This window comes from Salinactinospora qingdaonensis, assembly GCF_039539445.1.
In the GTDB taxonomy this organism is placed as follows: Bacteria; Actinomycetota; Actinomycetes; order Streptosporangiales; family Streptosporangiaceae; genus Salinactinospora; species Salinactinospora qingdaonensis.
In genome coordinates this window covers 114,558-225,569 of record NZ_BAABDD010000009.1, presented here as the reverse complement: position 1 = coordinate 225,569, position 111,012 = coordinate 114,558, and the positions used below count along the sequence as shown (strand labels likewise).

93 protein-coding genes and 3 tRNA genes (1 of these 96 cut by a window edge) are annotated in these 111,012 nt (G+C 68.8%); 31 read left to right on the top strand and 65 right to left on the bottom strand.

From position 1 onward, the window contains the following. Positions 1 to 87 precede the first annotated feature (87 nt). Entirely contained in the window at positions 88 to 273 is a 186-nt protein-coding gene (locus ABD848_RS12340) for a hypothetical protein (RefSeq protein ID WP_344971145.1), read from the top strand. A gap of 44 nt (positions 274 to 317) precedes the next feature. Here the strand turns inward: ABD848_RS12340 and ABD848_RS12335 are convergent, their stop codons facing one another. Together ABD848_RS12335 and ABD848_RS12330 are read right to left on the bottom strand one after the other, a co-directional pair. Continuing rightward, positions 318 to 1,007, bottom strand: coding sequence for an NPCBM/NEW2 domain-containing protein (locus tag ABD848_RS12335; protein ID WP_344971143.1), 690 nt, complete (start codon positions 1,005 to 1,007; stop codon positions 318 to 320). Further along, positions 938 to 2,473 carry a serine/threonine protein kinase gene (locus tag ABD848_RS12330; RefSeq protein ID WP_344971141.1) on the bottom strand — a complete coding sequence of 512 codons (1,536 nt, stop codon included), beginning with the start codon at positions 2,471 to 2,473 and terminating at the stop codon, positions 938 to 940. The genes ABD848_RS12335 and ABD848_RS12330 overlap by 70 nt, the downstream gene beginning before the upstream one ends. 236 nt (positions 2,474 to 2,709) lie before the next feature. Here ABD848_RS12330 and ABD848_RS12325 point away from each other — a divergent pair, with 236 nt between their 5' ends. Further along, positions 2,710 to 4,368, top strand: a complete 1,659-nt coding sequence (locus ABD848_RS12325) for a serine/threonine-protein kinase (RefSeq protein ID WP_344971139.1) — start codon at positions 2,710 to 2,712, stop codon at positions 4,366 to 4,368. Positions 4,369 to 4,398: 30 nt separating this feature from the next. Further along, on the top strand, positions 4,399 to 5,070 hold the full coding sequence (locus ABD848_RS12320; protein ID WP_344971137.1) for a uracil-DNA glycosylase: 672 nt from the start codon (positions 4,399 to 4,401) through the stop codon (positions 5,068 to 5,070). A gap of 74 nt (positions 5,071 to 5,144) precedes the next feature. Here the strand turns inward: ABD848_RS12320 and ABD848_RS12315 are convergent, their stop codons facing one another. After that, positions 5,145 to 5,546, bottom strand: a complete 402-nt coding sequence (locus ABD848_RS12315) for a VOC family protein (protein ID WP_344971135.1) — start codon at positions 5,544 to 5,546, stop codon at positions 5,145 to 5,147. A gap of 128 nt (positions 5,547 to 5,674) precedes the next feature. Here ABD848_RS12315 and ABD848_RS12310 point away from each other — a divergent pair, with 128 nt between their 5' ends. Both ABD848_RS12310 and ABD848_RS12305 read left to right on the top strand, forming a co-directional pair. Then, positions 5,675 to 8,980 carry an NACHT domain-containing protein gene (locus ABD848_RS12310; protein ID WP_344971133.1) on the top strand — a complete coding sequence of 1,102 codons (3,306 nt, stop codon included), beginning with the start codon at positions 5,675 to 5,677 and terminating at the stop codon, positions 8,978 to 8,980. 165 nt (positions 8,981 to 9,145) lie between these two features. After that, complete coding sequence (locus tag ABD848_RS12305; RefSeq protein WP_344971130.1) at positions 9,146 to 12,109, top strand: ATP-binding protein; 2,964 nt, start codon at positions 9,146 to 9,148, stop codon at positions 12,107 to 12,109. A 23-nt stretch (positions 12,110 to 12,132) separates the two neighbouring features. Here the strand turns inward: ABD848_RS12305 and ABD848_RS12300 are convergent, their stop codons facing one another. Continuing rightward, positions 12,133 to 12,906 carry an SIR2 family NAD-dependent protein deacylase gene (locus ABD848_RS12300; protein WP_344971128.1) on the bottom strand — a complete coding sequence of 258 codons (774 nt, stop codon included), beginning with the start codon at positions 12,904 to 12,906 and terminating at the stop codon, positions 12,133 to 12,135. A gap of 153 nt (positions 12,907 to 13,059) precedes the next feature. Here ABD848_RS12300 and ABD848_RS12295 point away from each other — a divergent pair, with 153 nt between their 5' ends. Further along, a complete protein-coding gene (locus ABD848_RS12295; protein ID WP_344971126.1) occupies positions 13,060 to 13,956 on the top strand; it encodes a sulfotransferase in 897 nt (298 codons plus the stop codon). Between the two features lie 104 nt (positions 13,957 to 14,060). Here the strand turns inward: ABD848_RS12295 and cynS are convergent, their stop codons facing one another. Beyond that, positions 14,061 to 14,525, bottom strand: coding sequence for a cyanase (gene cynS / locus ABD848_RS12290; RefSeq protein WP_344971124.1), 465 nt, complete (start codon positions 14,523 to 14,525; stop codon positions 14,061 to 14,063). Positions 14,526 to 14,659: 134 nt separating this feature from the next. Here cynS and ABD848_RS12285 point away from each other — a divergent pair, with 134 nt between their 5' ends. Next, positions 14,660 to 14,863, top strand: a complete 204-nt coding sequence (locus tag ABD848_RS12285) for a hypothetical protein (RefSeq protein ID WP_344971121.1) — start codon at positions 14,660 to 14,662, stop codon at positions 14,861 to 14,863. Positions 14,864 to 14,953: 90 nt separating this feature from the next. On the opposite strand, the gene ABD848_RS12280 is transcribed toward ABD848_RS12285, so the two are convergent. Further along, complete coding sequence (locus ABD848_RS12280; RefSeq protein ID WP_344971119.1) at positions 14,954 to 15,784, bottom strand: aldo/keto reductase; 831 nt, start codon at positions 15,782 to 15,784, stop codon at positions 14,954 to 14,956. Positions 15,785 to 16,394: 610 nt separating this feature from the next. Between ABD848_RS12280 and pdxA the strand changes: the two genes are divergently transcribed. Beyond that, complete coding sequence (gene pdxA, locus ABD848_RS12275; protein ID WP_344971117.1) at positions 16,395 to 17,417, top strand: 4-hydroxythreonine-4-phosphate dehydrogenase PdxA; 1,023 nt, start codon at positions 16,395 to 16,397, stop codon at positions 17,415 to 17,417. 53 nt (positions 17,418 to 17,470) lie between these two features. Here pdxA and ABD848_RS12270 read toward each other — a convergent pair whose 3' ends face one another. The 7 genes from ABD848_RS12270 to ABD848_RS12240 all read right to left on the bottom strand — a co-directional run bounded on the left by ABD848_RS12270 (position 17,471) and on the right by ABD848_RS12240 (position 24,630). After that, positions 17,471 to 18,910, bottom strand: coding sequence for an FAD-binding protein (locus tag ABD848_RS12270; RefSeq protein ID WP_344971115.1), 1,440 nt, complete (start codon positions 18,908 to 18,910; stop codon positions 17,471 to 17,473). A 405-nt stretch (positions 18,911 to 19,315) separates the two neighbouring features. Further along, complete coding sequence (locus ABD848_RS12265) at positions 19,316 to 20,068, bottom strand: SDR family NAD(P)-dependent oxidoreductase (protein ID WP_344971111.1); 753 nt, start codon at positions 20,066 to 20,068, stop codon at positions 19,316 to 19,318. Between the two features lie 443 nt (positions 20,069 to 20,511). Beyond that, positions 20,512 to 21,285, bottom strand: coding sequence for a pyrimidine reductase family protein (locus ABD848_RS12260; RefSeq protein ID WP_344971108.1), 774 nt, complete (start codon positions 21,283 to 21,285; stop codon positions 20,512 to 20,514). Next, positions 21,270 to 21,965 (bottom strand): class III extradiol ring-cleavage dioxygenase family protein, encoded by a 696-nt coding sequence (locus ABD848_RS12255; protein ID WP_344971106.1) that lies wholly within the window; start codon positions 21,963 to 21,965, stop codon positions 21,270 to 21,272. Before ABD848_RS12255 ends, ABD848_RS12260 begins: the two co-directional genes overlap by 16 nt. A gap of 10 nt (positions 21,966 to 21,975) precedes the next feature. Further along, positions 21,976 to 22,836 (bottom strand): dihydropteroate synthase, encoded by an 861-nt coding sequence (gene folP, locus ABD848_RS12250; protein WP_344971103.1) that lies wholly within the window; start codon positions 22,834 to 22,836, stop codon positions 21,976 to 21,978. Beyond that, positions 22,830 to 23,840, bottom strand: a complete 1,011-nt coding sequence (locus tag ABD848_RS12245) for a glucosyl-3-phosphoglycerate synthase (protein WP_344971100.1) — start codon at positions 23,838 to 23,840, stop codon at positions 22,830 to 22,832. Before ABD848_RS12245 ends, folP begins: the two co-directional genes overlap by 7 nt. A 301-nt stretch (positions 23,841 to 24,141) precedes the next feature. After that, entirely contained in the window at positions 24,142 to 24,630 is a 489-nt protein-coding gene (locus ABD848_RS12240; protein WP_344971098.1) for a DoxX family protein, read from the bottom strand. A 486-nt stretch (positions 24,631 to 25,116) separates the two neighbouring features. On the opposite strand from ABD848_RS12240, the gene ABD848_RS12235 reads away from it, so the two are divergent. After that, positions 25,117 to 25,935: a FadR/GntR family transcriptional regulator gene (locus ABD848_RS12235; protein WP_344971096.1), complete on the top strand. Its 819-nt coding sequence runs from the start codon at positions 25,117 to 25,119 to the stop codon at positions 25,933 to 25,935. A 479-nt stretch (positions 25,936 to 26,414) separates the two neighbouring features. On the opposite strand, the gene ABD848_RS12230 is transcribed toward ABD848_RS12235, so the two are convergent. Further along, the gene (locus tag ABD848_RS12230; RefSeq protein WP_344971093.1) at positions 26,415 to 26,606 is read right to left on the bottom strand and encodes a hypothetical protein; all 192 of its coding nucleotides are present in this window, start codon (positions 26,604 to 26,606) and stop codon (positions 26,415 to 26,417) included. A 727-nt stretch (positions 26,607 to 27,333) separates the two neighbouring features. On the opposite strand from ABD848_RS12230, the gene ABD848_RS12225 reads away from it, so the two are divergent. From ABD848_RS12225 to ABD848_RS12215, 3 genes are all read left to right on the top strand, one after another. Then, positions 27,334 to 28,263: a site-specific integrase gene (locus ABD848_RS12225; RefSeq protein WP_344971091.1), complete on the top strand. Its 930-nt coding sequence runs from the start codon at positions 27,334 to 27,336 to the stop codon at positions 28,261 to 28,263. 77 nt (positions 28,264 to 28,340) lie between these two features. Beyond that, positions 28,341 to 29,342, top strand: a complete 1,002-nt coding sequence (locus ABD848_RS12220) for a GlxA family transcriptional regulator (RefSeq protein ID WP_344971089.1) — start codon at positions 28,341 to 28,343, stop codon at positions 29,340 to 29,342. A 114-nt stretch (positions 29,343 to 29,456) separates the two neighbouring features. Further along, a complete protein-coding gene (locus ABD848_RS12215; protein ID WP_344971087.1) occupies positions 29,457 to 30,209 on the top strand; it encodes an MBL fold metallo-hydrolase in 753 nt (250 codons plus the stop codon). Positions 30,210 to 30,468: 259 nt separating this feature from the next. On the opposite strand, the gene ABD848_RS12210 is transcribed toward ABD848_RS12215, so the two are convergent. Continuing rightward, a complete protein-coding gene (locus ABD848_RS12210; protein ID WP_344971085.1) occupies positions 30,469 to 31,839 on the bottom strand; it encodes an MFS transporter in 1,371 nt (456 codons plus the stop codon). Positions 31,840 to 32,028: 189 nt separating this feature from the next. Then, complete coding sequence (locus ABD848_RS12205; RefSeq protein WP_344971083.1) at positions 32,029 to 33,273, bottom strand: extracellular catalytic domain type 1 short-chain-length polyhydroxyalkanoate depolymerase; 1,245 nt, start codon at positions 33,271 to 33,273, stop codon at positions 32,029 to 32,031. Positions 33,274 to 33,486: 213 nt separating this feature from the next. On the opposite strand from ABD848_RS12205, the gene ABD848_RS12200 reads away from it, so the two are divergent. Both ABD848_RS12200 and ABD848_RS12195 read left to right on the top strand, forming a co-directional pair. Then, on the top strand, positions 33,487 to 34,356 hold the full coding sequence (locus tag ABD848_RS12200; protein WP_425567516.1) for a 3-hydroxybutyrate dehydrogenase: 870 nt from the start codon (positions 33,487 to 33,489) through the stop codon (positions 34,354 to 34,356). Continuing rightward, positions 34,341 to 36,302 (top strand): helix-turn-helix domain-containing protein, encoded by a 1,962-nt coding sequence (locus tag ABD848_RS12195; RefSeq protein WP_344971081.1) that lies wholly within the window; start codon positions 34,341 to 34,343, stop codon positions 36,300 to 36,302. The genes ABD848_RS12200 and ABD848_RS12195 overlap by 16 nt, the downstream gene beginning before the upstream one ends. 33 nt (positions 36,303 to 36,335) lie before the next feature. Here ABD848_RS12195 and ABD848_RS12190 read toward each other — a convergent pair whose 3' ends face one another. From ABD848_RS12190 to ABD848_RS12165, 6 genes are all read right to left on the bottom strand, one after another. Further along, entirely contained in the window at positions 36,336 to 37,220 is an 885-nt protein-coding gene (locus ABD848_RS12190; protein ID WP_344971079.1) for an alpha/beta hydrolase, read from the bottom strand. Further along, positions 37,217 to 38,413: a branched-chain amino acid ABC transporter permease gene (locus ABD848_RS12185; protein ID WP_425567514.1), complete on the bottom strand. Its 1,197-nt coding sequence runs from the start codon at positions 38,411 to 38,413 to the stop codon at positions 37,217 to 37,219. Before ABD848_RS12185 ends, ABD848_RS12190 begins: the two co-directional genes overlap by 4 nt. Before the next feature lie 317 nt (positions 38,414 to 38,730). Further along, a complete protein-coding gene (locus ABD848_RS12180) occupies positions 38,731 to 39,627 on the bottom strand; it encodes a branched-chain amino acid ABC transporter permease (protein WP_344971077.1) in 897 nt (298 codons plus the stop codon). After that, entirely contained in the window at positions 39,624 to 40,388 is a 765-nt protein-coding gene (locus ABD848_RS12175) for an ABC transporter ATP-binding protein (protein WP_344971075.1), read from the bottom strand. Before ABD848_RS12175 ends, ABD848_RS12180 begins: the two co-directional genes overlap by 4 nt. Further along, positions 40,385 to 41,170, bottom strand: a complete 786-nt coding sequence (locus tag ABD848_RS12170) for an ABC transporter ATP-binding protein (RefSeq protein WP_344971074.1) — start codon at positions 41,168 to 41,170, stop codon at positions 40,385 to 40,387. Before ABD848_RS12170 ends, ABD848_RS12175 begins: the two co-directional genes overlap by 4 nt. 6 nt (positions 41,171 to 41,176) lie before the next feature. Next, positions 41,177 to 42,364, bottom strand: coding sequence for a substrate-binding domain-containing protein (locus tag ABD848_RS12165; protein ID WP_344971073.1), 1,188 nt, complete (start codon positions 42,362 to 42,364; stop codon positions 41,177 to 41,179). Positions 42,365 to 42,452: 88 nt separating this feature from the next. Between ABD848_RS12165 and ABD848_RS25010 the strand changes: the two genes are divergently transcribed. The 9 genes from ABD848_RS25010 (at position 42,453) to ABD848_RS12120 (ending at position 54,089) form a co-directional block, all read left to right on the top strand. Further along, positions 42,453 to 43,286, top strand: coding sequence for a maleylpyruvate isomerase N-terminal domain-containing protein (locus tag ABD848_RS25010; RefSeq protein ID WP_425567513.1), 834 nt, complete (start codon positions 42,453 to 42,455; stop codon positions 43,284 to 43,286). A 1,182-nt stretch (positions 43,287 to 44,468) separates the two neighbouring features. Then, complete coding sequence (locus ABD848_RS12155; protein ID WP_344971071.1) at positions 44,469 to 45,587, top strand: Gfo/Idh/MocA family protein; 1,119 nt, start codon at positions 44,469 to 44,471, stop codon at positions 45,585 to 45,587. Positions 45,588 to 45,809: 222 nt separating this feature from the next. Further along, complete coding sequence (locus ABD848_RS12150) at positions 45,810 to 46,832, top strand: DUF6807 domain-containing protein (RefSeq protein WP_344971069.1); 1,023 nt, start codon at positions 45,810 to 45,812, stop codon at positions 46,830 to 46,832. Further along, the gene (locus tag ABD848_RS12145) at positions 46,829 to 47,656 is read left to right on the top strand and encodes a cupin domain-containing protein (RefSeq protein WP_344971067.1); all 828 of its coding nucleotides are present in this window, start codon (positions 46,829 to 46,831) and stop codon (positions 47,654 to 47,656) included. Before ABD848_RS12150 ends, ABD848_RS12145 begins: the two co-directional genes overlap by 4 nt. A 96-nt stretch (positions 47,657 to 47,752) precedes the next feature. Further along, entirely contained in the window at positions 47,753 to 48,739 is a 987-nt protein-coding gene (locus ABD848_RS12140; RefSeq protein WP_344971065.1) for an ABC transporter permease, read from the top strand. Between the two features lie 19 nt (positions 48,740 to 48,758). Next, positions 48,759 to 49,904 carry an ABC transporter permease gene (locus tag ABD848_RS12135; RefSeq protein ID WP_344971063.1) on the top strand — a complete coding sequence of 382 codons (1,146 nt, stop codon included), beginning with the start codon at positions 48,759 to 48,761 and terminating at the stop codon, positions 49,902 to 49,904. 16 nt (positions 49,905 to 49,920) lie between these two features. After that, positions 49,921 to 50,997: an ABC transporter ATP-binding protein gene (locus ABD848_RS12130; protein WP_344971061.1), complete on the top strand. Its 1,077-nt coding sequence runs from the start codon at positions 49,921 to 49,923 to the stop codon at positions 50,995 to 50,997. Then, positions 50,994 to 52,061, top strand: a complete 1,068-nt coding sequence (locus tag ABD848_RS12125; protein WP_344971059.1) for an ABC transporter ATP-binding protein — start codon at positions 50,994 to 50,996, stop codon at positions 52,059 to 52,061. Before ABD848_RS12130 ends, ABD848_RS12125 begins: the two co-directional genes overlap by 4 nt. Before the next feature lie 60 nt (positions 52,062 to 52,121). After that, entirely contained in the window at positions 52,122 to 54,089 is a 1,968-nt protein-coding gene (locus ABD848_RS12120; protein ID WP_344971057.1) for an ABC transporter substrate-binding protein, read from the top strand. 172 nt (positions 54,090 to 54,261) lie between these two features. Here the strand turns inward: ABD848_RS12120 and ABD848_RS12115 are convergent. The 4 genes from ABD848_RS12115 to ABD848_RS12100 form a co-directional block, all read right to left on the bottom strand. After that, a tRNA-Pro gene (locus ABD848_RS12115) sits at positions 54,262 to 54,338 on the bottom strand. Positions 54,339 to 54,478: 140 nt separating this feature from the next. Continuing rightward, entirely contained in the window at positions 54,479 to 55,285 is an 807-nt protein-coding gene (locus tag ABD848_RS12110) for a DUF2182 domain-containing protein (protein ID WP_344971055.1), read from the bottom strand. Continuing rightward, a complete protein-coding gene (locus tag ABD848_RS12105; RefSeq protein WP_344971052.1) occupies positions 55,282 to 55,932 on the bottom strand; it encodes a DUF1326 domain-containing protein in 651 nt (216 codons plus the stop codon). The genes ABD848_RS12110 and ABD848_RS12105 overlap by 4 nt, the downstream gene beginning before the upstream one ends. 248 nt (positions 55,933 to 56,180) lie before the next feature. Next, a tRNA-Pro gene (locus ABD848_RS12100) sits at positions 56,181 to 56,257 on the bottom strand. Between the two features lie 397 nt (positions 56,258 to 56,654). Here ABD848_RS12100 and ABD848_RS12095 point away from each other — a divergent pair. Next, positions 56,655 to 57,077 (top strand): cold-shock protein, encoded by a 423-nt coding sequence (locus ABD848_RS12095; RefSeq protein ID WP_344971050.1) that lies wholly within the window; start codon positions 56,655 to 56,657, stop codon positions 57,075 to 57,077. A 35-nt stretch (positions 57,078 to 57,112) separates the two neighbouring features. Here ABD848_RS12095 and ABD848_RS12090 read toward each other — a convergent pair whose 3' ends face one another. The 17 genes from ABD848_RS12090 to ABD848_RS12010 form a co-directional block, all read right to left on the bottom strand. Then, a complete protein-coding gene (locus ABD848_RS12090) occupies positions 57,113 to 57,625 on the bottom strand; it encodes a 2-thiouracil desulfurase family protein (protein WP_344971046.1) in 513 nt (170 codons plus the stop codon). 36 nt (positions 57,626 to 57,661) lie between these two features. Then, positions 57,662 to 59,080, bottom strand: coding sequence for a ribosome biogenesis GTPase Der (der, locus tag ABD848_RS12085; RefSeq protein WP_425567518.1), 1,419 nt, complete (start codon positions 59,078 to 59,080; stop codon positions 57,662 to 57,664). A 130-nt stretch (positions 59,081 to 59,210) separates the two neighbouring features. After that, positions 59,211 to 59,909, bottom strand: a complete 699-nt coding sequence (cmk, locus tag ABD848_RS12080) for a (d)CMP kinase (protein ID WP_344971044.1) — start codon at positions 59,907 to 59,909, stop codon at positions 59,211 to 59,213. A 151-nt stretch (positions 59,910 to 60,060) separates the two neighbouring features. Continuing rightward, a complete protein-coding gene (locus ABD848_RS12075; RefSeq protein WP_344971042.1) occupies positions 60,061 to 61,140 on the bottom strand; it encodes a prephenate dehydrogenase in 1,080 nt (359 codons plus the stop codon). Positions 61,141 to 61,281: 141 nt separating this feature from the next. After that, on the bottom strand, positions 61,282 to 61,644 hold the full coding sequence (gene aroH / locus ABD848_RS12070) for a chorismate mutase (protein ID WP_344971041.1): 363 nt from the start codon (positions 61,642 to 61,644) through the stop codon (positions 61,282 to 61,284). Positions 61,645 to 61,689: 45 nt separating this feature from the next. Beyond that, a complete protein-coding gene (locus tag ABD848_RS12065; protein ID WP_344971039.1) occupies positions 61,690 to 62,916 on the bottom strand; it encodes a pseudouridine synthase in 1,227 nt (408 codons plus the stop codon). Next, complete coding sequence (scpB, locus tag ABD848_RS12060; RefSeq protein ID WP_344971037.1) at positions 62,897 to 63,487, bottom strand: SMC-Scp complex subunit ScpB; 591 nt, start codon at positions 63,485 to 63,487, stop codon at positions 62,897 to 62,899. Before scpB ends, ABD848_RS12065 begins: the two co-directional genes overlap by 20 nt. Continuing rightward, positions 63,480 to 64,361 (bottom strand): segregation and condensation protein A, encoded by an 882-nt coding sequence (locus ABD848_RS12055; RefSeq protein ID WP_344971034.1) that lies wholly within the window; start codon positions 64,359 to 64,361, stop codon positions 63,480 to 63,482. The genes scpB and ABD848_RS12055 overlap by 8 nt, the downstream gene beginning before the upstream one ends. A gap of 358 nt (positions 64,362 to 64,719) precedes the next feature. Then, positions 64,720 to 65,190, bottom strand: coding sequence for a hypothetical protein (locus ABD848_RS12050; protein ID WP_344971032.1), 471 nt, complete (start codon positions 65,188 to 65,190; stop codon positions 64,720 to 64,722). Beyond that, a complete protein-coding gene (locus ABD848_RS12045; RefSeq protein ID WP_425567511.1) occupies positions 65,163 to 66,134 on the bottom strand; it encodes a ParA family protein in 972 nt (323 codons plus the stop codon). Before ABD848_RS12045 ends, ABD848_RS12050 begins: the two co-directional genes overlap by 28 nt. A gap of 264 nt (positions 66,135 to 66,398) precedes the next feature. Next, the gene (locus ABD848_RS12040; protein ID WP_425567510.1) at positions 66,399 to 67,421 is read right to left on the bottom strand and encodes a site-specific tyrosine recombinase XerD; all 1,023 of its coding nucleotides are present in this window, start codon (positions 67,419 to 67,421) and stop codon (positions 66,399 to 66,401) included. A 97-nt stretch (positions 67,422 to 67,518) separates the two neighbouring features. Beyond that, on the bottom strand, positions 67,519 to 68,148 hold the full coding sequence (locus ABD848_RS12035) for an NUDIX hydrolase (RefSeq protein WP_344971030.1): 630 nt from the start codon (positions 68,146 to 68,148) through the stop codon (positions 67,519 to 67,521). Continuing rightward, on the bottom strand, positions 68,145 to 69,800 hold the full coding sequence (locus tag ABD848_RS12030; RefSeq protein WP_344971028.1) for a CTP synthase: 1,656 nt from the start codon (positions 69,798 to 69,800) through the stop codon (positions 68,145 to 68,147). The genes ABD848_RS12035 and ABD848_RS12030 overlap by 4 nt, the downstream gene beginning before the upstream one ends. A 575-nt stretch (positions 69,801 to 70,375) precedes the next feature. Then, a complete protein-coding gene (locus ABD848_RS12025) occupies positions 70,376 to 71,371 on the bottom strand; it encodes a GNAT family N-acetyltransferase (RefSeq protein WP_344971026.1) in 996 nt (331 codons plus the stop codon). Positions 71,372 to 71,682: 311 nt separating this feature from the next. Further along, complete coding sequence (locus ABD848_RS12020) at positions 71,683 to 72,111, bottom strand: DUF3060 domain-containing protein (RefSeq protein ID WP_344971023.1); 429 nt, start codon at positions 72,109 to 72,111, stop codon at positions 71,683 to 71,685. Positions 72,112 to 72,226: 115 nt separating this feature from the next. Continuing rightward, positions 72,227 to 74,314 carry an excinuclease ABC subunit UvrB gene (gene uvrB, locus ABD848_RS12015; RefSeq protein WP_344971021.1) on the bottom strand — a complete coding sequence of 696 codons (2,088 nt, stop codon included), beginning with the start codon at positions 74,312 to 74,314 and terminating at the stop codon, positions 72,227 to 72,229. A gap of 108 nt (positions 74,315 to 74,422) precedes the next feature. Continuing rightward, a complete protein-coding gene (locus ABD848_RS12010) occupies positions 74,423 to 74,719 on the bottom strand; it encodes a hypothetical protein (RefSeq protein ID WP_344971019.1) in 297 nt (98 codons plus the stop codon). Between ABD848_RS12010 and ABD848_RS25005 the strand changes: the two genes are divergently transcribed. Then, positions 74,631 to 74,882, top strand: a complete 252-nt coding sequence (locus tag ABD848_RS25005) for an IS200/IS605 family transposase (protein ID WP_425567517.1) — start codon at positions 74,631 to 74,633, stop codon at positions 74,880 to 74,882. The genes ABD848_RS12010 and ABD848_RS25005 overlap by 89 nt on opposite strands. Before the next feature lie 63 nt (positions 74,883 to 74,945). On the opposite strand, the gene ABD848_RS12005 is transcribed toward ABD848_RS25005, so the two are convergent. The 6 genes from ABD848_RS12005 to polA all read right to left on the bottom strand — a co-directional run bounded on the left by ABD848_RS12005 (position 74,946) and on the right by polA (position 82,159). Continuing rightward, positions 74,946 to 75,197, bottom strand: coding sequence for a hypothetical protein (locus ABD848_RS12005; protein WP_344971017.1), 252 nt, complete (start codon positions 75,195 to 75,197; stop codon positions 74,946 to 74,948). A 284-nt stretch (positions 75,198 to 75,481) separates the two neighbouring features. Continuing rightward, entirely contained in the window at positions 75,482 to 76,081 is a 600-nt protein-coding gene (coaE, locus tag ABD848_RS12000) for a dephospho-CoA kinase (RefSeq protein WP_344971015.1), read from the bottom strand. Between the two features lie 205 nt (positions 76,082 to 76,286). Further along, positions 76,287 to 76,790 (bottom strand): GNAT family N-acetyltransferase, encoded by a 504-nt coding sequence (locus tag ABD848_RS11995; protein WP_344971013.1) that lies wholly within the window; start codon positions 76,788 to 76,790, stop codon positions 76,287 to 76,289. A gap of 129 nt (positions 76,791 to 76,919) precedes the next feature. Continuing rightward, the gene (gene rpsA, locus ABD848_RS11990; RefSeq protein WP_344971011.1) at positions 76,920 to 78,464 is read right to left on the bottom strand and encodes a 30S ribosomal protein S1; all 1,545 of its coding nucleotides are present in this window, start codon (positions 78,462 to 78,464) and stop codon (positions 76,920 to 76,922) included. Between the two features lie 418 nt (positions 78,465 to 78,882). Beyond that, positions 78,883 to 79,320, bottom strand: coding sequence for an alternative ribosome rescue aminoacyl-tRNA hydrolase ArfB (gene arfB / locus ABD848_RS11985; RefSeq protein ID WP_344971009.1), 438 nt, complete (start codon positions 79,318 to 79,320; stop codon positions 78,883 to 78,885). 76 nt (positions 79,321 to 79,396) lie between these two features. Then, positions 79,397 to 82,159: a DNA polymerase I gene (gene polA / locus ABD848_RS11980; protein ID WP_344971007.1), complete on the bottom strand. Its 2,763-nt coding sequence runs from the start codon at positions 82,157 to 82,159 to the stop codon at positions 79,397 to 79,399. A 137-nt stretch (positions 82,160 to 82,296) separates the two neighbouring features. On the opposite strand from polA, the gene ABD848_RS11975 reads away from it, so the two are divergent. From ABD848_RS11975 to ABD848_RS11965, 3 genes are all read left to right on the top strand, one after another. Continuing rightward, positions 82,297 to 82,716, top strand: a complete 420-nt coding sequence (locus tag ABD848_RS11975; protein WP_344971004.1) for a PaaI family thioesterase — start codon at positions 82,297 to 82,299, stop codon at positions 82,714 to 82,716. A gap of 672 nt (positions 82,717 to 83,388) precedes the next feature. Beyond that, positions 83,389 to 84,198: a DUF554 family protein gene (locus ABD848_RS11970; RefSeq protein ID WP_344971001.1), complete on the top strand. Its 810-nt coding sequence runs from the start codon at positions 83,389 to 83,391 to the stop codon at positions 84,196 to 84,198. A gap of 253 nt (positions 84,199 to 84,451) precedes the next feature. Next, entirely contained in the window at positions 84,452 to 85,708 is a 1,257-nt protein-coding gene (locus tag ABD848_RS11965) for an ABC transporter substrate-binding protein (RefSeq protein WP_344970999.1), read from the top strand. A gap of 123 nt (positions 85,709 to 85,831) precedes the next feature. Here ABD848_RS11965 and ABD848_RS11960 read toward each other — a convergent pair whose 3' ends face one another. From ABD848_RS11960 to ABD848_RS11940, 5 genes are all read right to left on the bottom strand, one after another. Next, positions 85,832 to 86,623 (bottom strand): ABC transporter ATP-binding protein, encoded by a 792-nt coding sequence (locus ABD848_RS11960; protein ID WP_344970997.1) that lies wholly within the window; start codon positions 86,621 to 86,623, stop codon positions 85,832 to 85,834. Next, positions 86,620 to 87,612: an ABC transporter ATP-binding protein gene (locus ABD848_RS11955; protein ID WP_344970994.1), complete on the bottom strand. Its 993-nt coding sequence runs from the start codon at positions 87,610 to 87,612 to the stop codon at positions 86,620 to 86,622. The genes ABD848_RS11960 and ABD848_RS11955 overlap by 4 nt, the downstream gene beginning before the upstream one ends. After that, the gene (locus ABD848_RS11950; RefSeq protein WP_344970991.1) at positions 87,602 to 88,585 is read right to left on the bottom strand and encodes a branched-chain amino acid ABC transporter permease; all 984 of its coding nucleotides are present in this window, start codon (positions 88,583 to 88,585) and stop codon (positions 87,602 to 87,604) included. The genes ABD848_RS11955 and ABD848_RS11950 overlap by 11 nt, the downstream gene beginning before the upstream one ends. A gap of 9 nt (positions 88,586 to 88,594) precedes the next feature. Continuing rightward, on the bottom strand, positions 88,595 to 89,980 hold the full coding sequence (locus ABD848_RS11945) for a branched-chain amino acid ABC transporter permease (RefSeq protein WP_344970988.1): 1,386 nt from the start codon (positions 89,978 to 89,980) through the stop codon (positions 88,595 to 88,597). 359 nt (positions 89,981 to 90,339) lie between these two features. Next, a complete protein-coding gene (locus tag ABD848_RS11940; protein WP_344971163.1) occupies positions 90,340 to 90,906 on the bottom strand; it encodes an ANTAR domain-containing response regulator in 567 nt (188 codons plus the stop codon). Between the two features lie 165 nt (positions 90,907 to 91,071). Between ABD848_RS11940 and ABD848_RS11935 the strand changes: the two genes are divergently transcribed. Continuing rightward, a tRNA-Leu gene (locus ABD848_RS11935) sits at positions 91,072 to 91,146 on the top strand. Positions 91,147 to 91,506: 360 nt separating this feature from the next. After that, a complete protein-coding gene (locus ABD848_RS11930) occupies positions 91,507 to 92,448 on the top strand; it encodes a DUF1266 domain-containing protein (protein WP_344970986.1) in 942 nt (313 codons plus the stop codon). 245 nt (positions 92,449 to 92,693) lie between these two features. Here ABD848_RS11930 and pyk read toward each other — a convergent pair whose 3' ends face one another. The 5 genes from pyk to gltB form a co-directional block, all read right to left on the bottom strand. Then, on the bottom strand, positions 92,694 to 94,124 hold the full coding sequence (gene pyk, locus ABD848_RS11925; RefSeq protein ID WP_344970984.1) for a pyruvate kinase: 1,431 nt from the start codon (positions 94,122 to 94,124) through the stop codon (positions 92,694 to 92,696). Between the two features lie 293 nt (positions 94,125 to 94,417). After that, the gene (locus ABD848_RS11920) at positions 94,418 to 95,317 is read right to left on the bottom strand and encodes a prenyltransferase (protein ID WP_344970981.1); all 900 of its coding nucleotides are present in this window, start codon (positions 95,315 to 95,317) and stop codon (positions 94,418 to 94,420) included. A gap of 132 nt (positions 95,318 to 95,449) precedes the next feature. Further along, the gene (locus ABD848_RS11915) at positions 95,450 to 95,839 is read right to left on the bottom strand and encodes a DUF2784 domain-containing protein (RefSeq protein ID WP_344970979.1); all 390 of its coding nucleotides are present in this window, start codon (positions 95,837 to 95,839) and stop codon (positions 95,450 to 95,452) included. Positions 95,840 to 95,969: 130 nt separating this feature from the next. Then, entirely contained in the window at positions 95,970 to 97,424 is a 1,455-nt protein-coding gene (locus tag ABD848_RS11910) for a glutamate synthase subunit beta (RefSeq protein WP_344970977.1), read from the bottom strand. Positions 97,425 to 97,461: 37 nt separating this feature from the next. After that, entirely contained in the window at positions 97,462 to 102,024 is a 4,563-nt protein-coding gene (gene gltB, locus ABD848_RS11905; RefSeq protein ID WP_344970975.1) for a glutamate synthase large subunit, read from the bottom strand. An 823-nt stretch (positions 102,025 to 102,847) separates the two neighbouring features. Here gltB and ABD848_RS11900 point away from each other — a divergent pair. Further along, positions 102,848 to 104,461, top strand: a complete 1,614-nt coding sequence (locus tag ABD848_RS11900) for a bis-aminopropyl spermidine synthase family protein (RefSeq protein ID WP_344970973.1) — start codon at positions 102,848 to 102,850, stop codon at positions 104,459 to 104,461. Between the two features lie 165 nt (positions 104,462 to 104,626). Here ABD848_RS11900 and ABD848_RS11895 read toward each other — a convergent pair whose 3' ends face one another. The 6 genes from ABD848_RS11895 to trpA all read right to left on the bottom strand — a co-directional run. Continuing rightward, entirely contained in the window at positions 104,627 to 105,523 is an 897-nt protein-coding gene (locus ABD848_RS11895; RefSeq protein WP_344970971.1) for a hypothetical protein, read from the bottom strand. Between the two features lie 183 nt (positions 105,524 to 105,706). Beyond that, positions 105,707 to 106,927 (bottom strand): hypothetical protein, encoded by a 1,221-nt coding sequence (locus tag ABD848_RS11890; RefSeq protein ID WP_344970968.1) that lies wholly within the window; start codon positions 106,925 to 106,927, stop codon positions 105,707 to 105,709. Between the two features lie 64 nt (positions 106,928 to 106,991). Next, positions 106,992 to 108,038: a prolipoprotein diacylglyceryl transferase gene (gene lgt / locus ABD848_RS11885; protein ID WP_344970966.1), complete on the bottom strand. Its 1,047-nt coding sequence runs from the start codon at positions 108,036 to 108,038 to the stop codon at positions 106,992 to 106,994. A 9-nt stretch (positions 108,039 to 108,047) separates the two neighbouring features. Next, on the bottom strand, positions 108,048 to 109,061 hold the full coding sequence (locus tag ABD848_RS11880; RefSeq protein ID WP_344970964.1) for a DsbA family protein: 1,014 nt from the start codon (positions 109,059 to 109,061) through the stop codon (positions 108,048 to 108,050). Between the two features lie 142 nt (positions 109,062 to 109,203). Continuing rightward, a complete protein-coding gene (locus tag ABD848_RS11875) occupies positions 109,204 to 109,749 on the bottom strand; it encodes a MauE/DoxX family redox-associated membrane protein (protein WP_344971161.1) in 546 nt (181 codons plus the stop codon). A gap of 500 nt (positions 109,750 to 110,249) precedes the next feature. Further along, positions 110,250 to 111,012: the 3' portion of a tryptophan synthase subunit alpha gene (gene trpA, locus ABD848_RS11870; protein WP_344970962.1), read on the bottom strand. It continues 56 nt past the right edge of the window; the window shows 763 of its 819 coding nt (coding positions 57–819); its start codon lies beyond the right edge, outside the window; the stop codon is at positions 110,250 to 110,252.

Genomic DNA, 111,012 nt, shown 5'->3' with positions numbered 1-111,012 from the left:
AGGACATGGTCGTCCAGATGGACATAGAGTGCGGTCAGAAGGGCGTCCAGGTTTTTGGTCACACATCGATCATGGGCGCCCTTCGCCATGTCCGCGACCGGCCACAAGATTCCCATCAACGATCTAGCACCCTCCCCCGGTACCCGGCCCGTGATCGAGGTGGTATTAGGACTGCGGGGCAACGGCGATGTGCACGAACTCGCCGAAACCCTCTCGGAGACCGCCGGCGTGCGGGGCGTGCAGGTGGGCGAGGACATCGAGGAGGGGGAGTGAGCGCGGCCGTAACCGGGCGGGGCCGGTGAACGGCCGCGGGCTGCTCAGCGGGTGACAAGCGGCTGAGCCCACACGGCGGTGGCGCACGGCTCCTCGTATTGGACCTGGAGTCGGACGCGCAGCGCATCGGAGACGTCGACGTCGAGGGCGACTTCTTCGCCCAGCGTGGTCGTCTCCGAGGCCATCTGCTCGCCGTCGACGTAGACGGTGAAGGTCACGCTGGCGCCGCTGTCGGAGGTGTCGGCGATACCCACGGTCGAGGTGAGGGTCTGCCACTCGCGGCTGAGGTTGAACTCCAGCCACTCCTCACCGTGGTAGCACTGCCGCGTGGACAGCACCCGGGAGTACTCGGTGGCGTTGACGGTGACCGGGTCGCTCTCCCAATCCGCTCCAGAGGTGTCGACCCACTCCATCGAGGTCAGACTCTGGCTCTCGGGTACTGCGGCGTCCTCAGCGGCCGAGGCCGCCTCGGAGGGGCTGGACGGTGCCGTCGAGGCCGAAGAGGTGGCCTCGTGGGTGCCGGGCTGCGGCTGCTGTTCGGTGAGGGACTCGGCGCCACCGGTGGTCTCGGGTTCGCCGGCGGCCTGCTGACGGGGCGAGGCGTCGGCGGCGCCGGGCGAGACCTCCGTGGTGGGGAAGGCCGCCAACGGGCCGCCGGGGCGCATCAGGTAGTAGGTTCCGGCGGCACCGACGACCAGGCACAGCAGCGCCAACACCGCGAGCCCGCCCCCCATCGCCCGGCGCGATCTCCTACGGGTGGGGCTGCCGCTGCCACCTCCAGGACCGCTCCAGATGGTCTGCGGCCCCGACGGCGCTGCGGCGGAACCGCCGAAGGCTCCCCCGGGGGAGGGCGCGGGCGGGTAGGCCGGTTGGCCACCGGCGGGATAGGGCCGCCCGGGTGCACCGTACTGCGGGCTGGCGGGAGAGGGCTGCTGCGGGGCAGGCCAGCCAGCGGCGGCCCTTGGGGTGGTGGTGCCTGCGGCGGCGGGGGGTGGGCCCCGCTGGGCTGGGCGCCGCTGGAGGCGCCCGACGGGGGCGGAGTGGACCGTCCCTGGGGCGGGATGGGCGGGGGAGCCGAGGGCCCCGGCGGACGGGGGTCGGCCCCGGGAGCGCCGACTCCGCCCGAGGATAGCTGGGGTGGAGGGCTGCCGGCAGGCAGGGTGGGCTCCTCACCGGCGGAAGTCTCCGGCGAGGAGCCGGGCGCTAGGGGGCCGCTGCTGGGACCGGCCGGCGCCGTCCACGGGGTCGATGGTTGGCCCGGCTGGGAGGCGGCGGGCTCGGGGCCGGCGGGTCCGGAGCCGGGCGTACTCCAGGGAACGGATGTGGTGACGGTACGCAACGTTGTGAGCCACTCCATCGCGCTGGGACGCTCGGTGGGGTCGGTGGCAAACATCGCGGCGATGCGCCGGGTGGCGCGGGTGTCGGCGGTCGCCAACAGCGGCAGCGCGATAAAAGCCTCGCGCAACTGTTCGGGGGTGGGCGGGGGTTCCTCACCCGCCAGGGCGAAGTAGACGATGGCGCCGAAGGCATAGCGGTCGGTGGCCGCTGAGTACTCGCCGTTGAAGACCTCGGGGGCGGCGTAGCCAGGGGTGAACCAGGGCCGCGCGGTCATGTGGCGGGTGGTGATCTTGCTCAGCCCGAAATCGACGAGCGTGGCCTGGCCCTCCTCGCTGATCATGATGTTGCCCGGCGACAGGTCGCCGTGGACCACGCCGCGGTTGGAGGGGGTGGCCTTGCCCGAATGCAGCCAGTCGAGCACTTCGGCGATCTGCTCTAGGTGGCGCAGCACCTCGCGCTGGCCCCGTGGCCCCTCGACAGCGTGCTCGGCCCGCCAGTCGCGCAGGTCCAAACCGGCCACGTAGTTCATCACCAGGTACAACACCCGGTCGGGGGTGTCGACCGCCGCGCCCGCCGGGTGCTCAGGGGCGCCCTCGAAATGCTCACGTACCCCGACCACACCGAGCCGGTTGATGAAGCGCAACAGTTCGGCCTGCTCGTTCCAGCGGCGGCTGAGCTCGCTGAACTCCTCGTCGGTGGGGGCGACTTCGGAGTTGAGCGCCTTGACGACCACCGGCTCGGTCTCGCCCGCCAGCGTCACCTCAGCCAGGTACAGCGTGGCCTCGCCACCTCGCCCCACCGATCTGACGAGACGGTACTTGTCGGGAGCGCCATCGGGACCGACGTAGAGCGCTGAACTCACCACTCAACTCATTCCGGTGGGGGGAGGGGGAATACCGCGATCGGGCCAGTGCCAGGGGCATTTCGCGCTGGCACCACAATAGCGGGTCGCTGCCGCTGGCGGCCGGAAACTGCGCTGGACAGTGCCCGCCCCGACAGCGCCCACCCCGAAGGTGGGCAGGCTCTCCTGAGCTGTGGCCACGACGCGGCGCACCCGAACCGGATAACCTGCCGCCGGAGGGGCTGCGGGGAGGCACGTTGACACAGCGCATACTGGGAGACCGCTACCGGCTGACGGCCGAAATCGGCTCGGGCGGCATGGGCGAGGTGTGGGAAGGCGTCGACGAGCGGCTGGGACGGCCGGTTGCGGTCAAGCTCATCCGGCCCGACCTGATCGACTCCGAAGAGACGGTCGCGCGATTCCACCGCGAAGCGCAGGTCACCGCCAAGCTCGCCGGGCACCCCAACATCGTGATCCTCTACGACTACGGCACCGAGACGCCCACCGAGACCGTCTATGCCGTCATGGAGTTGGTGCGAGGGCGCCCGCTGAGCGCCCTCGTGCGCTCAGGCGAGACGTTGCCCATCGAGACGGCCTGCCGCTGGTGCGCCCAGGTGTGTTCCGGGCTCGCGGCTGCCCACGCCGCCGGGGTCGTGCACCGCGACGTCAAGCCGGGCAACGTCATGGTGGTCGATCCCCCTTCCCCCGCCGGTGAGGAGAGCACGGCCAAGATCCTCGACTTCGGGATCTCGGGGTTCCTCGAAGCGGTGGTCCAGAGTCGGCGGCTGACCAAGACCGGCGAGGTGATCGGCACGCCGCAGTACATGGCACCGGAGCAGATCCAAGGCCACTCCGCCGGTGTCCCCGGCGACCTCTACTCGTTGGGCGCAGTGCTCTATCACGCCCTCACCGGCATTCCCCCCTCCCAGGCCGACCATCCGCTGGGGGTGATGCGGATGCACATGGCCACCCCGCCGCGACCGCCCGCGCGCCGGCGCCCCGATGTGCCGACTGAGCTCTCGGATCTGGTCATGGCCCTGCTCGCCAAATCGCCCGAGCAGCGTCCCTCCAGCGCCGGCGAGGTGCTGGAACGGCTGCGTGCCGGCACCCGCCCCCGTGCCACGGGCCCAGTACGGCCGGCCACCCACCACCTCGCGGCGCCGCCGGAGTCCACGCCACAGCGACGCCGCGAGCTCGCCCGACGTCTCGACGCGGCCGAGGCCCGCGCCCGGGACGGCTCCCCGGCCACGGCCGCTCAAGAGTTGGGAGAGCTCCTGGCTGAGCTGGTCGAAATCTACGGTGCTTCTCACCCCGAAACGTTGCGGGCCCGGCATCGGCGCGCCTACCTCACCGGCAAGGGTGGCTACCACGCCCACGCCGCGGAGCTGTTCGCCGAGCTTGCCGACGATATGGAGAGAGTGCACGGCCGTCGCCATGCCGACACGTTGAGCGCGCGCCACTACCAGGCCGCCAACGCGGGCCGGGCCGGCCGCCACGGGGAGGCCGCCCGCATCCACCGCGCGATCCTGCCGGAGTTGACCGCGCTCCACGGGGAGTACTCGCGGCGGGTGTTGCTCGCCCGTCTGCACCTGGCCTTCGACGTCGGTGAGAGCGGCGACCGGCGCGGCGCGATCACGATGCTGGGCGACCTGCTGGTCGACCTGGAACGGGAGTTGGGCGCCGAGGACCCCACCACGTTGACCGCGCGCCACTACCAGGCGGCCTATATCGGCTACCACGGCGACCCGCACGAGGCGGTGCGGCGCTACCGGGAGCTCCTGGCCGACCACGTGCGTATCCATGGCGCCGAGCACGCCGAGACCGAGCGCATCCGCACGCGGCTGGCGCGGTGGGAGCAACACCGCCAGAGCAGCCAGAGTGGCCCAGACCACACAACAGGCGCTTGTGGGGGATAATGTCGGGCGGCACGGATAGTGTGCTGAGCCATGTCACAACCGCTGAACGAGATCATGGAGCCGGGATGGGCAGCGGCGCTGGAGCCGGTGGCCGCCCACATTTCGGCGATGGGCGACTTCTTGCGTACCGAAGTCGCCGAGGGACGCACCTACCTTCCCGCGGGGGAGAACGTGCTGCGCGCGTTCCAACAGCCCTTCGAGGACGTGCGGGTGCTCCTGGTGGGTCAGGACCCGTACCCCACGCCGGGACACGCCGTGGGACTGAGTTTCTCCGTGGCCCCGGGCGTCAAGCTTCCGGGCAGCCTGCGCAACATCTACCAGGAGTACACCGACGATTTGGGGCTGCCCATGCCCTCCAGCGGTGATCTGTCGCCGTGGACCGAACGTGGCGTGCTGCTGCTCAACCGGGTGTTGACCGTACAGCCGGGCAAGCCGGGCTCACACCGGGGCAAAGGGTGGGAGAAGGTCACCGACCAGGCCATCAAAGCTCTGGCCGCGCGCGACAAGCCGCTCGTGGCGATCCTGTGGGGACGCGACGCGCGCAGTCTGCGCCCGCTGATGCCTGGTACGCCCACGGTGGAGTCCACCCATCCGAGCCCGATGTCGGCACACAACGGCTTCTTCGGCTCGCGGCCCTTCAGCCGGGCCAATGCGCTCCTCAAAGAGCAGGGGGCCGACTCCATCGACTGGCAACTGCCCTGACCGGCACTGCCCGTTCCCGCGCCGCTCACGGTTAACCCCCCGACCGGCGGCGCGGGAACGGCACTCGGCGGGGCTCACTCCCCTTGGTGTTCCCCTGCCAAGGACAATTCGTCGCCGTCACGCTCCAGACAGAATTCGTTACCCTCAGGGTCGGCGAGTGTCACCCAGCCGCCACCGTCCTCAGTACGAAAGTCCTTCAAGAACGTGGCGCCCAGACCCAGCAGCCGACGCAACTCCTCATCGCGGGAAGCGCCCTCAGGCGTGAGATCGAGATGGATTCGATTCTTGACCACTTTGTTCTCGGGAACACGCAGAAATAGCAGGCCCGGGTTTCCCTGCGGAGTGTCGATGAAGGCTTCGCTTCCTCCAGGGCTGCTTTCCGGGGAAACGGGCACGTCGATGACTTTGCTCCAGAATTCGGCTAACGCAAAGGGATCAGCACAGTCGATGATGATGTTGCGGATGGGTGACGGCATTGGGGGGCCTCCGGACAACAAGCGGGTGCAGCCTCCTGAGCACTGCCCCGACGCTGGCTGCAACAACCGTAACCCGACGTAGAGAATGACGATGCCCCAGCATCGCTTCCCCTGAGAGGCCCCCACTCATGGCGAAGACGCTCAGTTACTCCGACGCGCTCAAAATCCTGGGTGCTTACGACGGGCCGGTGGCGACCGCGGTTGACACCGTAACCGGCTCGGCCGCCGAGTTGGCCGGGCTGCCGGGGTTGGGCACGCTGGCCGAAGAGGTCACCGCCAAAGGCACCACGGCCGTTCGCGCGCTCGGTGAGCGCATCAACGGAGTGAGCCGGCTGGAGCGCACCGAACGTGTCCAGGCGGCCCACACCATCATCACGGTGGTGTCGTTCTTTCGAGCGCTGGCGGAGGTGGTCGCCGACTCCGGCTGCCCGGTCCAGCTCGACGAGTTGGGCATCACCGCCCAGGAACAGGCGGCGTTGGCGACGGGCCAGGTGGTGCCCGACGGCTATGGGCACCTGATCGAAACACTGCTGGCCAGCGGCGCACCCGCGCCGTCGGCGGCGCGTTCCTACGAGACCAACCGCGCCGACATCCGCGACTCCTACGAAGGGCTGTTCCGGCAGACCCGCAGGTTCCTCAAGGGGCTGGCGCGTGGCCGGGAGTTGGTGGCGCACCTGCCGGCGGGCGGATCGGAGGCGGTGGTGGAGCGCGCTATGGCCAACTACGACACCGCGTTTCGCGAACTAGTCACGCAGGCCCCGGAGTTCGCGACCTGGTTCGGCATCGTCGACGGGCAGGCCACCCGCCACACCGTGGTCAACGCCACGGCCGCCCTCGAACGGCGCGTGGCCGAGCTGTCGACCGGGTTGAGCGGGCTGGAGTCGCTGCTGGGGGAGATTTCAGTGGGGAGGAGGGCGCGGCACTGGCACGCCGACCTGGCCGCCCACCACCGCGCCGCGCTGGAACGGCCGCTGCTGGCCGGTTCTGACCTGTCGCGGGGATTCACCCTGCCCACGCTGGGCAAGGCCTACCTGAACCCGCGCGGGCGCATCGCCGAGATGGACGGCGAGCGCTCCTTTCCCTCCGCTGACTCCTGGTGGCAGCGGCTGCCGGTGCACGAGGAGCTCCAGCACACGATCGTGGGCCTGTTGACCTCAGTGGAGGCGACCCGCACCCCGCTGGTGGTGCTCGGGCACCCCGGGGCGGGCAAGTCCAAACTCACCGAGGTGCTCGCGGCCCGGCTGCCAGCCGAGGACTTCCTGGCGGTGCGGGTCGAGCTGCGCTCGGTGCCCGCCGACGCCCCAATCCAGCAGCAGATCGAGCAGGGGGTCTACAACGCGATCGGTGAACGGGTCACCTGGCCCGAGCTGGCGCGCTCGGCCGAAGGCGCGCTGCCGGTGGTCATGCTCGACGGCTTCGACGAACTGCTCCAGGCCACGGGGGTGAACCGTTCCGACTACCTGGAGCAGGTGAGCGAGTTCCAAGAGCGCCAGGCTGAGCTGGGCCGGCCGGTGGTGGTGCTGGTGACCAGCCGCACGGTCGTGGCCGACCGGGTGCGGTTCCCGGCCGGAACCGCCGTCGTCAAGCTGGAGCCGCTGAGCCAAAGCCAGATCCAGCAATTGTTGCGCATCTGGAACCACGCCAACAGCGCCGCGCTGGCCCGACGCCAGACGCTACCGATGCCCCTCGAACGGTTGTTGGGCTACCGGGAACTGGCTGAGCAGCCGCTGCTGCTGGTGATGCTGTTGCTGTTCGACGCCGAGGACAACGCGCTGCAACGCGTCGACGCCGAACTCAGCCGCGCCGAACTCTACGAGCGGCTGCTCAGCGAGTTCACGCGGCGCGAGGTCAGCAAACACGCCGCGCACCTGAGCGGGGCCGAGCTGACCGAGGCGGTGGAGGCCGAACTGCGGCGGCTGGAAGTCACGGCGATGGCGATGTTCGCCCGCCGCAGCCAGACCGTGACCGCCGACGAGCTCAACCGGGATCTGGCGGTCCTGTCCCCCGCGACGACCACGGGCACCGGGCAGGCGGGTCTACAGGGCGCGCTCAGCGACGCCGACCAGGTGCTGGGCCGGTTCTTCTTCGTGCACGAGTCTCGGGGGTTGCAGGAGGGCCCGCGCAGCGCCTACGAGTTCCTGCACGCCACCTTCGGAGAGTTCCTGGTGGCGCGCATGGTCACCGAGGCCCTGCGGGAGCTGGTCGCCGACTGGCGCCACGCGCGCGGCCGGCGCTACACCGAACCCCTCAACGACGGGCTGCTCTATGCGCTGACCTCGTTTACGACGCTGTCGGGCCGGTCGGCGGCGCTGGAGTTCACCGACGACCTGCTGGCCGCCTGGTTCAAGCGCTCCCCCGCCGACCGCGCCGACTGCCGGGCTCTGCTGCTCGACCTGTTCCACGAGGCGCTGTACCCCAACCCGCACCGCTCCTTTGCCGGCTACGAGCCGCGGCGCCTCCCCGTCACGGTGCGCCAAGGCGTGTACCTGGCCAACCTGGTGCTGTTGTTGACGCGCGTGGACTCCGAGCCCATCGACGTCGCCGAGCTGTTCCCAACCGCCGAGCGTTCCTGGCCGCAGTGGCGCGGGTTGGCGGGGTTGTGGCGCGCGCTCTCGGGCGAGGAGTGGCACGGCACCCTGGACGCCGTCCGGGTCCGCCACATCGGCTATGGCATCGGCCGCGGCGAGGCGGCCCGCACCGTCGTGACACGCGAGAGTGGTTCCCGGGTCAATGTGGGCGAGTGCGTGGGCTTCGAGTTGAGCGCCGAGGTGTCGTTGAAGCTCGACATCAACGACCCCTACGCCATCACCGTGCCCTATGACAGTGTCACCTCGAAGCTGCTGCGCTCCATGGCGATGCGCGCCAACGGCACCGGCAGCCGCATGGTGCTGATGCTGCTGCCCTACCTCTCCCACGTCAGCGACGACCTCTCGCGGTGGTTCGTCGACGTCATCCACGGCGTCGAGCCCGAGGAGGAGCTAGGTGGTGCCGTGGCCCGCAACGAGGACGTGGCGTGGGCCGAGGCCCACGACGTGCTGGAGCTGCGCCTGGGCGCGCCCGGCTCGGACAACCAGGGGCGGCTGCGCCGCTATGGCCGGCTGCTGGGCCACTCCAGAGCCCTGGGCCGGGTGGAACTGCTCACGCTACGCCAGGCGGGAGAGGACCTGGAGGCGGTGCCGTGGGAAGCCGGGGGGCACGAGCAGCTCCGCACGATCGTGGCCGATTTTCTGGACCGCGTTGACACGGTCGTTGCCGCGCCCCGGCTGGCTCCCACGTTCGTCATTCCGGTTCTGGATAGGCTGCGTCCTTATATCAGACGCTCCGAAACCTGGGACCGCGTGCGCGAACTTGTGACCGCAACCGAGACGGACTCAGCCGCCGAAACTCCCCCTCACACTGGCATTTCCGCGCGTCAAATGGGACAACACTCGTGAACCGGGGCAGGAAACCCCGGATAGCGGGCTGTGCCGGAATGACCGATAGGACATCGGGTCACGATGAACTCCCCCTGAAACCTGACGAAACCGGCTCGCAGCCACCAGGATGGTTGCTTGGCGCTCGTCCCGCCCGTCTGTTCCGGTGACTGCCCTGGTGGTGCCATGCGTGAGCCTGTCCGCTACTCCGACGCGATCCGTTTCCTCGGCTACGATGAGGCGACCGTCCTCGCCACGATCGACGGGCTCGCCCACGAGACGGGCACGGACCTGCTCCAGGCGCGCACCGACCTGGTGCGCTTCGCTCACCGCGCCCTGGGGCGGCTAGAGCGCGAGGCGCACCTCATCTCGCGCTGGGAACGCACCCGCCGTATCGCCGCGGCGCACAGCATGATTGTGGTAACGGCGTTTTTCGAATCGCTCGACGACACCGAACTCCCCTTTGAACTCGACGGCCCCGCAGCCGGCTCGGCCACCAGTGACGTCTCCAGCCCGACCCACCTGGGCGAGTTCGTGTCGCTGCTGGTGAACTCCGCTCCCCCGCTGCCGCGACCGCAACGCACGGCCAGCGACGCCCGCACCCGGGTGCGGCGCTTCTACGCCCGGCGCTGCCGACAACTGCCGCCGATCGTGCGCCGGATGCGGATCTGGGAGGAGATCGACGAGAACCGCCGCAGTGCCATCACCGACCGGCTCGGCTCGGCCCTGACCGAGCGCTGCCTACGCCGCTACGAGGAACTGCGCGACAAACTGGCCGCCGGATTCCCCGAATTCGCCGTCTGGGCCGGCCTGCGCAACGGCCGCACACGCGAGGCAGGGCTGGCCGAGACGACAGCGGTGGGGCTGACCCGCCTGCACCACCAGCTCCAGGCGATCAGCACCGGAACCGTCCCGCGCGCCCCCGAGGCGGCCCGCGCCCGCGCCCATCGCGAGCGCCTCGTGGCCCCGATCGCCCCGTTGACCGAGGAAACGGCCGCGCCGAACTTGCCCGCTCTGGGGGTGGCCTACCTCGACCCCGACTTCCGTGTCACCGAGGTCACCGCCTCGGCACGGCTGCACGACCCCCAGTGGTGGCACCACACCACCACCGCGCGCGACGACCTCCCCGAGTTCCTGCTGGGACACTTCACCGCTCCCCGCTCGCTCACCCTGCCGCTGCTGGTCGTGGGCCCCTCCGGGTGCGGGAAGTCGGCACTGACCCACGTGTTGGCCGCACGGTTGCCCGAGCAGGACTTCACGGTCGTGCGGGTCAACGGCCACGACCTGGCGGAGATGTCGGCCGCCGCCGGCGCCGAGCCCGAGGAGTGTCTAAGCCACGCGCTGGCCGAGGCCGACCGCGGCGGCGACGCGCTGCCGGTGCTGATCATCGACGGGCTGGAAGAGATGGCCACGCGCGCGAGGACGTCGCGCTCGCGCCTGCTCGCCGACATCGCGCGCTTCCAGCACGACCGCGCGCAGCGGGAGCGACCCGTGGCGGTCGTGCTGACCTGCCGCGAGGCCACAGCGGCGCAGGTACGGTTCCCGGCGGGCACGGTAGCGCTGCGGTTGGCCGAGTTCAGCGACACCCAGATCGCCACCTGGGTGGCCACTTGGAACCGCGTCAACGCGGGCTACTTCGCCCACCACGGCGTGAACCGCCTCGACTTGGCGGTGCTGGCACCGCACATGGACCTGGCCCGACGGCCGTTGCTGCTGTTCCTGCTCGCGCTCTACGACGGGGGCGGCAACGCGCTGCGCAAGCTGTCGGCGCCGTTGCGCGAGACGATGCTCTACGAGCGGTGGCTACGCCGGTTGGCCGATGCGGCCGACCGGAGCGCCACCCCCTCCGGCGCGCGCCCGACCGGCGGGGACGGCGATCCGGCCGTGCGGACCGGGCGCATCGAACGGACCCTGCTGGCAGCGTCGATGATGGCCTTCGCCATGTTCAACCGCGACCAGCGCAGCGTGCCCAGCGACGTGGTCACCGCCGACCGAGACCGGCTCGTGTCGTGGCCGGCCCGCTTCACCCCACCCGTGGACCCCACCCACCTGGGGTGTGTGACGCGCAGTGACGGTCAGGTGGCCTTCACCCACCCCGCGCTGGGCGAATACCTCATCGCGCGCCTGGTCGCCGACGAGCTGGCCGAACTCGCCGAAGCCCGCGTACGCGAGCTGCGGGCGATCCGCCCCTCTCCCCCCGACGACGGTTTCCTGCGCGCCCTGCTGTCGTTCACCCCACTGTCGGTCTCGGGCGAAGTGCCGCGCTTTTTGTCCCAGCGGCTGGGACTGCTGGCCCCAGGGGTGCGCGACGAACTGCGGTTGATGCTGGCCGACTTGCTGCGAGAGCGGCGACACCCCGGGGCGGGCGCCAGTCGACAGGCCGGCCACTACGCCGGCTACGAGCCGCTCCCGCTGCCCGAGGCCGCCCAAGACGCCGTCTACAGCGCCAACCTGATGCTGGCGCTGGTGGCGATACACGGCGGCCCGGTGCCGCTGCGGGAACTGTTCGGGGCTGACGGCGAGGACGCATGGCGCGCGATGACCCACCTGTGGAAGTCGCAACTGCCGCCAGAACAGTGGGCCAGTCTTGTGCACGCCCTGGATGTGCGCCGCGGCGACGCGACCGAGGGCGCAGCCGGCCAGGACCAGGACCTCACGGTGCGCCCCGGTGAGGAAGCCCCCTCGATGCCGGGGGCGCAAAGCGACCTGGGGCTGCTCGCGCGGGAAGCGGCCGTGCTGGCCGACGGGGGAACCCAGCGGCTGCTCCACGCGGTGGAGCCGCTGACCCAGACCTTCGGGGGCGACGTCACCGCGCGCCCCGACGGCGCTGCCTCCGACGCACACCTGTTGCTGACGTTGGCTTTCGCCGCCACCGAAGTCGACGATCCCACACTCGTCACCGCCTACGAGCGCGCCTTCGCCCTCGCCCACACCCTCGACTCCGACTCTCGGCTACGCCTGTCGGTGTTCCTGCTGCGCCAACTCCGCGGCCACGTGCACCGGCTGGGCGCACGCCTCGTGCCGCTGGTGGCCGAGCACGTCCGCCCGTTGGGGGTGGCGCGCCGGGCGCGCGCCTCGATACGGCGGCTGGCCGAAGAGCACAATGAGCACGTGCGCGCTATCCGGGACGTGCTCGCCGGGCGCTGGTGAGGCCGGCGGCGCCAGGCGGCGGCTCAAGCGACGGTGCTCAACATCCGTTCGGCCAAGGCGGGCACGACCTCACCGATCGGCTCTCGCAGCACCGCATCGGCCTGCTCGTCGTAGGGAGTGGGCTGCTCGTTGACGACGATCAGGGTGGCACCGCTGTCGAGGGCCAGATCGCATAGGCCGGCCACAGGCTGCACCGACAGCGACGTGCCGATCGCCACGAACGCGGCGCAGCTTTGGGCGGCGTCGACGGCGGCTTGGAGGACGTCGGGCTTGAGGCGCTGACCAAAGGAGATCGTGTCGGCCTTTTGGATGCCGCCGCAGGCCAGACACCGCGGGTCAGACTCCTCCTCCAGCCGTTGCAGCACCTCGGGCGTCGGTGTGCGCAGGTCACACGACAGGCACACTACCCAGTGCAGGGTGCCGTGCACCTCGATGACACTGTCGGGGTCGGTGCCGGCGGCCTGCTGGAGGCCGTCGATGTTTTGGGTCACGATCGCCCGTAGCCGCTCGGCGGCGGCGAGGTCGGCCAGTGCGCGGTGGGCGGCGTTGGGGTGAGCCGTCCACGCGGGGTGGTCACGGCGCATGTGCCACACGCGCCGGCGCACGTTGGCGTCGCCAAGGTAGGTGTCGATGTCGAACAGGGCCGCCGCGCCGGGGTTGTTGGTCCACAGGCCCTGCGGGCCGCGGAAGTCGGGAATCCCCGATTCGGTGGAGATACCGGCGCCGGTGAGAACGGTTATGGGTCCGGAGTCGGCCAGCCACGCCGCCACCTCGACGACATCGCGTGTGGAAGCCATCGCTTGCACCCTCATATCGGTTATCGCGCGCTGTGCAGTGCCTCTTCATTGTCGCAGCGAACTGTGGTTGATGCTCCTGTTATGTGATTTGCAGCCGTATCGGTACGGCGGTCGCTGCAAAGGCTGACAAAGGATGCCAAAATCGACGTACCCATGAAGCAGCCGCCCTACATCCTCGTGGTCAACGGGACGAAGGTCCGTCGTCCCGTATTTGTGCTGGGCGCACCCCATTCCGGGGTGGAGTTGATCGCCCGTGCGCTGGGACGCTCGCCAGGTTTCCACCTGACCTCGGGTCGCCCTAGCGTGGTGAACGCGGCACATGCGTTCGCGCGCCGCCCCTCCATCGCCGCGGACCACGAGTGGGGAACCGCGACCCTGCTCCGTGACGCCATGGCTGAAGCGTGGCAGCTCACTCCCCGCACTTGCCCCCATTGTCCCCGCCGCCCCGTGACAGCGCGCGAAGGCGTGGAACCGTGTCGCCACGCCGGGGAGATGGAGCGCTTCGGCGACGCCAGTCCCGACCTGCTCTACAGCGCGACGGCCCTGGCCGGCGCCTTCGAGGATGCGGCGTTTGTGCAGATCATCCGGGACGGTCGTGACGTGGTCGCCGCTATGCTCGATGACGAGGCGCTGTTGTCATGGCTGCGGCCCAGCGTGGCCAACCTGGAGGACGAACTGCCCCATCCGTTCTTCGGGATCGAGACCAAAGCCGAACGCGACGACTATGCGCGGATGTCCGATGTGGCCAAATGCGCATTGCGGTGGCGCGGCGCCGTCCGGCTCTCGGCGCGGCTACGTGGTGCGCTGGATGCGGAGCGGTTGATGACGCTGCGCTACGAGGAAGTGTTCGGCGCCGAGATCGATACGGCCGAGCAGCTCTCCTCGTTCACCGGCACGCGAGTCTCGGCTATGGAACTGATGCACACCGGCCCCACCGGGGTCGGCGCGTGGCGCAACCGGTTGGCGCCCCACCAGCGGGACGAGGTGCTGAACACCGCCCGTACCGAACTGGCGCGCCTTGGCTACATCGGTTCCAAGACACGCGCTTGAGCCCGCCGACGGCCAACTGCCCGAAGAGCCGACCGCTCCGGTTGCCCGAAGCCGGCCGGCGCCGACAGCGGCCTCCACGCCGCCGGCGTGGCCCGGTGAGCGCCTCAGAACTCGCGGTAGGGCAGGTACTTGCCGTTGAGCGTGATGACTACACGGTCGCCTTTGGGGTCCTCGACCCGTTCGACGTCCATCTCGAAATCGATGGCGCTCATGATGCCGTCCCCGAACTCTTCACGGATCAGGTCGGCCACCGCACGCCCGTAGACCTGGACGACCTCCTCCAAGCGGTAGACGACGGGCTCGCTGGTGTCGACGACGCCGGCTCCACGGACCGGCGGCAGTTGCAGGGCCTGAACCACGACGTCCTCGAGCCGCAGCAGCCGGCCAACCGTACTGGCCTGTTCGGCGCTGATGGTGTGTTGGCCCAGCAGAGCAGCCGCGGTCCACACTTTCGAGCGGCCCAGTTCCTGAGCGATCTGCTCCCAGGTGAGACCTTTGATTCGTTTGGCTTGCAGGACGGCCTCGGCGGCCTCGGCACGGCCGATGGGATCGACTCGGGTGAAGGACACGCGCACCTCCAGTGATGCGAGACGGCATGGGCCGGATACGTGTCCAAATCTAGGCGGCCCCCCGTAGGGACGCCAGAGGCGCGAGGTAGGCCAAGAGTCACGTGGTACGGCTGGGACGGCTACGATACATTCCCATGGGAGCACTGGGACTGGCTGAATTCGTCGTGCTCGCGATCGTCATAGCGATCCCGTTGAGCATCGTGATCGGCGCAATCGTCTACGTGGTCCGGCTGGCTCGCTGGGGGCCGCGGGCGACGCTGGGCGACGCCCGGCGCACGGGGCCGCCGCTGCGCACGTCGGGCCGCCCCCGTGGGGAAGACGGGGAAGACACAGCCTGACGGGAGCCCCCTCACCTTTACACCGTAGATCTCTTTTGGGTCGTCAGGGCCCGGTTGGGGCCAGTGGCCCCAACCGGACACCGGCTCCCCTTAGGTGGCGTTGAGCGTGGCGGGGTCGGGGCCGAACCGCCGGCCGGTGTCGAGGGCGCTGATGGTCTCGACGTCGCTGGCGGAGAGTTCGAAGCCGAAGACGTCGAAGTTGGCGCGGATGCGCTCAGGTGTGGCCGACTTGGGGATCGCGATGGTGCCGATTTGCAGGTGCCAGCGCAGGATCACCTGAGCGGGCGTAACACCGTAGGACTCGGCGAGCTTGACCAGGGTGGGGTCGTGCAGCAGGTGGCCCTGCCCCAGGGGGCTCCACGCCTCGGTGGCGATACCGTGCTCGGCGTGGAAGGCGCGTATCCGCTCCTGGGCAAGGGTGGGGTGCAGCTCGATCTGGTTGACGGCGGGTACGACGCTGCCCTCATCCATCAGCCGCTTCAGGTGGGGCTCTTGGAAGTTGGAGACGCCGATGGCCCGCACGCGACCGTCGGCGTAGAGGCGCTCGAAGGCCTTCCAGGTGTCGACGTAGGTGTCGCGGGCCGGCATCGGCCAGTGGATGAGGTACAGGTCGAGGTAGTCCAAGCCCAACCGCTGCATAGTGGCGTCAAAGGCCCGCAGAGTGGTGTCGTAGCCCTGTTCGCTGTTCCACAACTTGGAGGTGACGAACAGCTCCTCGCGGGGAACGGGCGCTCCTCGGATAGCCTCACCGACCCCCTCTTCGTTGCCGTATATGGCCGCGGTGTCGATGCTGCGGTATCCCGTCTCGATGGCGATCCGCACCGCGTCGGTGACCTCGGCGTCGCTGATTTGCCACACGCCAAAGCCCAACTGCGGGATGCGCACACCGTTGTTCAGGGTGACCTCGGGCACCGAAGGCATAGCTGCTCTCCCCGTCGGTAGTTTGAAAGCTCGTTGACCTCGTCCCCCGGCGCAAGCCGGGGATTCCACACTCGGTGGACCAGTACTTCCTCGCGGTTTCCCGCTGGTTCCTGCGTCGCAGACCGCCTACCGGCAGGGTCTCCCGCCTCTCCTGCGCGGGCTCGACCAGGATCGCGCAGCGAGAGCCCGGCTGACACGGCAGGCCCGGCCGCGTATCGCTCGCTATCACGACACGCCAAACGTATCGCGCATCCCTACGATCGGGAAAACGACTCCCTCACCCTCCGAAGCTGGGGGGTTACGCCACTCGAAAACCACGCAGCGGCCGACACGGCAGGCGACACCGGCCGCCGTCGTCCTTTGGTCCTCCCTCTCCCCGGTTGGCCCCCTAGCCCCGTGCGGGGGCTGGGGGTGGGGTGGGACTGGGGAGAATGCGCGGGAGTTCCCGCCGCTCGCGAACACCGCCCCCGCCCCGCTCGACAAAAAACACAGCGGCACCCCGGCGGGAGGCCCACAGCAGTGCGAGGATGAGAACCCGGCGTGGAGCCGATTTCCGCGCCGCGGCGGGCCGCCGCCGTGGAGCACACCCGTCAGTGGAGGGGATTCGGTCGTGACTGAGCGTCTGTGCCTGGCTATCACCGTCGGCGACCCCGCCGGCATCGGCCCCGAGATCACGGTGCGCACCCTGGCCGAGGTAGGCACCACAGCGCCCGCACGCGGCGTGGTCGTGGCCGATCCAGCCGTGCTGCGCCGCGCCGCCCGCGTCTGCGGGCTCGACGTGACGATCCGGGCGGTGGGCTCCTGGCACCTGCCGCCTGAGCAGGAGGGCGTGATCGACTGCCTCGACATCGCCGAACTGGGCGATGCGACACCGCAATGGGGAACGGTCGACAAGCGCGCCGGCGCCGCGGCGGTGCGCGCCATCGAGGTGGCCACAGCGGCGGCCATGGCCGGCGACGTCGCCGGCATCGTCACTGGCCCCATCAACAAGGAAGCCATCTGGGCGGCCGGCAGCACACACCTGGGCCACACCGAAATGCTGGGGGAACTGACCGGGGTCACCCGGCAAAACACCATGTTCGTGGTGCGCGGCAAGAAGATCTTCTTCGCGACCCGGCACGTGTCGCTGCGGGCGGCGCTGGACCAGGTGAGTGTGGAACAGCAGGTGAGCTGCGCCGAGGAAGCGCTGACGGCACTGCGGGTGTTCGGCCATGACCAGCCGCGGCTGGCGGTGGCCGCGATCAACCCCCACGGCGGCGAGAACGGGGCGTTCGGGGACGAGGAGATCACCCACCTGGAGCCGGCCGTGGCCCGGCTGCGCGCCGCCGGGGCCGACGTGACGGGGCCGGTACCGGCCGACTCGGTGTTCCACCGGCTGTTGCAGGGCCACTATGACGGGGTGCTGTCGCAGTACCACGACCAGGGCCACATCGCGGCCAAGACCTTCGACTTCGACGGCACGATCTCGGTGACGGTGGGATTGCCGATCCTGCGCACCTCGGTCGACCACGGCACCGCCTTCGACATCGCGGGCCAAGGGGTGGCCGACCCCGCCACGATGCGCTCGGCGTTCCTGCACGGCGCCGAGTTCGCCCGCTTCGCCGACCGCATCCGCGCCACCTACGGCGGCTAAAGCGAACCGGTGCCGCGGCGGCACCGACCGCGGTTGGGGCGCGGTGAAAGCGGTCACTGGGGATCGGGGGTGGGCGGGGCCGCAGGCCCGGGGAAGACCCGCTGGCCGGGACAGAGCACGCCGGCGGGGTCGAAGCGGTGCCGGGCGCCGGCCAGCCTGTCCCACTGGCCGGCGAAGTGGCGCTGCCAGTCCTGGGGGGTCATCGCCAACGCGTTGGCGGGGTAGACACAGCCGCCCGCGGCGACGGCGCGCTCGTAGAGGTCACGGTTGGCCTCGATCATGCGGGCGGTGTCGGTGACCGCGTAGGGATCGCCGGTGCGCAGCAGCGCGAAGAGGAACACGAGCTCCCCCTCGGGGACGCGCACCAGCGGCGCGCGCAGCCGATCGGCCCGCACGGGGTAGAGCATGAGCAGCCCCGTGGCGCCGATATCGCGCGCAAGGTCGGTGTGCTCCAGCACGTGGGACACGAGCGGGCCGGTGGCCTGCTCAGGCAGGAATACGTTCAGCCACGGGTGGGGGTGGAACCACGAGCCCTCCGTACGCAGGAACTCCTCGGCAGGCGCCATGCGGTGGGCGAACTCCGGATAGGTGGAGTCGACCACCTCGGCGCTGGGGCGGTCGTCGCCCAGGTCGCCCAGGAGCGCCGCCTCGTCGGGCTCACCGGGGTGGGGGGCGGCCCCGTAGTAGGCGGCGACCTCAAGCATGTAGCGCCAACGGGCCTGGGTCTCGGGGGCGGCGGGCACGATCTGGCCTTCGACATAGTCGAAGCGCCCCTCGGCGACCACGGCGCGCTGCTCGCGCAGGTAGCGGTCGAAGTCGTCGTAGTAGAGCTGCCAGCGCCGGGTACGCGGCGGGGCCTCGACCAGGGTGATAGTGGCGCGCACGACGATGCCGCACTGGCCCAGCCCGCCGCGCACGGCGTCGAAGAGGTCGCGGTTGTGGGTGGGTGAACAGGTGTGGAGCTCACCGGTCCCCGTGACGACGTCGAGCTCACGAACCGTGTCGACCTGGGTGCCGTAGTGGTGGGTGGCACCGCCGATGCCGCCGACCGCGAGCGTGCCGCCCACGGTGACGTGCATGTAGTCGGTGAGGGTGGGCGGGGTGAGCCCCGCCTGCACGGTGGCGGCCAGCACATCGCTCCAGCGGGCGCCCGCCTCGACGACCACCCCGTCGCGGTCGACGCGGTGCACGGCCGCCATGCTGGTCATGTCGAGCACCAGGCCATCGCTTTGGCCCTGGCCGAACGGGGAGTGGCCGGCCCCGCGGGCGGCCAGCGAGACGCCGTGCTCAGCGGCGAAGCCCACCACGGCGACCACGTCGGCTACCGAGGCGGGGCGCACCACCACGCGCGGGCGCTGCTGCACGATGCTTCCCCAGTCGCGGGCGGCCCAGGCCAGTGTGGCGTCGTCGGTGCTGACCTCGCCCTCGACAAGGGCGGCGAGGGCTGCGGGGTCGGGCGAAGTGGTGGCTGTGTCTTGGGATTCGAGGGCCATGTGCGTCTGTGGGCGCGACGCCTCAGCGCGAGGGCCGAGGGGAAAACGCCGTCCTTTCTACGTTGCGGTGGAGGACTGATGCGTGCTGCGGCGGAGCGGTGCGCACCCCGCGACCGGTGGCCACGTCGTGCCCTGACCTGCCGGTCTCGGGCCGTTGGCGATCACGGGAGGCGGGACCGGGCTGCTCGTGGCCGCTGGGGACGACCGCGCGCCGGTGGGCGTCGCACGCTGTGGGTGCCGCTCTAGCACGGATCGTAGTGAGTGTTCCCCTCGTAACGCCGCGATTCGTGACAATCGAGCCAGATCTACCTAATGTGGGTGCGCCGTCGCCCGCAAGGCGGCGCTGGGCCGTGAGCTTACGCTCGGGGCTGGTCTGACGGTGGCTGTTCGAGCGCGCTCTCGCGGCTAATCACGCAGCGCATCGGAGATGGGCTTGACGCCGCCGTGGGCCGTGAGGCCACCGTCGACGGGGATCTCGGCGCCGGTGATGTAGGAGGCTTCCTCACAGAGCAGGAACACCACGACGGCGGCGATCTCCTCGGGAGCGCCGGTGCGGCCGAGCGGCGTGGCGGCGAGGTTGGCCGCGCGGAAGGCTGGAGCGGCCGAGGCGGTCATGGGAGTCTCCACGAAGCCGGGGTGCACGGTGTTGACGCGGATGCCGCGCGGCCCCAACTCGGTGCAGGCGGCCTTGGCCACGCCCCGCAGCGCCCACTTGCTGGCGGTGTAGGCGACCGGGTAGTGCCCGGTGAGTGCGGCCGAGGAACCGACGTTGACGATGGAACCGCCCCTCGGCAGCAGCGGAGCGAGGCGCTGGATACCGAGCAGGGGGCCGAGCGTGTTGACGGCCTGTACCCGGAGGAAGTCGGCGGCGGCGACCTGCCCCACTCGGGCACGCCAGGTGATCCCGGCGTTGTTGACCAGGCCGTCGACTCGGCCGTGAGCGTCGCGCAGCCAGGCGGCCAGCGCGCTCCAGCCCTCCTCGTCGGTGACGTCGAGGCTACGGGCGACGACGGTGCCCTCGGTGGGCTCAGACCTTGGGGGACGGACGTCGGTGGCGATCACCTGTGCCCCTTCACGGGCCAGCGCGGCGGTCTGGGCCGCGCCCTGGCCCTGCGCGGCGCCGGTGACCACGATGACGCGGTCGCGTAGCCGTTGCATCCGTGGCTCCTCGTCGATGTGCGTGCCAAGCGTACGTGGAGGGTGACGCGAACGCGGGCCCGACTCGCGGCGGGACCGGCCGAGCCGGAGCCATGGTGGCAAGCCCACAGCGCCGACCTGTCGTCGCGATGTGACCACCCTGCCCGCCGGCGGCGCGGCCACGGAAATCGATATCTGTGATGATAATTATCCGTTTTAATAATAGTGACCGAATATCAGAAAATAATCCGGCAATACTGCGCCGAGTGCCGCTGTGGATCGGTCGATTCGCCGGCCGGGCTCTCACAGGCAGAACCGTTCACCGGTCGCGTTCTCCACCGCCTCCCCAACGCATCCCACGAGAATCGTCGCTGACGCCGGTGCCGCGTTGGGCGTCGAGGCGCTGCGCGAGGCACTTGAGGAGCGCGCCGCAGGCCGGTAGAGCCGACGTGCGCCGCAGGCACTCAGGCCGTCGTGGAGCGGACCCAGCGGTTGAGCAGCGTGCCCTGCGACTCGATCAGTAACCGCAGCGTGAAGGACTGCGCGACGTCGGCCCCCACCGCGATGCGGGGTTGGTCGCCGGCCACGAGCAGCGGAGTGACGGTCAGGCACAGCTCGTCAAGGAGACCGGCGTCGATCGCGTCGCGCAGCAGGTGCGGTCCCCCTTCGCACAAAACGCGCGCCAAGCCGCGCCGGTGCAGCTCGCGCACTGCCACGGACAGCTCCACGGTGGACTCGCCGGCGACGATGACCTGCTCGGAACCCAGCGTGTGACGTGCCGCCTCGATAGCGGGAGCGCCGGCGTGGGAGCAGGTCACCATGAGCACCGGCCCGGCGGCGGGATCATCGGCGGCCAGTAGGGGCGGGAGATGGGCCGTGCGGGTCACCACCGCCAGCGCCGGGTGGGGTGGGCGCCCGGCGCGTACCGTGGTGCGGTGAGCCTGACGGACACGCGGGCGCCGGTAGGCCTCGGCGCGGGCGGTGCCGGCGCCGACGACGATGACGTCGGCCAGGGCGCGCAGCAGCGTGAAGACTTCACGGTCGGCGGTGGTGTTGATCGAGCCCGATTTGCCGTCGTGGCCGGCAGCCGCACCGTCGAGAGTGGCGACCATGTTCGCGCGCACCCAGGGGCGGCCGTTGCGCGCCGGGTAGGCGTACAGCCGCGCGAGCGCCTCACCGTCGTCGGCGGTGCCCAAGGCGGTCACGGTGGGGTCGATGTCGTTCAGGAGAAGGCGCATACCCAGACCACGACGAAATACATGACTCCCAGCGGATCGTCCGCGTAGTGCGTCTCGGCGTGCACCGAGGCGCCACTGGCGGTTACGGCCGAGCCCAGCACCGCGAAAGCGGCCCGCCCGGCAACCAGTAGTTCCGTGGCCAGGTGCGGCTCTACTCGCGACAGGAAGGCGGCGTCGCCCGTGGCCAATGCGGCGCCGATGCGTTTGTCGAGCTCGATGGCGCGTTCATCGACGTAGCCGGGGGCCCGGCTCCCGCGACGGGCGCTGCCGTCGCCCATGACGAGCAGCCCGATCCGTTCGGGACGCGCCGCCAACTGCTGCGCTAACCGCTCGATCTGTGCCGATGCGGCCTCCCACTCTACGGCGATGAGTTCGACGGCAGGCGCGGCCCCGGTCTCGTCGAGGAGACGCCGGCCCACGCCAAGGCTCAACGGCAGTGCCGGCTCGCCCAAGCGGTCCGGCTGGGCTCCGCCGAACTCGCGCACAGGTATGCGACCGCCGTGGTGGACTCCGGAGGTAGCGGCCCCTCCCACGACCACGATCACCTCGGGCCGCAGCTTTAGGAGTGCGGTCAGCGCCGACGTGCAGGCGCGGCGCAGTGGGGCCGCGGTGTCGTGCTGGCCGGCCAGTTCCCGCAGGAGTACGGGTGGGTGGGGACAGACGGCGGCGCCGATGATCACACGCTCCCCCTCACCCGAGCCCCCGAACTGTGCGTGCCGGCGAGCGCACCCCTCGAATGCTGGCGACCATGTCGAGAACCTGGCGGGTCTGGGCCACCTCGTGGACGCGGTAGACCTGGGCCCCGTGCCAGGCGCAGATGGCGGTGGCGGCTAGGGTGCCGGTCAGCCGCTCCCCGACCGACAGGTCGAGAGTCTCGCCGACGAAATCCTTGTTGGACAGCGAGACCAGCACCGGCCAGGTGGTGGCGGTCATCTCGTCGAGGCGCCGGGTCAGCTCCAGGGAGTGCCACGTGTTCTTGCCGAAGTCGTGGGCGGGGTCGATGAGCACGCTGTGCGGGTCGACGCCCACGAGCACCGCCCGCTCGGCCAAGGCCACCGTAGCGTCGATCGCCTCGCGTACCACGTCGTCATAGCCCACCCGGTGCGGGCGGGTGCGCGGGGCAACGCCGCCGACGTGGGTGCACACCAGGGCGGCGCCGTACTCGGCGGCGACCTCGGCCAGCCCCGGATCGTAGCCGCCCCAGGCGTCGTTAAGCAGGTCAGCGCCGGCCCGGCACACCTCGCGGGCCACCTCGGCGCGCCATGTGTCGACGCTGATGATGAGATCGGGGAACTCCGCGCGCACGGCGGCGACGAAGGCCACGACCCGCCGGATCTCTTCTGCGGCGTCGACCTCCTCGCCGGGGGCCGCCTTGATCCCGCCGATGTCAACGATATCGGCGCCTTCGGCGACGACCCGGCGGACCCGGTCGAAGGCGGGCTGGTCGTCCCAGGTGGCTCCCTTGTCGTAGAACGAGTCGGGGGTGCGGTTGACGATCGCCATGATCAGCGTCGCCTCGGCATCGAAGCGACGGCCGCGCAGGGTCAGCATCGATCGGGCGCTCCGCTCTGGGCCGGTGGCGGGCACGACGTCTGGCTGGGGGGCGCGGCGAGCCGGCCGGCGGGGGGTCGTTCAGCGATGCTGAGCATGGTGGTGATCGGGTAGCGGCGCTGCTCGCCCGTACCGAACTGGCGCACCTCCACGGCCTCGGGGTGGGTGCTCACGCCGGCGCGGCGGTCGGCGACGGCGAGCAGTTCGGTGGCCATGGCGCCGAGGTCGCGCAGCGGCTGATGGCGATGGGCGCGACGGCCCAAGTCGACCTGGGCGATCGCGTCCATGCCCGCGCGTAGGTAGGTGTCGACGAGCACACCGAACTCCACCCCGTAGCCGGTGGGGACCGGCAGCGCTTCAAAGAGGGAGCGACGCACCGCCCACTCGCCCGACAGTGGTTGGATCACGCTGGCCAACTCTGGCCAGCGCAGCGCGATCGTGGGGCGGGCTACCAGCTCGGTGACCCGGCCGCCCTCGTAGGTGGTGCCGGCCGTGTGCACTTGGCCGGACTGATCCAGCAGCCGATCGTAGAACCCTTTGACCAGCGCTACGTCGCGGTCGGTGAGTAACGGGCCGAGGATGCCGGTCACGAAGTGGGTGTCCCACTCGACGAGATCGGCGTCCATGAAGGCGATGATCTCGCCTGAGGCGACGAACAGCGACTTCCACATGGCCTCGCCTTTGCCGCGGTGGTGGCCCACGTCGGGGCGGACGTCGGCGACTCGGTGCACCGTGGCGCCGGCGTGGGCGGCCCGCTCGGCGGTGGCGTCGCTGGAGTCGGAGTCCATAACGATGATCTCGTCGAGGAGCGGGGCGCCCACCACCAGATCGGTGTGGACGCGGGAGACGATACCGCCAACGGTGGCGGCCTCGTCTCGGGCCGGTATGACCAGGCTGACGCTGACGTCTGCCTGCTGTTTGGCCTTAACCAACTGCTCGACGGTCCAGTCGGACCACGCACGGGTGCGGCGCTCGAACCAGCCGCCGCTCATGGACTCTTCCACAAGGCAACCCTAGGACACGATCGGTGAGGATGCCGGAACGAGGTCAACGGTTATGCTCGCGGCGCCGCCCGCGCCATCGGCGCTTTGCTCGGGGGAGGCCGTCAGGGACCGGCGGCACCGGCGACGGGCCCGGCCCAGCGTTGCGAGACGCGCGGGCGTTGACTTCCACTCCTCGGGCTAGGCCGGGGATTCCTACGGCGGCCGGTTGGCCGCTTCGGTGGGGTCCTGCTTCGTTGCTCGGCTTTTGCTGCCCCGCTACGCGCAAAGAGTCGGCTTCACCTCCGCCGTAACCGGCGGAGCACTACCGACGACCCCGGTAGCAGGCCAGCAAAAGCGCGGCAGCGGCTGCCAGCCCCACCAGCAGCGCGGCACCGGCCCACAGCACCCCCGTCAACTCGATCCCCAGCACGCGGTCCAGCGACCACGCTCCCGGACCGACGCAGGCCAACGCCACAGCCACCATGGCGATCAGCAGGGTGTACTCCCAGCCCCCTTTGAAGACGAAGTAGCCCTTGCCACGGTGGTCGGTGAAGGTGGCCACAGCCATCACCCCGACAAAGGCCGCAGCCGCAGGGGTGGTGAGCAGCCCCACGGTCACGAGCGCGCCGGCCCCCATCTCGGTGAAGGCCGCCAGCCGCGCGTGCAGCCACGCCGGCCGCAGCCCCATGCTGCCAAACCACCGGGTCGTTCCGGCCAGGCCGCCCGACCCCATGGCCTTGTTCCAGCCGTGTACGAACAGCATCGGACCGAGCGCGAGGCGCACCACCAGCATCCCGATATCGACATCCATGATGCTCCTCCTTTGTTCAAAGAATTCTTTGCCGAAACTACTACGAAAGCGCAGACATCAGGAGTGATACGGGCGCTTCGAATCCCAGCGGCACGCCGGCCGCGACAGGGGCGGCTCGTTGCTCTTTTCCGAGGAAGCAGGGGAGGCTCGCACGCGCCTTGCCACGGGAGCCGGGCCGCACGCCGGGCTGACCGGCGGCACGCTTGGGCAATGCCCCCGCGCCTTGGGGGTCGGGACGGGTTTCGACGCATTCGACGAACTCGGGGGCTCCGCGGCAGTCGCCACCACGAGCGCCCCGGGGACGGGAGTCCCCCACACCGGGGCTTGCTGCCGCTGCGGGGCCGCAGCGGCAGTGGGCTCACGGCGGCCATGTCGAGGGGGCGGTCCAGATTCCTGCCGGTGCGGGCAACGCGGCCCCAGTACAGCTATGACCAGCAAACGAATCAGTAGAATAAGTTAACTAGGGTATTACGATAAGATTATTCCATGGCTAAGCCGAAGGGGCCGGAACCGATCGACGACGCCCCCCGTGTGGGCACGGTGATGCGCGCCCCCAAAACCGCCGAGTTGATCGCCACCCACCTGCGTCGGCAAATCGTCCGCGGCGACCTCCAACCCGGCGAGACATTGCCCCCCGAAGTCCAGCTCATGGAACAATACGGCGTTTCGCGGCCGACCCTGCGCGAGGCGTTTCGAATTCTTGAGGCCGACACGCTGATCAGTGTGCGACGGGGGTCCCGGGGTGGCGCCCAGGTGACCGAGCCCGACCCGTCGGTGGCGGTCCGCTACGTCGGATTGCTGTTGCAGACCCGAGGCACCACTGTCGAGGACGTCTACGAGGCGCGCATGGCCGTTGATCCGGTGTGTGTGCGCCTGCTCGCCCGCCGCCGCACCAAACAGGACCTAGCCGAGCTGCGCGACTGCGTCGACGGATTGCGCAGGGTGGTTGATGACGCCGGACCGGGCGCGGTTCCCGCTCCCGCTGAGTGGGCGGAGCTGACCCACCGGTTCCACCGCCTGCTCGTGCAGCGCTGCGGCAACACGACCCTGGCCGTACAGGGGGAGGTGCTGCACGACATCGTGGCCACCCACCTACGCGGCCGGGTCGCCCGCGGCGTGCAGGAGGGCGAGTCGCCACAGCATTTCCAGCGCACCGTGCGCTCCCACCGCAAGCTCATCGACCTCATCGAGGCCCGGGCGGCCGACGATGCCGAGGAGCACTGGCGCGGCCACATGAAGACCATGGCGAAGTCCCTGTTCCGCGACGCCCCCAAGGACAAGCCAGTGGTGGATCTGTTCGCCTAGCCCCGGGCCACCGGTGCGCAGCGAGATACGGTCGCGCACCGGAACGGAGAGGGCGGCCCCACCCAAGGAGTCGCGAGCGGACACCGTGCTCCGTGTGGCGCGCGACCGGGCTCGGAAGCCACGGTGCTCTACTTTTCGTTATAATATAAAAACGGAGAGTAATAAAAAGGGCTAGTAGGTACGATGGCCATTCCACCGTCGGCGGGGATCAGGGGTTTCGGTGCGTTATCGGTTGGCTTTGCCCCGAAGCACCGAACCGCCATGGCACAGTCGTGGGCGTCGCGAACAGGCCACCTGTGCCCTACGTGGCGATGGCGGCTGTGTTTTCGCTGTGTTTGGTACGTTTTGGGCTGTGTGCTGCGGTAGCGACGTGTATCGATGAGTCGACGGTTGCTATGCGCACGGAAAAGAGGGCCCTCGAACGCCGAGCTTTGCCGGGCGTCAGACGTTCGAGAGCCCGTATTCGGTGGGTCTCGGCCCTAGTGCCGCGGCGAGGTCACGGTTATTTCGAGGACCTCCAGACAGACGCGCAGGCCGGGACCCACACCGCTGCTATGGCCGCATACGTTCGTGACGTCAACGCTGACGAACCGTATACTCGCTACGGAAAGCTCGTCGTAGGGCCACGATTCCTTGCGGTGCTTTCCCACATAGGCAGAATTCCACAGCATGCGAATTCCTCTCGGGTGAACGTCTGACGGCCTCTTGACCGCCAGCGCCCTTCGGCCGACCGAAGGGAGTCATAACCGCGGAACCACTGGCGTTCACCAAGGAATGCGCAATGGGACACGACCGGCCGCCGGCAGCGCACGGACCACACGCCCCTGCGCATGACCGCGACGCGGGTCACACGGCTGCTGCCCCACGACAGGAGCCGACCGTGGGGAGCGCCGAACGTAAGCCACCAAGCAAACCTGGCGGGGACAGCGTGGCGCGCTCGGCCGATTCGAGCCCGGGCACGCACGTCGTCGCTACCGTGTTCCCGCGATTCGCGCCCCACTCGCACGGAGCTAGACGTCAGACATTAGGGCCGCGACGAGGGGGGCGGAAGAGTTACACCAAATGCAGTGGTGCCCTCCGGCGAAACACGCCTCTTCGGCGAGTAAAGCGACATATCTGTGTCATCGGCGATCCTCTATTCGCCCTATCGGAGATTGATTCCTCGGAAATCAGCTATGCACGCGCGCACTGGGTGATTCGTGAGAGCAGTTTACCCAGCTTTCCCTGCGGCCGGCAGCACCTTGCCATGCGCCTGCACGTGCAGAAGGGCTACGTATACTTTGTGATCGCAGCGCACTGACTTCCGCAACGCACAATACGCGAAGTCAGCACCATGCCTAAAAAACGCACACAAAACCCGAAATGGGAACAATGCCCCTAAAAACGGACAACGATAAGGTGTCGCAGCAAACCCAACTGCGGTACCACGCCGATATGCAGCGTTTCCGGCAGTGGTGTCACGACAGGGGACTCACCGAACTGCCCGCGACCGACCACACGGTGGCCGGTTACGTCTCTTACCTCAGCGAGCACAAATCGGCCCCCGCGACGATCAAACGGGCCCTGACCTCGATCCGCCACGTCCACCGCGGCGCGGGCGTACCACCCCCCACGTGTCCCCCGCTGCCCACCGCTGTCGACGACCGGCCCACCGTAGGCATCAAAGGGGCGCGCTCCCTGCGCCCGCGAGAGCTGAAACGTCTCATCGATGCGCTCGATGGGGCCACCGCGACCGGTCTGCGGGACCGTGCCCTCCTGCTCACCGGGTTCTTTACCGCCGCCTGGCCCGCCGATCTCCTGCGCGTCGACCTCAAGGAGCTACTGCACGGCGCCAACGGAGTCGTGCTACTGGGCCTATCCCCCGGTGGCAACGCGGGCGAGGAGGAAGGCGTGTTCCTGCCCGCCCACAGCGATCCACGGGTGTGCCCCGCCACCGCGCTCTGGGAATGGCGCGAGCTGCTAGCCGCACGAGGAATCCTTGCCGGACCGATATTTCGCCGGGTCGACCGCAACCAGCGCGTGTCGGGGGAAAGCGACACACTGGCGGGCCAGTCGGGCCACCGCGGCGATGGGCGCCTCACCGTGCGGGGACTCAGCGACATCGTGCGGCGGCGAGCGCGCCACGCCGATCTCACCACAGCCAGCCTCTCGGCGACCTCCCTGCGAGCCGGTGCCCTAGCCACGGCGCTGGCAGCGGGCTACACCCCCGCCGACCTCGCCGCCTACACCCGCTACAACCCGGCGAACCACGCGCTCACCCTGCGGCTGCACCCGCAACGCAACCACCGCAACGACCCCCGGACCCACGGCCTCGCCCTGCTGGACTGACGCGGCCACCCAGCCATGTCCGGATCTTGCAGTTTCCTGACATTGCAGCCAACCGTGCGGTGAGCGAAAGTCAAGACATGAGCGCTTCGGCTTCACTGCCCCACCTGGTCCTGGTCGCGATGTTTCCGGGCATGAACGCCCTGGACGTCACCGGCCCGGCCGAGGTCTTCTCGTTGGCCACCCAGGTCATGCCGGCGGGACGGCCGCCCTATGAGGTGCGCACGGTCGGCGAGCGTCGAGGACAGGTGAACACGTTCTCCGGCATCGGGTTGAGCGTCGAGGAGACCTTCGCCGAGTGCCGGGACCGGCCCGACACGCTCCTGGTGTCGGGCTTGGTGACGATCGGCCCGCAGGGAGCACTGCCGCAGGTCGACCCGGCGGCGGTGGCGTGGTTGCGGCGCGTGGGGCCCACAGCGGGGCGGGTCGCCTCGGTATGCGCCGGGGCGCACCTGACGGCGGCTGCCGGACTGCTGGCAGGCCACCGCGCCACCACCCACTGGGCCACGGCCGACCGACTGGCCGCCGACTACCCCGAGATCGACGTGGTCACCGACCCGATCTTCGTCCAGTCGGGGCGGATGTGGACCAGCGCCGGCATCACCTCGTCCATGGACCTCGCGCTGGCGCTGGTCGCGGCCGACCATGGCGACCGGGTCGCCCTGCGGGTCGCCCAGATCATGGTCATGTACGTGCAGCGTCCCGGTGGGCAGAGCCAGTTCAGCGTGCCGCTGACCCATGACCGCGGTGGCCGCGAGGACCTGCGCCGGCTGCGGCGGTGGATGGGCGAGAACCTGCGAGAGGACCTGTCGGTGCCGGCTCTGGCCGCGCGGATGTCGATGAGCGAACGCCACTTCGCTCGAGTCTTTCGCGCCGAGACCGGCAGCACGCCGGGAGCGTTCGTGGAGCAACTCCGCCTGGAGGCGGCGCGACGGCTCCTGGAACGCACCGACCGACTACTCGACGACATCGCGCGCTGCTGCGGGTTCAGGTCGGTGGAAACGCTGCACCGCAGCTTCCGCGACCGGCTGGGCACCACACCCGGCGAGTACCGGCTGCGTTTCCGCGCCAGTGCGCCCTGACCCGCGGCGGCGGGCCCGCCCTCCCCGCCAGGCCCGTCGACGCCGCCGCGTGGCGTCGACGCCGCGGCCACGCCATGACTCAACGAAAGCAATTCACTACAGCAAGGAACAACCATGGAGATCAGCGTCACCCACATCGGTACCGCGACCGTTTTGTTGGAGGTCGGTGGCGTGCGCCTGGTGACGGACCCGGTGTTTGACGCGGCGCCGGCGGTCTACGACTACGGACCCGTGGTCCTGCGCAGCACCCAAGGACCCGCGATCGACATCGCCGACCTGCCTCCCGTGGACGCCGTGCTGCTCAGCCACGACGACCACGTCGACAACCTCGACGCCACCGGGCGTACCCTGCTACCGGGGCGCCCGGTCCTGACCACGCCCAGCGGGGCGAAGCGGCTCGGGGACCGAGCCGTGGGGCTGGCGCCGTGGGCCACCCACGAACTGTCCAGCAACGGCACCACGCTGCGGATCATCGGCACGCCGGGCCTCCACGGCCCCATCGGGGAGGTGACCGGCTTCATCGTCGAGGTGCCCGGCGAGGAGGAGGCGATCTACATCTCGGGCGACACCGTCTACATCCCCGACCTGGACAAGATCGCCCGGCGGTTCAAGATCGGCACCGCGCTGCTCCACTTGGGGGCGGCCCGCTTCGAGGCGTTCGGCGGCGGCGAGCTGATCAGCATGGACGCTGCCCAAGGAGCGGCGTTGGCGCGCTCGTTGCAGGCGCGGCGGGTGCTGCCGATCCACTACAGCTCTTGGGAGCACTTCACTGAGGAACGCGGCGAGATCAGCGCCCGCTTCGCCGCCGCCGGTCTCGCCGACCGGCTGCACTGGCTCACCCCGGGCCTCGCCGAATCCTTCGACTGACCCGCCGCGCGCTGGCCCCGGCTGGGGCGCCCTCGGGGAGGAGTGACGCAGCTCGCCCCTCCCGGCGGCGTTGAACGTGCCCATCTGGTGGAACAAGAAGGTGCGGCCGGGTTCGCGGTGCTGGAAATCCTTACTCAGCAGCCGGTCCAGGCCCGGGAGCTTGCCGGCTTCGGTGCAGTCTTGGAACGCGGCCGTGTCGCGGTCGGGCCCGCCCCGGCGAGCAGCGAACCCGACCGTCCTCCCGGCAGGGCCGGAGCGGCTAGGTGACCTTCTCGGGCTGGGCGGTGGAGCCGGTGATGCCGGCCAGGTCGCGACCGCGGGTCTCAGCGGAGACGACGACCGCCACCATGGTCAGCACGCAGGCCACGGCCACATACATCGACACCGGCAGCGCGGTACCGAACTGGGAGAGCAGCCAGGTGGCGATCATCGGAGCCAGCCCACCGGCCACGATGGAGGCCAACTGGTAGCCGATCGAGGCCCCCGAGTAGCGGGTGCGGGTACCGAACAGCTCCGAGAAGAACGCGGCTTGGGGGCCGTACATGGCCGCGTGCAGCACCAGGCCGACCGCGGCAGCCACCAGCACCGCCACGAAACCACCGCTGTCGATGATGGGGAAGAACGCGAACGCCCACACGCCGGTGCTGATCGCGCCGAAGGCGATGACGGGTCGGCGGCCGAACCGGTCCGACAGGGCGCCCCAGATCGGGATGGAGACGAGCTGAACGGCCGCGGCCACCAGCAGCGCGTTGAGGACGACACTGTTGTCGATGCCGGCCTGCTGCACCGCGTAGACCAGGATGAAGGCGGTGATGACGTAGTAGGAGATGTTCTCGGCCAGCCGCACGCCCATGGCCACCAGGATCTGGCGCCAGTGGTGACGCAGCACCTCCAGCAAGGGGGCACGCTCGGCGGCCTCCTGGCGGGCGCGCGCCTGCTCGGCGCGCTGGGCCGCCGCAGTGAACACCGGGGACTCCTCTACCGCCATGCGCACGTACAGGCCCACGATCACCAAGACGCCCGAGAGCAGGAATGGGATGCGCCATCCCCAGGACTCGAACGAGGCGTCGGACATGACCACGGCCAGCACCGCGAGCACGGCGGTGGCCAGTAGGTTGCCGCAGGGCACCCCGGCCTGGGGCCAGGAGGCCCAGAACCCACGGCGGCTGGCGCTGCCATGCTCGGAGACGAGCAGGACCGCGCCGCCCCACTCTCCGCCCAAGGCAAAGCCCTGGATCAGGCGCAGCCCAATCAGCAGGAGGGGCGCGGCCACGCCGACGGTGGCGTAGGTGGGCAGCAGCCCGATCGCGAAAGTGGCGCCTCCCATCATGAGCAAACTGATGACCAGGAGTTTCTTACGGCCGATGCGGTCACCGTAGTGACCGAATACCAAGCCGCCCAGGGGTCGGGCCACAAAGCCAATAGCGTAGGTACCGAAGGCCAGCAGGATACCGGTGAGGGGGTCGGAGTCGGGGAAAAAGACGGCTCCAAAGACCAGGGCCGCCGCTGAACCGTAGAGGAAGAAGTCGTACCACTCGACAGTCGTGCCGATCAGGCTGGAAGCCACGACCTTGGCGAACGAACCACGTTGGGCCTTCGGAACGGCCCCGGGGGAGGGTTCTGCTGACATGGGCACTCGTCTTTCACCACTCAAAGGAACGGATGCGCGAACGACATCGTAGGGACGGCCTGTGAGGTGGGCCATGGCCGATGTTCACGGTGCTGAGCGGCCGGTGTGTGGGTTTCCCACACTGCTTGGCCCACCTCTGCGGACGACCCGTCCGCGATCGACCGTCCCTGTTACGGGCCGGCGGGAGGGTCAGCAGCCTGAGACCTCGATCCAGTGGCCGGGGGCGCTCTCGTGCACCGAGGTCACCACCCAAGTGTTGAACAGGCCCAAGTCGTCGTCACCACCCACCGTGTAGGCATGCCCCAGGTGGTGGCGGGCCCGGCCGGCGGTGACGTGGCCGTAGTTGTCGTCGGTGACGCAGGTGCCCGGCTGCGCGGTGGGGGTGGGGCTTGGCGTGGGACTCGGGGACGCAGTCGCGGTGGGCGTGGGGGTGGGGGTGGGGACATCGGTGTCGATGCCCAGGAAGTCGGCGGTGTAGGCCGCGGAGCACAGGGTGTCGAGGAAGTAGGCTCCGGCGCTGCCGCAGCCGGCCGAGGGGTCGACCGGGGTGCCGTGTCCCATGCCCGCGACCGTGGACAGCGCGACCACCGCTTCGCCGTCGGCCTCGTAGTACTCGGTGACGGTGCCCGAGGGGCGCTGCTCGGTGCGACCGGGCGTCGGGGAGGCGCCGTGGACGTTGACCCATTGGGCACGCGAGGCCTCGGCATTGGCTGTATCCACCACGTAGTCGGCGCTGCCGTGCCAGATCTCCACGCGCGGCCACGGTCCGGTGTAGCCGGGGTTCTTGTCTCGCACTTCCTCGCCCCACTGCTCGGCACTGCGCTGCTCGCCTCCCGACATGCAGGTGGTGGCCGCGAGCATACTGTCGGCGCAGCCGGTGGGCAGGCCCGCGACGACGCTGCCGCCGGCGAAGATGTCGGGGTAGGCCGAGAGCACCTCCGAGGCCATGGCCCCACCGGCCGACAGCCCTGACACGTAGGCGGGGCCGGTGGCGCCCAGTGTGTCGGCGGCATAGTCCACCATCTGGCGGATGGAGGCGGCCTCACCGGAGCCGCGGGCGGTGTCGCCGGGTTGGAACCAGTTGAAACAGGAGGAGGCGTTGTTGCCGCTGGGCTGCTGGGCGTAGACGAGGGCGACGCCGCGTTCGCGGGCGACGCGGTCCCAACCGGAGTTGTCGTGGTAGGTGGCGGCGTCCTGACTACAGCCGTGCAGCAGGATGACCACTGGAGCGCCCGAGGGCAGGTCGTCGGGGAGGTAGGTGTACATCCCCAGCCCGCCCGGGTTGGTGCCGAACGAGGAGACGCGCTGTAGCGAGGCGGCCTCGGCGCGAGGTGCGCCGGTGGCCACGGCGAGCAGGGCGACGACCAACGTCACGGCCAGGGCGAGCAGGGGCGTGACCAGAAAGGGGGTTCTTACGGGATACGAGCGTGGCACAGGCTCACTCCTTCACAGTATGTGTGACGTGTGCCACGGAGACTAGAAGCAGTGTGATGTGAATTACATGTGCCTCGTCTCCAGTTCGTCGCTGCCTGTTATGGCCGACGCGCACAGCGTCCAGCGGGTATGGTGGTGGACCATATATCTATCTCCGGAGCTATGGGTGCTACGGCTATCCGCCTCGGCGAGAGGGGGCCCTAGATTGTGTCCATGACGACCCGCGAATCCCCCCAGGTGAGCGCCACCGCACCTGTCCCCTCCGACTCCGCCACCCCTGACGCCGCCGTCGCCTCCGTCCCGGTTATGCCGGGTGAGATGGCCGGCGTCGAGGCCGGACTCGACCTGCGCGGGTGTACCGCGGTGGTCACCGGCGCAGCCGGGGGCATCGGCCGAGCCTGCGCGCAGCGGCTGCGGGCGGCCGGAGCCACGGTACGCCTGGTCGACCGGGACGCTGAAGCGCTGGTTCCCCTCGCCGAGTCCGGCGTGGGAACCGCCTTCCCGGTGGACCTGAGCGACCTCGACGCGGCCGGAGAGGTCGCAGAGGGCGCCGACATCGTGGTCAACAACGCCGGGGTGCAAACGGTCGCGCCGATCGAGGAGTTTCCTCCCGAGCGGTTCTCGCTGATCCTGCGGCTGATGCTGGAGGCCCCCTTTCGGCTGGTGCGGGCGGCGCTGCCGCACATGTACGAGCGGGGGTGGGGGCGCATCGTCAACATCTCCTCGGTGCACGGGCTGCGCGCCTCGGCCTACAAGGCGGCCTACGTCTCGGCCAAGCACGGGCTGGAAGGACTCTCCAAGGTCACTGCGGTGGAGGGGGCTGCCCACGGTGTCACCTCGAACTGCATCAACCCCGGCTACGTGCGCACGCCGCTGGTGGAGCGCCAGATCGCCGAGCAGGCCCGCGCCCACGAGGTCCCCGAGGAGGAGGTGGTGCGCTCGGTGCTGCTGGCGCGCACCCCCATCAAGCGCCTCATCGAACCCGAAGAGGTCGCGGCCATGGTGGCCTACCTGTGCCGCCCTGAAGCGTCGTTTGTCAACGGATCATCCCTAGTCATAGACGGTGCATGGAACGCAAGCTGAGTGAGGACACGCCCAACGCGCCCGGAGCCGGCGACGGCGAGGGCGACGACCCCCATGTGGAGTTCCTGCGGCTGCTGCTGCGCGACGCCCCCGCGGTGGAGTACGAGCGTCCGCTGGTCCAGGCCCGCGCCCAGGGGCGCAGCCGCGAGGAGTTGGCTCAACTGGAGGAAGCCAAGCTCTTAGCGCTGCGGGTGCGCACCGTGCTGTCGGACCGGCGCAGACGCGAGTCCGAACTCAGCGCCCTGTTCGAGACCGCCAACGACCTGGCCGGCATGCGCGACCTGGACCAGGTGCTGCGCGCCATCGTGGATCGGGCGCGCACGCTCCTAGGCACCGACGTCGCCTACCTAACCCTGCGCGATACCAGCGTGACCGACGGCGACACCGCCATGCGGGTCACCTCCGGATCGGTCTCGGCACGGTTCCAGCAGTTGCGGCTAGGGCCCGGTGAGGGGTTGGGCGGCCTGGTGGCCCAGACCGCACTGCCCTACGTGACGGCCAACTACTTCACCGACGCGCGCTTCGTGCACACCGACACCATCGACTCTGGAGTGCGCGACGAGGGCCTGGTCGCGATCCTGGGCGTGCCGCTACAGCTCAACGGCCGCGTCATCGGGGTGCTGTTCGCCGCCAACCGGCGCGAGCGCCCCTTTTCCCACGCCGAGGTGGCGCTCCTGGGCTCGCTGGCCACCCACGCCTCCATCGCCATCGACACCGCCAACCTGATCGAGGGCACCCGGTCGGCGCTGGAAGAACTCAACGAGGTCAACCAGCGGTTGACCCGCCACAGCGGGGCGGTGGAGCGGGCCGCCGACGCCCATGACCGGCTCACCGACCTGGTGCTGCACGGCGGCGGTGTCGAGGAGGTAGAGGCGGCGGTGAGCGCGGTGTTGGGGGGCGCGGTCACCGTCTACGACGCCTCGATGCACGCCGAACGCTTGGCCGCCCCGGAACTGGCCGAGGCGGTGGGCGCGTCGCAGTCCAGCGGTCGGGCGGTGCCTACCAGCGACGGCGGCTGGGTGGCAGCGGCCATGGCCGGAGGCGAGGCACTGGGGGCCGTGGTCCTCGAAGGGGTCACCCTGGACGGGGCCGACCAGCGCATCCTGGAGCGGGCGGCCATGGTCATCGCCCTGCTGCTGGTGATGCGCCGCTCGGCCAGCGAGGCCGAGAACCGGGTGCGCGGAGACCTACTCGACGCGCTGCTGGAAGCCCCCGGGCGCGACCCCGACGGGCTGCGTCGTCGGGCCGAACGGCTGGGAGCCGACCTGGACGCCGGGCACGCGGTGGTAGTGGTCGAGGCGCCCGAAGCCCATCAGGGACGGCTGCGCGCGGCAGCGATGCACCTGGCCGAAACCTCCGGCGGGCTGGCGGGAACGCGCGCCGGCACGACCGTGCTGGCGTTGCCCGGCTCGACCGCCACGAAGGTGGGTCACACGGTGGTGCGGACACTGCGGGCCGCGGTGGGTACGGATGTCACCGCGGGAACCGCCGGGCCCACCACGGGGTTGGCCAGCTTCAGCGCGCGCCACGCTGAGGCGCTGCGGTGTCTGCGCACCTTGGTGGCGCTAGGGCGCCACGGCGAGGTGGCCGCACCCGAAGACCTGGGATTCCTAGGGCTGCTACTGGGAGGCGACCGTGACGTGGCCGGTTTCGTCGACTCCGTGCTAGGGCCACTGCTCGACTACGACGCCCGACGCGACACGGCTCTGGTGGAGACGCTGCGGGCCTACTTCACCTGCGGCGCCAGCCTGGCCAGGACCAAGGACGCGCTGCACATCCACGTCAACACCGTGACCCAGCGGCTGGAGCGGGTGGGCCGACTGATCGGCTCCGACTGGCACGAGCCCGAGCGGGCGCTAGAGCTACAGTTGGCGCTGCGGCTGCACACGCTGCTACAGGGCGGGCTGGGCGACGAGGAGGAGGGCGCCGGACCGTACCGGCCGTGACGCCCACGACCGGCACGGCAGCACCGCCGCAGCTCACCCTGCGGCCTGCGCCTCCCCTGCGATGCGCTCGGCAAGGGCGGCGGCGCTGGCGCCGAACAGGATGCTGTAGTGGTTGTCGTCGCCGAAGGACTCGGTGCGCACTCCGGTGCCGGCCAGCGCGGCCAGCCGCTGCTCGGTGTAGAGACCGGGTGTTTCGTCCAATAGCCCTCGGCCCGCCCATAGCAGCAGCGCAGGACAGGGCAGCCGGTGCACCGCTCCCAGTACCTCCGGGTCGGTGAGAAAGTCGGCGCCGTCGGTGCGTACCGCCTCCAGCGAACATGACGAGCGCAGGTGGGGTTCCCGGCCGACCAGGTCGCGTTGGGTGTAGGCCTCCACCGCCGGGTCCAACGGGCTGGTGAAGGCGGGGTGGCGGCACCAGAAGTCACGGTAGGCGTCGCGATCGGGAAACTCCATGTGCAGCCGAGCCATGGCCGGCCCCAGGAGGTGGTCGACGTCGGCTCCCGGCGGGGCCGGGAGCCCGTAACCGCCGTCGATGAGGACGGCGGCGGCGAAGCGGTCGGGGTGGCGCACCGCCGCCAGGCACGCCACGAAGGCCCCCATAGAGTGTCCGGCGAGCACGGCGCGGTCGATCCCGAGATGGTCCAACAGCGCCACCAGGTCCTCGACGTGGCTGCCCAGCCCGTAGGGGCCGGGCAGCTCGTGACTGGCGCCGCGACCGCGCAGGTCAGGGGCGATGACGGTGGCCCTGGCAGACAGGTGGGCGGCGACGGCGCCAAAGGACAGGGCGTTGGCGGTGATGCCGTGGACCGCCAGCACCGGCAACGCGGCAGCGGCGGCCTCACCACCGTCCCAGCGCAGGGCGGTGAGGCCGCCCCCGTGGACCGGGACGCTCAACTCGACGGGGGTGGGTGGGATCATCGCGACCTCCTGAAGGGTGTGGCGTCGGCGGCCCGCGGCGACTGTGGGCGGCGGTCCCGCAAAGCGCCCCGGAGACGCCCAGGCAGGGCCGCCAGCCCGCCGGGGAAGAAGAACACCATGACGACGAACAGGCTGCCCAAGATGAACAGCGGCTGCGACAGCGGGGCGCGCACCACCGCGGGCAGGGCGTCGAAGCTGTCAGAGGCGGCCAACTCCAGCAGCCGGTGGTCGACATAGGTGTAGACGATCGCTCCCAGCGGCGGCCCCCACCGGGTACCCGCCCCGCCTAGGGCGACCATGACCAGCAGGGTCAGGGTGAACTCGGCCGTGGTGACCGTCGGTGTGACCCCGCCGAGCACCAGCAGGTAGGCCACGCCACCGGCCGAGGCCAAGGCAGCGCCGACGGTGAAGGCGGCGAGCTTGTAGGGGTAGGGGTTGATGCCCAAGACCGCCACTCGCTGTTCGTTGGCGCGGATTCCACGCCAGACCCGGCCGGTGGGGGTGGTGTCGAGCCACCACACCACGGCCACGGCCACGATCGCATACCCCGCGGCCAGCCAGTACAGGTTGGCGGTGTTGACCACGCCGATCAGCGGATCGGGCACCAGGTGGGGGTCCAGCGACATGCCCTCCTCGCCGCCGGTGGCCCGACCGGGGTCGCGGGTCACCAGGATCGAACCGGCCTGGGCGAAGGCCAGGGTGACCATGGCTAGCGCGATGCCCGAGACCCGCAGCGAGACCGCTCCCAGCAGTAGCGCCAGCAGGGTGCCGCCGAGGATGGCCAGGGGCGCGGCGGCGACCAACGGCAACCGCAGCAGCTCCATCAACAGTGCCGCGAAGTAGGCGCCGGCGGCGAAGTAGAGGGCGTGACCGAAGGACAGCAGCCCCAGTCGCCCGTACAGCAGGTCGTAGCTGGTGGCCAGCCCGGCGAAGACCAGACAGGTGGCGAGCAGGTGCAACGTGGCGGAGCTGTTGAGGGGGCCATCGACGACACCGGGGATCGGCAGCGTGGAAAACGGCAGCAGGGCCAGCAGTGCCACCACGGCGGCGGGCACGGCCCATCGGGGCAGGCGCCACCGGGCACGAGGGCGCGCCGGTGGCTCTGGCGCGGCGGTGGTCGGGGGGTCGGTTCGCGTCTCCTCGACGGCGGCCCCGCGGGCAGGCGCCGAGGCCGGTTGGGTCTCCCTACTCACCGGGACCTCCGGCCGATGTCTTGGAAACTGCCAGACCAACGGGGAAAAGCGTGGCTAGGCATGTCACTACTTTCTGCGCGGGAACGGGGTGCGGGCGGTCGAGGCCCGGAAGTGGGCGGGCGTGGGCGGGCGATCCCGCCGGCAGCGGGGAAGCCAGCGCGACCGGTCGGGCCGGCGCCGCCGATCGCGTCGCCGGCGGGGACGGTGTAACCGGGCGGAGACGGCGCGGGGCTCGCGTTGCGCCGAGGCGGCGCTTCAGGTGGCGGGCCGTACGGCAGGGCGGGCAGAGCTGCCCGCCTCGCAAACGAGGGGACACCTCAGGCCACCCGCTCCGCGACCCTCTTGGTCAACCCGCCCTTACGGGTGAGCAGCACCGTGGCCAGCACCGCGACCACCGCGATGTCGCCCAGCCCGGCAACGGTGTAGTAGTTGGCGAACTGCTGGATCATCGCGACGGTGACGGCGGCCACGGCGCAGCCGGTGATGGAGGCGGTGCCGCCGATGACCACCACGATGAAGGCGAAGATCAGCAGCGAGACCCCCTGGGTGGGAGTCACCACGCCGAAGTAGAGCCCGCTGAGGGCTCCGGCCAGCGAGGCAGCCGCGCCGCCGATCGCGAATACCAGCGTGAACGCCTTGCGCACGTCGATACCCAAAGCGGTGACCATGGCACGGTCCTCCACCCCGGCGCGCACGATCAACCCGTAGCGGGTGCGGCCGGCGAACACCAGCAGCGCGGCCAGCACGGCCGCGGCCACGACGATCAACAGCACACGGTCGTTGGGGATCGCCACGCCCAGCACCGGCACGGTCCCCCTGACCAGGTCGGGGCGCGGGAACGACAGGGGGTCGGCTCCCCATATCGCCTGCACCAGGGCGGGCAGTGCCAGGCTCAGCCCGACGGTGACGAGGATCTGCTCGCGGTGGCGTCCATAGAGCGGACGGATGATGAACAGCTCCAGCAGGGTGGCGGCGACGGTGCCGGCCGCGGTACCAAACGCCGCGGCGGCCACGAACCCCCATCCGCTCCCTGCGGCCCACGGCAGGCTCACCGAGGCCCACCATGTGGCGTAGGCGCCGATGGTTAGGAACGCGCCGTGAGCGAAGTTCAGCACGTCCATCAGCCCGAAGATCAGCGACAGCCCCGAGGCGACGAGGAAGTACAGCGCCCCCAGGCCCAGGCCGGTCGCCAGGAGCAGCACGACAGTGCTCAACGGTCCTCCCTCTGTGTCGCCGGCGCGGCAAAGCGCTGCGCCGGCCCTTTGGCGACTCCGAGCAACTCCCTGGTACGGCCGGGGTCGTCCAGGAGATCGGCGGCCGGACCGGTGTGGACGACCCGGCCGGCGTCGACGACCACGGCACGGTGGGCGACGCGGCGCACCAGCGCCAGGTTCTGTTCGACCAGCAGCACCGGCACCTCTTGGGCGGCGCGCGCCATGGCCTCGGCGACCTCGGTCACGACGCGCGGCGCCAAGCCTTGGGTGGGCTCGTCGACCACCAGCAGCCGGTTGTCGTTGAGCAGCGCCCGACCGGTGGCCAGCATCTGCTGCTGGCCCCCCGAAAGCGTGCCGGCGGCCTGGGTCGCGCGCTGCTTAAGCTCGGGAAACAGTTCGTGGACAAAGCCGTAGCGGGGCTCGACGCCGCGCCGGTGGGCGAGACGCAGGTTCTCGGCCACGGTCAGCGCCTTGAACACGCCCCGATCCTCGGGCACGTAGCCGATGCCGGAGCGGATGATCTCGTGGGTGGGGCTGGCGGTGATGTCGCGCCCGTCCAGGCGGATCTCGCCGGTGCGCGGCACCAGTCCCAGGATGGCCTTGACCGTGGTGGTCTTTCCCACGCCGTTGCGGCCCAGCAGGGCGGTGACGCCGCTGGCGGGCACCGTCAGGTCCACGCCCTGTAGGATGTGGGACCCCTCGATGCGTACGTGCAGTCCGCACACCCGCAGCAGCGGCGGTTGGGCAGGTAGGGCACTCACAACGACTCCCCCAGGTAGGCGGCCTGTACGTCGGGGTCGGCCATGGCGGTCTCGGGGGCGGCGAAAGCCAGCAGTTCCCCGTGGTGCATGACGGCCAGCCGGTCGGCCATGTCCAGCAGCACCTCCATGTGGTGCTCGACCATGAGCACGGTGCAGTGGCGCTCGCGTTGTACTGCATGGATGACGGCGGTGAGTTCACCGACTTCCCCGGCGCTGACTCCGGCCATGGGTTCGTCCAGCAGGATCAGCTCGGGACCGCGCGCCAGCAGCAGCGCCAGCTCCAGCTTGCGTTTGTCGCCGTGGGACAGCCCGCCGGCCGTGGCGGCCCGCCGGTGGTCCAGACGCACCAGCTCCAGCACCTCGGTGGTGCCCAGCCCGCCGGCAGCCGCGGCCCGGCGCCAGAACCGGTGCGAGCCGCCGGCACGAGCCTGGGCGGCCAGATCCACGTTCTCCTCGACACTGAGGTCAGCGAAGACGCTGGAGGTCTGGAAGGTGCGCCCCAGGCCGCGTCGAGTGCGCTGGTAGGGACGCTCGGTGGTGACATCGGTCCCGCCCAGCAGGATTCGCCCGCCGGTGGGGCGGGTCAGCCCCGAGACCAGGTTGAACAGCGAGGTTTTGCCCGCTCCGTTGGGGCCGATGACTGCGATGAACTCGCCGGTTGCGACGTGCATGGTCACCCGGTCGACGATGGTGGCGCCCCCCACCGACCAGGACAGGTCAGTCAGGGTCAGCGCGGGGGCCGCCTGCGGCTCGGAGTGGGACGGGGGTGGGGACACGCTCATGGCCGGCTACTCGCCAACCGGGGGCGCGATCCGGTCGGCGGGAACCGACTCCACCAATTCGGGGTGGGCATCCTCGCCCGATCCGGTCAGCCGCGCCTGGTACATGGGTTGCAGCAGGGCGTGATCCTCGGCGCGCACGGTCAGCTCGCCCTTGACGCCGTCGAAGGTCCAGCCTTCCAGGGCGGAGATACGCTCTTGAGTGTCATCGCCTGCCGACGCGGCCCGCACGACCATCTGGGCGGCGGTGAAGCCGTCGGGGGTGAAAAGGTCGACGGTTCCGCCGTCCTGCTCCACCCGCTCCCTCATAGCTGCGGCGACCTCGGTATCGGCCGCACCGTCGAAGTAGTGCGCCAAGAATTCGATGTCGCCCTTGTGCTCGCCGAAGACGGGGTAGGAGGCGCTGATGTCCAGACCGGTGACAACCTTGGTGGACTCCAATACGCCGCGCTGGCCCAACGCCTGCCACATGGCCGAGGCCGTCTCCCCCGCCCACGCCACGAACAGCAGGTCGGGGTCGGCTTCCCGGGCCTGCTCGGCGAAGGGGATCAGGTCGGTGGAGTCGGGCGGGGCCAGGATCGAATCGACCGTGGCGCCCTGCTCTTCCAAGACCGCGGTGACCGCGTCGACGTTGTCCTGGCCGAAGGCGCTCTGCTGGGCGAAGACGGTGACGTCGGCGCCGTCGGGGTCGGCCATGAAGGTGGCGGCGGTACGGATGTCCTGGTAGGTCTGGCGGCCAGAGCGGAAAGTGTAGTCGTTGACACCGGTGATGGCGTCGGTGGCGGCCGGCCCGGAGACGAACAGCACCTCGTTCTCCGCGGCCACCGGGGCGACCTGCACCGCGACGCCGGAAGAGGTGGAGCCGGCCAGGATGGTGTGGCCGCTGCCGATCAACTCCCGGGCCGCCGAGACCGCCTTGGCCGGGTCGCCGGCATCGTCCATCTCGGTGACTTCGATGGGACGGCCGTCGAGCTCCATCGTGCCGTCGGTGGCGTAGTCCAGGCCGGCCTGGAACCCCTCGTAGTAGAGCTTGCCGTAGGTGGCCAGCGGACCGGAGGCCGAGTAGACGACGCCGACCTTGATGGGGCCGTCCTCGCCTTGCTCCTCGGGGATGGCGCCGGGAGCGCCGCAGGCGCTCAACACCAGCGTCACGGTGCACAGCGCGGCGGGAAGGGTTCGTCGCGAGGATTGTGGCATGGGGGCTCCAGGAAGGTAGGGGGTGAAGGCGGAGCGGCCCGCCTCGATATGTGTGATCTGAACCTAGGGGAGCAGTAACCCAATTCACATGTGGAGACCGCACATATCTTTGGTGGTTTCTGTATCGGATCTCCCCAGGATTGGCGTACCGGCGCCCAGCGGCATCAGAGCCGAGGAGAGCCGCGTGGGACGGGGTGGCCGAGCAGTGCTCGCCCGGTGGCTCACCTCCTTTCCGGGAGCCGTCGGGGCGGGCGAGAAATCGATAGCCCGACGATGCGACCGCGGGCAGAGTGTGCGCATGAGCCATTCCATAGGCGATACCGCGTGGCTGGGGCCGTGGATCGACGTGACCGACCTGTTCGCCCCGCAGCAGGAGGCGCTCACCGGGCTGCTGCGGGAACTCACCGACGAGGAGTGGCAGCGTCCCACCGCCTGCCCCGGCTGGTCGGTCCACGCCACCGCGGCACACGTCCTGGGCGGCCAACTCAACCGGCTCGCACGCGGGGGACAGCTACACCCACACCGTGCACTCCCCGTGCGGGCGAGTCCTTCCCGTGTTTCATCGACCGGATCAACGAGGAGTGGGGGCGTGCCACGCGAGGCTGGAGCCCACGGAGGCTGGTGGACATGCTCGACCACGTCGGCGACCAGACCCTCGCCTACTGGAGCGGCGTCGACCTGGATGCCCTGGGCGAGTCGGTCACCTGGGCGGGGTCCGGCCCGGCGCCCGTCTGGCTGGACGCGGCGCGGGAGCACACCGAGCACTGGACCCGCCAGCAGCAGAGCCGTGACGCCACCGACCGGCCGGGATTCAAGCAGCCAGCGTTCCTCTTCCCGGTGCTGGACACGTTCCTGCGCCCGCTGGCGCACCCGCTGCGAGCAGTGCCGGCACCCCGGGGAGCACTACTGCGCTTCACCGTGACCGGTCCCGCCGGCGGCGACCGGAGGTGCGAACGCCGCGCAGGTGGCTGGAGAGTCGACCGGCGCAGCGCGCAGCGGCCGACCGTGGAGCTGGACGCTAAGACCACATGGCGGCTGTGCACACACGGCATCACTCCCCGCGAGGCGGCCGGCCGGGCCCGTAGGGCAGGCCCTGAGCAGTACACCGGCCCGGCGCTCGAGGTAGTGTCCATTGTCTGCTGATACGAGGCTGGCACGGGTGAGCCGAACAAAGCCGAACTCCCGTCCCTGGAGTCAGGGCACGGCATTGCCGGTGCGCCCGCGATCGACGCCGTCGCGGCTTGGCCCGGATATCCGCCCTTACTGAGGCCCCAGGTATGCCTGCCGCTCGTTGCGGCGACGCCCACCACTCCCCCGTGATCTGTGTCTTTTGGCTTTCTCAGTCGACAAAGCCTTCCTCGTTTTCCTGGCCTCGAGATTCACCAGAAACGCCGCGGCAGCAGGCGGAACCACCCTGTTGCGCCCCGAAGCGGGGAACAGGGGCGCGATATTCAGGCTGGACTTATCGGAGGCAGCCGGCTCGGTGCCGCTGAGCCGGCCCGATGTCGCCGAAAATTTCGGGATATCTCCCTCTCATTTGTACCGGTATGCGCTCCTCAAAAGCGCGTGTTTCGACACCGTTGACGGATTCCGTCCGGGAACTTATGGTTCTGAGTCCAGAAAGTACCGGAAATTTTCCGCACGGTCACCCCCCACCGGACACCGGAAGGACATCGATGAGCGTATCCAGCTATAACCTGGGACTTCGCACGTCATGGCCACCGGGTGTCCTGCTCTCTCCTCTCTGGCACTCCACCGCACACCACGGTGCGTTATGGCGCGCTTTCGTGTTCCGAGACGTAGCCTGGCGCTTTCTCATCCTCCGCCGTGACGTCGGCCTGGGCGGGTGAGGAAGACAGATCGGACGATTGGCTCCGTTGCCGTCAACTGCGGCTGGAACCTGAGTAACGAGTTTGTTCGCTAGGGCGGGAGATCAGGATCTTAACCATAAGGAAAGCGCTTTCCCAACGATGTCGTCACCGGGAGGCTGGGGGTTTCGTTGTTGATCTTTTTATTCGCTCCATCAGTTCTGTCAGCCAACTCCGGATACTCGCACCGGCCCCACCGGTGCATCGTCCCCTGCTTCGCCCGAGGAGCCGTATAGATGAGAAGATTCCGCGTGGCCATTGTCGGCACGGGTGGCATCGCCGCCATCCACGCCGAGAACCTGGCAAAGTTGGACGGCCGTGCCGACATCGTCGCCGCCGCCGACCCCGACGAGGAGCGGTTGGCCGACTTCTGTGAGCGCTGGAGCGTTCCCGCGCGCTACCGGGATCTTCCGGAATTGCTGGGCAACGAGCGCGTCGACCTCGTGCACCTGTGCACCCCGCCGGGGGTGCACAAGGAGCAGGCGCTGACCTGTCTTGCCGCCGGTGTGAACGTGCTGTGCGAAAAACCTCCGGCGCTGAGCCTGGCCGACATGGACGAGATCGCAGCCGCGGAACACGCCGGCGGGGCCCGGTTCGCCACCGTATTCCAACACCGGTTCGGCTCGGCCGCGGCCAACCTGCGCCGCCTGTTGGGGACCGGAGCCCTGGGACGGCCGCTCGTGGCGGTGTGCAACACCCTGTGGTACCGGCCGGCGGACTACTTCACCGCCCCTTGGCGCGGAACGTGGGGGCACGAAGGCGGCGGCCCCACCATGGGCCACGGCATCCACCAGTTCGACCTGCTGCTGTCGGTGCTGGGCGAGTGGTCGGAGTTGACCGCTGTCGCCGCCCGACAGGACCGGCCCACCGAAACCGAGGACCTCTCGTGTGCACTGGTGCGATTCGCCAACGGGGCCGTGGCCACAGTGATCAACTCGCTGCTCTCGCCACGCGAGACCAGCTACCTGCGCTTTGACTGTGAACGCGCCACCGTCGAACTGGAACACCTCTACGGCTACAACGACGGGAACTGGACCGTCACTCCAGCCCCCGAGGAGGAGGGCGTCCTGACCGACTGGGCCAAAGGCGCCCTGGGGCACGCCTCGGGGCACGCCGCCCAGTTCGACGCCGTCTTCGCCGCGCTTGAAGCCGGTGAGGCGCTACCGGTGACGACCGCGCACGCCCGCGACACTCTCGAACTCGTCGCCGCCACCTACGCCTCCGCCTTCTCCGGTCAACCGGTGCGCCGCGGAGAGATCGCCTCGGACAGCCCGCACTACCGGCGGATGGAGGGAGCGGGACCCCCCTGGCCCCTCCCCTCCTCGCACGCGCAGCGCCAAGAGGCCGGGACGTGACCTCGCTGCGCTGGACCGGGAAACTGAGGCTGTCGTCGGCCGGGGTGCCTTCCCACAGCGCGGAGAGCCCGGCGAGCTGACCGCTGCCGCAGCACCGGCATCGCCGCCACGACAACGAGCGACACCACGAGCACGAACGAACGACGTGAGGAGGGAAAGCGCTTCCTCTGCTGGCTGGCGGCAGAGGTTTCCCGCGCTGACCGACAGATGGACGCTACCCCTATGCCCGAATCCGGCACCGAACCCGCCCCCACCGGCCTGGGGCTGCTCCACGAAGCGGACCGCTCGCTGCGGATCACCGCCAACGGCCGGGAGCTGGCCCGCTACGTCTACCGCCCGTGGGACGTGCAACTGGAATCCCCGCGCCCCTACTTCCACCCACTGCGCACACTGGCCGGCGACCCGGTCAGCCTCTACCGCCCCCACGACCACGTTTGGCACAAGGGGATCGCGTGGTCGCTGCCGAACGTGGACACGGAGAACTTCTGGGGCGGGGTCACCTACCGCCGCGGTGTGGGCTATGCCCAATACGACAACAACGGCTCCATGGACCACACGGGCTTCGACAAGCTCGCGTTGGACGAGGGGGTGCTGCGCGTCACCGAGCGCCTGCGCTGGCACACCCAGGACCAGGCGGCGTGGTTTGCCGAGCGGCGCCGCTTCGCCGTCACGCTGCTACCGGCCCTACAGGCGTGGGTGCTGGTGTTCGAGACCGCCATGACCAACACCCGCGGCCAAAGCATCACCATCGGCAGCCCCACCACAGAAGGACGGGTCAACGCCGGGTACGGCGGACTGTTCTGGAGAGGCCCGCGCTCCTTCACCGGCGGCCACATCCACACGCCGGGGGTGACCGGCGGTGACGAACTGATGGGGACCCGCGCCCCCTGGATGGCCTTCACCGGCCAGCATGACGACCACGGACGCCACTCCACACTGGCCTTCGTCGACGCCCCCGACAACGATGAGCGCCCCACGCGGTGGTTCGCCCGCTCCGAGCCGTTCGCCTGCGTGTGCCCCGCCCCGTTCTTCGATGAGGAGATCGAGGTCGGGGCGGGAGAGACCCTGACCCGCCGCTACGCGGTAGTGATCGCCGACGGGCAGTGGGAGCTCGACGGTGCGGAGAAGCTGGCCGCGGCCGGCAGCGAAGCCCTGCCCCTCCTCGGCGACCGGCCCTCCCACGGCCTCCCCGCGGAAGAGCCCGATGGGAAACATGAGAGGGAACACGCAGAGGGGACGAAGTGACAGAACACGACGGCCTCGCCGGGCCCGGCGCCCCGCTTGCGACGGGAGCGTCCTTCCCCGGCGCTACGGCAGTTTCCCGCCTGCGGGTCTACGACTGGGAAGCCGCCGACGGTAAACGCGGCGGCAGCCCACACCTGCACACCGCCTCGGCCGAAGGCTACGTGGTCCTGGCCGGGCAGGGACGGTTGGAGACCTTGAGCTCACGCGGCTACGCCGAGACCGAATTGGCCTCCGGCACCCTGCTGTGGTTCACCCCCGGCACGGTGCACCGCCTCGTCAACGTCAGCGGCGACTTGGAGATCTTGGTCGTCATGCAAAACGCCGGCCTGCCCGAGGTCGGCGACGCCGTCCTCACCTTCCCACCCGAGGTGCTCGCCGACCCGCAACGCTACGCGCAGGCCGTGGCCGTGCCTCCTGCTGAGGAGGCCGAGGCCCCCGCCGACGCAACGGAGGGGCGGGCGGCACGCGCCGCCCGCCAGCGCCGCGACCTCGCAGTCGAGGGCTACCTCGCGCTGCGCGACCGGGTGCTGGCCCACGGCCCACAAGAGCTCGCGCCGCTGCACGAAGCCGCGGCTCAGCTCGTCGCGCCAAAGGTCGCACAGTGGCGCGAAAAGTGGCTGCGGGGCGCCCGAGAGCAGGCGCGCCGCACCGGAGCGCACCTGGACGACCTCGCGTCGGGAACAGCGCCCCACCTGGCGGAGGCGACTGTGCACACGGCCGCTCCCGCTGCCGGAGCGCCCCGCTACGGCATGTGCGGCCGGCTCGGCGTGTGGGACCTCGACGGGGCCCACCTCGTGCAGGGCTCCGTCACCCATGTCCTCTGACACCGCTGCCTCGCCCCGCCCCACCGTGCGCCCCTGCGCGGCGGGGCGGGGCACCGCCCACCCCGCCCGTCCGGCGCGCCGTCCTGTGGAGGTGACATGGGCACGTTCGTGATCCGGCGCCTGCTCTACATGATCCCCACGCTGTTCGCGATCTCGCTGGTGTCGTTCGTGATTATCCAGCTCCCGCCGGGGGACTTCCTCAGCGCCTACATCGCCGAACTGTCCTCGCAGGGAGAAAGCGTCGACCCCGCCCAAGTGGAGGCGCTCGAAGCCCGCTACGGGCTGGGCGAGCCCTTCTACGTGCAGTACTACAAGTGGATCTCCGGAATCCTGCTGCACGGGGACTTCGGAGAGTCGTTCAAGCTGGGCAGGCCGGTGTCCTCGCTCATCTGGGAACGGATCGGCCTGACCTGCTTCCTGGCGATCAGCACCCTGCTGTTCAGTTGGGCGATCGCCTTTCCCATCGGGGTCTACTCCGCGGTGCGGCAGAACTCGATCGGCGACTACGTCTTCACCTTCATCGGATTCGTCGGGATCGCCACGCCGAACTTCCTGCTGGCGCTGATTTTCGTCTGGATCTCGTTTCGCTATTTCGGGCAGAGCGTCAGCGGCCTGTTCTCCCCCGAGTACGCCGAGGCGGCGTGGAACCTCGGCAAGGTCATGGACCTGCTGTCGCACCTGTGGATTCCCATGATCGTCATCGGAACCGCGGGCACAGCCTCCCTCATCCGGGTGCTGCGCGCCAACCTCCTCGACGAGCTGCGCAAGCCCTACGTGGTCGCGGCGCGGGCCAAGGGCCTGCCCGAGTGGCGGGTCATTCTCAAGTATCCGGTGCGCATGGCGCTGAGCCCCTTCATCAGCACGATCGGGTGGATTCTGCCCACACTCATCGGCGGGGAAGTGCTGGTCTCCATCGTCCTCAGCTTGGAGACGACGGGACCGCTGCTGCTGAGCGCGCTGATGAGCCAGGACATGTACCTGGCCGGCAGCTTCATCCTCATCCTCGGCACCCTGACGGTCATCGGCACCCTCATTTCCGACCTCCTGCTCGCGTGGTGGGACCCGCGCATCCGGTACCAGTGAAGGGTCAAGGTGCACGCACGTGGCAACCCAATCCTCTCTCCCCGAAGAACTCCCCGGCCCCGATCCGGAGGACGGCTCCGAGATCGCGGTCGCCCCCCAGTGGAAGCTGGTGTGGTGGCGGTTCCGCAAGCACCGCATGGCGATGGCGAGCGCGTGCGTAACGCTGGGCTTCGTGCTGGTGGCCGTGTTCGCCGAGTTCCTGGCGCCGACCACCCCCGACGCCTACGACGCCGATTACACCCACGCCCCGCCCCAACAGCTCCACATCGTCGACACCTCAGGCGGAGGCGTCGACTTCGGCCTCTACGTCCACGACTACGTCTCCCAGGTCGACGAGGAGACCCTGGCCCGCGTCTACGACGTGGACGAGTCCAGCAAGATCCCCATCGGCTTCTTTGTCAAAGGCGAGCCTTACGAGATGTGGGGACTGTTCCCCACCGACCGCCATCTGGTGGGCACGGTCGACCCCGACGACCGGATGTACCTGTTCGGCGCCGACCGAAACGGGCGGGACGTGCTGTCCCGCCTCATCTACGGCACCCGCGTCTCGCTGTCCATCGGTCTCATGGGCGTGGCCGTTACCTTCGTGCTCGGCATCGTGCTCGGCGGCGCCTCCGGCTACTACGGCGGACGGGTCGACACCGCCATCCAGCGGGCGATCGAGTTCCTCATGTCCCTGCCCACGATCCCCCTGTGGCTGGGGCTGTCCGCCATCGTGCCCAAGGACTGGGGTCCGTTACAGACCTACTTCGCCATCACGGTCATCCTCTCGGTGATCGGGTGGACCGACCTCGCCCGGGTGGTACGCGGCCGATTCCTGTCGTTGCGCGAGGAGGACTTCGTGGTCGCGGCCCGGCTCGACGGGTGCAGCCGGCCCCGCATCATCTTGCGCCACATGCTCCCGTCGTTCACCAGTCACATCATCGCGTCGCTGACGCTGGCCATCCCCTACATGATCCTCGCCGAGACGGCGCTGTCCTTCCTCGGTCTGGGGCTGCAACCGCCTGTGGTCAGTTGGGGCGTGCTGTTGCAGGAGGCCCAGAACATCCGATCGATCGCGACCGCCCCATGGGTGCTGGCCCCCGGGGTCGCCGTGGCGCTGGCGGTCCTGGCTCTGAACTTCGTGGGCGACGGAGTCCGGGACTCCGCCGACCCCTACAAGTAGGACAGGGAGGACGGTGATGACGGTGCCCAGCACCGGTGCCCCGCTCGTCGAGGTGAAAGGACTGCGGACCCACTTCACCACCGACGAGACCACGGTCCAGGCCGTCGACGGCGTGGACCTGACGATCCGGCGCGGCCGGACTCTCTGCGTGGTCGGCGAGAGCGGCTGCGGCAAGAGCGTGACCGCGCGCTCGATCCTGCAACTCGTGGAGCCGCCGGGCCGCATCGTCGACGGCTCGATCCTGCTGCACCACCCGGCCGAGGACGGCTCTTCGCAGCCGCCGGTCGACCTCGCCGCCCTCTCTCCCCACGGCCGCCGCATCCGCGACATCCGCGGCAAGGACATCGCGATGATCTTCCAAGAACCGATGAGCTCGCTGTCCCTGGTGCACCGGGTCGGCAGCCAGATCGGCGAGGCGCTGCGGGTGCACTCCGACATCAGCAGGAAAGAGGCGCGCCGGCGCGCCGTCGAACTCCTCGGCACGGTGGGAATCCCCGACCCGGCCAAGCGCGCCGACGCCTACCCCTTCCAACTCTCCGGCGGCATGTGCCAACGGGTGATGATCGCGATGGCTCTGGCCTGCGACCCCGCCCTGCTCATCGCCGACGAGCCCACCACGGCCCTCGACGTCACCACCCAGGCCCAGATCATGGACCTGCTGCGCGGCCTACAGCGGGAGACGGGGATGGCCATCATGTTCATCACTCACGACATGGGGGTGGTGGCGGAGATGGCCGACGACGTGGCGGTCATGTACCTCGGCACGGTCGTCGAGAAGGGGCCCGTGGACGACGTCTTCCACGCCCCCAAGCACCCCTACACCCGCGCGCTGCTCGACTCCATCCCCAAAATCGGCAGCGCACGGCGCCAGCGCCTCCCCTCCATCCGCGGCACCGTTCCCGATCCGGCGCGCCGCCCCAGCGGGTGCGTCTTCCACAACCGTTGCGCGGAGTTCATGCCGGGCCGCTGCGACGTCACACTCCCCCCGCCCGTGGCGGTGGCCCCCGACCGGGAGGTGCGCTGCCTGCTGCACGGCAGCACCGATGACCAGCCGGCGGCGCCCGCCACCGCGACCTCCAAGGAGCAGCGATGACGACTGACCTCGGTCAAGGCACCGGCGAGGCGGCCAACGCCGCTCCCGCGGACGGCGCCGTGCACCTCGAAACCAGCGATCTGCGGGTGCACTTCCCGATCCGCGGCGGCATCCGCAATCGGGTCACCGGCCACGTCCGAGCCGTCGACGGCGTCGACCTGCGGGTCACGCGCGGGGAGACGCTCGGCCTGGTCGGCGAGTCGGGCTGCGGCAAGACCACCTTCGGTTCGAGTATTGTCCGCACCCACGACAAGATGACCGGCGGCATCCGCTACCACGCCGCCGACGGCCGCGTCTTGGAGGTGGCCGAGCTCAGCCAGCAGGAGCTCCGGACCTACCGCAGCGAGGTGCGGATGATTTTCCAGAACCCGCACTCCTCGCTCAACCCTCGCCGCACGCTCGCCGAGATCGTCGGCGAACCGCTCAAGATCGCCGAGGGGCTCTCGGGCGCCGCGCTGGAGGAGCGGGTGGCCGCCATGCTGCGCCGGGTGGGGCTGCGTCCCGAGTACATGCGGCGCTACCCCCATGCGTTCTCCGGCGGGGAGCGCCAGCGGGTCAGTATCGCCCGCGCGCTCGTGCCCGCCCCTCGGTTCGTCGTCGCCGACGAGGCTGTCAGCGCTCTGGACGTCTCCGTGCGCTCCCAGATCCTGAACCTGTTGCAGGACCTGCAAGAGGAGTTCGACCTCACCTACCTGTTCATCTCCCACGACCTGTCAGTGGTGGAGCACCTCTGCGACCGGGTGGCGGTCATGTACCTCGGCAGGATCGTGGAGCTCAGCCCGACCGCGCAGCTCTACGCGGCGCCACGCCACCCCTACACCGAGGCGCTGCTGTCCGCCGTGCCCAAACCCGACCCGAGACTGCGCGACCGCGGCCGGCGGATCGTGCTCACCGGAGATGTGCCCGACCCCTCGAATCCGCCTTCCGGCTGCTCGTTTCGCACGCGCTGCCGCTATGCCACCGAGCTGTGCGCGGCCGAGGAGCCTCCGTTGCGCGAGGTCGCCCCCGGCCGTCTCTCCGCCTGTCACCACGCCGAGGAACTGGAACTCGCCGGAGTGGCCTGACAAACCGCGGCCGGCTCTCCCGTGTCGGCCGATCATCCCCCACGAACGGAGGAAGACGGGATGGACCCTGCAATGCGCGTTCGCGGTCACCGCCACCTGCTCAAAGCGGTGACCGCGACAACCCTGGCCCTGACTCTCACGGCCTGCGACTTCTTCTCGCTGAACCCGGAGGGCACGGAAAACGGAAGCGACGGTGCCACTGGAGGCCAACAGGCACCGATGCTCGCCGAACGAGTCGATTCGGGCGACCTACCGCCGCTGGAGGAGCGGCTGCCTGAGGAGCCGGTGGTCGTGGAGCCCCACGACCGGCTCGGAACCTACGGGGGCGAGTGGACGTCGGCGATCCTGGGCGTGGGCGACTGGCCGTGGCTGGGACGCACGGTGGGCTACGAGAACCTGACCAGGTGGGACCCCGAGTGGGAGGAGACCATCCCCAACCTCGCCAAGGACTGGGAGTACAACGAGGACGCCACCGAGGTCACCTTCCATCTGCGTGAGGGGCTCAAATGGTCCGACGGCGAGCCCTTCACCGCTGAAGACATCGTGTTCGCGATGAACGACATCATCAGCAACCCGGAAGTGTCGCCCGACGCGGCCAACGATCCGGGCCAAGCGGAGAAGATCGACGAGCTGACCGTCAAACTCATCTTCCCCGAACCCTCCGCCCTGTGGACCCAGTGGGATCTCCTCAACTTCCAGGTCGTCAACAAGCCCGCCCACTACCTCAAGGAGTTCCACGCCGACTACAACCCCGACGCCCCCGCGCTCGCAGAGGAGGAGGGGTTCGATAGCTGGATCGACATGCTCAACCACAAGGTGGGGGTCACCGTCGGCGACACATCACTGTACTGGCAAAACCCCGACATCCCCACGATGTATCCGTGGGTGGTCGAGGAGCCGCTGGCCGACTCCGGGCAGATGATCCTGGAGCGCAACCCCTACTACTGGAAGGTCGACCCCGAGGGCAGGCAACTGCCCTACATCGACCGCGTGGTCTTCGACGTCGTCCAGGACGAGGAGGTCATGCTCACCCAGGCGCTCAACGGCGACATCAACATGCATTCGCGCCATTTCAACACATTGGCCAACCGATCGGTCCTGGCGGACAACCGCGAACGCGGCAACTACGACTTCTTCGAGCTCCAGCCCGGCGAGATGAACACCAACATCATCTCGTTGAACCTGACGCACCAGGACGAGACGATGCGGGAGATCTTCCGCGACAAGGACTTCCGGATCGCTCTGTCGCACGCGATCAACCGCCAGGAGATCATCGACGTCGTCTACAAGGAGCAGGGCGAGCCCTGGCAGGCGGCGCCGCGCAGAGACGCCCCCTTCTACAACGAGGAACTCGCCAAGCAGTACACCGAGTACGATGTCGAGCGCGCCAACGAGCTACTGGACGAGGCGGGCTACGACGAGCGCAACAGCGACGGGGTGCGTCTGGGACCCGACGGTGAGCCGATCTCCTTCTCGCTCGCCGTGCCCGGCGGCTTCCGGCCCGACATCGTCGACTCCATGGAGATGGTGATCGGCTACTGGTCCGAGGTCGGCATCGAGGCCCGGCTGGAGACCGAGGAGCGCTCGCTGTTCTACGAGCGCAAGCAGAACAACGCCCACGACGCCAACGTGTGGTCGGGAGACAACGGGCTCAAGGGCGCACTGTTCGATCCGCGGTGGTACGTGCCGCTGCACAACGGCGAGTCCAACTTCGCCATCCCGTGGGCGGAGTGGTACGTCTCCGACGGCGAGAGCGAACTGAGCCAGCGGCCCCCCGAGGCGCCCCGGCGCCAGATGGAGCTCTACGACGAGCTGCTCGCCTCCCCCGACCCGCAGCGCCAAAACGAGCTCATGTCCCAGATCCTGGACATCGCCCAAGAGCAGTTCTACGTGATGGGCATCAGCCTGAGCCCGCCCAGCTACGGCATCGTCGCCAACAACTTCCACAACGTGCCGGAAAGCATGTACGCCGCCGCCGTCTACAACAACCCCGGCCCCACCAACCCCGAACAGTACTTCATCGAGTAGTCCGCCCACTGCCTTGTGCCTTGGTCCGCCGACCGGCGGACCAAGGCCCCCGGTGGCCGGCTACGGGGAAGCCTTTCCCACTCTTTCCCCAGTTGGGCCCCAGTGAGGGTCCCGGAAACGCCGGAAGGAGTGCCGCCCGATGAGCGGCACCCCTTCTGACCTGCTGCTTCACTGGTCGGGACGGCGGGATTTGAACCCACGACCCCTTGACCCCCAGTCAAGTGCGCTGCCAAACTGCGCTACGTCCCGGTCGCCCTGCGGGTTGGGGGTTTCCCGCCCGCGGACAGCACCAACTCTATCGCATTGTGGGGGCTGTTCGTGACAAGGTTTCCGGCCGCCCGAGCTGCGGGGGCGAGCGCGGCGGCAACGTGTTCGGGGGGCTCAGTCGTTCAGGCCAGGACCGGAAGCGCCGTCGCCCCAACCAGCAGCACAAGACCGACCGCTGTGAGTACGCCACCGATGATCCCGCTGACCAATCCGCCGTGCGGCAGCACCTTCTCGACAAGGACGACCGCCGCGACCAACGCCATCCAGGTCAGGCTCATCATTCCGAGCAGCAGCAAAACGGCCATCAGCGCCCAGCAGCAGCCTAGGCAGTAGGCGCCGTGTGCGGCACCGACCCGCATTCTCGCCAACGGCCCCGCCTGGAGCGGCGCCGCGTACGCGGCGATGAACGCCATCGGCGACCGGCACTGGCGAAGGCACGCCCGCTTCAGCGGGGTGAACTGGTACACGCCCGCCACGACGAGTACCGCCGCCCCCAGCCGTACGCCCGTATCGCCCGTGGGTAGTAGCGGCACCAGGTGAACGATGAGGAGGTAGGCGACCACTCCTGCGGCGGCCCAGGAGAGCAGGTAACCGCTCACGAACAGGAGGGTGGCCCCACGAGACCGGCCGGTCCGCTGCGCCCAGCGGTCATAGGTGACGACGGCCGGCAGGGCCGAGGGAAGCATCATCGCCACCATCATGACGGTCCAGGTGACGAGGAACAGCCCGAGAACCGTCAGGGTCGAGCCGGCACCGCCTCCCTGGCCCCTCATCTCGCCCGCGCCGGTCAGTAGGCCGAAGCGCATGTGCGGCTCGGCGAGCTGACCGGTGACCGCCCAGGCCAGAGCCGCCAACCCGAGCAGGGCGGCGACGAGGAGCGCCTCTCCCCGTGAGGCGCGCCGCACGCGGCCGGCGAGGCGCCCGCTCACGACTCGTCAGGCCCGCTCCAGTCGAACCGCATGTGCTTGCTCGATTTGCTGGAGTGGTCCCACTCGAACGTCAGTGCCTCGGCCCGGTCGGTCACGGCCACCCCTTGTGTGGCCACGGTCCCCGTTGCCGGTCCGACCTCGCTCCCGGCAGGGTTGTGCACCTCGACATGTTGGCCGGGCAGCGTCGTCGGCCCCGTCAGCGCTTCGGCGCGGGCCTCGACACGACCGGGGATGCGCGCGCTCCACCATTCGAGGTTCTCGTCCGTGTCGAACTCGATGGGAACGCTCTCCACGCCTGTCGTCTGCCCGATGAGTTCGGCGATCTTTTGCGGCCAGCCTCCGGCCTGACCGGTGAAGATCGTCTGGAGCGCCTCCCATTGGCGCTGGTCGGCCCGCTCGTCGAAGAAGAGCCCCGCTGTCATCTTGGTGCCCTCGACCCAGATGTTGCCGGTGAACGCCCCCAAGGCCATGACGTTCAACCCGTCGAGGACGACGTCTCCGTAGCGGCCTTCGCGGATGTGCCAGGCGAGCGTGCCCTCGCAGGCGCCGTTAGTCGGCGGCTGTGCAAAGTAGCAGGGGCATGGGACGTCGCAGCTGCAAACGTCGAACCAGTCGCCTTGTAAGTGCCATTGCGGAACCTGGTTCATGGCTTCCCCTCCTTTGGGAATGGGTCCCCAGGGCCCCAATCACCAATCTACGCCGCAGGAGAAGACCAACACAGCGCCACGAACGTCAAAAACACGCAATCGCCATGACCCATCCCGACAACACCCCTGCCTGGCCTGCTCAATCGCTGGTGGCGACAGCGCCAGCTAAGATCATTGACCAATTCTTGACCGCTGAGGGACACACCCCTCACCGGAAGAGGTGCTGAGCCTGTGGCCTGCACTTTCAATGGTCGAGACGGCGGGTTTTGAACCCACGACCCCTTGACCCCCAGTCAAGTGCGCTGCCAAACCGCGCTACCTCCCGGATGCCCCGCAGGTTCGGGGTTTTCGCCTACGGACGTTACCAACTCTCGTGCAGCATGGGAATTTTCGTAACGGGACTTGGACTGGGAGCTACTCAAGGGAAGCTGTGCCCGCGGAGGGTGCGGAGCGGCTTCCCCAAGGCAGTGCAGCCTAGACCTGCATCTCGCCGGTCGTGGACCCTACTTTTCGAGTGGTACGGTCGATTTGACTGGCCTCATCGAGCCAAATGGCGGCTCTGCCAGCAGGGTGCGGAGTTAGGGTTACGCCCAGCACCAAAGACGTTGTCTGCGCTGGGAACCCCGATCAGGCGGTGGGTTTAATGGGCGCGTCCCCTCGGTCCCCGTGGTGGGACAAGGGCTTTGGGCGCGATAGAGGTAATTGAAATTGGGGTAGCTGGGGTGGCAACGGGTAAAATCGTACGTTTTGATGACGTCCGCGGCTATGGCTTCATCGCTCCCGACAACGGGGACGAGGACGTCTTCATGCACGCCAATGATCTACAGGACGAGAAGTATCTCTTCCGTCCGGGGCTTCGAGTCGAGTTCGACATCGAAGACGGCGACCGCGGGCTGAAAGCTTCCGATGTGCGCATCATCGAGCGGGGGAGCTTCACGCCGGGGACAAAGGCAAGCTCTGCGCCGATGGGGACGCGCGACGACCTTGAAGACGGCATGTGCGACGTGCTCTCGGCGGCCGAGTTCCGACACGAACTCACCGAAGCACTGCTGGAGACGGTGCCCTCACTGACCGGGAGTCAGGTGGTCCAAGCACGCAAATGCGTGCTCAAGCTGGCGCAGTCGCATAGCTGGGTCGAGTCCTAAAACCGTGGTGAGCGAGTGGCGGCGCGCCGGCCCCCTCAGTCAGGGGCGGCGTGGCCGCTCTCCAGAGCCTGCAACGCGGTTTGGGCCTGCGCGATCTCGTGCTCGTTGAACACGGCGAGGCCGTGCTCGCGCAGCAGCCGCGCGGTGACCCCCTCCCCCGGCCGAGTCCTCCCGGTGAAGGAACCGTCGTAGACGCGGCGCACACCGCACGAGGGGCTTGATTCTTTGAGGACCGCGATACGCGCGTCGTGGTGGCGGGCTGCGGCCAGCGCAGCCCGCGCGCCGGCCAGGAAATAGTCGGTCACATCCTCGTTCTCGGGGGTGAGGATACGCGCCTCACCCCCGAGAACCGCGGCGGAGTCAGCGGCGGGCTCGATCTCGGCCGGTGGCCGGGGGATCGGGAGCCCACCGGCCACCTCGGGACAGAACGAGACCAGCCGCCCCTGCGCGCGCCACCGCGCGACGATCTCGTGATCGGTGGGCTTGGCGCGGCCGTCGTAGCGCACGGGCTGGCCCATCAGACAGGCGCTGACGAGGATCGTGTACATCGAGATCGTGGCCTTGCTCGCGGTAGGGATGCGGGGTCAACGCTTCCGGCTAGCGCGCGGACTGCCCTTGGCGGCCTTGGCGCCCTTCTTCTCCCGAATGCGCATCCTGAGCTTGATCGGGGTGCCCTCGAATCCGAAGTCCTCGCGCAGCCGCCGCTCAATGAAGCGCCGGTAGTTGTCCTCCAGGAACCCGGTGGTGAACAGGACGAACTGGGGCGGTCGGGTGTCGGCCTGGGTCGCGAAGAGGATCTTGGGCTGTTTCCCGCCGCGCACCGGGGGCGGTGTGGCGGCCACGAGTTCCTTGAGCCACCCGTTGAGCCGGCCGGTGGAGATTCGGGCATCCCAATTGGCCAGGCCAGTCTGGATCGCCGGGACTAGCCGGTCGATCCGCCGCCCGGTCGCGGCTGAGATGTTGACGCGCGGCGCCCAACTGACCCGGGAGAGTTGGCGGTCGAACTCCTTCTCCAGGTAGTAGCGGCGCTCCTCGTCGAGGAGGTCCCACTTGTTGCAGGCCAGCACCAGCGCCCGGCCAGACTCCACGACCTGCTCGACGATGCGGATGTCCTGCTCGGCCAGCGGCTCGCTGACGTCGAGGAGCACCACCGCGACTTCCGCGCGCTCCAGGGCGGTGCCGGTGCGCATCGTGGCGTAGTAGTCGGCGCCCTGCAAGTTACGGAACCGGCGCCGGATGCCGGCCGTGTCGATGAACTTCCAGGTGATACCGCCCAACTCCACCAGTTCGTCGACAGCGTCGCGGGTGGTGCCGGCCACGGGGTCGACGACGACACGGTCTTCGCCGGCCAGCCGGTTGAGCAGGCTGGACTTGCCGACGTTGGGGCGGCCGAGCAACGCCACGCGCCGTGGCCCTCCCGGTTCTTCCTCCAACGACTCGCGCGGCGCCTCGACGGGCAGGGCGTCGAAAACGGCATCGAGCAGGTCTCCCGAGCCGCGCCCGTGCAGCGCGCTCACCGGGTGGGGCTCGCCGATGCCCAGGCTCCACAGCTCCATCGCGTTGGGGTCCTGCGGACCGCCGTCGACCTTGTTGGCCGCGAGCACGACGGGCTTGTGGGAGCGGCGCAGCACGCGCACCACAGCGGCGTCGGCGTCGGTCGTTCCGGTGGTGGCGTCGACGACGAAGAGGACGACGTCAGCGGTCATCGCCGCGTACTCGGCCTGGCGGGCGACCATGGCGGCCAGACCGCTGGCGCTGGTCTCCCAACCGCCGGTGTCGACGAGGGTGAATTCGCGTCCCCGCCAGGAGGCGTCGTAGGCGACCCGGTCGCGGGTGACCCCCGGAACGTCTTCCACGACCGCCTCTCGGCGGCCGATCACCCGGTTGACCAGAGAGGATTTTCCGACGTTGGGGCGGCCGACAACGGCGACGACGGGCTTGACCGCCGCCTCCTCGTCGCCAGGGTCGCCGGCCACGTCGTCGTAAGGCGCGCCGGCTAGCACTTCAGTGGTGTCGTTGTTCAACGTGTGACTCCCGGTTGCAGTGTCCCCACGCGCCCAGGACACGTGCCGTGGGGATTGATCGATGTCGCACCCGCGAGCCTATGCGCCACCACTACCGGCGAGAACCATCTCAGGCGGCGGCTCTGGCTTCCTCAGCCAGGCCGGCCACCAGTGCGATGACCTCTTCGAGGGTGAGCCCGGTGGAGTCCAGCTCAGTGGCTTCGGCCGTTTGGGTCAGCGGCGAAAGGGCACGGCTGGAGTCGAGGCGGTCGCGTAGAGCCAACGCCTCTTGGGTGCCTGCGACGTCTTCGGAGTGCACCTCGGCGCTGCGCCGGTGTGCGCGTGCCTCCTGGCTGGCGGTCAAGAAGAGCTTCACCTGAGCGTCGGGGGCGACGACCGTGGTGATGTCGCGTCCTTCAACAACGATACCCGAGGTGTGCTCGCGCGCCTCGGTGATCATCTCGCGTTGGAGGGCGACGAGGCGCTCGCGTACCGCGGGTACGGAGGCGACGGCGCTGACGTTGGCGGTGACTTCCTGAGAGCGGATGGCCTGGGCCACGTCGGTACCGTCGACGTGGACGGTGGGAGCCGCCGGGTCGGTGCCCATGGTGATGGTCGGAGTCGTCGCCGCGCCGGCGACAGCCGTGGGATCGGAGACGTCGATACCGCGTTGCAGCATCCACCAGGTCAGGGCGCGGTACATGGCTCCGGTGTCAAGGTAGCGCAGGGCCTTGGCCGTGGCCACACCGCGGGAGGTACTGGACTTTCCCGATCCGGAGGGGCCGTCTATAGCGATGACGATTCCCTCAGTGTGGATCTGCGCGTTCACGTCGGCTCTCCCCGGGACGACTCCATCTCGTTTCGACGAACCAGCGTACAGCCGGCCAGCAGCCCTCGGACCCGGCGGCCGTGCCCGAGAACGGCTCGCCCGGTGGGTCCGGCGGGCCACCACCGCTGCCCCGTTGGACTGTGTGGCCTGCTCAGGCGTGCACCGACCATCCGCGTTTGCTCAACTCCCGGGCGAGAACGTCGGCTGTGGCGGGCATGACGGAAAGTTGGGCCACACCGACGGGCCGTCCGGGAGAGTGGTCGATCTGCACGTCTTCGATGTTGCACTCCGCCTCGCCGGCAGCGGCGAAGAGGCGCCCCAACGCGCCGGGCTCGTCGGGGATGACCACTGGCACCACGGTGTAGTCGGGGGTGCGGTGGGCACCGTGTTTGCCGGGCAGGCGAGCGCACCCCGACCGGCCCCGTTCAAGCAGGTCGCGCACGTCGGGGTGGGGGGGATCGGCGCCGGCGCGCAGCCCTTGGGCGACGCCGGCCAGGTCGGCGGCGACGGCTTCCAGCACCTCGGCCACAGGCAGTGGGTTGTGGCGCAGGATCTCCGTCCACAGCGTGGGGTCGCCTCCGGCGACTCGCGTGACGTCGCGTACGCCCTGACCGCACAGGGCGAGCGTCTCGCTGTCGCCGTCGACGAGGCGTGCGGCGACCGCGGCGGCGGCGACGTGGGGAGCGTGTGAGACGAGCGCTACGGCTTGGTCGTGGGTGTGGGCGTCGATGCGCATCGGGTCGGCCCCACACATCCGAGCCAGTTCCATGACCAGCGCGACCGCTTCGGGCTTGGCTTTGCCGGTGGGGCACACCGCCCAGGGACGCCCCAGGAAGAGGTCGGCGCGTGCGGCGGAGGGGCCGTGCTTCTCGCTGCCGCCCATGGGGTGGGCAGGCACGTAGGTGGTCAGGTCGCACCCCAATTGGCTGGCCTGGTCGACGAGGGAGGCCTTGACGCTGGCGGCGTCGGTGTAGACGTGGGCGAGGCCGCGCTCTTGGGCGTCGTACAGCAGGTGGGCGACCACGGCCGGTGGGGCCGCGATGACGGCGATGTCAGCCGGCGGGCCGGCGGTGTCGGGGTCGAGCGCTGTGCCGGCGCCGAGTTCGCTGGCCAGTCGCAGCGTGGCGGGATCGCGGTCGGCGAGGGCGACCTCGATCTCGTGCTCGCGCAGCGCCAGTGCTATGGAGGTGCCGATCAGGCCAGCTCCGATCACCACAGCACGCCTGAGCATGGCCTCTCGCCACCCCCTGGTATCGCCGACCGTGAACGGTACCAGGCTAGTTGACTGAGACGGATGGTGGCGCAAGCCTCGCCGTGCACGTCCCGGCGTCGGCGGGACGTGCACGGCGGGGCCGCCGACGCCGGCGGTTGGTCACTGCGCGATGTCGAGGCGCAGTGCCTGAGCACCACGCAGGTAGACGTGCTGTAGGTCAGCGCGGGGTTTGTCGGTTTCCACGTGAGCCATCACCCGCACCACCCGCTCCAGCCCGTGAGGGGCGGCGATCTCGGCGGCGCAGATGAGGGGCACATCGGTGAACCCGAGCTTGCGCGCGGCGAGGGCAGGGAATTCCGAGGTGAGGTCGGGGGTGGCGGTGAAGAGGACGCTGATGAACTCCTCGGTGGTCAATTCGTTGCGCCGCATGACCTCCGATACCAGTTCAGCAGTGGCCTCCAGGATCAGCTCACGCTCGTCGGCTGCCACCTGAACCGCACCACGAATCGCTCGAACCGCCAATTGTCACCCTCCGCTCATTTTATATCACCCTGCGGAATTAAAGTATTACATCCCCGCTGATGTGTAGAGTTCGCTGACCTCCTGGGCGGTCAGGGCGCGCATCGTGCCGGGTTTGAGGGTATGCAGGCCGACCGGCCCCACCTGGGTGCGGGCCAGGTCCATGACGGGGTGGCCCAGGGCGTCCAGCAACCGTCGCACGATGTGCTTGCGCCCCTCGTGGAGCCGGATCTCCAGCAGCGCCCTGGCCTCGCCGTTCTCCACGACACGGATGGAGTCGACGTCGACGGGTCCGTCCTCAAGCGTGACGCCCTCGCGCAACTGGCGACGCAGCTCGCGCTGGGAGACCGGGCCGACCACATTGGCGAGGTAGGTCTTGCTGACCTTGTAACTGGGGTGGGTGAGCCGATTGGCGAGCTCACCGTCGTTGGTGAGCAGGATCAGACCTTCAGTGTCGGTGTCGAGCCGGCCCACGTGGAACAGCCGCTCCTGGGTCTGGCCGGCGTAGTCGGCCAGCGTGGGGCGCCCCTCAGGGTCCGACATCGTACTGATCACGCCACGGGGCTTGTTCAGGGCGAAGTACAACAAGTCGGGCGCGGTGGCCACGCGCATGCCGTCAACCCGGATTTCGGAGGTCTGCGGGTCGACGCGGGCGCCGAACCTGCGCACCACCTGACCGTCGATGGAGACCCGCCCCTGGGCGATCAGCTCCTCGCTGGCGCGTCGGCTAGCCACCCCGGCCTGAGCCAGCGCCTTTTGCAACCGAATACCCCCGGCCACATCGGCGTAGGTGTCGCGCGGGGCGCCGGAATCCTCAGAGCCGTCTTCCTTCGGGTCGTAGTCCTCACGCAACCGGCGCAGGCTGGCGCGGGCTCGGGGAGAGAGCGACTTTTCCGTGGCGCGCTTGGCGCGGGCGGCACCGGAGGCGGGCCGCTGCCCACCGCCACGGTGGCCCTGGGAGTCGGCCGCCTTGGCGCTACGGCGGCCGTCACGGCCACGCTGGGGCTGTTGTGGGGAGGAGTCAGTGCGACGCGTGGGACGCTCGTCGCCCCGGGCGCCGCGCGACGGCGCGCCCTCACCCTGCTTGCCTTTTTTGCCCTGTGAGGAGGATTGGTCGTCGCGGCGCCGTTGGCGCTGCTGACGGTCGTCGCGCCCGCGCGAACTGCGAGAGTCGCCGCGCTCACCGCGCGGGGTAGCGCGGCCACGCTGGCCGCGCCGGTCGTCGGTATCCCGCTCACCGCGGGAGGTGTCGTTTTTACGTGGTGGTTTGTTCACCGGTGTCGTCGAGACCTTCGATGTCGTCGGGCAGGAACGGTGCGAGATCGGGGAGCTCGTCGAGGCCGCGCAGGCCGAGTCGCTCCAGGAAGTAGCCGGTGGTGCGGTACAGGTGCGCACCCGATTCGGTGTCGTGGCCGGCCTCTTCGATCAGCCCCCTCAATACGAGGGTACGCATTACACCGTCACAGTTCACCCCACGCACGGCGGAGACTCTCCCGCGCGACACCGGCTGGCGGTAGGCCACGACCGCGAGCGTTTCCAGCGCAGCCTGGGTAAGGCGCACCTCGTGGCCGTCACGCAGGAAGCGCTCGACGATCGCCGCACACTCAGGGCGGGTGTAGAAGCGCCACCCCTCGGCGACCTCACGCAGGTCGAAGCCACGGTCCTGCGCGGTGTACTCGCGCGACAGTTCCCGCAAGGTGTCAGTAACAGTGTCGACGCCCACTCCGAACGCGCGCGCGAGCTCGTAGGGGGCGACGGGCTGGTCGACAACCAGCAGCACGGCTTCGAGATCGCGGCGCAACCGCTGGGGATCGTCGGCATAGTCGGCGGTTGTGACATCACTCACCCGCGGTCTCTCCCTCCTCGTCCGGGTCGTCCTTGGTACGGCCGTACTCGTCGGTCAGCGCCACCTCGCCTTCGGCACTGCCGACCCAGGTCACGGTGAGCTCGCTGAGTGGCTCCGGCTGGTCGAACTCGACGTGCTCGGCCCGAAACAGCTCCAACAGGGCCAAAAAGCGGGCCACAATCTCGAATGTATCGGTGCACTCGGCGGTGAGCTCGGCAAACGTCATGGTGGTGTTGGCGCGCAGCGCGGCCACCACGAGGACGCCCTCCTCACTTACCGAGGTCCTGGCCTGGTGAATGTGGGTGACCGGAACGGTGGGCGGTTCCTTGGGGGTGAGGACCCGCGCGGCCAGCGCCGCGAACTCCTGGGGGCCGAGCTTGATGAGCACCTCGGGGCGCAGGTCGGCGAAGGGCGCCTCTAGGGAGACGGCCCGCGGGAACCGCCGTCCCTGAACGGCGAAACGCTCGGCGAGCACCCCCGAGACCTGCTTGTAGGCGCGGTATTGCAGCAGGCGGGCAAAGAGCAGGTCACGCGCCTCCAACAGGGCCAGGTCAGCTTCATCCTCGACTTCTCCGCGAGGCAGCAGCCGCGCCGCCTTCAAATCCAACAGCGTGGCCGCCACCAGCAGGAAGTTGCTGGCCTGGTCGAGGTCCCACGAGTCTTCGTAGGCCGCGATGTAGGCGATGAACTCGTCGGTGACCTTCGATAGGGAGACTTCGGTGATGTCGAGCTTGTGCTTGGAGATCAACGCCAGCAGCAGGTCGAAGGGGCCCTCGAAGTTGTCAAGGTGGACCTGGAAACCGCTGGGCTCCAGCGGCTCGGACCCGCTCGCGGGATCAACCGCGGGCTCGGCATCGGATTGGCTACCGGTCATGTCCCCACATTGACTTCCTCCCCCTCGTCGACGAGGGGAATCGCGCCAGATCGCACTGGAGTCGCTCTCGTTTCACCGCCGGCTGGCGAGGGCGCCTCCCCTGTCGTGGCCCCCCGGCGCCGGCGGTATGGCCCGAGAACAATCAGCCTAGGGCTCGACCGGCTCGCCCACACTCGGCCCCGCCACGCCCAGCCGCCCTGGCGGTGGGTGCGCCAGGCCGACCACGCCGGTGTCTGACCGGCCTGTGCCGGGTGCGCACCCACCATCGCACAGCAGACAGCGAAACGCCTACGCGCACCACCGCTGGCCGCGCCCCTGGTTGGGGCCTGTGGGCAAGGTCCCGGCGGCGGGCGGCGGCTTACTCGTCGGCCAATCGCTGCACCAGTCTGCTGGACTCGCCGTACTCCTCGAAGTCGGCCAGCAGCACCGCCACAGCTTCGCGAACGATTCGGCCGCGGTCGGCGGTGAGACCGTACTCGGCCCGCAGCGCGAGGCGCGTCTGCTCCAGCGCGAGCAGCTCCGGCGCCGAGATGTAGACCGTGATCTTCTCGTCGTGGCGTTGGCGCCCACTGGGTTGGGGCGCCGTCGTCGCGGCTTTGCCTCGCCGTTTCTGCTTGGGCGAGTTCTGCTCGGGCGAGGAGTCGGCGGCAACCGAGGCCGTGGTCGCCGCCTCGGCGGATGCTTCCCCAGGGGCGTCGACCGCGGCGTCATCGGCCGGCCTGGCGGGTGGAACCGGTTCGGACGGAGTTCTCGACGGTGCAGACGTCGACGTGAAAAACAGATCGGCCGCACCCGGCAGGGTCACCCGTCGTGACCGCTGAGAGGCCACCTCGCCAGCACCTCCTTCGCCAGTTCCCGATAGGCGCTCGCCCCTGCCGAGGACGAGTCGAAACGAGTTATGGGCTCCCCGGCCACAGTGGCGTCGGGGAAACGCACGGTCCGGTTGATCACAGTGTGGAAGACCTTGTCCCCGAAACCGTCGATGATGGTCGACAGCACCTCGCGCGCGTGCAGCGTGCGCGGATCGTACATGGTGCCGAGGAAACCGTCGATGAGCAGCTTGTTGTTGAGCCGCTCCTGAACCTTTTGGATGGTGTCCATGAGCAGCGCGACACCGCGCAGCGCGAAGAACTCGCACTCCAGGGGCACGACGACGCCGTGGGCCGCGGTCAGTGCGTTGACGGTGAGTAGCCCAAGCGAGGGCTGGCAATCGATGAGGACGACGTCGTAGTCGTCGATGACCGGAGCCAGCGCGCGGGCCAGCATCTGCTCCCGCGCCACCTCGCCTACGAGTTGGACCTCCGCGGCGGAGAGGTCGATGTTGCTCGGGATGAGGTCGAGACCGTCGATGTTGGTCTTGAGCAGCACGTCGTCGACGGTGACGTCGCGCTGCATCAGCAGGTTGTAGACCGTCAGGTCCAGCTCCCGCGGATCGAGACGCCCCAACCCGACCGACAGCGCCCCTTGCGGGTCGAAGTCGACGAGCAGGACGCGCCTACCGTACTCGGCGATGGCCGCGCCGAGATTTATGGTCGTCGTGGTCTTTCCCACTCCCCCTTTCTGGTTGCATAGGGCCACGATCCGCGCAGGACCGTGGTGCGTCAATGGTGCCGGCTCTGGAAAATCCGGCCGTGGCCTGTTCGTGCTCAGTGCCGCCCCCGAACTGTGTGGTTCCCCCCAGGGGTCGCTCGCCGGTTCGGCCCCCGTACCGTCGGCGCCGGGGGCACCCGGCACTGACTCCGACCCGTCTTCGTCGTATCCGGACCAGCTCACAACCCTTGACCTCCCTACGGTCCAGCCGCTACCGGCACGATTCGCGCGAACCGGTTGACCGGCCGTCGGAAAAACTCAATATGTCGACAGCGCGAGGCCATCGTGCGGCGACTCTAAGACTTCGGTATGCGTGAATCAACGCGACACTCTACGGGGTGCGTCAGCCCATGCAACGAGGGCGGGCCACAACCGGGCCGCGCCGCGGGTGGCGCAGCCGGCGCACCCGCCCGCTGGTGGGCCGTGCGGCGCACCCGCGCCGGGTGGTCAATTCGATGTGGTGGCCCAGGGATGGCTGGCCGCATAGACCTCACGCAGCCGATCGGCGGTGACCAGGGTGTAGATCTGGGTGGTGGTCACCGAGGCGTGGCCCAGGAGTTCTTGGACCACGCGCACGTCGGCCCCACCGTCGAGCAGGTGGGTGGCGAAGGAGTGGCGCAAAGTGTGGGGAGAGACGTCGCTGCGTCCGGCGCGCTCGGTGGCGGCGCGCAGCACCGCCCACGCTCCCTGTCGCGTGAGCCGGCCGCCGCGCGCGTTGCGGAACAGAGCGGGCGTGGCCTGGCCGGTGCCCACCAGCGCTGGACGGGCCCGTACGAGGTAGGCGTCCAGCGCCCGTAGCGCGAACCGGCCGATGGGAACGACGCGCTCCTTGCCGCCCTTGCCGCGGAAGCGTACGGCGCCCAGACCGGCGGCCGGGTCCTCGCCCGTCGCCTGCGGATCGGCGCCGGTGGCGGGAGGCACCTGGCCGATGTCATCGACGTCGAGGCCTACCGCTTCGGAGATGCGCGCGCCCGTGGCGTACAGCAGCTCCAGCAGCGCCTGGTCGCGCAGGGCGCGCGGGCCGGACCCCGCTCCGGCGGCGGCCAGCAGCGCCTCGACCTCGTGGGGCGCGATCGCCTTGGGCAGTCGGCGCGGCGGCTGGGGCGGGCGCACCTCACAGGCCGGATCGGTGGTCGTGGCTCCTTCGTGCAGGGCGAAACGGTGCAGGCCCCGTACCGTGACTAGGGCGCGCCCGGCAGAGGCCACCCCCAAGGGCTGGTGTTGGGCGTCCCCCTCGCTCATGGCCCGCAGGAAACCCGCCACGTCATCGGCCTCGATCTGGTCGGGCGCGCCTCGCCCCCGCCGGGCCAGGAAATCGAGGTAGCGCCGGAGGTCGCGGCGGTAGGAGGCCAACGTGTTGGCGGCCAGGCCACGCTCGACCGCCAGATGGTCGAGGTAGCCCCGCACCAGGGAGACCAGGGCGGGGGCCGGCTCCCGGTGCTGTGTGTCGTGCTGCTGCGCGGTCGTCACGGTCACCCTCCCGGGCAGTATCGGGAGGAATAATGCCATACCGGAAGGCCATCCGGCCCAATGACACGGCGCCGCGGCCGAGGCTCCCGGGCTGGCCTCAGGCTGGGCGCAGCCCGGTAAATCCCTCCTGGGCGGCGACGTGGGCAGCGAGCAGTCCCATGACCGTTGCGGCGTTGTGGAGGCGCCCGGCGAAGACCGCGTTCACCGCCTCCTGTAGCGGCAGCCACACGGTGGGCATGTCAGCCTCCTCGTGGACCCGGTCGAAATCGATGTCGGCTTCGGGAACCTCGGCGAGATCACGGGCCAAGAACACGTGGATGCGCTCGGTGGAAAACCCCGCTGAGGGAAAGAAGTCGACGAGTTCGTGCCAGGTCCGCGCCGTGTAACCCGCCTCTTCGAGCAGCTCGCGCTGGGCGGTGTGCACGAGCGGCTCGGCGTCGACGTCGCGCAGCCCGGCGGGCAGCTCCCAGAGTTGGTGGCCCACGGCGTGGCGGTACTGGCGCAGCAGCAGTACCCGCTGGTCGGCGTCGAGGGCGAGGGTGGCCACCGCGCCAGGGTGGACGAGCCGGTCGCGGGCGACGACTTCGGGGCCGTCGAGCCCGGGCATGCGCACCCAGTCGGTCCGCATGCCGGCCTTACCGCCGTTGTAGCGATCGACGCTGGCCTCGACCGGCCATGTCTCGGGATAGTCGGTGACGGTCGTCGGGATCGTGGGGCGTTCGGTCACAGGTGAACTCCCGTGGTGTCGCCGGCGTGCTCCAGCGCCGCGGCGATCAGCCCCCGAAACAGCGGGTGGGCCCGAGTGGGCCGGGAACGCAGTTCGGGGTGGGCCTGGGTGCCGACGAAGAAGGGATGGTGCTCGCGGAGGAGTTCGACGTACTCGGCCAGGTGGCCATCAGGGGAACGGCCCGACAGCAGCAGACCGGCCCCTTCCAACTGCTCGCGGTAGAGGTTGTTGACCTCGTAGCGGTGCCGATGGCGCTCGGAGATCTGGTCGACCCCGTAGAGTTCCCGCACAATCGAGCCCTCGGCCAGCCTCGCCGGGTACAGCCCCAGGCGCATGGTGCCTCCCATGTCACGCTCTCCGGCGATGACGTCGGTCTGATCGGCCATCGTGGCGATCACGGGATGTTCGGCTTTGTCGTCGAACTCCGTGCTGTTGGCGCCGGCCAGGCCGAGTACGTCGCGGGCGTACTCGATGACCATGCATTGCAGGCCCAGACAGATGCCCAGCAGCGGAATCTTGTGTTCGCGGGCGTGGCGGATGGCGCCGAGCTTGCCCTCGATGCCGCGCACGCCGAAGCCGCCCGGGATGAGCACGCCGTCGACCCCGTCGAGCTCGCGGGCGGCCCCTTCTGCGCTGGCACAGTTGTCGCTGGCTACCCAGCGGATCTCTACGTGAGTGTCGAGCGCGAAGCCGCCGGCGCGCAACGCCTCGGTTACCGATAGGTAGGCGTCGGGCAGGTCGATGTATTTGCCTACGAGCGCGATCGTGACCTCGTGGTCAGGCTGGTGGACCCGGTGCAGCAACTCGTCCCACTCGGTCCAGTCGACGTCGCGGAAGGCCAGCCCGAGCCGGCGCACCACGTAGGCGTCGAGCCCTTCGCGGTGCAACACCTTGGGGATGTCGTAGATGGAAGGGGCGTCGGGCGTGGAGACCACGCCGCCCTCCTCCACGTCGCACATGAGGCTGATCTTGCTCTTCAAGCTCTGGGATATGGACCGATCAGAGCGGCAGACGATGGCGTCGGGTTGGATACCGATGCTGCGCAACGCCGTGACGGAGTGCTGGGTGGGTTTGGTTTTGAGCTCCCCGGAGGGCCCCAGATAGGGCAGCAGCGAAACGTGCAGGAAAAAGCAGCTATCGCGGCCGATCTCGTGGCGGATCTGGCGCACGGCCTCCAGGAACGGCTGGGATTCGATGTCACCGACCGTGCCCCCGATCTCGGTGATGACGATGTCGACGTCGGCCGTCTCCATGGCGTAGATGCGCGCCTTGATCTCGTTGGTGATGTGCGGAATGACCTGCACTGTGTCACCCAAGTAGGCCCCCTGACGCTCCTTGGCGATGACACTGGAGTAGACCTGGCCGGTCGTGACGTTGGCCGAGGCCGACAGTTCGGTGTCGAGGAAACGCTCGTAGTGGCCAACGTCGAGGTCGGTCTCAGCACCGTCGTCAGTGACGAAAACCTCGCCATGCTGGAACGGGTTCATGGTCCCGGGGTCGACGTTGAGATAAGGGTCAAGCTTTTGCATGGTGACCCGTAGCCCGCGCGACTTCAACAGCCGTCCGAGGCTGGAGGCGGTGAGACCTTTGCCGAGGCTGGAGGCGACGCCGCCGGTAACGAAAATATGATTGGTTCTCGCGGCGGATGCCAAAGTGATGCTCCCGTGGTCGTATGGCTATCGGCCGCGCGAAGAACGGGCGGCCGAGCGGTGTCGTTGGCGGGGCGAGGGTGCACCCTCACGACCTCGGACTCCACGGGCCATCAGGATAACAGCGTCCCTCACCTGCTTTCTTGGCGTGGAGACCTCGGTTTTCCAGCCAAGAAGAAAACGCCAGCCCCTTACTTTGCCATTAGGTGACTGGCATAATACTTTATGTGCTGACCGTGAGGACCACCGCCGGCCGCAACTCGACGCTGCCCTGGCCTAAGACAAGGCCCAAGGGAGGGGACACCGTCTCACGGAGCATGGCCGGGCTTCCTCGCCCACACGAGCCCCCAGCCACGCGACGGGCCCCGACACCACTGACGTCGAGCACGGTCACCCGGTTGTCCACCGCGGCTAGCGCGTTAGCGTAGCCGGTATTGCCGTGTTGTGGAAGTGAGGGGCGGCTCCGACGACCCCACTGCCCCGCGCCGGCGAGGTGGCAAGAGGCACACCCGGCAGCGTGCCTTGCCGCGACGGCCGCCCGCCCATCGCTGGACGCGGCAGCCAACGGAGGCCGCCGGTCACCGCAGAGCCAGCGCCGGGCGGATCTCCCAGGTAACCCATAGCGGCCGATACCCCATCCGGCTCCAAAACGGTCCCGAAACCGGGTTCATCATCGCGTAGTTGAGCAGGCACACCGAGACGTTGTGAGCGTCCATGGCATGGTGGGCTTGGCTGACCAGGGCGGTGCCGATACCACGGCCCCGTTCCTCCTCGGCCACGATGCCATAGCCGATGTAGGCGGCCGGGGAACTCTGGACCAACGGCCCGACCCAGCGAGCACGCTCGGGTGGAGACACCCAGACCAACCCGACCGGCCGCCCTCGGCGTTCGGCCAGCCAGATCCACGACGGCGGCCGGCTCAGCGCCCGTCCGACCACGCGGCGGGTCTGCTCAGCGGTTTCGGGCTGCACGAACACGCCGCCGAAGTTCTCCTCGTAGCGGTGCTCCTCCATGAGGAGACCGACCACGGCGGCCAGGTCGCTGGTGTCGGCCAGCCGAATGGTGACATCGCGCGGTGGGAGGGAGGGCGGCACGCCGCGGCGGCGTCGGCGGGCGGCGAAGACGGTGAAGGGCTGCAACCCGTGCCGCTGCAACGGGCGCACGCCGCAGACGTCCCGGGCCGGCCAGGTCAACAGCGCCGACGACTCCGCGCCCGTACCGCTGGGAAGTTCCTCAAGCTGGTCGCGCCAACTCGTCAACAGCGAGTCGAGCGCGCCCTCCGGGTCGGGGCCACCCACCAGCGGCGTCAGCCAGTGCTGGTCGGGGACGCCCCACGTGCGCCCGACTTCGCCTGGCTGGTACCACGAGTAGCGCATGGTCCCCGTGGCCACCGGCAGTCCGCCCTCGTCGCTGACCGTCAGCAGCGGGTAGGAACTCAGTTTCGGCGGCGATGGGGCGGGCAGCAACGGATCGACCTCGGCCCACCGTTTGGCGGCTGACCGAACCAACAGGTCGAACTCGGCAGTGCCGTCGGGCGGATCGTCATGCCGCACCCGTGCGACATACCCACTCATCTGTCCTCCCTGGCCGCGCATGCGCCACGCACGCGCCACGGGTCACCGACACCGCCCCGTCGCCCCCACGGGTCGACTGGGCGATTACATACCGTCGCGCAATAGCTACGAGGATGACCGTATCGAGTTAGTCGTTGAAAACGGGGCAACAATAACCAAAGTTTCTAATTTTGTTGCTCAATCGTCGTCATGCACATTCGCTAGCGGGTTTGCACGCTCGCCCGCAAACAGTAGCCCAACCGGTGATCGCGCCGGTCCGGCGGGGCGACTCCGGATCGACGCGATGAGCGACAGGCACGTGCGCCGCGCCGCTAGGGGGTGGCCTGTCCCCCTTCTTGCGTGGTGTTGTTCAGGCCCTGGAGTGTGATCTCGGGGCTTCCGGTCGCGTAGTAGATCGTGTTGCCGTTACCGGTGACGGTGATCGAATCGGCCGTTCCCACGTGGAGTTCGGCGCTGTCGGCGGCGACCTCGACGGCACCGCAGGAGCCGTTGAGGACCACTGTGGCACCCGCGGTGAGCATCTGGACGTCGAGACCCTCGCAGTCTCTGTTGACGTCGCCGCTGTCGGCGATGCGCATCGTGTTGCCGTCCGAGATCGAGACACCCTCCTCGGAGAGGGAAACTCCGCCCTCGTCACCGGAGACCGATGCCCCGTTCTCGTCGATGGTGATACTGCATCCGGCGGTCACCAAGGCGGCAGCGACCACTCCACACGCCAGGGGCAGTGCCCGGCTCCGCATAAACCGTCTCCCTTATCTCGACGCCGGCTCACAGCCGGTTTCCCTCTCCATATCAGACGCGCGGAACGTCTCGACGGTTTCTGGCGAGCCGGGCGGAGAACGAGCCGCCGGCGCTTCACGACACGCCGGCCTCGTCCATCCCACGCAGCTCGCGCTTGAGTTCCTTGATCTCGTCGCGCAGCCGCGCGGCCAACTCGAACTGTAGGTCGGTGGCCGCCTGGTGCATCTGCTCGGTGAGCTGATCGACGAGCCCGGCCAGCTCGGCCCGCGGCATCTGGGAGATGTCGGCCGAGCGCTTCGACTGGGACAGGCCGGGCACCGGCGCCGCGCTCGTGCTCTCGCCGCCGGCCAGCGCGGCGGTATCGGCGTCCTCGCGGGCCAGCGAGTCGAGGATGTCGGCGATCTTCTTGCGCAACGGCTGGGGATCAATGCCGTTGGCTTCGTTGTAGGCGAGCTGTTTGGCGCGGCGCCGGTTGGTCTCGTCGATGGCGGCGCGCATGGAGTCGGTCACCGCGTCGGCGTACATGTGGACCTGACCGGCGACGTTGCGGGCCGCACGGCCGATGGTCTGGATCAGGGAGCGTTCCGAACGCAGGAACCCCTCCTTGTCGGCGTCCAGGATCGACACCAACGACACCTCGGGGAGGTCGAGACCTTCGCGCAGCAGGTTGATCCCCACCAAGACGTCGAACTCGCCCACGCGCAGTTCGCGCAGCAGCTCCACCCGCCGCAGCGTGTCGACCTCGCTGTGCAGGTAGCGCACCCGAATATTGAGTTCGGTGAGGTAGTCGGTGAGGTCTTCGGCCATCTTCTTGGTCAGCGTGGTGACCAGCGCTCGCTCGTGGCGCTCGGCACGGCTGCGGATTTCCTCGATGAGGTCGTCGATTTGGCCCTTGGTGGGTTTGACCAGTACCTCGGGGTCGACCAGCCCGGTGGGGCGGATGACCTGCTCGACGACGTCGCCGCCGCTTTGGGCCAGCTCGTAGGGGCCGGGAGTGGCCGACAGGTAGACCGTCTGACCGATGCGTTCGGCGAACTCGTCCCACTTGAGGGGACGGTTGTCCAGCGCCGAGGGCAGCCGGAACCCGTGGTCGACGAGCGTGCGCTTGCGGGAGGCGTCACCCTCGTACATGCCGCCGATCTGGGGCACGGTCACGTGGGACTCGTCGATAACCAGCAGGAAGTCTTCGGGGAAGTAGTCGAGCAGGGTGTTGGGGGCGCTGCCGGGGGCGCGGCCGTCGAAGTGGCGGGAGTAGTTCTCGATGCCCGAACAGGAGCCGACCTGGCGCATCATCTCGATGTCGTAGGTGGTGCGCATGCGCAGCCGCTGGGCCTCCAGCAGCTTGTTCTGTGACTCCAACTCGCTGAGGCGCTCGGCCAGTTCGGCCTCGATGTCGCCGATGGCGCGCTCCAGCCGCTCGGGGCCGGCGACGTAGTGCGAGGCGGGGAAGATGTAGTACTCCTCGTCCTCGCCCAGCACCTCGCCGGTGATCGGGTGCAGCGTCATGAGGCGTTCGACCTCGTCGCCGAACATCTCGATGCGCAGCGCCAGCTCCTCGTAGACCGGGATGATCTCGACCGTGTCGCCGCGCACGCGGAAGGTGCCGCGGGTGAAGGAGATGTCGTTGCGGGTGTATTGCATCTCGACGAGCTTGCGCAGCAGCTCGTCGCGGTCGATCTGCATGCCGACCTTGATGGTGGCCATACGGTCGACGTACTCCTGGGGAGTGCCCAGGCCGTAGATGCACGACACCGAGGCGACCACGATGGTGTCGCGGCGGGTCAGCAGCGCGTTGGTCGCCGAGTGGCGCAGCCGTTCCACCTCGTCGTTGATCGAGGAGTCCTTCTCGATGAAGGTGTCGGTCTGGGGGACGTAGGCCTCGGGCTGGTAGTAGTCGTAGTAGGAGACGAAGTACTCAACGGCGTTGTTGGGCAGCATCTCCCGCAGCTCGTTGGCGAACTGGGCGGCCAGCGTCTTGTTGGGCTGCATCACCAGCATGGGGCGCTGCACCTGCTCGGCCAGCCACGCTACGGTGGCGGTCTTGCCCGTCCCCGTGGCGCCGAGCAGCACAGTGTGCTCGTCGCCGGCTTGAATCCGGCGCGCCAGCTCGGCGATAGCCGTGGGCTGGTCGCCGGCCGGTGTCATCTCCGAGACCACCTCGATGGGCGCCACCTTGCGCTGGAGATCGGTCACTGGCCGCATGTCGCCTCAACTCCCCGTTCGCCACGAGCCCTCGACATCTCCCACCGTATAGCCGAGCGACGACACTGGCGGCTCAGTCGGTGGCTCCCAGGGAAAACAGCGCGCGCTTCAGAGGTCGAACGCACAAACACCCGCTAGATCGGCGAAGCGGGCTTTGGTGTCCTTGCTGGCGACGGTACGGCCGGTCTGGACGGCGTGTGCCGCGATCACGAGGGCGTGGGCACTGCGATGTGTTCCGTTGCGACATGCGTGTGCGAGCAACAGATCGGTGTCCAGGATCAGGCGGTCGGCCTGCGCGGACGTCGCGTGCGAGCCAATCCAGTCCAACGGCCAAGCCAACCATGTCCGCCCGCCGGTGAACCTCCCGCCCAAAGTCGCGGTCTCCAAACCGGTCGACAGCCGCAACGGGGTATCCCCGCGCCGGCTGCGCCAGAAGCTTCCCGACCTTGTTCGCCACTACTGGCACGCTCAACACCTATGGTCTGAGTCCTACGTCGCCGAATCGGTGGGGGGCGCCCCGACCACGGTGTGGCCTCAATACATCGAACAGCAGCCCCGCCCGTTGTAAAGGACACCGGACCACCTAGCAGCGGTTCGGTGCTTCCTGCCCCACCCACGCGAGGACCGGGCTTCACCTCCAGCCCGAAGACCGGAGCACCCACCCGGCTTTACCGGTGGCGGTCTGGGCGATCTCCAGCTCGGCGGGGAGCAGCTCGCGCAGCGCGTACTGTAGCCTCGACGCGATCTTGATGTGCGGCCCCACCGGGGGCGGTGACACGACCAAATTCCCTTCGATGATCTCCACCCGGTATCCCTCGGGGGGATCGAGGTGATCGGCGACCGCGGCGAGATCATGCTCTGCGTGCGGAGCGGGCATCGCCATGAGATTGATCTCCTCCCCTGAACCGCTTGTGCTCGGTGTATCCGGCCAAACCTCACGCGGCGGGGAAACGGCACCGCTGCCCCAAGCGCCGCTGTCCCCACTCTCGCTTCCTGGAACTGTCAGGGGCAGGGAGGAAAAGGGTGAGGTTCTGTGGTGCGAACGGCTGGGGGCTGTGAAGTGTTCTTCGCCCGCTCGTGCCTCGATCGCTGCGCGAGCTCACCAGCCCGTGAAGGCGCCAGCGGAACGCCGCTCGCCCGCTCTCGCCCCCCTCCCAAAAACAGAACCTAGCCGCGGCGACGTTGGCGCAACTGGTGCCACACCTCGGCCACGCGGGCGTCGAGCTCCTCGGCAGAGGCGGAGTTGTCGATGACGATGTCGGCGGCAGCGCGGCGGCGTTCTCGGCTGGCCTGGGCCTTGATGCGGTCGCGGACCTGGTCCTCGGTCATGTCGCGGTTGGCGACTACGCGGGCGATCTGGGTCTCTTCCGGGACGTCGACCACGATGACGCAGTCGTAGAGCTTGCCCATCCCGTTCTCGACGAGCAGCGGCACGTCGTAGACGACGATCGCGTCGGCCGGGGCGGCGGCGATCAGCTCCTCGGTGCGCTTGCCCACCCGCGGGTGCACGATGGCGTTGAGCCGGGCGAGCTTGGCCTGGTCGGCGAAGACGATCTCGCCAAGCCGGGGGCGGTCCAGCCGTCCCTCGGGGGTGAGGATGTCCTGGCCGAACTCGGCGACGATCTCGTCTAGGCCGCTCGTTCCCGGTTCCACAACCTCGCGGGCGATCTGGTCGGCGTCGACGACGACCGCGCCGTAGTCGGCCAGCCGTCGCGCCACCTCACTCTTGCCCGCACCGATTCCTCCGGTGAGTCCCACACGCAGCATGGCCACGAGCCTATCGGGGGTCAGGGCCGAGCGGGACCCGTCCGGTCCCCCGGGCGTGCACCACGCTAGGTTCTGTTTTTGGGCAAGGGCGGCCAAGAGGTGCGGTGGGCGCGCAGGGGTGAGCGCCTCCAGGGGCTGGTGAGATCGCGCAGCGATCGAGGCACGAGCCGACGACGAACACCCCCCACCGTTCGCACAACAGAACCTAAGCGGGCGCGGCGACGGGTTTGCTCAGGTTCACGAGGGTGAGATGGTCGGAGACGCGCTGCCGGCCGCTTTCGGTGTAGCCCAGTGACCGGCACAGGCGCAAAGAGGTGTCGCTACAGTGGCCCGTGGACAGCGCATAGCCCTCAATGTGGGGGTAGGCCTCCAGCGCCCGTTCCTCAATGGCCGACAGCAGTGCGCGGCCGATACCGCGGCGCCGCTGGTCGGGGGCGACGGCGAGCCGGCTGATCAGGTAACGGGAGTGGGCCGGCCGTCCCCGGACAGTGCCCACCACGCGCGGGCCGACCATCGCCTTGAGCAACAGCAGGTCGTCAGCGAGGAGCGCGCGGATCTGCTGCGGCGTCTCGGTCAGTGGGGCGAGGTAGGGATCGCCGTAGGTTTGGGCCTCGTCGACGTGCGCGGCCCGCTGTAGCGCCCAAATCTCCCCCACGTCCTCGCTGGCCGCCGTGGCGATGAGCAGGTCGGCGGGTGTGGCGACGGACATGGCGGGCTCCCGACGGGAGAGGCGAGACAACGAACGCGCCTTACCCTAGCGAAGGGTCGCCTTCCCGGTGGAAGGCGACCCGCCGCTCATGCGTGTTGTGGCGTCGCGCTGGGGCGATCGCGGCTCGGCTTAGCCCTCGCCGCCGGCCAGCTTCTCGCGCAGCGCTGCCAGCGCCTCGTCGGAGGCGAGAGCCCCACCGGAGGTAGCGCCGTTGTTGTTGGCGGAGGCGTTGCTGCTGGGGGCTCCGCCGCTGGCGGGAGCCTCGGCGGGCTGCTCGTAGGACTCGGTGTCAGCCTCGGCGTCCTCGGTGTTGCCCCCACCACTGTTCTCGGCCTCGGCAGCCGCGGCGGCCTGGGATTCCTCGACCTGCTTGCGGTGCGCCTCGAAGCGTTCCTGCGCCAGCGCGTACTCGCGCTCCCACTCGTCGCGCTGGGCCTCGTACCCTTCGAGCCACTCGCCGCTTTCGGGGTCGAAGCCCTCGGGGTACTTGTAGTTGCCCTGCTCGTCGTACTCGGCGGTCATGCCGTACAGGGTGGGATCGAAGTCGATCTGGTCGGGCGAGACGCTCTCGTTGGCCTGCTTGAGCGAGAGGCTGATGCGCCGGCGGTCGAGATCGATGTCGATGATCTTGACGAAGATCTCGGTTCCGACCTGGACGACCTGCTCGGGGATCTCAACGTGCCGCTCGGCCAACTCCGAGATGTGGACCAGACCCTCGATGCCCTCCTCGACGCGGACGAACGCGCCGAAGGGCACCAGCTTGGTGACCTTGCCGGGCACGACCTGGCCGATCTGGTGAGTGCGGGCGAACTGCTGCCAGGGGTCTTCCTGGGTGGCCTTCAGCGACAGGGAGACGCGCTCGCGCTCCATGTCGACGTCGAGCACCTCGACGGTGACTTCCTGGCCCACCTCGACGACCTCGCTGGGGTGGTCGATGTGCTTCCAGGACAGCTCGGAGACGTGCACGAGACCGTCAACGCCGCCCAGGTCAACGAAAGCACCGAAGTTGACTATGGACGAGACGACACCCTTGCGGATCTGGCCCTTTTGCAGGGTGTTGAGGAAGGTCTGGCGGACCTCGGACTGGGTCTGCTCCAGCCAGGCGCGACGCGACAGCACCACGTTGTTGCGGTTCTTGTCGAGCTCGATGATCTTGGCTTCGAGCTCGCGACCGACGTAGGGCTGTAGGTCGCGCACGCGGCGCATCTCGACCAGGGACGCCGGGAGGAAGCCGCGCAGGCCGATGTCGAGGATCAGACCGCCCTTGACGACCTCGATCACGGTGCCGGTGACGACGCCGTCCTCTTCCTTGATCTTCTCGATCGTGCCCCAGGCGCGCTCGTACTGGGCGCGCTTCTTGGAGAGGATGAGACGGCCTTCCTTGTCCTCCTTCTGGAGCACAAGGGCTTCGACGTGATCGCCGACGGCCACGACCTCGCCAGGGTCGACATCATGCTTGATCGACAGTTCCCGCGAGGGGATGACGCCCTCGGTCTTATAGCCGATGTCGAGCAAGACCTCGTCTCGATCGACCTTCACGATGGTGCCCTCGACAATGTCACCGTCGTTGAAGTACTTGATGGTCTCGTCGATCGCTGCGAGGAAGGCTTCCTCGGAACCGATGTCGTCGACCGCTACCTTCGGTGTCGAGGTGGCCTCGGTGCTGCTCGTCATGTGTGGGTGGACTCCGGATACGGACAATGGCTGAAATTAGGTACGCCGTGAATCCGCCCCGGCCGACCGGCGATCCACATTGAGATCACGGTTTTTCGACGAAGGAACACTGCCTTCCTCCTGCCGAGAACCAGCCGGCCACAGCGCCACCTCTACCACCGCAGGCTCCGTGGGTGTGGGTGCCGCTGAGCAGGACCAGCCACATCCAGTAAGAGAACTTCGAGGTCGAGTATGCGCACGCGAATCCACAACGCTCCGGCCAGAATATGAGACACGGGCGGCTTGGTCAATCGCCAACACAGCCACCAAACGAGGTTATGTCGTTTTCGTCACTTTTTTCGACTACCCTCTGTTCTCCTCTGCCGCGAGAAGCGCACCGTAATGTAACCATCACGAACCGAATGGACAGACTCGGCCGCTACTCTTCGCAACGGCGGGAACGGCCGCGACCGCGCTTAACCTCGGCGCGTCGCTGCTTGGCGTGCAGCCGGCGCTCCTTGGCGGCGCGCGAGGGGCGCGTAGCGCGTCGGGGGCGCGGCGGTGGAGCCGCTGCCTCCGTGAGCAGCGCGAGAAGCCGCTCGCGCGCGATGTCGCGGTTACGGGCCTGCGAGCGGGAGTCGGCGACCTCGACGGTCAGCACCCCATCGGTGAGCCGGTGCCCGAGCCGCCGCAGCGCCCGGGGGCGCGACTCGGCGGTGAGCATCGTGGTGCGGGTCAGGTCGAGCGAGAGCGAAACCTTGGTGTCAGCGGTGTTGGCGTGCTGGCCGCCCGGCCCGCCCGAGCGGGAGAAGCGCCAGCGCAACTCTTCCTCAGGCACCTGCCAACGCGGCTGCTGGGGTGGCCGCTTGGCCGCCATCTCCTCTCCTTCCGGGGGGTACGCGGTTACTCGTGGGCATCTGGGCACTGTTGGGTGCCGACACGTTGCCGGTTCGTCAGTGCGCCGCCTCGTGCCAGTTGTGGCCCGCTCCCACCGATACCGCCAGCGGAACCCGCAGCTCGTAGGCGCCGGCCATCTTGGTGCGGACGAGTTCGCGCACGTCCTCGATCTCCTCGCCGGTGACCTCCATGACGAGTTCGTCGTGGACCTGGAGCAGCATGCGCGAGGTGAAGCCACCCTCGCGCAAGGCGGCGTCGACATCGAGCATAGCGGCCTTGATGATGTCGGCCGCCGAGCCCTGGATGGGAGCGTTGAGAGCCATGCGCTCGGCGAGCTCGCGCTGGTGGCGATTGTCGCTGGTGAGGTCGGGCAGGTAGCGGCGCCGACCCAGCATCGTCTCGGTGTAGCCTTCGCGGCGCGCACGCTCCACCACCTCGTGCAGGTAGTCGCGGACCCGGCCGAACTGGGCGAAGTAGTCGTCCATGAGGCCGCGGGCCTCCTCAGGCGTGACGCCAAGCTGCTGGGAGAGGCCAAAGGCGCTGAGACCGTAGGCCAACCCGTAGTTCATGGCCTTGATCTTGGCGCGGACCTGCGCATCGACCTCTTCGGCGGCGATCTTGAAAACCCGTGCGGCGATCTCGGCGTGGAAGTCGTGGCCGGTCTGGAAGGCGTCGATCAGCGCGGGGTCCTCGGAGAGGTGGGCCATGATGCGCAGCTCGATCTGGCTGTAGTCGGCGGTGAGCAGGGTGTCGAACCCTTCCCCCACCACGAATGCGCGCCGGATACGCCGCCCGGCGTCAGTGCGCACGGGGATGTTTTGCAGGTTCGGGTCGGCCGAGCTGAGCCGCCCCGTGGCGGCGACGATCTGGTTGAAGGTGGTGTGAATCCGCCCGTCGTCGGCGATGGTCTTGATCAGCCCCTCGACGGTGGTGCGCAGCTTGGTCTGGTCGCGGTGGCGCAGCAGGATGACGGGGAGCTGGTTGTCGGTCTGGGTGGCCAGCCACGCCAGCGCGTCGGCGTTGGTGGTGTAGCCGGTCTTGATGCGTTTGGTTTTGGGCAGCCCCAACTCGGTGAAGAGCACCTGCTGCAACTGCTTGGGCGAGCCCAGGTTGAACTCTCGGCCCAGGTAGCGGTGGGCCTCGTCGACGGCCTGGCGCACGGCTGCGGCGAACTCCTCCTCCAGAGCGTCAAGGTAGGCGCGGTCAGCCGCGATTCCGACGCGCTCCATGCCGGCCAGTACCCGCATCAGCGGCAGTTCCAGCTCGTGCAACAGTCGGGTGCCGCCGCGACGCTCCAGTTCAGCGTCGAGCGCGTCGGCCAGATCGAGGGTGGCGCGGGCGCGTAGGGCGAGGTCTTGGCGGGCGGCTTGCTCGCCGTCGCCCTCACCGGCCAGATCGAGGGTGAGTTGCCCACTGTCACCCTGTTCGTCGCCGAGTTCGCGGTTGAGATAGCGCAGGCACAGCTCGGCGAGGTCGAATCCGCGCTGTCCGGGAGCGACGAGGTAGGCGGCCAGGGCGGTGTCGCTGGTAAGACCGGCCAGCTCCCAGCCGCGGGCGGCTATGGCCAGCATGGGGCCCTTGGCGTCGTGGAGCGCCTTGGGCCGCTGGGGGTCGGCCAACCAGGCGAGGAGGGCGGCCTCGTCGGCGGCGTCGAGGGTGGTGGGATCGATGTGGGCTGCGGGGCCACCCGCCATCGCGATGGCCAGGCCGGTCAACTCCCCCGTACCGCCTCCCCAGCTTCCGTTGCAGGCGAGGCCGGCGCGGGCCGCGCCGGTGGCGTGGGCGGCGAGCCAGCCCGCGACCTCGCCGGTGCCCAGGGCGCTCAGCTCGACAGTGAAGCCCTCGCCCAGTTCGGCGCCGGCGGCGTCCTCCTCGCCGAGCACGGCGAACAGCCGGTCGCGCAGGGTGGAGGCGAACTCCAAGGTGTCGAACAGGGAGTTCACGCCGGCCCGGTCCCAGGAGTGGCCTTTGAGATCGTCAAGGCCGGCCCCCACCTCGACGTCGGTTGCGAGAACGTTGAGGCGTTGGTTGCGCAACACGCCGTCGAGGTGGTCGCGGAAGCTCTGCCCAGCCTTGCCGGTGACGTCGTCGGCGTGGGTGACCAGCTCGTCCAGGGAGCCGTACTTGGCGATCCACTTAGCGGCGGTCTTAGGACCCACGCCGGGTACGCCGGGCAGGTTGTCGGAGGGCTCCCCGACCAGTGCGGCCAAGTCGCGGTAGAGCTGCGGCGGCACCCCGTACTTGTCCTGGACCACCTCGGGAGTCATGCGGGCCAAATCCGAGGGGGTCTTACCGGGGTACAAGACGGTGCAGCGGTGGTTGATGAGTTGGAAGGCGTCGCGGTCGCCGGAGGCGATGAGGATCTCCATGTCGCGCGTGCCCGCCTGGGTGGCCAAAGTCGCGATGATGTCGTCGGCCTCGAAGCCGGCCACGGAGATGCTGGCGATGCCGAGCAGGCCGAGCAGCTCCTGGAGCAGGCTCACCTGGCTGGGAAACTGCGGCGGGATCTCGGCGCGGCCGGCCTTGTAATCGTCGTAGACCTTGTGGCGGAACGTGGGTTCGGAGCGGTCCCAGGCGACGGCGATGTGGGTGGGTTCCTCCTCCCGCAGCAGCTTGACGAGCATCGACGTGAAGCCGTAGACGGCGTTGGTGGACTGGCCGGTGCTCGTCGTGAACTTGTCGACGGGAAGCGCGTAGAACGCGCGAAAGGCCATGGAGTGGCCGTCGATCAGCAGCAGCCGCTGCCGAGGGGCCGATCCTCCGGCGGGGCCGGACGGGGCGGAACGTGTCTGCTCGGGGGTCGCCTGTGTCTTCACCACACAAGGAATCCTAGGATGCGGTGCGGACTTTTCGCTGAAGATAACCCCCTCGGTTCACGGTCGGGGCGGCCCCGGAATCGCACCGGCTGGCCGCCGCGGCTCGGCGCGCCGGAGCGGCACAGGAAGGGAAGCAGGCCATGGGAACCGACATCCAGGACCTCGACGGGGCTGAAGACATCACGGGGCACAGCGGTGCCCTGACACGCAAGATGGGAGTAGAGGTTCTGGAGGCCTCCGCCGAGCGGGTGGTGGGCCGCATGCCGGTCGCCGACAACACCCAGCCCTACGGCCTGCTGCACGGGGGTGCTTCGTGCGTACTGGCTGAGACGCTGGGCTCGATCGGCGCGGCGCTGTACGCCGGTGAGGGGCGCATCGCCGTGGGGATCGAGATCAACGCGACCCACCACCGCAGCGCGACCGAGGGGATGGTCACGGGGGTCGCGACGCCCGTGCACCAGGGCAGCACACTGAACACGTGGGAAATCGAGATCACCAACGACAGCGGACGTCGAGTGTGCACCGCCCGGCTGACCTGCATGCTGCGCTCCGCCGGCTAGCTGGGTGGCGCCCGGTTGGCAGCCGGGCGCCGCTTGTGCGGGGGTGTTTCTATGGGGTGATCAAGCGGGGTGAGAGCGGGTGGTGGTGTTCGGCTCGTGTCTCGATCACTCCACGATCTCAGCACCCCACAGAGCGGGCCACGCCTAGCGAACTTGCTGTTCGCTCGTGCCTCGATCGCTGCGCGATCTCGGCAGCCTAACGGGGGGCGGTGGTTGAGGCGCCAGGAAACGAGGCGCGTGGCCACAGGAGTGAAGGAACATCGCTCTCCCCCAAGACCTCGCCCTACCCCGGGGCCTCGCCCTAGCTCCGTTGCTCTGGCTCGGGGGCGTCGCTGTAGCGGGGGGTATAGCGATGGGCGGCGATCTCTCCGGGACGGTGGTGGGGTGTGGCACCCGCCCTCGGGCGCGGCTCCGCTTGCCGACGGGTGGTGAGCTTTCGGGGCCGGGCGGCAGGGGCGCGTCCGTCCCAGGGGCGGTCACTTGCTGGCAGGTGAGGCCCCAGAGGGGTGGCCACGACACCCGCCCCAGCCCACCCTGGGCTGTCGAGATCGCACAGCGATCAAGGCACGAGCGGCGGGAAACACCACACGTCCTTCTCACCTCAAACCCACGCCGCGCCGCGGCCCCCGCGGAGGTGAGGCGGTGCTTGCAGCAGATGACGGGAGAGACACCATGCCTGGAGCCGGGACCCTGCTCAACGCCGTGGCGATCGTGCTCGGAGCCACGGTGGGGCTGGTGTTGGGCAACCGGCTGCCTGAGCACACCCGCGGTGTCGTCACCGACGCTTTAGGGCTGTTGGTGTTACTCATCGCGGCGACGAACGCCGCCAGCGTCGTCGACCCCGCGCTGACCGCGCGGGTGGGGTCGACCGCGCCCATGCTCATCGTGCTGGGGGCACTGCTCATCGGTGGGATCGCCGGTTCCCTGCTGCGCGTGGAGGAACGACTGGAGCGACTGGGGGTGCTGCTGCGGCGTGCGCTCGTTGGGCGCCGCTCCGCAGCGGCGCAGGAGCCGGTGGTGGAGCCGGACGGCCCCGCTGAGGGTCCGGGGGCGGCGCGCCGCCCCGCCAGCGGCACCGAGCGCTTCGTGGCGGGGTTCGTCAGCTCCTCGCTGGTTTTCGTCGTGGGCCCCCTGGCGATCCTTGGCGCGCTCAGTGACGGCCTGGGCCATGGCATTGAACAGCTCGCCCTCAAGTCGGCCCTGGACGGGGTCGCGGCTGTGGCCTTCGCCGCCGCGCTGGGTGCCGGGGTGCTGCTGTCGACGGTTGCCGTCGTGGTCTACCAGGGGGCTTTCACGCTGCTGGGGGTCGCGTTGGGCAACGTCTTACCTGAGGCTCATATTGCGGCGCTGACCGCAACCGGGGGGTTGTTGCTGGCCGGTACGGGGCTGCGGCTGCTGCGGCTGCGCTCCATACCGGTGGCTGACATGCTGCCCGCGCTGTTGGTGGCTCCGGTGCTGACGGCCGTGGTGGCGGCGGTGTGAGGCGGGCCGGCCGCGGCCACGGCGGGCGGGGCACCGTGCAGCACTGTAAAAACGTGAGGCTCGCCATGAAACATGACTACGGGAAAATAACAGCATGACGGAGAGTTGGCAGCGACATATACGGCGAGGTTCCTGTAAGGGATTTTCTGTGCTTAAGCTCCGCTAACGCCCTTAGTTGCGTCAATGACAGTCAAAACGCGACCAAGGGGCGGGTGTGATACGCGACTCGCGCACGTTGAACGGAGAGAGCCGGATGCCAAGGAACAAGGCCCTCAGCCTCACGGCGGTAGCCGCGGCCATGGCCCTAGGACTGACCGCCTGCGGCGGCGGAGGAACCGAAAGTTCTGGAGAGGGCGAGAGTTCGGGCAGCGAGGCGGAACCGCTACAGCTCGGTTACGTCTTTCCCGAGACAGGTGACCTGTCCTTCCTCGGCCCTCCCCAAATCGAGGCCGCCGGGATGGCAATGCAGGAGATCAACGACGCTGGCGGGGTGCTCGACCAGGAGCTTCCCGAGATCCTCAGCGGCGACGAGGCCAACGATGCCGCGCAGGCCAACGAAGCGGCCAGCCGCCTGCTCGACCAGGACGTCGACGCCATCATGGGCGCTGCCGCCTCTGGTATGACGATGGCCATCATCGATAAGGTCACGGGCGCGGAAGTGGTCCAGTGCTCCGGGTCCAATACGGCGCCGCCCCTGAGCGACTATGACGACGGCGGCTACTACTTCCGGACCGCCCCCAGCGACGCCCTGCAAGGCCCGATCCTGGCCGACACCATCTTGGGCGACGGTCACCAGAGCGTGGCCATCACCTACCGGGCCGATGACTACGGTGAGGGGCTGGCCAACTCGGCCGCCGACGCGCTGGAGCAGGCCGGGGCGCAGGTGACGTTGCAGGAGGGATACGACCCCAAGGCGTCCAACTTCGACTCGGTCGTCAATGCGATCGCCAACTCCGACGCCGAGGCCGTGCTGATGGTCTCCTTCGAGGAGGGCGTCCAGATCATCCAGGGGCTGCTGGAAGCCGGAATCGCAGCCGACCAGATGTACAGCGCCGACGGTCTCAACGACGAAACGCTGGCGGAGAAGGTTGACGAGGCGAACCCCAGCGCCATCTCCGGGTTCAAGGGGACCGCTCCGAACGTGGACAACGCCGAGTTCACCGAGCGCTTGCAGGAGTTCGCCCCAGATCTGGAGGTCTTCCAGTTCGGCCCGCAGGTCTATGACTGCGTCATGCTGACGGCGCTGGCCGCCGAGCAGGCGGGCAGCACCGACCCGGCAGAGTTCGCCGACGACATGGTCAGTGTCTCCAAGGAAGGCGAGCAGTGCAGCGGCTTCGCCGAGTGCCGCGACCTCATCGCCGAGGGCACCGACATCGACTACGAGGGGGCCAGCGGCTCCATCGACTTCGACGACAACGGTGACGTCACCTCGACGTCGATCATGGTCTACGGCTTCAACTCCGACGGTGAGCACGAGGCGCTCGACTACGTCGATACCGGCACAGAGTGACCGCCGGCTAGCCGGTTGCTCTCACCACGCGGGGCCCGCACCGAAACGGTGCGGGCCCCTTTAGTGCCCGGTGGGTGTGCGGACTCCGGAGGCGCCCGCACACCCACCGCCCGTGCGACGGGCCTAGGAGGCTTGAGCGAGCGTGCCCAGGTACAGCTCGATCACCTCAGGGTCGTGCAGCAATTGGGCGCCGGTCCCGGTGTGGGCGTCGACCCCCTGGTCGAGCACGTAGCCACGGTCACAGATCTGGAGGCAGCGCCGGGCGTTTTGCTCCACCATGACCACCGAGACGCCGGTGGCGTTGATCTGACGCACGCGCTGAAACACCTCGTCCTGGTAGATCGGGGACAGGCCGGCGGTGGGCTCGTCGAGCAGCAGCACCGAAGGTTCCATCATCAGGGCTCGCCCCATGGCGACCATCTGGCGCTCGCCGCCGGAGAGCGCCCCCGCCTTCTGCCCGCGGCGCTCGGCCAGTAGCGGGAAGAGGTGGGCCACGGCGGTGAAGCGGCTGCGAAACGTCTTGGGGCGCAGGTAGACGCCCATCTGTAGGTTCTCTTCCACCGTGAGGGTGGGGAAGACGTTGTTGCTTTGGGGCACATAGCCCACACCGCGTGAGACCAGTTCGTGGGCGGTGCGGTTGACGATGCTGTGCCCGTTCAGGGTGATGGAGCCGCTGCGCACCGGGATCAGTCCGAAAACCGTCTTGATCAGGGTGGATTTGCCGGCGCCGTTGGGGCCGATGACACCGACGACCTCACCTTGGGCCAGCGTGAGGTTGCACCCGTTGAGGATGTTGACTTCCGGGACGTAGCCGGCGACCACATCGGTGGCGGTGAGCAGGAGGTCGCCGGGCTGGTTGGGCGCGGCCGGCTCGGACGGCGCCCCCTCGTGACTCTTGGGAGAGTGCTCGCTCAACGGTCCTCCTCCCCGGCGGCTCCGGCGTCGCCGTCGCTGCCCGGCTCGTCGTGATGGGCGCCCAGATAGGCGTCGATCACGCTGCGGTTGGAGCGGATGTCTTCCGGCCGCCCCTCGGCGATGGTGCGCCCTTCGGCCAGTACCACGATCCAGTCGCTGATGCCCATGATGACGTCCATGTCGTGTTCGACGAAGAGTACGGTCACTCCCTCGTCGCGCAGGCGGGTGATGTGGTCCAGCAGCGATTCCACCAGTGCCGGGTTCACGCCGGCCATCGGCTCGTCGAGCATGATCATGGCGGGGCGGGTCATCAGGGCGCGGGCCATCTCCAACAGCTTGCGTTGGCCGCCGGAGAGGCTGCCGGCCATCTCGTCGCGCATGGGCAGGAGGTTGAAGCGCTCTAGCAGCTCTTCTGCGCGCGCGATGTTGGCCTGCTCCTGGCTACGCCAGCCCAGGCGCGCCAGGGCGTTCCAGGCGCGGCTGAGCGGCTGTGAGGCCCCACCGGCCGCATCCGGGGCGCCGGTTTCGACGGTGGTGCGGGCGGCGCGGCTGCCCCACCGCAGGAAGGCGCCCCAGAGCCGCTCGCCTCGCTGGTTTGGTGCCGCCAACAGCATGTTCTCCATCACCGTCAGCCGCGTCAGCGCCTTGGTGAGCTGGAAGGTGCGGACCATGCCCCGGCGGGCCACCTGGTGTCCGCTCATGCCGCTGACCCGGCGACCGTTGAAGGACCACGTACCCGTCCCGAGACGGTCAAAGCCGGTGAGCAGGTTGAACAACGTGGATTTGCCGGCGCCGTTGGGGCCGATCAGGGCGGTGATCGTGCCCCGCTGCACCTCCAGGTGCGCCACGTCGACGGCGGTGAGCCCGCCGAAGGAGCGCCGGATTCCGGTGGCGGTGAGGATGGGGGCGGGTTTGGCCACACCGGGCTGGGCCGCCACGCCGGCCATGAGGTCGGCCGCGGCCGGCGAGCTCGTCGTCTCACTTGACATTGACCAGCATCTCCTTGCGATTTCCGACGATTCCCTGGGGCCGGGCCACGATCAGCAGCACGAGCACGAGGCCCACCACCGCGTGGCGCAATCCCCCGATGTCAGCGCTTTGGAGGAAGGGGAGCAGGCCCTCGCCGGCCATGGAGCGCAACAGCTCGTCGAACACGGTGAGTAGGAACCACATGGTCATCGCGCCGATTACCGGCCCTAGGGTTCGTCCCGCCCCGCCCAGCAGCAGGATCGCCCACAGGTAGAAGGAAACCTGGGGCATGAACTGGTCGGGCACGATGGTCTGCTGGTGCAGCGCGATCATGGCACCGGCGAGGGCTCCGAACACTCCGCCCAAGATCAGGCTCTGGATCTTGTAGACGAAGACGTTCTTGCCGAGGCTGCGCACGGCGTCCTCCTCCTCGCGGATGCCCTTGATCACCCGGCCCCACGGGCTGTGGATCAGCAGCCACATCACGGCCGAGGCCAGCGCCACCAGCCCCCACGCCCACAGCATCAGCCACAGTTCGTCGCCGGCGAACGACAGTTCCCCCAGCTCGTATCGGCCGGAGAGCGGGTTGGCGGCGTAGAAGCCATCGGCGAAGTCCTGCAAACCGTAGACGCCGCCGGTGATGTCGCGCGCGAACGGTGCCCGGTAGACCAACCGGGCGACCTCGGCCACTGCGATCGTGGAGATCGCCAGGTAGTCCGAGCGCAGCCGCAGCGTGGGCACGCCCAGCAGCAGGGCCATCACGATGGCGCAGCCGATGCTGGCGAGGAAACCGACCCACAGCGGCTGGCCGAAGGTCGTCACGCTGACCGCCATACCGTAGCCGCCCACCAGCATGAAGCCGACCTGGCCGAAGTTGAGCAACCCGGTATAGCCGAAGTGCATGTTGAGGCCGATGGCCGCCAACGCATAGACCGCCGCGATCGGTCCGATGGCCGACTCGACGGCCGTGGACAGGATGAAGATGATGTCCATCGTCGCCTCCTAGCCGACCCGCTCACGGCGGCCGAAAATGCCTTGTGGCCGCAACAGCAACACCAGGATCATGATCGCCAGAGCCCAGACGTTCATGAGTTGCGGCGGGAACCACAACGTCGACAACTGGGCCACGAGGCCGATGACGAGCCCGCCGGCCATGGCGCCGTAAGCGGTGCCCAAACCTCCCAGAATGACCGCGGCGAACATCAGCAGCAGCAGGTGGAAGCCCATTTGCCAGTGCACGATCTGGTTCAGGCCGGCGAAGACGCCGCCTAGCGCTGCGAGCGCGCCGCCCAGCGTCCACACGTACAGCGTGACTCGTTCGACGTCGATGCCGGAGGACTCGGCGAGGTCCCGATTGTCGGAGACGGCGCGCATGGCCTTGCCGATGCGGGTGAATTGCAGCATCAGCCCCACGCCGACCAGCACGAGGATGGCGAGCAGCACCAGGGTGAGATCGCGGGGGGTGATGGCGAGCGCCCCCAAGGTGAGGGAGTCTTGGAGCTCGTACTCGTCGTAGGTCTGGCGATCGGCGCCGAAGATGACGAGGAACAGATGGCGCAGCAGCAGGGACAGGCCGATGGAGACGATGAACATCTGGATCAGGGCGACGTTGCGCCGGCGCAAGGGACGCCAGATGAAGCGGTCAAGTCCGGCGCCGAGGCCCGCTCCCAGCACCACAGCCACCACGGTCGCCGCCACCAACGGGATCGAGTCGAAGATACCGATGGTGCTGAACAGCAGCGCCATCATGGCGCCGAAGGTGACCATCTCACCGTTGGCGAAGTTGATCATCCGGGTGGTGCCGAAGATGAGCGACAGGCCGACCGAGGAAATGGCGATGATCAGCCCGTAGATAACACCTTCGAGGGCGAGTTGGAGGAACGTGGTGCCGAACGACGTTTGGGCCCCGCCCTGAGATCCCGCGGCGGTGTCGGGATCGTCGGACTCGCTGCCGGTGGCGGTTGGGGAGCCGGCTGCGGTGGTGGGCGCTGTAGCGCTGTCGCTGGGAGACTGGTTCTGCTGTCCGGCTTCGACTAAGCGAAAGATCGCGAGCTGCTCCTCGCCGGGGTCCACGGGTAAGCCCGTCAGCTCGTGCCCCGGCGGATCAGCGACGGCGAACTCCTCGGGCACGGACCCTTGGTCCAGCACGACGCGGTACTCCCCCGGGCCGGGGAGGGCCACTTCCCATTTGCCTTCAGCGTCGGTGGTCGCCGCGCCGATCTCCGCGTCTTCCCGATAGACCGTGAGTTCGATACCTTCAACGGCCTCGGGAATGCGGATCTCGCCGTGCAGCGTCTCACCACCTTGAGTGTCTGCCACTGCCACGGCCGAAGGCGCCAGGGTGCCGGCGAGAACGGCGAGCAGCACAGTCACGAGGCGTCTGCGCACACGTGCTCCTTGCGCAATTCCTTGTCGGATATAGATGGATTCCGGCAGGTTGCCGGTTTTGCCAGTAGGTGGCGAGAGTTTAGCCCGGTTTAGCGTGTTGATTCAGCATGGCTAAAGGCACGTGATCCAACCGTCACGGCTTTGTAGGCGTCCGTGATGCGAGATCGCGCCGTCGTGAGACTCCGCGGCCTGGTGCACGGGCGGCCAACGGCCGAACGCGGAACGTATTGCGCAAGGGTATGGAGGCACACGTGTGGGGGCTTGGCCACCTTGGTGGCCAAGCCCCCACACGCCCGGCTCAACGCTGGCCCCCTCAATCGCCGAGGGAACAGCCGACGGCCGGTCCGGGACTCACAGGGTCACTGTTGTTCGGTAAGGGTCTCGATGACGGTCTCGGCGACCTTGCGCATCGTCAGCCGGCGATCCATGGAGTTCTTCTGAATCCACCGGAACGCCTCAGGCTCGCTGAGCCCGTGGCGATTTTGGAGCAGTCCCTTGGCTCGTTCGACGAGCTTGCGGGTCTCCAGCCGTTCATTTAGCCCCGTGACCTCTGCCTCCAAGGCCGTCAACTCGGTGTAGCGGCTGACCGCCATCTCGACCGCAGGCACCAGATCGGACTTGTTGAACGGCTTGACGAGGTAGGCCATAGCCCCGGCATCGCGCGCCCGTTCCACCAACTCACGCTGGGAGAACGCCGTGAGGATCACAACGGGGGCGATGCGTTCGGCAGCGATGCGCTCAGCAGCGGAGATACCATCGAGCACGGGCATCTTGATGTCGAGGATGACGAGATCGGGCTTCAACTCCGTGGCGAGGCGGACCGCGGTCTCACCATCCCCAGCTTCTCCCACAACGGCATAACCGTCCTCCTCAAGCATCTCCTTGAGGTCCAGTCGGATCAGGGCCTCGTCTTCCGCGATCACCACGCGGCTCTGCGTCTGCGTCACGCACATGAGGGTACCGAGATCCGCTAGGATGAGAGGCATCGCCTTGGTTACGACCGCGTCGGCGAACGGCTGATATCGTGCGTTCAGCCGGTGCCGCAAGGCGTATCACGGTGAGCGGAGGTCTTAGGCGACCACCGTCTGCCAGCCCCGGTAGCCCAATAGGCAGCAGGCAATCGATTCAAACTCGATCCAGTGTGGGTTCGAGTCCCACCCGGGGTACCCAGCACAACCATCCACATCTCCCAGCCACCTTCGGGTGGCTTTTTTCATATCCACTGCGGCTGGTCTCTCGCCGAGACGCCCGCAGGCGGACGGCCCCACTGATCCCCCACCCCCGCCGATGACGGCGGGAGCCGCCCCCTTACCCTGACTGAATAATTCTCAATGGAATTCTTCGCCGCAATCCCACCGCCGGGATAGCCTGAGGCGGTCACATCCCGGATACAACCTGGGCACAACCCGCAGGTTCGGGCCCCACAGTGGCGCCGCATCATCGATCCTGAGAGACGAGGCAGTCCGTTGGATCGTGTCGGGCGGGACACCGCGTCCCCGCCGCGGCCCGCGTGAAGGGGGTGTGGGGTGTTCACCGCGGTGACCGGCGTCGTGGGCGGCCTAGCGATCGTCGCTTGGGCCGTGGTGGCCTGGGCCTCAAGACGTTGCCGCGCCTGGCTGATGGCGCCCCTGGCGGTACTCATCGTCGGCCTGGTCGTCTTCTCTCAGCCCGGCTGGGCGCTGTTGCCGATCGTGGCGCTGGGCACCGGCTCGTTTGCTGAACTGGTTGTTGGCGGGCGGGAGGCACCGACCCTCTACACCAAGGTGCCTGAGGCTCCACTGAGCACTGAGCGGTGGGCAGCCGCGGTCGCCGCCCCCTTCCGCGTCGCCTTAGCCGAACCGTGGGATGTGGTGGTACGCCCCCAACTGCGGCGGCGCTACCGCACGGTGTTCCGGCGGGAGTGGGGCATCGTGGACCGGGCGGGCTTGCTGGCCACCGTGGACCGGGTCTGGGAGGAGCTCCACGCCCAACCCAGCGCCGATCTCGTGGTGAATTTGCAGGCGGGCACCGCCCACAGCAGCGACAGCGCCGAGGGGCAGGCAGGCTCCACCGAGACGATCCAGCTGAGCAGCGATCAGGTCAGGCGGTTGCGAGAGATCACCGACGCCGACGAGGGATCGACGACGGTCGTCATCGCTGCCTACCAGTGGTGGAAGTCGGTGCACTTGATCAGGCTGGCCTGCGGCGGGGCCACGCTGGACTGGCTGAGTCCCGCCGAGACGCAGAACCTGCTGCGGCGGGTCGCCTCGGACCTACAGCGGCGCTACGCGAGCTGGCGCCAGTTGGCCGAGGCGTTCCACGGCGGCTATCTCCTGTGGCGCGAGGGCTCCGACGAGGGCGACCGGATCTGGACCGCGCTGGGGCTGCTCACGCGCGACCCGGCAAGCCCATGGAACCTGCTGCCCTGGGACATGCCACTGGAACGCAGCAGCCACGAATCCGGGATTTCCAGCGCGCAGCCGCGCTGACGCCGGTGTCGACTGTCGGCCTCCCGTGGCAGGCGTGGGAGGCACGCCTCGCGAACCGAGGAGAGACGGAACCCACCCGTGGCGGCGTCTCAGGCCATGAAAGCCCCACAAAGCCATAGCCAGCGCCACACGCGGCCAGAAACGGGGGGCGCACCACCGTTCACGCCCTATCGCGGCAGCGCCCGCCCCAGAGGCGGCCAACCCCAGGTGTGAAACCCGGGGTCTGTGCCGCCAGGGGTGTTTGATTAATGCAGGTGAGCGATGGCGTCACCGATGCGGTGCACCCGCAGGGAGTTGGTAGATCCGGGCGTGCCCGGCGGGCTGCCCGCGACGATGACGACCTTGTCTCCCTTTTGGTAGAGGTCCATGTCCAGGAGCTTGGTCTCAACCTGCCGGACCATCTCGTCAGTGTGGTCGACCCAGGGCACGCAATAGGTGTCGACGCCCCAGGTCAGCGCGAGCTGACACCGTGTGTCGCTTTGGGTGGTGAAGGCCATCAGCGGAACAGGGGAACGGTAGCGGGCGAGCCGGCGGGCGGTCTCTCCCGTCATGGTGAACGCGATCAGGGCCTTGGCCCCGACGGTGGCGCCCACCTCGGCAGCAGCGCGCGCGATGGAGCCGCCGGTGGTCTCGGGGATACGGTCAAGGATATGGGAGGCACGCAGCGACTCCTGCTCGGCCGCCGCCACGATCCGGGCCATGGTCTCGACGGTTTCGACGGGGTAGTCGCCAACACTGGTCTCACCGGAGAGCATCACCGCGTCAGTGCCGTCGAGGACGGCGTTGGCGACGTCGGAGGCCTCCGCCCGGGTGGGTCTAGGCGCGTTGATCATCGACTCCAACATTTGGGTGGCGACGATGACCGGCTTGGCCTTGTCGCGGCAACGCTCGATGGCGCGCTTTTGCACCATCGGAACGTTTTCCAGCGGCAGTTCGACACCCAGATCGCCCCGGGCGACCATGACGCCGTCAAAGACCTCGATGATGTCGTGGAGACGCTCGACGGCCTGAGGCTTCTCGATCTTTGCGATGAGGGGCACGCGCACGCCCACCTCATCCATGATCTTGTGAACGTCCTCGGCGTCGGCGGGGCTGCGTACGAACGACAGCGCCACGATGTCGACGCCTTGGTTCAAAGCCCACCGCAGATCTTCCTCGTCCTTGTCGGTCAAGGCGGGGACGCTGACAGCCACTCCGGGAAGGTTGAGCCCCTTGTGGTTGGAGACGGTACCCCCGATGAGCACCCGGGTGTGGACATCGGTGCTGGACGTCTTGACGCACTCCAGCACGACACGGCCATCGTCGATGAGAACGCGGTCACCGGGACGGACGTCGCCTGGCAGGCCCTTGTAGGTCGTGGACACCCGGTGCCGATCACCGGCGACGTCGTCGACGGTGACGGTGAACTCATCCCCAGGGTGCAGTTCGACGGGTCCGTCGGCGAACCTGCCCAACCGGATCTTGGGTCCCTGGAGATCAGCGAGGATGCCCACGGCGCGGCCTGAGGCTTTAGCTGCCGCGCGCACGTTCTCATAACTGGCTCGGTGATCTTCGTGCGTACCGTGGCTGAGATTGAGTCGCGCTACGTCTAGCCCAGCGTCGACGAGCTCGCGGATACGTTCCTGGCTCGACGTCGCCGGACCGAGGGTCGCGACGATTTTTGCTCGACGTGTCACGCTACATACTTTAGAGCTTTTTGGCTGTGGACTGGTCTAAACCAGGTTGCGAGTAAGCGTCAGCGAGCCGGCTAGTCAGCGAAAACCTCGATGGCACTCTTAGTGAAGGATGGGAGAGCGCCGGGGCGACGGCTGGTGAAGAGCGGGTTGGGTCCGGGTGAACAAGTCCAGACCTCCTGGTCCAGCCTGCGCAGCGGCATCCGTAACGCCAGGGCGCAGGCTGGACCAGGAGGCGCGGATGCGAGCGCACACCACGTCGTCCTCGCTCGGGGCCGACGTGGGCAGCCTGCGACCTACACCGCCCGTGGATCGCCGAGATTTTCGGAGATGCGGCCGTAGGCGCGCAACGTGAGCAGCCGCTGTAGGGTGACGGCGCCCCGCCATTCCGGTGTCGCGGCCGGGCACCAGGTGTCCCAGGTGAAGTGCCAGCCACCGTCGGTGTCCTGGGATGTGAGCAGCGCGTCAAGGTGGGCGCCGATCTCGGCGTCGGTGAAAAGCTGACGCGCGATGTGGCCGGGGTGGACAGCGATGTCGAGGGGGGTGTGGACGTGCCCGCTGGCGTACGGGTCGAGTTCGATGACGGCGCGGATTCTGGGCGCCAGACGGGCGAACTCGGCTTTGGCGCGAGGGCGGTTGGGTGCGTGCTGCAAAAACGTGCACACCGCGATGGCCTCTTCGGGGTCGGTCCAGCGCAGGCCACGGATGTGGGTCCAGGAGAACGCGGTGGCGCGGTCACGCCAGGAGTGGCTGACGTGGTGCTTGTGCAGCAGGCCAGCGATCGCGGCGGTGGGGGCGAGGGTGCCGCTGAAGTCCGCATGGTCGCGCCACCATGGGGCCGCCTCGGTGTGGCGGACAGTGGGCAGCACAGGAGGCACGCCGCCGTTGGAGCGGGTGACGCTGGTGAGGTAGGTGCCGGCCTCGGTGGCGAGTTCCCGTGGCAAGGGGCCGAGTTCGTCGAGGACACGTAAGGCGAACTCGACGGCCCGAGGCTGGCTGCCGTGCCCACGTAAGTCGGGCTCCAGGCCGTTGCCGTAGCCACCGTCGACGTTGCGGTAGGCGTCGAGCACCGTGCGCACTGGTTCGGCCGGACCGTTGTGGAAGTGAAACGCGAACCGGTGGCGGTCGAGCAGTCGGGCGTTTCGACTGACGAAGTGTTCTGCCGCGTGCAAGATATCCGAGGTCACAGTGGTCATATGGGAAACCTACGCTGACCGCGGATTACTCAAACATACCTGGACAGCGCCACTTTGAGGCATGTTTTCGCAGCTCATCACCTCATCTGCGGAGGAGTCGGGCATGCGGGACCGGCGAATCCCAACGGTTTCTTAACGGTGCAGGACGGATCTTTCGCGGCGCGAGCGTGAGTTGACAAGACGCAGTACCACGCCACCCCAGGAGACGGCGACCACGACCCCGACGAGCACTTGGACGAGGAGAAGGTGCTGCTCGGGATAGATGACGCCGGTGAGGTAGTGGTCGATGAAGCCTCCCGGGTGCAGCCCGGCCTCGCCGGCGCGCATCCGCGCCCAGTTCTCGACGTAGGTGAGGGGACAAGTCCAGCCGATGACGACGATGCCCAACCCGTAGGCGGCACACGCCAGGTGGGGCCAGAACGCCCGGGGCCACTTCCAAGCGAGGAAGCCGCCGAGGAGCACATAGACCAGGAACGAGAAGTGCGCTACGGCGGCGGCATCGGCAAGGACCCGGTACCCCATATTTCGACTGTACCGGCCCGGTTTGCGCATCGGCCGCGCCTCGTGCTGTGCCGCGAGAGGACTGGCGAAAATACCGGGGGAGTCCTGGTGCCCGCCCCCGTCGCGGGGCGGGCACCGCTACCGTGACCGGTTAGGTCAGGGGACGTTCGGTGGGCGGGATGATCGCGGGCAGGTTGCTGTCGCCGCTGAGGAAGCGGTCGACGCCGGCGGCGGCGGAGCGCCCCTCAGCGATGGCCCAGACGATGAGCGACTGGCCACGCCCCATGTCGCCGGCGCAGAAGACGCCGTCGACGGTGGTGGCGTAGTCGCTGTCGCGGACGACGTTGCCGCGCCCGTCGAGTTCGACGCCGAGCTGCTCGATCATGCCTTCGCGCTGGGGCCCCACGAACCCCATGGCCAGCAGGACCAGATCGGCGGGGATCTCGCGCTCGGTACCTTCGATGGGCTCAAAGCCCTTGTCGGTGCGCTTGACTTCGACCAGCTTCAGGGCCCGCACCCGCCCCTGCTCGTCTCCGAGGAACTCGGCGGTGTTGACGGAGTAGACGCGCTCACCGCCCTCCTCGTGGGCGGTGGAGACGCGGTAGAGCATGGGGTAGGTCGGCCATGGCTGGCCGGCGGGGCGCTCCTTGGGAGGCTTGGGCATGATCTCCAACTGGGTGACCGAGGCCGCTCCCTGGCGGTGGGAGGTCCCAAGGCAGTCGGCGCCGGTGTCGCCGCCGCCGATGATGACGACGTGCTTGCCCTCGGCGGTGACGGGCGGCTGGGTGTAGTCGCCCTCCTGCACCCGGTTGGCCAGGGGCAGAAACTCCATGGCCTGGTAGATGCCCGACAGTTCGCGGCCGGTGGCCGGCAGATCGCGTGAGGCGGTCGCGCCTCCCGCGAGCAGCACGGCGTCGTGCTCGGTGCGCAACTGTTCCACCGTGATGTCCACCCCGATGTTGACCCCGGGACGGAACTGGGTGCCTTCGGCGCGCATCTGTTCGAGGCGGCGGTCAAGATGGCGCTTTTCCATCTTGAACTCGGGGATGCCGTAGCGCAGCAGCCCGCCGATACGGTCGGCGCGCTCGTAGACGGTCACGTCGTGGCCGGCGCGGGTGAGCTGCTGGGCCGCGGCCAGCCCCGCCGGGCCGGAGCCGACGACAGCCACGCTCTTGCCGCTGCGGGTTTCGGGCGGCTGCGGGCGGACCCACCCCTCCTCCCACGCGCGGTCAATGATGCTGACCTCGATGTTCTTGATGGTCACCGCGGGCTGGTTGATGCCGAGCACACACGCCGATTCGCACGGGGCCGGGCACAGCCGGCCGGTGAACTCGGGGAAGTTGTTGGTGGCGTGCAGCCGTTCGATGGCCTCGCCCCAGTCGTGGCGGTAGACGAGGTCGTTCCACTCGGGGATGAGATTGCCCAGGGGGCAGCCGTTGTGGCAGAACGGGATGCCGCAGTCCATGCAGCGCGCGGCTTGCTTTTCGACCTTGCTGTGGTCAAAGTCCTCGTAGACCTCGCGCCAGTCCTGGATTCGGATGTCCACCGGGCGGCGCTGGGGCAGCTCGCGCTCGGTGATGTTGAGGAACCCCTTCGGGTCGGCCATTGTTGGATCTCCCTCCTTTCGTTACCCGATGAGCCGATCAGGACTGCGCAGCGGCCATGATGGCCTCGTTGACGTCTTTGCCCTCGCGCTCGGCTTCGGCGCGGGCGTTGAGGACCCGCTTGAAGTCGCGCGGCATGACCTTGCCGAAACGCTCGATCGCGACGTCGATGTCGGCGAGCAACTGCTGGGCGCGCGTGGAGCCGGTCTCGGCGACGTGGCGGCGGAGCACGTCCTCCAAAAACTCCCGGTCGGTGTCGTCGAGCGGGTCGAGGTCGACCATCTCGTGGTTGACGCGACCGGGGTCCAAGTCGAGGACGTAGGCGATGCCGCCCGACATGCCCGCGGCGAAGTTGCGGCCCGTGGAGCCCAAGATGACGGCGCGACCGCCGGTCATGTACTCACAGCCGTGGTCGCCGACCCCTTCGACGACGGCCAACGCCCCGGAGTTACGCACGCAGAACCGCTCTCCCACGACTCCGCGCAGGAAGACCTCGCCGCCGGTGGCGCCGTAGGCGATGACGTTGCCGGCGATGATGTGCTCCTCGGCGGGGAAGGGAGCCTGCTCCTCAGGCCGGACGATGATGCGCCCCCCGGAGAGGCCCTTGCCGACGTAGTCGTTGGCGTCCCCCACGAGGCGCAGCGTGACCCCGGTGGGCACGAAGGCGCCGAAGGACTGCCCGGCCGATCCGGTGAAGGTGATGTCGATGGTGTTGTCGGCCAGGCCGGCGGCCCCGTAGCGCTTGGTCACCTCGTGGCCGAGCATGGTGCCGACCGTACGGTTGACGTTGCGGACGGGCAGGTCCAGCTTGAGGGGCTCGGCGTACTCCAACGCGCCCTCGGAGAGCTGGATGAGGGTGTTGTCGAGCGCCTTCTCCAGACCGTGGTCTTGGCCTCGCACCTGGCGGCGGTGGTCACCGTCCCAGGGCTGCACCTCGTGCAGCACCGGGGTGAGGTCCATGCCGTTGGCCTTCCAATGGTCGACGGCCTGGGTGGTGTCGAGCATCTCCACGGCGCCGATAGCCTCGTCCAGGCTGCGGAAGCCCAGCGCGGCGAGGTACTCGCGCACCTCCTCGGCGACGAATTCGAAGAAGTTGACCACGAAATCGGCCTTGCCCGTGTAGCGCTGGCGCAGCTCAGGGTTTTGCGTGGCCACACCGACGGGGCAGGTGTCGAGGTGGCACACCCGCATCATGATGCAGCCCGAGACCACCAGCGGGGCGGTGGCGAACCCGAACTCCTCGGCGCCCAGCAGCGCGGCGACGATGACGTCGCGGCCGGTCTTGAGCTGACCGTCGGTTTGCACGACGATCCGGTCGCGCAGCCCGTTGCGTAGCAGGGTCTGCTGCGTCTCGGCCAGCCCCAGTTCCCAGGGGGTGCCGGCGTGCTTGAGCGAGGTCAGCGGCGAGGCGCCGGTGCCGCCGTCGTGTCCGGAGATGAGGACGACGTCGGCGTGGGCCTTGGAGACCCCGGCCGCGACCGTGCCCACACCGGCCTCCGAGACCAGCTTGACGTGGATTCGCGCCTCAGGGTTGGCGTTTTTGAGGTCGTGGATGAGCTGGGCGAGGTCTTCGATGGAGTAGATGTCGTGGTGGGGCGGCGGCGAGATGAGGCCCACACCGGGCGTGGAGTGCCGGGTACCGGCGATCCAGGGGTAGACCTTGTGGCCGGGGAGCTGGCCGCCCTCACCGGGCTTTGCCCCCTGGGCCATCTTGATCTGGATGTCGTCGGAGTTGGTGAGGTAGTGCGAGGTCACCCCGAACCGCCCTGAGGCCACCTGCTTGATGGCGCTGCGGCGCAGGTCGCCGTTGGCGTCGGGGGTGAACCGCCGCTCGTCCTCACCGCCTTCACCGGTGTTGGACTTGCCGCCCAGCCGGTTCATGGCGATGGCCAGCGTCTCGTGGGCCTCCTCGGAGATGGAGCCATACGACATCGCGCCGGTGGAGAAGCGCTTGACGATCTCCGATACCGGCTCGACCTCCTCGATCGGAACGGGCTCGCGTACGCCTTCCTTGAGCTGGAACAGCCCGCGCAGCGTCATGAGGTTCTCGGCCTGGTGGTCGACCTTGGAGGTGTACTCCTTGAAGATCTCGTAGCGGCGCGTGCGGGTGGAGTGCTGGAGCTTGAAGACGGTCTCGGGGTTGAACAGGTGCGGTTCGCCCTCGCGGCGCCACTGGTACTCACCGCCCACCTCCAGCCGACGGTGATCGGCGGGGTTGGTGGCGTAGGCCCGGGCGTGCCGGATACGAACCTCTTCGGCGAGGACGTCGAAGCCCACGCCGCCCAAGCGCGAGGTGGTCCCGGTGAAGCAGCGGTCGATCACCTCCGGGCCAAGACCGAGCGCCTCGAAGATCTGCGCACCGGTGTAGGAGCTGACCGTGGACACGCCCATCTTGGACATGATCTTCAAGACCCCCTTACCGAAGGCCTTGATGGCGTTACGGGCCGCCTTGTCGGTGTCGACGCCCTCGATGATGCCGCGTGTGACCAGGTCGCGGACAGTGCTCAACGCAAGGTAGGGGTTGACCGCGGAGGCGCCGTAGCCCAGCAGCAGCGCCACGTGGTGGCATTCGCGGGCGTCGCCGGTCTCCACGACGAGGCCGACCTCGGTGCGGGTCTTCTCGCGCACCAGGTGGTGGTGGACCGCACCGGTCAGCAGCAGCGACGGGATGGGGGCGCGCTCGGCTGAGGCGCCACGGTCGCTGAGGACGATGATGTGGGCACCGTCGGCGATAGCGGCCGACACCTCGGCGCAGATCTCGTCGAGGCGCTGTGACAGGGCGAGGCCGCCCCCGGCGACCTGATAGGTGCCGGTCACGGTGTGAGCGCGAAACGCCGGGTTGCCGCCGGGTGCGCCGGCGGCGACGATGGCCGCCAGCTCGGCGTCGTCGAGCACCGGCGTGGACGCGACGATGCGCCGACAGTCCTCGGGGTCGGGAGAGAGCACGTTCTCCTCAGCGCCGAGCGCGGTGGCCAGGCTGGTGACGAGCTCTTCTCGGATGGCGTCCAGCGGCGGGTTGGTGACCTGCGCGAAGCCTTGCGAGAAGTAGTCGAAGAGCTGCCGAGACCGGTTGGACAGCGGCGCGACCGGGGTGTCGGTGCCCATGGAACCGATCGGCTCGGCGCCGGTACGCGCCATGGGGGTGAGGATGACGCGCAGCTCTTCCTCGGTGTAGCCGAAGACCTGCTGGTGGTGCACCAGATCGTCGGTGTGGGTGGGCTTGGCCGCGGGCAGGTCCTCAAGCTTGACCACCCCGCGCTCCAGCCACTCGGCGTAGGGGTGTTGGGCCGCAAGCTCGCTTTTGACCTCGTCGTCTTCGAGGATGCGCCCCTGGGCGGTGTCGACCACGAAGATACGGCCCGGCTGCAACCGGCCCTTACGCACGACCCGGGAGGGGTCGATGTCGAGAACGCCGACCTCACTGGCCATGACGACGAGACCGTCGTCGGTGACCCAGTAGCGGCCGGGACGCAGCCCGTTGCGGTCGAGGACCGCGCCGATGAGCGAACCGTCGGTGAAGGTGACCGAGGCCGGTCCGTCCCAGGGCTCCATGAGCATGGAGTGGAACTCGTAGAAGGCCCGCACCGCCGGGTCCATCTCGGCGTGGTTCTCCCACGGCTCGGGGATCATCATCAGCACGGCGTGGGGCAGCGAGCGTCCGCCGAGGTGCAGCAGCTCCAAAGCGGCGTCGAAGGAGTCGGTGTCGGAGGCATCGGGGTCGACGATCGGGAAAAGCCGCGACATGTCGCCGGGGATGAGGTCGCTGTCGAGCGTGGCCTCGCGGGCGCGCATCATGTTGCGGTTGCCCTTGACGGTGTTGATCTCACCGTTGTGGGCGATGAAGCGGAAGGGGTGGGCCAGCGGCCACGAGGGGAACGTGTTGGTGGAAAAGCGCGAGTGCACCAGCGCCAAACCGGTGGCGAACCGGCGGTCCGACAGGTCGGGGAAGAAGGGCTCCAACTGGGGAGTGGTGAGCATGCCCTTATAGGTGATGGTGCGGGGGGACAAGCTCGGGAAGTACACGCCAGCCTCGTGCTCGGCGCGCTTGCGCACGCAGTAGGTGTAGCGCTCCAACTCGATCCCGGAGAGTCCGGCGGTAGCGCTGCCGGCACGCCCGGAAACGAAGAGTTGCCCGAAGAACGGCATGACCTCCCGGGCGGCCGGGCCGCAGTAGCTCGGCTCAAACGGCAGGTCGCGCCAGCCGAGCAGGGTCAGCCCCTCCTCGTCGACGATGCGCTCGACCATGGCCATGGCCTTGGCGCGCTCGGTGGGGTCGGCGGGCAAAAAGCCGATACCTGCGGCGTAGCTGCCCGCTTCGGGCAGGTCAAAACCGCAGACCTCCCGGTAAAGCTGGTCGGGGATCTGCGTGAGGATTCCTGCGCCGTCGCCGTCCTCGGGGTCGGCACCGGCGGCGCCGCGGTGGTCGAGGTTGCGCAGTACGGTGAGTGCCTTCTCGACGATGTCGTGGCTGGGACGGCCAGCGAGGTCGGCGACGAACCCGACGCCACAGGCGTCATGCTCGTAGGAGCTGTCGTAAAGGCCCTCGGGAGTGGTCTTGGCGTTCGGTCCGTTGGCGAAACGCTGCACCTGACCAGCAGGCATCTACCCTCCTGTCGTCTTACGTCTGGGCTTTGCGAAAAGCGCATTCGGGACGACATTGGCCCTGCTGCGTTGGCGCGCGGTGGCCGTGGTCCCCGCAGTTGTGTCGCATCGGTGCGGCCTGTACTCGGGGTCACGTCCTCGTGAGTCCCGATCGTGCACCCGCCGACCGCGATACTCGCGGGCAACTTACGGTGCATGCCGGGCTGGGCACCGGGCTAACCCCAGGTCTAGACCTCTCTCCGCAACGTTGCGGCGATCCGTCTTGTTCCCGCCTTGGGAAAACAGTGACGAAAGCCCTTCGGCTGGCACCACCGCTGCCCACGGTCGGAAAATATGGGGTGGCATCCCCGCACCGCGCACCGCAAACCACCCGATAGGAGGAAAGCGGCAGCGAACAGTGTACGTCGAGACGTGACACCCCTCGAACTGAGGTTCGCCTAATTCGTATGAGTGTCTGGTTCCCGCCGGTCCACAAATGTGGCCACTGCTCGGCTTTACCCCGAACGGTGCTGCCACTCATACCCTTCCGGTAGGTATTCACACATCGTTTACATGACGATCTCACACCCCACGGGTGTGATCTACGTTGCCCGGCTTAGGTTCTGTTTCTCGGACGACTGGGGTGTGGGGGCTGTGAGGGTGTTCTTCGTCTGCTCGTGCCTCGATCGCTGCACGATCTCGCCAGCCTGGAGGCGACAGCGGAGACGCTCACCCGCGTGCACCCACCGCCGACCCTCACCGCCCCTGCCAAAAACAACAACCTAGCCGCCAACCGCCCCACACGGCCGGCCCACCCCCGGCGGGAGCCTACGCTTCGTAAGCGATGAACGATCTTCCCGCAGAGCTGTCGGCACACCTGAGCGAGCAAGGCGTTGACGCCTCCCGCAGCCGACTCGTGCTCAGCAGGCTCGCCGACGGCCGCTGGTGGAGCGCCCGCGAGCTTGTGCGCGCTACGGCTGTGGCCCACCGCGTGGTCAGTGCCGTCCTCGACGCGCTCGGCGACACTCTAGAGCACGAGGGCGAGCGTGTTCGGCTCCCCGGCCCCACCGCTGGCGAGGCGTTCACCCAACCGGAGGTGGCCGACCCCGTCGGGCACCTCTTGGCAGAGCACGCCGAAGCGGCCCGCGAACTGGAACGGCTCGTGGCCCAAGCGCCCCGGCCACGCGCCGACCTCGACCACGTCAGCGCCACCGCCGCTACCGCGCTGCGTCGCGCCGTGCTGTGCACGACCCGGTTCGCTCTCGAGGGGCGCCACGTGCTGTGCGTGGGAGACCACGACCTCACCTCGCTGGCGCTGCGGCTCGTGCAGCCCGAGTGCGAGGTGGCCGTGGTCGATATCGACGAGCGCATCCTCGACTACATCGCCGCCGCCGCGGACCGGCTCGACCTGCCGGTGCACTGCTACTTCGCCGACTTGCGCGCCAGCCTGCCCCGCGCGGTGCGCGGCCGGGCCGACCTGGTCTTCACCGATCCGCCCTACACGCCAGAAGGTGTGGAACTGTTCGTCCGACACGGCTTGGCCGGATTGGCCGACACCCGTCATAGCCGGATTCTCCTGGCCTATGGCGCCAGCGAGACGACACCGGCGCTGGCGGCCAAGACACAGGACCGCCTCGGCCGGATGCGGCTGACCTTCGAGGCGATATGGCCGGGATTCAACCGCTACCTCGGCGCCGAAGCGATCGGCGCCGCCAGTGACCTCTACCTGCTCCGCCCCACCTCACGCAGCCCCGTGGGACAGAGCGCCCCTCTCGAAACGGCCCGCATCTACAGCCAGGGGAGCAACGCGCGCGAATCCACCGGCGGGCTGGAGCCCGACGCGGCGACGGCCCTGCTGGAAGGGTCCGAGACGTGCGTGGCCGTGGGGCAATGGCCGGCCGCGGCACTCGGCCCCCACGTGGGGCACGTGCGCCTGGCGACGTGGCTGACCACCGAAAGCACGCAACAGGCGGGGACGGCGGTGGTCAACCTCGCCGGCGGTTGGGAAACGCTCGCGCTGCGCGCGATCTTGGCGGCCCAAAGCGAGCAGGTGCGCGTCGTGGTCGCCACGGCCAGCCCCGAAGGCGGCGACGAGGGCAGGCGGCGGCTCCCCGCGCTGCTGGCGCCACGCTGGAACATCAGCTTTTCGCGCCCCAAGCCCGACGCCGAGCACACCGTGATCACCGCCCGTCGCGCGTCCCAGCCCCCCGACGACGCGGCCGGTCAGTTGCTCGCGCACTGCCAGGAACGCGCCCACGGCTCGGTCGCCAGTGTGCTGCGCGAGGGAGTGACCCGCGTGGCCGCGGCGAGGCACACGCCGGTGAACAAACGCACGGCGCGCACCCTCGTCGCGCAGGCCGCCCCCTGGCTGAGCGGCCACACCCTCATCGACCTCCCAGAGCGCTACCTGGAACGTCTCCCCCAGGTCGCCGCGCACCTGGTCGCGGCGCTGGACTAGGTTGCGTTTTCGAACGGCTGGGGTGGGGCCGTGGGAGTGTTCTTCGGTCGCTGCACGATCTCGCCAGCCTGGAGGCGACGGCGGAGGCGCTCACCCGCGTGCACCCACCGCCGGCCCTCACCGCCCCTGCCAAAAACAACAACCTAGGCCGATCGCCTCCGCGGCTCAGGCGGCGGGAGCGGTGGAGGTCCCCTCGCCGGCGGTGTCGCCTCCCGTGATGCGCTCCTGCTCCAAGACCCGCCGATAGACCGGGAAGTCGAAGTTGGTCAGCGCGATCAACGGGGAAGTGAGGTTCTCCCGCTCCTCGGGAGACTGCGAATCGGTGGACTGTGTCCAGACCACGAGGAGGTAATGGCCGTAGGTGGTGGCCTCGGCCCGACTGAAGCCGACGCCGATACGGTCGAAGGGGGCGTCTTCAGTCGGGGGGACGATGAACCCGCCCTCGCCCGATCCGGACTCCTCGGGAGGCTGGAGCGCGCTGGCCACAGCCTTGGCCGCCTCGGTGTCGCGCAGTTTGAACAGAGCTGTCACGCCGATGTAGTCGTCGGAGGTGTAGCCGCCGCGCACGGCCTGGGTGCAGTCGGCTTCCCCCAGGGCTGTGAGCACGGCCTCGCCCCATACCGCCGTCGAGCAGTCCTCGGTGAGGTCGGAGGCGGCCAGGGTGAAGGTGATGCCCTGGCTTTCGATCTCCTCGCCGCCGCGATCGAAGACCTCTGTCTTACTCAGCAGCCGCTCGTCGCTCGCGCGCTCGCCGAGGACCTCGGTGGCTTCCCCCGAGTCGTAGACGGCATAGGCGGTCGGCATGGCGTCACCACCCGCGGCTGACGGGCCGAAGACGAACCGCAGCAGCACCACGACGACAAGGGCGATGACGGCCACACCGAGCGCGCCCAGGAGAATGGCCAGCGTTTTGTTACCACTCTTGGGCTTGGCCCTGCGGCGACGACGGCTGCCGCCGCGCCGGCGCGGCGGGGGCGCGACGAGTCCCTCGATGTCGTCGCCTTCGGGGGATCGCCTGCGTTTGCCGGCAGAGCCGGAAGCGGACGACTCAAGTGAAGACACCAGTACTCTCCACGGGTGAGGGGGAGTTACTCCCATGGGCCGGGATGCGGGGGAGCCACCAGAGTAGTGGACATGCGCCGATGCGGAATCCTAGAGTCTGGGTTCCCGAGTGGCAAAACACGCACCGGTGGCGGTCCCCGCCTCCGTATCCCTGGCGCGCCTGCCGCGGTGGGCTCACTGGGCTCACTCCTTGCCGGCGTCGCGAACCTGCTCGTAGACCGACACCGCCGCGTCCATGGTGACGACGTTGATGGTGGCGATGGAGTCACTGTCCTCGGGCTGGCCGCCATCGGCACGCGCCACCCAACACAGCGCCAGATAGTGGCCCATGACTTGGGCCGTGGCCTGGCTGTAGCCCTTGTGCAGGCCCTCGACTTCGCCGTTGAGCGGCAGCACGAACCCCGCTGAGGTCTCCGGGTCCAATTCCTCGGATACCGCGGTGGCGGCGTCGGCGTCAGCGAGATCGAACAGCGTGAACTGAGCGACATAGGTGCCCTCGGGGTCCTGGTAGACACCACGCGCCACGGAGGTGCACGCCCCCTCGGCCAGGGTCTGGGCCAACTGCTCGCCCCACACCACGGAGGTGCAGGTCTCGGTCACCGCGGAGTCTTGCAGTGTCAATTCGACGTCGTCCAGCGTCAGCGTGTCGGTGGAACCGAAGACCTGTTCCGAGGTGAGCGGCTCGGCGTCCTCAGCGCGTTCAGCGATGGGATCGAAGAGTTCCTGCTGCTCCTGAGCGTGGTACAGCTCGGGCAGCAGCGTGGTGTGGCCCTCGGGTGGGGTGACGATGGGAGTGGACTCCTGAGCCACCTGCTGAGGGCCGGCGAAGAGCTGGTACAGCAGCAGCCCCAGCAGTGTGACCAGCGCTACCCCGCAGACACCGATGAGGCTGCCGAGCACGTAGGTGCCGGTTTTGTTGCTGCTCTGCTCGGCCAGCGAGTACACGAAGTTGCTGGGCCGATCGCCAAGGACGGTAACCCGGCGCAGCGCGGAGGCGGAGAACTTGGCCACCGGGTCGAGCGGCGCAGCGGCGGCCGAGCGGGACGCCGCCTGTTCGGCGCCGCGCGAGCGGTCGCGCTTTTTCGCGGCCTTCCGGGCGGCGGCCTTCTTCTTGCCCGACGATTTGAGCCGTTTCACCGGCTCTTTCGCGGTGGATCGGGCAGGCTTGGCCGCGGCGCGGCGGCGCCGGGAGCGGCCGGTGTCACCGCGTTCCCCGTCGCTGCGGCGGGCATCGTCGCGGGCGGCGGAACGCCGCCGCTGCGGGGCCGGCTCCTCGGCGGGAGTCTCGGAGCGGTCGGATTCTCGGCGGCGGCGCGCGGCCGGGGCAGCGCTGCGTGAACTGCGCGATCGCCGCGGGCCGGACCGGCCCGCGGATTCGGAGGAGTCGTCGACGTGGGTACTCATGCGCTGTGGCGGGGCTCGGCCATCACCGTGCTCGGGTGCGCGAACCGCACTCGTTGCCCTCCCCTCACTCCTCCCGCTGGGGGCGCCCGGTGGTGTCGGCGCCGTTGGCGTTGGTCTGCGCCGAGGTCTCGGACTCGTGGTCGGACTCGGCGGTCATGGCAGCCGACTCGGTGCTGGGGTCGTCGGTGCCGGCGGCGACGTCGCCCTGCTGGGTGTGGCCGGTTGGCACCACCTGCGTGGAGAACCGGTCGAGGTTGCGCCCGGCCCACAGGAAGTAGGCGAGGGCGGCCAGGAACACCACCAGTGACGTCCAGTTGTTCAGCCGCAGGCCCAAGATCTCGTTGGCGGGGTCGACGCGCAGGTACTCGATCCAGAACCGGCCCACACAGTAACCCATGACGTAGAGGGCGAGCAGCCGTCCGCCCCGCATGTCGAACCGTTTCCCGGCCCAGGCCAGCAGCACCGCCAAGCCCACACACCACAGTGACTCGTAGAGGAACGTGGGGTGGTAGGTGAACTCGCCGGGTTCCATGCCGGGGCGCAGTATGCCGTTGGGGTAGGGCGAGACTTCCAGTGCCCAGGGTAGGTCGGTGGGCCGGCCGAAGAGTTCCTGGTTGAAGTAGTTGCCCCACCGGCCGATGGCCTGGGCCAGGGGCAGCGCCGGAGCGATCGCGAAGGACAACTGCGACATGGACAGCCCGCGGCGGCGCGCCACGAGCCATACGCCCAGCGCCCCCAGCGGGATGGCTCCCCAGATGCCCAGGCCGCCCTCCCAGATGAACAGCGCCTGAATGGGCTCCTTGTTGGGCGGCGTATCGGGGTCGAAGTAGATCTGGTAGTCGGAGATGACGTGGTAGAGCCGCCCCCCGATCAGCCCGAAGAGCACCGCGGGCACCGCGAGGTCGAGGATGGTGCCTTTCTCTCCGCCCAAGGCCACCCAGCGGCGGTCGCTCCAGTAGACGGCCACGACCACGCCGGCGAGGATGCACAGGGCGTAGAAGTGGATGGTGAGGGGGCCCAGCGAAATGGAGCTGATGTCAGGACTGGGGATAGCGGCGAGGGCGCGGCCGGTGCCGGCCGCGCCCGTCTCGGTGATCGACACTGTGGTCATTACCCTCGTCTATTCCTCGGCTGCGGGCGAGGCGTCCCCGCTGGGCTGTAGCGAGTCGTCCCCGGCCGCGGGCTGGGTGTCGACGCTTCCCGGCTCGGCCGACTGAACGGCCGAGGTCAGGACCTGCGGGTCGTAGAAGTTGCCGGTCTGCAACTGGCCGTTGATGTAGACCGCCGGCGTCCCGCTGAATGCGTTCTCCCCGGAAGAGTAGCGCTCATTGACCGCCCATGTGGCATCGAGAACCTCGTTGACGTAGGTGCCTTCGAGGAAGGAAAAGTCGATCCCCCGGTCAGCGCCCCACTCCATGAGTTCGGGGATGGTCATGGCGCCGAGCTCGTCTTGGGAGAGCTGGTCGCGGGCCTGCTGGTTGAGCTGAGGGAAGTAGTCCTCGACGAAGCGCTGCACGATCTCGTTCTCGGCGTCGACACGCTCGGCGAAGGCGGCGTCCTCGATACCGACTTCTTCGCCCCAGGTCTTGAGCTCGTCGGGGCTGTAGCCCTCCTGCCCCTCGGCGGGCTGGTGGTCGAAGAGTTTGTCGTTGTACTCGACGAACTTGCCGTAGTCGGCGGCGGCGCGGGCGACCGCGCCCGCGCGCAGCGAATTGACGGCGGTGGGGCCCTGCTGGGAGAAGAAGATGCTCACCGGCCGGTAGTGGACGATGGCCTCACCGTCGGCGGCGAGCTGCTTGAGGGTGTCGCCGTTTTCGGTCTCGAACCGACCACAGTGCGGGCACTGGTAGTCGGCGTAGACCTCGACCACGGGAGCCTGGGCGGACTCTTCTGCGAGGACGACGCTGCCGTCCTGTTGAAGCGTCTGCTGCGGCAGGGTTCCGCTCCACTGCTCGTCGTTGGAGGAGCCCTGCTGGAGGTTGATGACGGTGATACCAAGGCCGACGAACAGGATGACGGCGAGGCCCACAGCGCCAAGCACGAGAAGCATCTTGTTGCGGTTGGCCCGCTTCTGTTCCTTCAGCCGTTCTTGGCGAAGTCGCTCGCGAGCCTCGCGCCGCGACGCCTTACTCATTAGCCGATCACCATTCCTCGCTGGATCTACCACACAGATACGCCGGAGGCGGGTCTGTCGGCCCGCCGATCACCGCTTCACCGCCCACCCGCCCAGGGCTGGCCCCCACCGCTACCGCACGTAAGCCGCCCCGGTATTGAGGCTATGCGTCCTTGTCACGCTGCGGGAACAGTCCCAGTAGGCCGTCGAGCGCCAGTGGGGAGCGCGGCCATATCATGATGAAACCGGCCATCAGCGCGAACCCGAGATCGCGCAGGATGTCGACCCCGTACTCGGTCTCCTCGGGCGCGACCGCCCCACCGGTACCGAAACACCCACAGTCGATGGCCAGACCGCGCGCCCACGCTGAGATGATGCCGGCGATGAAGACGAGCATCAGCAGCCCCGAGGCAGCGCCGACATAGCGTGTGGCCAATCCCACCAGCAGCAGCGCGGCCAGCGCCAGTTCGAGCAGCGGCAGGCCGAAGCCGACGATGCGGTTGATCTCCTCGCTGAAGAGCTGGTAAGCGTCGACAGAGGCCACCGAGAGCGCCGGAACGATGATCTTGGTGTAGCCGGCGTAGCCGAGTACCCCGACCAAGCCGAGGCGCGCGGCCAGGGTGAGCCACGGCTGGATCACCGCCCATCGCAGCCAGGAACGCTGGCCGGTGGCTCCGGTGGGGGGCGGCTCTTGGGTCTCGGTCGACATGACTTCCTCGGGAGAATAGCGTGTGACGGTCACGGGGGGTTGGCTGTGCCACTGTCGCCGCACATCCTACTGTGCGAAACGGCGCAGTGACAGAGCGTTTGCTCAGTCGTGGCCGGTCGGGACCGCGAGCGGCACCCGGCGCGTTTCACGGCCCAAACTCTAGCTTCCCCGCGCGTGGCACGTCACCGCGGTCAGCCGGCAATCGGCTGACTCTCACCCGATTCTCACCTGGCTTCAAGCGAGAAGCAGCGCGGGGTGACTTTCGGCTAGGTCCTGTCTTTTGGAAGGGCGGTGAGGGCCGGTGAAGGCGGCGCACGCGGGTAGGCGCGTGCGCCGCCTTCACCGGGTGCCGAGATCGCGCGGCGATCGAGGCCCGAGCGACCGAAGGACACTCCCACACCCAGCCGTCCGAAAAAGAGAACCTGACCCCACGACTGAAGTCGGGGGTCTGGGGCGCTAGAAACCGAGCAGCGGGGCTTCCAGCGGGGTAGTCGACTGGTTCAGCCGCGCGAACGCACGCCCTGGGACAGTTCCGCGGCGAAGTCGCGCACTGCCGCCGTGGCGCCGCTGAGGTCGGGGGCGTCTAGGACGCGCTGGCAGAAACCGGCTCCGGCGATGACGCCGTCGGCGTAGCCGGCGACCTCGGCGGCTTGGGCGCGGTTGGAGATCCCCAACCCCACACACACCGGCAGCCCGCTGTCGGCGGTGGCGGCACGGGTACGGCTCACCAGTTTCTCGGCGGTGTCGGCGACCTGGGCTCGGGTTCCGGTTACCCCCATGAGGGAGGCGGCGTAGACGAAGCCCCGGCAGGCGTCGGTGGTCAGCCGCAGCCGCTCGTCGGTGGAGGAGGGCGCGACGAGGAAGATGCGGTCGAGCCCGGCGGCGTCGCTGGCCGCCAGCCACGGCCCGGCCTCCTCAGGCAGGAGATCGGGGGTGATGACCCCGGAGCCGCCGGCCGTGGCCAGGTCGGTGGCGAAGCGGTCCACCCCGTAGCGGTCGATCGGGTTCCAGTAGGACATCACCAGCGCCGCCGCGCCGGTTTCGGCGGTGGCCGCCACGACGCGCAGCACGTCGGCGGGGGTGGTGCCGGCACTCAGGGCCCGGTCGGCAGCCCGCTGGATGGTGGGGCCGTCCATGGTCGGGTCGGAGTAGGGCAGCCCCACCTCGATCACGTCACAGCCGCCGGCGACCATGGCGCGAATGATCTCGATGGAGGAGGCGACGTCGGGAAACCCTCCGGGGAGGTAGCCGATGAGGGCGGCC

Coding starts and splice junctions, on each gene's coding strand:
- ABD848_RS12125 (WP_344971059.1), top strand. CDS start 50,994: ATGACGACTGACCTCGGTCAAGGCACCGGCGAGGCGGCCAACGCCGCT.
- ABD848_RS12120 (WP_344971057.1), top strand. CDS start 52,122: ATGGACCCTGCAATGCGCGTTCGCGGTCACCGCCACCTGCTCAAAGCG.
- ABD848_RS12280 (WP_344971119.1), bottom strand. CDS start 15,784: ATGCCTTCGGTGCCCGAGGTCACCCTGAACAACGGTGTGCGCATCCCG.
- ABD848_RS11875 (WP_344971161.1), bottom strand. CDS start 109,749: ATGTCGACCGAGACCCAAGAGCCGCCCCCCACCGGAGCCACCGGCCAG.
- ABD848_RS11880 (WP_344970964.1), bottom strand. CDS start 109,061: ATGAGTAAGGCGTCGCGGCGCGAGGCTCGCGAGCGACTTCGCCAAGAA.
- ABD848_RS25010 (WP_425567513.1), top strand. CDS start 42,453: ATGTGGAGACCGCACATATCTTTGGTGGTTTCTGTATCGGATCTCCCC.
- ABD848_RS12055 (WP_344971034.1), bottom strand. CDS start 64,361: ATGACCGGTAGCCAATCCGATGCCGAGCCCGCGGTTGATCCCGCGAGC.
- ABD848_RS12260 (WP_344971108.1), bottom strand. CDS start 21,285: ATGCGCCTTCTCCTGAACGACATCGACCCCACCGTGACCGCCTTGGGC.
- ABD848_RS12340 (WP_344971145.1), top strand. CDS start 88: ATGTCCGCGACCGGCCACAAGATTCCCATCAACGATCTAGCACCCTCC.
- ABD848_RS12230 (WP_344971093.1), bottom strand. CDS start 26,606: ATGCTGTGGAATTCTGCCTATGTGGGAAAGCACCGCAAGGAATCGTGG.
- ABD848_RS12305 (WP_344971130.1), top strand. CDS start 9,146: ATGCGTGAGCCTGTCCGCTACTCCGACGCGATCCGTTTCCTCGGCTAC.
- ABD848_RS11910 (WP_344970977.1), bottom strand. CDS start 97,424: ATGGCCGACCCGAAGGGGTTCCTCAACATCACCGAGCGCGAGCTGCCC.
- arfB (WP_344971009.1), bottom strand. CDS start 79,320: ATGGCGGCCAAGCGGCCACCCCAGCAGCCGCGTTGGCAGGTGCCTGAG.
- coaE (WP_344971015.1), bottom strand. CDS start 76,081: ATGCTGCGTGTGGGACTCACCGGAGGAATCGGTGCGGGCAAGAGTGAG.
- folP (WP_344971103.1), bottom strand. CDS start 22,836: ATGCTGACCCTGCGCGGCCGTCGCTTCGATGCCGAGGCGACGCTGATC.
- ABD848_RS12150 (WP_344971069.1), top strand. CDS start 45,810: ATGCCCGAATCCGGCACCGAACCCGCCCCCACCGGCCTGGGGCTGCTC.
- ABD848_RS12020 (WP_344971023.1), bottom strand. CDS start 72,111: ATGCGGAGCCGGGCACTGCCCCTGGCGTGTGGAGTGGTCGCTGCCGCC.
- ABD848_RS12200 (WP_425567516.1), top strand. CDS start 33,487: ATGACGACCCGCGAATCCCCCCAGGTGAGCGCCACCGCACCTGTCCCC.
- ABD848_RS11900 (WP_344970973.1), top strand. CDS start 102,848: ATGAACGATCTTCCCGCAGAGCTGTCGGCACACCTGAGCGAGCAAGGC.
- ABD848_RS12165 (WP_344971073.1), bottom strand. CDS start 42,364: ATGCCACAATCCTCGCGACGAACCCTTCCCGCCGCGCTGTGCACCGTG.
- ABD848_RS12155 (WP_344971071.1), top strand. CDS start 44,469: ATGAGAAGATTCCGCGTGGCCATTGTCGGCACGGGTGGCATCGCCGCC.
- ABD848_RS12025 (WP_344971026.1), bottom strand. CDS start 71,371: ATGAGTGGGTATGTCGCACGGGTGCGGCATGACGATCCGCCCGACGGC.
- ABD848_RS12240 (WP_344971098.1), bottom strand. CDS start 24,630: ATGGATGTCGATATCGGGATGCTGGTGGTGCGCCTCGCGCTCGGTCCG.
- ABD848_RS12195 (WP_344971081.1), top strand. CDS start 34,341: ATGGAACGCAAGCTGAGTGAGGACACGCCCAACGCGCCCGGAGCCGGC.
- lgt (WP_344970966.1), bottom strand. CDS start 108,038: ATGACCACAGTGTCGATCACCGAGACGGGCGCGGCCGGCACCGGCCGC.
- ABD848_RS12210 (WP_344971085.1), bottom strand. CDS start 31,839: ATGTCAGCAGAACCCTCCCCCGGGGCCGTTCCGAAGGCCCAACGTGGT.
- ABD848_RS12300 (WP_344971128.1), bottom strand. CDS start 12,906: ATGGCTTCCACACGCGATGTCGTCGAGGTGGCGGCGTGGCTGGCCGAC.
- uvrB (WP_344971021.1), bottom strand. CDS start 74,314: ATGCGGCCAGTGACCGATCTCCAGCGCAAGGTGGCGCCCATCGAGGTG.
- ABD848_RS11965 (WP_344970999.1), top strand. CDS start 84,452: ATGCCAAGGAACAAGGCCCTCAGCCTCACGGCGGTAGCCGCGGCCATG.
- rpsA (WP_344971011.1), bottom strand. CDS start 78,464: ATGACGAGCAGCACCGAGGCCACCTCGACACCGAAGGTAGCGGTCGAC.
- ABD848_RS12270 (WP_344971115.1), bottom strand. CDS start 18,910: ATGGCCCTCGAATCCCAAGACACAGCCACCACTTCGCCCGACCCCGCA.
- ABD848_RS11975 (WP_344971004.1), top strand. CDS start 82,297: ATGGGAACCGACATCCAGGACCTCGACGGGGCTGAAGACATCACGGGG.
- ABD848_RS12235 (WP_344971096.1), top strand. CDS start 25,117: ATGGCTAAGCCGAAGGGGCCGGAACCGATCGACGACGCCCCCCGTGTG.
- gltB (WP_344970975.1), bottom strand. CDS start 102,024: ATGCCTGCTGGTCAGGTGCAGCGTTTCGCCAACGGACCGAACGCCAAG.
- ABD848_RS11995 (WP_344971013.1), bottom strand. CDS start 76,790: ATGTCCGTCGCCACACCCGCCGACCTGCTCATCGCCACGGCGGCCAGC.
- ABD848_RS12075 (WP_344971042.1), bottom strand. CDS start 61,140: ATGCTCAGGCGTGCTGTGGTGATCGGAGCTGGCCTGATCGGCACCTCC.
- ABD848_RS11955 (WP_344970994.1), bottom strand. CDS start 87,612: ATGTCAAGTGAGACGACGAGCTCGCCGGCCGCGGCCGACCTCATGGCC.
- ABD848_RS12320 (WP_344971137.1), top strand. CDS start 4,399: ATGTCACAACCGCTGAACGAGATCATGGAGCCGGGATGGGCAGCGGCG.
- ABD848_RS12140 (WP_344971065.1), top strand. CDS start 47,753: ATGGGCACGTTCGTGATCCGGCGCCTGCTCTACATGATCCCCACGCTG.
- ABD848_RS12315 (WP_344971135.1), bottom strand. CDS start 5,546: ATGCCGTCACCCATCCGCAACATCATCATCGACTGTGCTGATCCCTTT.
- ABD848_RS12130 (WP_344971061.1), top strand. CDS start 49,921: ATGACGGTGCCCAGCACCGGTGCCCCGCTCGTCGAGGTGAAAGGACTG.
- ABD848_RS12285 (WP_344971121.1), top strand. CDS start 14,660: ATGGGAGCACTGGGACTGGCTGAATTCGTCGTGCTCGCGATCGTCATA.
- ABD848_RS11890 (WP_344970968.1), bottom strand. CDS start 106,927: ATGAGTACCCACGTCGACGACTCCTCCGAATCCGCGGGCCGGTCCGGC.
- ABD848_RS12090 (WP_344971046.1), bottom strand. CDS start 57,625: ATGTACACGATCCTCGTCAGCGCCTGTCTGATGGGCCAGCCCGTGCGC.
- ABD848_RS12220 (WP_344971089.1), top strand. CDS start 28,341: ATGAGCGCTTCGGCTTCACTGCCCCACCTGGTCCTGGTCGCGATGTTT.
- ABD848_RS12335 (WP_344971143.1), bottom strand. CDS start 1,007: ATGGGGGGCGGGCTCGCGGTGTTGGCGCTGCTGTGCCTGGTCGTCGGT.
- ABD848_RS12170 (WP_344971074.1), bottom strand. CDS start 41,170: ATGAGCGTGTCCCCACCCCCGTCCCACTCCGAGCCGCAGGCGGCCCCC.
- ABD848_RS11970 (WP_344971001.1), top strand. CDS start 83,389: ATGCCTGGAGCCGGGACCCTGCTCAACGCCGTGGCGATCGTGCTCGGA.
- ABD848_RS12005 (WP_344971017.1), bottom strand. CDS start 75,197: ATGGCGATGCCCGCTCCGCACGCAGAGCATGATCTCGCCGCGGTCGCC.
- ABD848_RS12105 (WP_344971052.1), bottom strand. CDS start 55,932: ATGAACCAGGTTCCGCAATGGCACTTACAAGGCGACTGGTTCGACGTT.
- ABD848_RS11950 (WP_344970991.1), bottom strand. CDS start 88,585: ATGGACATCATCTTCATCCTGTCCACGGCCGTCGAGTCGGCCATCGGA.
- ABD848_RS12265 (WP_344971111.1), bottom strand. CDS start 20,068: ATGCAACGGCTACGCGACCGCGTCATCGTGGTCACCGGCGCCGCGCAG.
- ABD848_RS12190 (WP_344971079.1), bottom strand. CDS start 37,220: ATGATCCCACCCACCCCCGTCGAGTTGAGCGTCCCGGTCCACGGGGGC.
- ABD848_RS12310 (WP_344971133.1), top strand. CDS start 5,675: ATGGCGAAGACGCTCAGTTACTCCGACGCGCTCAAAATCCTGGGTGCT.
- ABD848_RS12295 (WP_344971126.1), top strand. CDS start 13,060: ATGAAGCAGCCGCCCTACATCCTCGTGGTCAACGGGACGAAGGTCCGT.
- ABD848_RS11915 (WP_344970979.1), bottom strand. CDS start 95,839: ATGGGGTACCGGGTCCTTGCCGATGCCGCCGCCGTAGCGCACTTCTCG.
- ABD848_RS12215 (WP_344971087.1), top strand. CDS start 29,457: ATGGAGATCAGCGTCACCCACATCGGTACCGCGACCGTTTTGTTGGAG.
- ABD848_RS11920 (WP_344970981.1), bottom strand. CDS start 95,317: ATGACCACTGTGACCTCGGATATCTTGCACGCGGCAGAACACTTCGTC.